This window comes from Lysinibacillus sp. C5.1 (genome assembly GCF_016350185.1).
In the GTDB taxonomy this organism is placed as follows: domain Bacteria; phylum Bacillota; class Bacilli; order Bacillales_A; family Planococcaceae; genus Lysinibacillus; species Lysinibacillus sphaericus.
Genome location: NZ_CP066226.1, coordinates 935,241 through 1,050,583, shown reverse-complemented (window position 1 = coordinate 1,050,583; position 115,343 = coordinate 935,241). Strand labels below are relative to the sequence as shown.

The following is a 115,343-nucleotide window of genomic DNA, read 5'->3' as shown; positions in this document are numbered from 1 at the left end:
TTAAATATACTTTATCCATATCGATGCTATCTTTTTCAATAATTGGTGCAGCTGCATCATAGAAATATAAATAGTCGAGACCTGTTAATCCTTGAATTTTTTCAGCTAGTGCTTTTGAAGTCAGTGGGCCTGTTGCAATAACCGTAATGCCCTCTGGAATTTCTGTAACTTCTTCATGTATTACTTCCACTAATGGGTGATTTTTTACCGCTTCCGTTACATAGCCTGCAAACTCATGACGGTCAACTGCAAGTGCACCACCTGCTGGTACTGAGCATGCATCAGCTGCTTTTAAAATAACAGAGTCTAATAAACGCATTTCTTCTTTAATAACACCTACTGCATTTGTCAGTGTATTAGCACGTAACGAGTTTGAACAAACAAGCTCTGCAAATTTATCAGTATGGTGGGCAGGTGTTTGTTTAACAGGGCGCATTTCATAAAGTTTAACTTTTACTCCACGTTTAGCAATTTGCCAAGCCGCTTCACTTCCTGCAAGGCCAGCACCTATTACATTTACAACTAGTTCAGTCATGTTCTTACCATCTTCCTATCATTGTGTTGGTGTCTCTTCATAGTCACATTTCGTACACTGAATTTGTACACCTTTTTTTAATTTTTTCTCTACTAATAATGCACTACATTTCGGGCATGGTCTACTAATCGGTTTATCCCATGATACAAATTCGCATTCTGGATATTGATTACATCCATAAAATAAACGCTTTGTTTTACTTTTACGCTCAACAATTTCACCTGTTTCACAAGAAGGGCATTTAACCCCGATTGGCTTCATAATTGCTTTTGTATTTCGGCAATCTGGGAAGTTCGAGCAAGCCATAAATTTTCCATAGCGCCCCAGTTTGAATACCATTGGTGAACCACATTTTTCGCAATCCTCGCCAGCCGGTTCATCTTTAATTACTACTTTCTCCATTTCAGCATCCGCATGCTTGACATGAACTTCAAAGTCTTTATAAAAATCATCGATTACTTCAACCCATTTACGACTACCTTCTTCAACATCATCGAGATCTTGTTCCATTTTTGCTGTAAATTCGATATTGATGATATCAGGGAAAAATTCCAGCATTTGTTGGTGGACAATTTCACCTAGCTCTGTCGGCATAAATCTTTTGGCATCAAGCACAACATAGCCGCGGCGTTGAATTGTATCGAGGGTCGGTGCATATGTCGACGGTCGTCCTATTCCTAACTCTTCCATTGTTTTCACAAGACGCGCTTCTGAATAACGCGGTGGAGGCTGTGTAAAGTGTTGCTTCGGTTCGATTTCAAGTGATGTCACCTGATCGCCGATTTCCATTTCCGGTAGAAGTTTCGTCGTTTCTTCTGTTTGATCATCTGTACCTTCAATATAGAGTTTCATAAATCCGGCAAATTTGACCTGTGAACCGTTTGCACGGAATAAAGCATCATTATTCTGAAGATCTACAGCCACTGTATCTAAAACAGCAGGGGCCATTTGACTCGCAATAAAGCGCTCCCAAATCAAACGGTATAAGCGTAGCTGATCGCGACTAAGCACTGTTTTTAACTCATCCGGTGTTCGCATCGTACTTGTTGGACGAATGGCTTCATGAGCATCTTGCGCATTCGATGCTTTTTTGGCCTGCTTTGTTTCTGTCGAGATATATTCTTTCCCATACTTTGTCTCAATATAAGAAACCGCTTCCGCTTTTGCAGTTTCAGATATACGTGTTGAATCTGTACGCATGTACGTGATTAAACCGACTGTACCTTCTTTTTTACCAATATCAATACCTTCATACAATTGCTGTGCCAGCATCATCGTTTTCTTCGCACGGAAATTTAACTTTCGCGCTGCTTCTTGTTGTAAAGAAGATGTCGTAAAAGCAGGCGCAGCATTTCGTTTACGTTCTTTTTTCGTCACATTGACAACTTCAAATGCTGTACCTTTGACATTTTTTAAAATCGACTTTACTTGCTCTTCATTCGATAATTTGATTTTTTCTTTGCCGTTACCGTAATACAGTGCATCGAATGTCTTTTTGCCCTTTTCAAAAGAGCCTTCAATCGTCCAATACTCTTCTGGTTGGAAGTTTTTAATTTCATTTTCACGATCAATGATCATACGAAGTGCAACCGATTGTACGCGACCTGCTGATAAGCCCTTCTTTACTTTTTTCCAAAGAATTGGGCTTATATTATAGCCTACTAGACGATCTAACATCCGACGTGTTTGTTGAGCATCCACTAAGTCCATATTAATGGCACGTGGGTTTTTAAAGGAATCTAAAATCGCATCTTTTGTAATTTCATTAAAAACAACTCGACAGTCTGAATTAATATCAATATTTAATGCCGTCGCAAGGTGCCAAGCAATCGCTTCTCCCTCGCGGTCTGGATCGGCCGCTAGATAGACTTTCTTCACTTTTTTAGCCGCAGACTTCAGTTCCTGTAAAACAGGTCCTTTTCCGCGAATTGTAATATATTTAGGTTCGTAATTATTTTCAGTATCTACACCCATTTGACTTCGTGGTAAGTCACGCACATGTCCAACAGATGCTTTTACTTTATATTTTTTTCCTAAATAACGTTCAATTGTTTTTGCTTTTGCTGGTGATTCTACAATCACTAAATAATCCGCCATCTATGTCTCCCCCTTAGCGAGGTCTATTGCTAATTTTTTAAGTTACCTGTTGCAAAATGTATAACAGATTTTAAGATAATGCAACTTTTTTTCAATTTTTGCTAGAAAAGAGCGAAAGTGTTTCAACGATTTGGTGACCATCGCACACGGGTATAGCTCCTTCTATAAGTAATTTATTTGTCCCTTTTGACTGCTCTTTATTAATCGGTCCGGGAACGACAAATACATCTTTGCCTTGCTCTAATGCGCATTCTGTCGTAATTAACGTCCCACTTTTTAGCGCAGCCTCCGTGACAACGATTGCTTGAGTCAGACCACTTATTAACCGGTTACGCATAGGAAATTGCCATTTTGCCGGTCGCATATAAGGTGGATACTCTGTAACAAGTAAATGGTTTTCTGCCATGTGCTGAGCAAGTGCTTGGTTTTCCTTAGGATAGACATAATGAAAACCATGACCTAACACGGCAATTGTTTGTCCACCAAATTTAATCGTCGCTTCATGAGCCATTGTATCAGCACCTCGTGCAAGCCCACTGACAACCGTATATTCGTGCGCAACAAGCGGAGGGACGATTAAGTCCATTGCCGTTCTTGTATAGGCTGTAGCCTTTCTAGAGCCTATTATAGCTATCCGTTTATCTCTTGCTAGCAGAGCAGACTGACCTTTCACATACAATACAGTAGGTGGACTAGGTATTTCAAATAATTGCGCCGGGAAATATGGATGATTAAATGGTATGGGGAAAATATTTGCTTGTGCGTAAGCCTCTTCAAATGGCAAGTGTCGAACACGTTGAAAATTCCGAATCATTAGCAGCGCTTTTTGCCATGTTATTTGCAATGCACCCGCAATCTCTTCAGGGTGCGCTTCTTCAAAATAACTCAATACATCCACCGGGGACAATAATTGTTGAAGTTTTTGGAGTGGTAATGGATATATATAATGCATAGCTAGTAATCTCTGTGTATCTACTGAGAAAATCATTTAAAAACCTCCTTTATAATAGAAGAAATTAAATGACCGCAATTGTTATTTCAGCACAAAAAAATAGAATATGACCCGTCCTGTAGCTTCGCCTTGTCGACTTTTGTTGTGTGCGTTTAGCATGTAACTGTACAAACACCGCCGTTTGTAAAGCTACGAACAGGTTTACCATCTACCGAGACAGAGAAAAAGATGTAGCCACAATGTGCTACATCTTCCATTTTAATGGGTTTTACATTTTTCGTATAGCCCTTTTTCTTTAATTACCTTAATAAGTGTTTCGCCGATAACAGAAGGTGTTTCAGCAACTTCAATACCAGCTTCGTTCATTGCTTTAATTTTTTCAGCAGCCGTTCCTTTACCGCCAGAAATAATGGCACCTGCATGTCCCATACGTTTCCCTGGAGGTGCTGTTTGTCCACCAATAAAGCCAACAACCGGCTTTGTCATATTTGCTTTAATCCACTCAGCTGCTTCTTCTTCAGCAGTACCACCAATTTCCCCAATCATGACAACTGCATATGTTTCAGGGTCATTGTTGAATGCTTCAAGGGCATCGATAAAGTTAGTCCCATTTACAGGGTCTCCTCCGATACCTACAGCCGTTGTTTGACCAATACCAGCTTGCGTCAATTGGTGTACCGCTTCATACGTTAATGTGCCAGAACGTGAAACTACACCAACATGCCCTTTTGTATGAATATAACCAGGCATAATACCAATCTTACACTCATCAGCCGTAATAACACCTGGACAGTTTGGACCAACTAGGCGTGTTTTTTTGCCTTCCATAAAGCGTTTAACCTTCACCATGTCAAGGACAGGAATATGTTCTGTAATACAAATTGTTAATTCTAGCTCAGCATCAACAGCTTCTAAAATGGCATCTGCTGCAAAAGGTGCTGGTACATAAATAACCGATGTTGTTGCACCTGTTGCTGCTACAGCCTCAGCTACAGTATTGAACACAGGTACGCCTTCAATTTCAAGACCTCCCTTACCAGGTGTTACGCCTGCTACGATTTTTGTACCATAATCAAGCATCTGCTTCGTATGGAATAGCGCTGTTTCGCCTGTAATCCCTTGTACAATTACCTTTGTATCTTTATTAATAAATACAGCCATTGTTCTCCCTGCCTTCCTTAGCCTACTAGTCCCACAATTTTTTGTGCACCGTCAGCCATTGAGTCTGCTGCCACGATGTTTAAACCTGATGCATTTAAGATTTCTTTACCAAGCTCTACGTTTGTACCTTCTAAACGTACTACTAACGGTACAGATAAACCGATTTCTTTGGCTGCTGTTACTACACCATCAGCGATAATGTTACACTTCATAATGCCGCCGAAAATATTAACGAAAATACCTTTTACATTTGAGTCAGAAAGGATAATTTTGAAAGCTTCTGTTACTTTCTCGGCTGTTGCGCCGCCCCCTACATCAAGGAAGTTAGCGGGGCTACCGCCATAGTAACTAATTGTATCCATCGTTGCCATTGCTAGACCCGCACCATTTACCATACAGCCAATGTTGCCATCTAGTGAAATATAGCTAAGATCATATTTCGATGCTTCGATTTCTTTTGGATCTTCTTCATCAAAATCGCGTAATTCGACAATATCTTTATGACGATACAACGCATTGGCATCAAAATTAAATTTAGCATCTAGTGCTACAACCTCTCCTTGTCCAGTGACAACAAGTGGATTAATTTCTACTATTGAAGCATCTTTGTCGATAAATGCTTGATATAAACCTAACATTAATTTAACAGCTTTCCCTACTAGGTTTGCTGGAATATTCATATTAAACGCCATACGACGTGCTTGGAAGCTTGTTAGTCCAATTACTGGATCAACAACTTCTTTGAAGATTTTTTCTGGATTTGTTTCAGCTACTTCTTCAATATCCATACCGCCTTCTTCTGAACCCATAAATGTTACACGAGAAGTAGCGCGGTCTAATACTAAACTTAAATAATACTCTTTTTGGATATCAGAGCCCTCTTCAATATACAAGCGTTTTACTTCTTTACCTTCTGGACCTGTTTGATGAGTTACTAAAATTTTACCTAATAACTCTTTTGCGTATGTACGCACCTCATCAAGGTTTTTTGCGATTTTGACACCACCAGCTTTACCGCGTCCACCTGCATGAATTTGCGCCTTGACCACGGTTACATTTGAGCCAAGTTCCTTCGCTACCTTCACTGCCTCATCAGGGGAAAAAGCAACTTTTCCATTGGGTACTGCAACACCATATTTTCTCAGAATCTCTTTCCCTTGATATTCATGGATATTCATAATACATCCTCCCATCAAACATTTGCATAAAATTGTTTTACTAACATAATCTATTCTAACGAAAGATTCTGATAAAGTCTACACTTTGTCTTTTGTTCGAATTTTATCTAAAATTATGACGTTTTCTTCTACTTAGTGTACTAAAACAGAGAATTCTTGAAATCAGAATTCTTTATTTTTTCTATATTTTTGCTATGTTGTTGGTCTAGATGATAGATAAAAGCAAACACTTCAGCCACCGCTTGATATAATTCTTCAGGTATTGACTCATTTAAATCTAATTGTCCAAGTAATTGAACAAGATTCGGATCCTCATATATCGGCACATCATGTTCACTTGCACGGGCCAATATATTTTCAGCCACTTTCCCTTTTCCTTTTGCTACGACAGATGGGCTATCAAATTGTCCTTGTTTATAAGTGAGGGCAATCGCTTCTTTACGCGTCTTTTTTTCTTCACTCATATGCGGAAATCCACCCCACTAATTTCCTCCTGCTGTTGTACTACAGGGGTTGTTTTTTCAAGTTGGGCTTTTTCAAATTGTTTAATAAAGACTCCCGATAGCTGATAATTTTTTTTTGCAAGCCCTAATTTCAATGCTGTTTTTAGAGGTTCTGCCTGAAAAGCAATATCTGAATTTTCATTAAATACTGTGACAGTGACGACACGATTTTGAACTTGCATATCAATTACGGTTTCTTTCATTGACTCCATTTGTAAATAAAACAATATTCGTGCGTAGTTGGCATCAATCTTTCCGTCTTCTTTCATACGCCCATTCCATTGTAACGTGGCATCCATTTTCTTTCCAAAAAATTCAAGGGGCACTTGCATCACGAGCTGGTGTTGATGACCATTTTCTCCTGACACAAGTTGCATCCCATTCATGCGTGTCATTAAAAGCTCAGCTGCTTCCCTTAGTTGTGGCGTTATTTGAGCTTCTTGAAGCAATGTATGAAGCTGTGGTTTTAATTGGTGTGCAATTGCTTGCAAATCCGCTGATTTACTACTAAGCGTAGCCTCGTAACTAATGCCTAAACTTTTCAATACCGTTTTAAGGGCATGCTCCATCGCTTTACTATCCATTGAATTTCGTACATGTGCATCAGCTTCTGTAAGCATGCGTTGAATAGTTGGTTGTGGTGCCTCCGCACTTTGTTTTACAAGATTTCGCATCAGCGCGTCATTTTGTACTGGAATTGTCGACTCTTGCTTAAACAGTGATAATAAATGTTCTTTTACAGAAAGCGCATTACCATCTTGCGTAAATAACCGTTCGGGTGCATTGTGAGCGAACGCTTTGATTAGTTGTTCTTGCATTTGCTTCGCAAAAATTTCCAATGTTTGTTTATTAGTTGGTAATTGGTTAAATCGATCAATCATTTGGTTCAGCTGTTGCTTTTGCTCATTGCTCAATAAATTTTGGCTCGCTGTCCAAGATTTTAGCTGTTCAATAAGCTGTTGCTTATTTTCTGGTTTTGTTGCTAAAATTGTTTGGATTACTTGGCCAGCCTGCTGAAGTTGACCTTGTTGCACAGCTTTTGCTTCATTTAGAGACGACCAATTTTGTAAAGTTGCTTGTTGCGGTAAAATACCCGCTTCTTTTAATAGAGTTAAAGCTTGTAATCGTTCACTTGTTGATGCTGCGTTATTAGTTAAAAGTTGAATCGATTTTGCGAGCAGTAACGTACCTGTTTCTGCCTCGAAGGGTTTTGCAATCGCTAACACTTGTTGCATCAAATTTTGTTTCACATTGGCTTGTAATGCTGTATCCTTCGCTAATAACTGTGTAAAATTATCCATTATTGCCGACATACCAGATGTTTTTTGCCCACTAACAAGTGCTTGAAATACATCTTGCGTCATTGGCATTTTTAGCTCAACCATTTTTTGAAGCGCTTGTAAGGCATCCATCTTTGTCACACCTTCAGGCAATGCCTTCATCCACATTTCAGCTTGCATAAGTTGCTCTTTAGAAATCGGTATTTGAGCCTTAATAAAGTGCGCTAACACCTGTTGCATTTCTGACGTTTTTGGCAAATTCATCGAATCTAGTAGCTGATTTATTTGTTGGTTTGTAGAAACCTCTTGCCCCATCGGTCCTGTAACAACTTTTAACTCTGTTTGAGGGCTTGTCCCTGTTACTTGAAAGAAATGGGCATCCCCTGCTTTTAGCGGTACTTCCAGTTTAGCAATCAGTTTTTGATTGCCTACTTGGACCTCTGCCGTTTGATCTGGATATAATTGTTTAATCGTGCCATGAAATACTTGTCCTTGCTTTAATGCCAGCGGTTGATTTGCTGGAGTTAAAGTAGTTTGTTGCATTTGTATTGGATTAAACGATGTTGCTGTCATCTAATTACTCCTTTCTTACATCGATTTTATAGGTTCAAAAGACTTGCGATGATGTATCGTTGGTCCGAATGTTTCAAGTGCCTCTAAATGTTGTTTTGTACCGTAGCCCGCATGCTGTGCAAAGCCATACATAGGAAATTCTTTGTCCAATTGTTCCATATACTCATCCCTAGCTGTTTTCGCTAAAATAGAAGCTGCTGCAATGGCTAAACTTTTTGCATCGCCTTTAATAATCGAATCCTGTGGAATGGTGATTGGTAGTGTCATAGCATCGACTAGCACATAATCCGGTTTAATGGACAAGGATTCCACACTTGTTTTCATCGATTGCTTTGTTGCTTCATAGATGTTCAGTGCATCAATCGTTTGTGCTGATTGAAAATGAATGAAATAGCTAATGGCATGTTCTTTCACCAATGCTGCAAAAACATTGCGTTTTTCCTTTGTTAACTGCTTCGAATCATTTAATCCTACAAGAGCTTCACAGTTTTTTGGCAAAATAACAGCTGCGGTTACAACAGGTCCTGCTAAAGGCCCGCGCCCTGCTTCATCTACACCTGCGATGAAGGCATTTTCACCACCATAGCACTGATCGAAGTCAATCTTCGCTTGATGCTCTTCCAATAGCTGTCGTTTCTTTTCTTGGCGTTTATTCCAACTATGCCATGCTTTCTGCACACCTGCACGCTCGTCGGTTGCAATTGCCGCCATCCATTCTTGCCAATCCTCAGCTATTTTTAGCGCTGCTGTAATCTCTTTAATCGTTTTCATCATTTTACTCCCTTTATCTTACTCTATATCATTTATCGGCAATATCTACTATTCCTAAAAGAAAAAGGCTAGGACAAAAGGAAAAAGTGTTAGATTGACGGCAATCAATCTAACACTTTTTTGCATTGCTGTAAATGTTCGTTACGGTGTTTGCTTTTCACCTGATACCTCTTTCACTATGTGCACCTCTGTAGGATTTACCAACTAGTGCTCTCGGTTAGTGGAAGTTACAAGCAATTTTGTCTCTTTTAAAGGTTTGTCCCTATCACTTTTTCACACATTATTGCTGTGTCGCTTCTTTTTCAAGCTGTTCATCAACAAAGTCAAATGTTAGCTTTCCTAATAGTAATCCACGAATATCTCGTACGATTAGCTGGGCTACTTGATCGTAGTCGATTTCTCCACCTGCTCCAAAAACACGACGAAGCTTGCCGATATGGTCAAACGTTTCCACTAAGTCGTCATGCATAAACTGAAAACCATAGCGTTCTTCCATACGTGTTGGATAATGTGTCGATAAAAATTGTAACCCATATACCGCCAAATCTTCCATGTTAGTAATGGTATCTTTAATAGCACCTGTTAAAGCCAGCTTATAGCCTACTTCTTGGTCTTCAAACTTAGGCCATAAAATTCCTGGTGTATCTAGTAATTCTAGTTCCTTGCCGACTTTTATCCATTGTTGCGCCTTTGTCACACCAGGCATATTGCCTGTTTTCGCAATATTTTTCTTTGCTAAGCGATTAATAAGTGTGGATTTTCCCACGTTTGGAATTCCAACAATCATTGCTCTAATGGCTCTCGGCTTCATCCCTCTTGACTTCATGCGGTCAAATTTTTCTTTTAATATTTCTTGTGCCGCCTTGGTCACAAGTTGTAGTCCTTTTCCTTCAAGCGAATTGATTGCCACTGCTTTATGGCCATGCTGTGCAAAATATTCTACCCATTTGCGTGTTTCGTGCTCATCCGCCATATCTGATTTATTTAAAATAAGTAGACGCGGCTTTTGGTTAATGACCTCATCAATCATCGGATTTCTCGAAGATAATGGTAAGCGAGCATCGATTAATTCAAATATAATATCTACTAGCTTTAATTTTTCTGTTACTTCACGGCGTGCCTTCGCCATATGCCCTGGAAACCATTGTATAGTCATTTCTATACCTCCTAAATAAGAAAAGCGCATTCGCCCAATTCAGTGCGAATGCCTTAAAATCGAATAAGAAAACGTATGCTCTTAGACGTCAAGAAAGGGAGTATTAGCCCCCTTTCAAACATTACTTCACAATTTTAATATCACTATACGGCCAGAAAATAAGGCTTGTATTACCTATAATTTCTTTTTGATCGACAATACCTATGTGACGGCTATCTTTACTATATCGACGATTATCGCCCATCACAAACACATAGCCTTCTGGAATTACATCATGCAGTGATGCATCAATGTCATTTAACGTAAAATCTTCCGTTAATGTACCTTCAGTAATTTCAGCTTTGTATGCATCTAAATAAGGCTCATCTATCGGTTCTCCGTTAATGTATAACTGATCGTCTTTATATTCCAATGTTTCACCAGGTAAGCCAATTACACGTTTAATGTAGTTTTTTTGCTCTGGTGCATGGAACACCACGATATCAAAGCGCTTAGGCTCTCCAATTTTATAACCAATTTTGTTGACAATCATTCGGTCGCCATCTTCAAGGGTTGGCATCATGGACTCACCGTCAACTGCAATTGGTGTAAATAAAAAATAACGAATAACTGCTGCAATCGCAAATGCAATTAAAAGAGCCTTTGTCCATTCCCATAATTCATTCTTTTCTTTCACTTGTTTTTCCATTATGAATTGCCCCCTTGTCTATCTTCATTTTAGATGATTATTATTTAAGATGACAAGCAAAAAGAAAAGGAGCTTGCAATACAAGCCCCTCACTTTTAAGTCATAATTATCGAATTTCTTTAATACGAGCAGCTTTACCACGTAGGTTACGTAGGTAGTAAAGTTTAGCACGACGTACTTTACCACGACGTACAACTTCTAAGTTAGCGATTTTTGGTGTGTGTACAGGGAATGTACGTTCAACACCTACACCGTAAGAAATTTTACGAACTGTGAAAGTTTCGCTAATACCGCCACCACGACGTTTGATAACTACACCTTCGTATACTTGGATACGTTCACGAGTACCCTCTACTACTTTCACGTGTACCTTAACAGTATCACCAGGACGGAAAGCTGGTAGATCAGTGCGAAGCTGAGCTTTAGTAATTTCTGTAATAATGTTTGACATTGTTTTCTCTCCTTAGACAGATGCTCTTGCACGCAATGTATGCCACAGCGGAACACCGTAATTCAGCACTTCACATAGAAGCACAGATTAGATGTTATCACATATATGGCATGCAAGCAAGCATCTTTATTGTTGTTTTTTAAGTTTTTCCAAATACAATTTTTGCTTGTCTGTTAATGGATAATGCTCGAGTAAATCAGGTCGACGCTCGAATGTTCTTTTTAACGATTGTTCTTCGCGCCATTGTTCGATTTTCGCATGATTGCCTGATAATAATACTTCGGGTACTTGCATGCCTCGGAATTCAGCAGGTCGCGTATAATGTGGATGTTCTAACAGACCCGTTGAAAAAGAATCTTGGATATGGGAATCTGCTTGTCCCAACACGCCAGGTAAAAGGCGTACGACACTATCGATAACCGTCATCGCACCTAACTCACCACCTGTTAACACAAAATCACCAATCGATATTTCATCGGTAACGAGGTGCTGACGAATGCGTTCATCGTAGCCTTCGTAGTGACCACATAAGAACACTAATTCACTTTCTTGCGCTAGCTCTTCCGCTTTTTTTTGGGTGAAACGTTCACCCTGCGGACACATTAAGATAATACGTGGCTTTTTACCCGCTGTAATAGCCTCTACAGCACTAAACATCGGCTCTGGCTTTAACACCATCCCTGCACCGCCACCATACGGATAATCGTCTACCTGATTATGCTTGTTGCCAGAAAACGCACGAATATCTGATACTTCTAGCTTTACAGCCCCTTTTTCTTGAGCTTTTTTTAGTATCGATGCACCAAATACACCCGAAAACATATCAGGAAATAGACTTAATACGTGAATATGCATCATAGTAAGCCTTCCATCACATGAATAACAATTTTCTTTTCTTCCACATCAATATTTTTGACGATGTCTTCAATATATGGAATGTAATGCTCTTTTTTAGCACCCTTCACTACCCACACATCATTGGCACCTGTTTGCAGAATATCTTTGACTTCACCAATTGTTGCACCTTCTTCAGATACAACCGTACAGCCTATAATTTCATGGAAGAAAAATTCATTTTCTTGTAATAAATCATCGGTCATTTGATCTTTCGTGATTTTGAGCATTCCTTCTTTGAACGGCTCGACAAAGTTGATATTATCCATACCTTCAAATGTTAACAAAATAAAGTTTTTATGACGGCGTACGGATTGAATTGTTACCCACGTTGGCTTTTTATCGTCTTTTTTAAACGCTGCAAGCTTATTCCCGACCGCAAAGCGTTCTTCTTCAAAATCTGTCGTCGATAAGATACGCACTTCACCACGAATTCCGTGCGTGTTCACAATACGACCTACATTAAACCATTCCATTCATTTCACCTCTATACCGTTATATATCCGTACTATATAAAAAAAGGAAGGAACCAGCAAGCTCCCCCCTCTTCTATCCAGATTTTACGCTACACATTTACAGCTCCTACGAATTCTAGCAACAACATAGTCGTTAAAATTGTTCAGTGCAAAATGGCGACAGGTTGCATAATTGCTACATTGTTACCTTATTGCGCGTAAACGAGCGTGAAAATCTTTTTATCAATCCAATATATCGACGTAAGTCTTTTTTTGATGGTGACTACCTGCCGCTGAATAAACAATTGTACGAATCGCTTTCGCTACTCGCCCTTGTTTGCCTATGACTTTCCCTCGATCCTCTGGATGAACAAAAAGTTTATAAACAATTCGATTTGCATTTTCGTCCGTCTCAATACGGACTTCTTCTGGATAATCGACTAACGGTAAAACGATTGCTTCAATCAGCTGCTTCAAAGACGTCTCCCCCGATTATTTACTGAATTTTTGGTTATGGAATTTTTCCATGATACCTTGTTCTGAGAACAAGTTACGCACTGTATCTGATGGTTTTGCACCGTCAGCTAACCATTTAAGAGCTTTCTCTTCATCAATGTTTACAGTAGCTGGTTGAGTTAGTGGGTTGTAAGTACCAACTGTTTCGATTGAACGACCGTCACGTGGTGAACGAGCGTCTGCAACTACGATACGATAGAAAGGAGATTTTTTAGCTCCCATACGTTTTAAGCGAATTTTAACTGCCATTTTAATAGCACCTCCGAATAAGTTTCACACAAGATAGTATATTATCAATGTTTATGTTGTTTGTAAAGTGTTTTTTCTTAACACCTATAAAATATTATTTAAACAATGAATCAAAGCCAGGTAATTTCATCTTTTTCTTGCCTTTACCTGTCGCCATACCTGTCATTTGCTTCATCATTTTTTTCATTTCGTCAAATTGTTTTAACAAACGGTTGACCTCTTGAATAGACGTACCTGAACCTTTGGCAATGCGCTTTTTACGGCTACCATTAATGATTTCGGGATTTGTCTTTTCAGCAGTTGTCATAGAGTAAATAATGGCTTCTACACGGCCCATTTGCTTATCATCTACTTTGACATTGTCTAAGCCTTTAATTTTGCCTGCACCTGGTAGCATTTTTAATATTTCGTCGAGCGGGCCCATTTTTTTCACTTGTTGTAATTGCTCAACAAAATCATCGAGTGTAAAGCTTTGCGTTTTGAACTTTTCTTCCAGTTCTTTCGCCTTTGCTTCATCGACGTTTGCCTGCGCCTTTTCAATTAGTGATAACACGTCACCCATGCCTAAAATACGAGATGCCATACGCTCCGGATGGAACGGTTCAAGCGCATCCAGTTTTTCGCCCATACCGACAAATTTAATTGGTTTCTGTGTCACCGAACGAATGGATAATGCTGCACCACCGCGTGTATCGCCATCCAGTTTTGTTAAAACAACCCCTGTAATGCCGACAGCCTCATTAAAACTTTCCGCAACGTTTACAGCATCTTGCCCCGTCATGGCATCTACCACAAGGAAAACTTCATCAGGCTCTTTTAACGCACGGATATCCTTTAATTCTTGCATTAAATCTTCATCGATATGCAAGCGACCTGCTGTATCGATAATGACAACATCATGATGTTCTTCTTTCGCCAGTTCAATTGCCTGACGAGCGATTTCAACTGGTGATACATCTGTGCCTAAAGCAAAAACAGGTAAAGATAATTGCTTTCCTAATGTTTGTAATTGCTGAACCGCAGCAGGGCGATAAACGTCCGCAGCAACTAGTAATGGTTTACGGTTATATTTTTTACGTAAAATATTTGCTAATTTACCAGTTGTTGTTGTTTTACCCGCACCTTGCAAACCGACCATCATAATGACAGTTGGTGGCTTTGTATTAAATTTAATCGGGCTTTGTTCGCCGCCCATCAGCTCCGTTAACTCGTCTTGAACGATTTTAATAACTTGTTGACCCGGTGTTAAGCTTTGCATAACATCTACACCAACAGCGCGTTCACTTACTTTTTTAACGAATTCCTTGACTACTTTTAAGTTAACATCCGCCTCGATTAAAGCAAATCGGACTTCACGCATCATTTCTTTAACGTCTTGTTCCGATACTTTACCCTTACCTTTAATCTTTTGGATCGTTCCTTGGAGTCGTTCCGCTAATCCTTCAAAAGCCACTGCTTTCGCCTCCTAATCCCATTCTTTCAACTGTTCAATAAGCGCCAACTGCTCCTCAACCGGCATACTTTTTTCTGTAATTCCAGCTGTAAGGCGCGCAAGCATTTGCGTACGTTGTTGAAATTTTTCCAGTAAACATAGTTTTTCTTCATATTCTTCAAGCATCGCTTCAGTTCGACGAATATTATCATAAACAGCTTGACGTGAAACTCCATATGATTCAGCGATTTCTCCAAGTGAGTGATCATCTAAATAATACAGTTCCATATAACTTCTTTGCTTATCTGTTAGTAATGCTTGATAAAAGTCGAAGAGAAAGTTCATGCGTGTTGTTTTTTCAAGTAGCATCGAGTTTCTCCCCCCGTTGTTAGTCATTTGTATCATAACGAAAAGCGCCCGTCTGTGTCAAGGTAATCTCCTTGTCTAAAAGCATTCTATTAGCTGAATAACGTTATTTCACCATTAGCTAGTATTTCTCTTTTAAACAATGTGTTTCACCTTTTAACAGTCGAGCGACCATGCTTTCAACTACAATCTTTTACTCTTCGCTATTTTGTAGTTCCTTATCTAAGCCTTCAGCAAATAAGCCGTATACATAGCGTTCTGCATCAAATGGTTGTAAATCATCCATTTTCTCGCCAAGACCTACAAATTTCACAGGAATGTGTAATTTATTTCGAATGGCAAGCACAATACCACCTTTTGCGGTACCATCGAGTTTCGTTAAAACAATTCCCGTTACATTTGTTACTTCTTTAAATGTTTGTGCCTGCACAAGTGCATTTTGACCAGTCGTTGCATCTAGTGCTAGTAACACCTCGTGAGGAGCATTCGGTATTTCCCGTGAAATAACTCGATGTACTTTTTCAAGTTCATTCATTAAGTTCACTTTGTTTTGTAAACGGCCCGCAGTATCACAAATTAAGACATCTGCTTTACGATTTTTCGCAGCACGTATTGCATCATACATAACCGCTGCTGGATCCGAACCTTCTGATTGCTTAATAACCTCGCAACCAACACGGTCTCCCCAAACTTGTAATTGGTCAATTGCCCCTGCACGGAACGTATCTCCTGCAGCTAAGACAACTGTTTTCCCTTCCGATTTTAGACGATGTGCTAACTTACCAATTGTTGTTGTTTTCCCAACACCGTTTACACCTACGAATAAAATAACCGTTAACTCACCATTAGGTTGCATATTTAGTTCGATTAAGTCTTCTTCCCCTTGCTCGTAAATTTCCACAAGTTTTTCAGAGATAATCGTTTGGATACCATTTGTATCTTTAATATTTTTGCGCTGTACCTCAAAGCGTAATTTATCCATTAATTCCATTACTGTTTCAAAGCCAACGTCTGCTTGTAATAATAGATCTTCTAGTTCTTCAAAAAAGTCCTCGTCTACTTTACGGTAGCGTGCCACTAAATCATTGACCTTAGAAGTAAAGGAATTACGGGTTTTTTCAAGACCCGCTTTAAATTTTTGTGTAATAGACCAGGCTGAAGGTTTTTTTTCTTTTACAGGTTCCTCTACAATCGCAATTTCCTGCACTTCTTCCTGTTTTTCTTCCTCCACAACATTCGAAGCTTGTGAATCAATGAAGTCCTCACTTGCTGATGATTCTTCTACTTTTTCTTGCAGCTCTTCATGACTTGATTCCTGTTGAACTGGCTCTACCGTATCTTCAAGCTTTAATTCGATAGATGACTCTTCGACTAAATTTTCTACTTTTTCTTCTGTTGGATTTCCAATTAGCTTATCTTTTAAACGTTTAAAAAAACTCATGCTTGTTCGCTCCTTTGCTCCGCAAGTACGGGTTCATCTTCTAATTTTACTGATACAAGTTTTGATACACCTGATTCCTGCATCGTAATACCATACAGTACGTCAGCTCCCTCCATTGTACCTTTACGGTGTGTAATAACAATGAATTGGGTATTGCGACTAAACTTTTTCAAGTATTCGCTGTATCGAACAACATTTGCCTCATCCAATGCCGCTTCTACTTCGTCGAGTATACAGAACGGCACAGGTCTAATATTTAAAATGGAGAATAGTAAAGCAATCGCGGTAAGTGCACGTTCACCACCAGAAAGTAAACTTAAATTTTGCAACTTTTTCCCTGGCGGTTGCGCAACAATTTCAATGCCCGTATCAAGCATATTGTCAGGATCAAGTAATACTAAATCTGCCTGACCGCCCCCAAACAATTCACGGAATACCCGTTTGAACTGCTCTCGAATGGCAAAAAATGTTTCACTAAAGCGTATTGTCATTTCTTCATCCATTTCTTTAATGGCTTCGTGTAAAGTATCCTGCGCTTCGAGTAAATCCTCACGTTGCTCTGTTAAAAAAGAATGTCGTTCTTGGACACGCTCAAATTCTTCAATCGCACTTAAGTTTACAGGACCTAATTCTTCAATAGATTTTTTCAATAACTTGACGCGACGTCGCATATGCTCTTCGTCTTCAATAGTTAAAGCGACTACCAGTGCCTCTTCAAACGTTAGTTGATAGTTTTCTTCGAGCTGATTTTTAAAATTACTCATCTCAAATTCTACGCGATTGCGCTTTAATTCATTCGCACGTATTGCTTCAATGAAGCCTTTATGTATACGTTGCAATTCCTTTAGCTGCTCTTCTAACGTTGTTAATTCCTGTTGTTGCGCCGCTTTTTCTCCCTTTTTCTGGGTAATTGTCACTTGTAACGTTTCTCTTCTAGCTTTCCAAGTTGCGACCTGCTCTTCCACTTCTTCATCACTCAATAATTTTGTCGATTCATCAGATTGAAGCCAGATTATTTCCTGAGAAATATTGTCGACTTTTTGGCGAGCTTTGTTTAATTGTAGGGCAAGTTCAGCGGTCGCAATTTGTACTTGCGACATTTGCTCCTGCATTACCGCTAACTCTGAACGTTTTTCTGCCGTTTGTTCGCGCAGAACATCTTTTTCTGTTTCACTTTGTAGTTTAACTTTACCTAATTGTTCTACCGTCTCGTTTATCGCTACTAATTCTTCAGCTAGCGCTGCTAAACGTGCAGTAGCTACTTCCTTTTGAGCAAGCAGCGCTTCCTCACGTGTTTTTACATCTTGCGTTTCATTTGAAGCAAAGGACACTCGGGCGGATAGACTTTTTTCTACAACCTCTAATTCTCGAAGGCGACTTGCCTGTTGCATTTCTTCTTTCCGCAGTTGTTCGCCTTCTAGTTTTAATTGTTCTACTTTGTCACGTAATGTGGCCAATGTCTCTTTTTCCGTTGCTACAGCCTGCTCTGCACTATAAATCGACGTTTCTAATGCTTCTAGCTTAGCTATCAGGCCATCGAGCTCGGCTTTTCTTGTAAATAGGGAAGATTGTTGTTTCGCTGCACCACCCGTTAAAGAACCTCCAGCATTGACAATATCCCCTTCGAGCGTTACGACACGGTAACGGAAACCACATAATCGCGCAATTTGACTTGCCCCTTCTAAATGCGCTGCAACGATGACATTGCCAAGCAAATTTTCAACAATGGAGCGATTGTCCTCATCGAACGTGACAAGGGCATCTGCCATTTGTACGAACGCTGGATGCTCCGTAGCAAGCTGAATGGCTGACGGATTAATTTTGCGTGATTTCATAACCGTTTTTGGTAAGAATGTCGCACGCCCCGCTCTTTTTTGCTTTAACCAACGGATAGCTTGTTGGGCGTTCTGTTCGTTCGTCGTCACAATATGTTGGGAGGCGGCACCTAAAGCCGTTTCAATCGCTTGCGAATATTTGCCATTGACCTGAATCAATTCCGCCACTGCGCCTTCAATACCAAATAATTCACCTTTATCACGCGCCAGTAATACTTCCTTAACACCATGGAAGAAGCCAGAGAAATCAGCTTCTAGCTCTGCTAATGTATCTTTTCTAGCTTTTAATTGTTGTTGGTGCTGATACGCCTTATACAGCATTTCTTGCTTATCATTAAAAGAAAGATTCACTTTTTTAAACTGCATTTGCAATGCTTCATATTGTTCGAGCTTCTGTTGCAATGCAGTCGTTGTTGTTGTATGTAGGCCAACAAGTGTTTCTTTCTCCGCCACAACTTCAATCAATTCTTGACCAATCTCATCCGTTTGGTCTGTCATACGAGCTGCCATTGCTTTTTGTTGTGATAATTGTTGTTCGATATTTTTTAATTCATTTTTGACTGTTGCTTCTTCGTTTAATGAATCGATATAGCGGTTTTTATGCTCTTCCATTTCCTGTTCAATTTCTGTAACTGAACGGTTTAAGGATTGCTCTAATTGCTTAATGATTTGCTTTAGCGTTAAAACTTCTTGTTGTTTTTCTACAAACAATTGTTTTTTCTCAAGTTCTTGCGCAACTAATACCTCTACTTCATTTTGCGCTTCAAGTAATGATGTATTCAACTGCTGTAATTGATTCGTTGCATTCTGGCGTTTTTCAGCCATTAAAGCTTTACGACCATCCCAACGTTCCATTTCCATCGTTGCATCTACAAGCTCAGATTGTGCAGCATCCAATAAAACATCCAACTCTTTTAAATGTTTCCGAATATCCGTCGTTTGGGTTTCTAGCGCTTGAATATCCTTTGCTTGTTTTTGCTCTGTTTCAGATAGCTGCGCATACTCTTCTTTCAATGCATGCAAAGATTGTGCACAATTTTTTAAATCGTGCACAAGGATCGCAATATCAAAATCCTTTAGTTCCGTGGACATTTGTACATAGTCTCTTGCGCTAGAAGCTTGTATTTGCAAAGGCTCCAAACGGCTATCCAACTCATGTAAAATATCTAAAACACGGTAAAGGTTTTCATCTGTTTCTACAAGTTTATGCTCTGCTTTTTTCTTTCGTAGCTTATATTTTAAAACACCAGCCGCCTCTTCAAATATTGAGCGGCGATCGTCCGGGCGGCTATTTAAAATTTCATCGACACGGCCTTGTGAAATAATTGAAAAAGCCTCTTTCCCAAGTCCCGAATCCATAAACAAGTCCGTAATATCCTTCAGGCGACACTGCTGGTTATTTAATAAATATTCACTATCACCTGAACGGTATACGCGTCTTGTTACGCTGACCTCTGTATACGAAAAAGCAAGTTGCTCATCAGTATTATCTAAAATTAATGTTACCTCTGCAAAGTTTAGTGGCTTTCGAGAGTCACTCCCAGCAAAAATAACATCTTCCATCTTTGCCCCACGTAACGACTTTGCCGATTGCTCCCCGAGTACCCAACGAATAGCATCAGTTACATTACTTTTCCCACTGCCATTAGGTCCAACAACAGCTGTAACACCTGGTACAAAGTCAATACCAATGCGCTCCGCAAAAGATTTAAAGCCAATCACTTCGAGTCGTTTTAGGAACATCTATTAAGCCTCCTCTTTAGCAGTATGCTCACGCATTGCGCGCATCGCACATTGTGCTGCTTGTTGCTCGGCTTCTTTTTTTGATTTCCCTCGACCAATACCAAGCTCTTGTCCATTTAATAACACGCTTGATACAAAGGTACGGTTATGCGCTGGGCCCTTTTCATCAATAATTTCATAATGAAGTAAACCGTTATTTGTTTGCTGTACCATTTCTTGTAGTTGGCTTTTAAAATCCATCACATGCGAAAAAGCACCGACTTCTACCTTTGGGAACACGATTCGTTCTAAAAATGTCACGACCGTTTGCAAATCCTGATCTAAATAAAGAGCACCTACAAATGATTCAAAAACATCTGCAAGTAGCGCTGGGCGTTCCCGTCCACCTGTTAATTCTTCACCTTTTCCAAGCAATACAAAGCGACCAAATCCTAATTCATTTGCAAAAATAACAAGGGATGGTTCACAAACGATTGAAGCTCGCAATTTTGTTAATTCGCCCTCACTCATATGCGGGTATTTCTCAAAAAGGTATTTAGAAACAGACAGTTCAAGTACAGCGTCGCCTAAAAATTCGAGACGCTCATTATCCGTAAACAATTTACGGCGATGCTCATTCACATAAGATGAATGCGTGAATGCTTGATACAATAAATTTTTATTAATAAATGTGATGTTTAATTCATGCTGTAATAGCTCGAATTGATTGCGTACTTTTTCAGGAAGTACGCCTGATTTCTGCATAGTTCCTTTTCTTCTCATAGCCATTGAACAATCTGCCTTCCTAATAGTTTCTACCGTCTTAGTGTACCTTTTTCAAGGCATTTATGCAAAAGTATTTCGGCATAAATACAATGTTTTGGAAGTTTTTTCGTATTTTTTTAACAAAAATAAAAAAAGGTACGTCCATCGTTCGAAAAACGAACCATTTCGTACCTTTAAAATACATCAAAGCATATACGCTTTTGCCATTATGCTTTGATGTAAGTCTACAATGGTATCAGATTTTGTATTATCAAAATCTGTGTCATCTACCAGAAAATTAGTTAATTTTACCTTCGATGTATGAAATAGCAGAACCAACTGTTGAAATTTTTTCAGCATCTTCATCAGAAATTTCCATATCGAATTCGTCTTCAAGCTCCATTACAAGCTCAACAACGTCTAATGAGTCTGCACCTAAATCATCACGGAAAGAAGCTTCTAGTGTAACTTCACTTTCCTCAACACCTAAACGGTCTACGATTACTTTTGTTACGCGCTCTAATACTGTAGTCAAAACGTTCACCTCCCCTCAAATGATTATACAAAAAATTAAAAATTATGCTATAGCATATTATTACATCACCATGCCGCCGTCAATATGTAGCGTTTGGCCTGTCATATAGTTTGCATCTTCAGAAGCTAAAAACGCAACTGCTTTCGCAATATCCTCAGGTTGCCCAAGTTTAGCGAGAGGAATTTGTGTCAGCATGCCTTGTTTTAAATCTTCTGGAAGCTGTTCTGTCATTTCAGTTTCAATAAAACCTGGAGCAATGGCATTTACTAAAATATTACGTGACGCAAGTTCTTTTGCCGTCGTTTTTGTTAAGCCAATGACGCCTGCTTTTGCCGCTACATAATTAGCTTGCCCTGCATTACCAGCAACACCAACGATAGAAGAAATATTAATGATGCGCCCTGCACGCTGCTTCATCATTTGACGAGTGACTGCTTTTGTACAAAGGAATACACCTTTTAAGTTTGTATCGAGTACATCGTCCCATTCTTCTTCTTTCATGCGCATCAATAAATTATCGCGAGTAATTCCTGCATTATTTACTAAAATATCAAGCGCGCCAAATGTTTTGACTGCCGCATCCATTAATGCAGTAACTTCCTCTGTTTTGGAGACACTTGCTTGAACGGCAATCGCCTCTCCACCATTTGCTTGAATTGTCGCAACTACTTCCTCTGCTTTTGCCTGTGAGCCGCTATAGTTAACAACAACCTTCGCACCTTCATCCGCAAGCTTCAATGCAATTGCACGTCCAATTCCTCGTGAAGCACCTGTTACAACCGCAACTTTACCTTCTAATTTACGCATTGATTGTCCACTCCTTCGACGCTTCTATTACCGCTTCTAATGACGCTTCATCATATACACAATATGTTGCCACTGAACGATCTATTTTCTTAACTAAACCACTTAACACTTTACCAGGACCACACTCAATAAATACATCCACGCCTTGCGCAATCATTTCGCGAACGGATGCTTCCCATTGTACAGCGCTATACACTTGTTCAACTAATTCTTGTTGAATAGCTGGTACATCTTGTAATTCTTTCGCCTTCACGTTGCTAATTACCGGAATTTGTGGTTCCGATAAAGTAATTTCGGCTAGCGTAGCTTGTAATTGTTCTGAAGATGGTCGCATTAATTCTGAATGGAAAGGTCCACTTACTACTAACGGAATTGCACGTTTTGCACCCGCTTCTTTTGCAGCTACAGAGGCCTTATCAACGCCTTCCTTAGTACCAGAAATAACTATTTGTCCTGGACAGTTGACGTTTGCAACTTGAACTACATCACCTTCAGCAGTAACTTTAGCAGTTACTGCATGTAACGCCTCAAGCTCCATTCCAAGAATAGCTGCCATTGCACCTTGCCCTGCTGGTACAGCTTCGTTCATGTATAAACCACGTTTATGAACAACAGCTACAGCATCCTCAAACGATAGCACCCCTGCGATGACTAATGCACCGTATTCTCCAAGAGAGTGACCCGCAGCATAATGTGGCGTAATGCCTGCAGCACGCAATTTTTCAGCAACCATAACACCTGTCGTTAATAATGCTGGTTGCGCATGGTATGTTAGCGTTAACTCTTCAGCAGGTCCTTCTAACATTAATTTAGATAAGTCAAAACCAAGTGTCTTGTTAGCACTTTCGTAGAATGCCTTACTTTCTTGCGAATTGCTTATAAATTCTTGACCCATGCCAACCGTCTGTGAGCCTTGGCCTGGAAAAATAAATGCAATTTTCGTCATTTCTTACTAATCCCCTTTGTTAATCAATTTCTAAGTGACGTACTGTATCGGTAATAGTTGATATCACTGTATGCTCTACCATCGTATTGGCTTGACGGATTGCACTATAGATTGCTTTCGCATTGGATGATCCATGCGCTTTAATTACAGGTGCTTGTAAACCAAACAAACCTGCACCGCCATACTCTGTATAGTCCATTTTATTTTTTAAGTCACGTAAATTATTTTTCATTAACATTGCTGAAATTTTCGTTTTGGTAGAAGACATAAATGCCTCTTTTAGCATTGTAAACAATGCACCCGCTGTTCCTTCTATTGACTTCAGCACCATATTGCCTGTAAATCCATCTGTCACAACGACGTCTGCTACCCCATCAAGTAAATCACGCGCCTCAACGTTGCCGATAAAATTCAAGTCCGCTTCTTTTAATAAGGCAAAAGCAGCTTTCGTTAAATCATTGCCTTTTTTATCTTCAGTTCCGATATTTAAAAGACCAATACGTGGCTTTTGTAAACCGCCTACCTTTTTGGCGTATATATCACCCATAATCGCATATTGCAGTAAATGTTCTGGTCGGGCATCTGCATTCGCTCCTAAATCGAGCATTAAAAATCCTTTGCCATCAAGTGTCGGTAATGTCGTAGCTAATGCAGGTCGAGCAATACCTTCAATACGCCCTACCTTAAACAAACCACCTGCCATTAATGCACCTGTATTTCCCGCCGAAAGACAGGCATCTGCCTTCCCTTCTTCCACTGCATCCATCATGCGTGCCATCGATGAATCTTTTTTACGTCGTACAGCACGTGCAGGGTCATCTGTGCCCTCGACCACTTCTTCACAATGAATAACCGTTAAGCGGTCATGCATTTTCAAATAAGGGTCAAGCTTTTCTTGCTGTCCATATAACTGAATTTCCAAATTTGGAATTTGTTCTAATGCTAATAATGCACCTTCCACTACTGACTTTGGTGCATTGTCGCCACCCATTCCATCAAGTGCTAATTTCATTCTTGTTCACCTTTACCTTTCGTGCGGTACATATCGAATTCACCAACCAAAACTGTTTCACCATTTACAGTAGATACAATTTCTACTTTTGTACGATGGCGTTCATCATCTCTTCCAACAACGACCGCCTTAGTAATAACACGATTTCCGGCTTTTACAGGTTTCACAAATGTAATATTGGAGTGCACTGTTAATGCAAGCTCATCATCAATTACCGCTACAGCTAATGAGTTTGCTTGTGCAAATAAATGATGTCCACGAGCAATGCCATTGCGCTGAAAAACGTGCTCATCTTTTACGTCAAAAATTGATAATGCACGATTGTCTAATTCTATATCAATAATTTCACCGATTACTTCGTCAATCGGTAACGATTTCACTTCATTTTCATAAGTTTTCGAAGCCACATCTTTAATTCGTTCACGCAATTCGGGAATTGCTAATTCCATACGATCCAATCGAATGGTTTGAACACTTACCTGAAATTCCGACGCGAGTTGTTCATCTGTGACGAATGGATTTTCCGCAATCGTTTCAGATAATAATCGCTGTCGCTCTTTTTTCGTTCGTCTCAACGTCATTCGCCACCTTTTGAGTTGTTATTAGCACTTGGTACTAATATCAGTATATAGAGTATAAAAAAAGAATGCAAGACTTGTTTTCAAAAACAAGCTCTCACATTCCTTATTACACAACGCTACATTAATCAAATCGTTCGCCTTGAAGGACGCCAGACTGTTGTAGCATTTCACGCAAATATCGATACATCTCATCATGCCAAAATGCATCTGTATCAATCATTTCTGTTGCATCTTTTCGTGCCGTCTCCAGGGTTCTATAATCATGTACTAAATCGGCTACTTTAAAATCAGGCAAGCCGCTTTGCTTACGGCCGAAAAAGTCTCCTGGTCCACGAAGCTCTAAATCTTTTTCAGCTAGTCGGAAACCATCATTTGTTTCGGTCATAGACTGCATTCGCTCTTTACCCTCATCCGATTTTGGATCAGCAATTAATATACAGTAGGATTGATGCTCACCACGTCCTACACGACCGCGGAGCTGATGTAGCTGCGCTAAGCCAAAACGTTCCGCATCGTAGACTACCATAAACGTTGCATTGGGCACATTTACGCCGACCTCAACAACAGTCGTAGATACTAAGACGTGAATATCGCCCTCACTAAAGCCTCGCATTATCGCATCTTTTTCATCTGCTGGTAAGCGACCATGCATTAACCCAACTTTAAAGCGTCCAGTAAAATACGATGCGAGTTGCTCATAAATCTCTACGGCATTTTGAACATCCAGTTTATCCGACTCTTCAATCAAAGGACAAATGGCATATGCTTGTCTACCTGCTGTCAGCTCTAACTCTAATTTAGCTAATACGGAACCCAATTGTTCTTTTTTCATCCAATGGGTTTCAATTTCTTTACGCCCTGCCGGCATTTCATCAATTAACGAGACGTCCATTTCACCAAACGCTGTAATCGCCAGTGTTCGTGGGATAGGCGTAGCCGTCATAAAGAGCACATCAGGGTTTTCTCCTTTATCACGTAAAATTCTACGTTGTTCCACACCAAAGCGATGCTGTTCGTCCGTTATAACAAAGCCCAGCCTCTTGAAGAGAACATCAGGTTGGATCAGAGCGTGGGTGCCTATAACAATATCAATTTCTCCATCAGCCAGTGCAGCTAATAGTAGACGGCGCTCCTTCGTTTTCGTTGAGCCTGATAATAACGCGACACGTACACCAAATGGCTCAAACCAAGCAACTAAGTTTTCAGCATGTTGCTCTGCTAATATTTCCGTCGGTGCCATTAGCGCCCCTTGAAATCCAGCTGTCACAGCAGCATATAAGCAAATAGCTGCCACAACTGTTTTTCCCGACCCAACATCGCCTTGTAGCAAACGATTCATGCGATGCGGTGCTTTTAAATCTTTACATATTTCATTGACAACACGCTTTTGAGCACCTGTTAACTCGTACGGCAATGAAGCAATAAATGCCCGTAGTTTTTGCAAGTCGAACTGTATAATCGTACCGTGTTCAGTATCCTTACGTATTTTACGTAATGCTTGAATACGGAGCTGAAAGTTTAATAACTCTTCATAAGCAAAGCGTCTTCTAGCTTGTTTCGCATGCTCAGCATTTTGTGGAAAATGAATACCTTCCAACCCATCGCGTATTGACACTAATTTATAGGCATCCTGCAAATGCTGTGGAATCGCATCTGGTAATACCGCACCAAAGTCATCTAACACCTGTCGCATATATTTCCGAAACCGTTTTTGTGGAATTAAACCTCTCAAGCTATAGACAGGTTCAAAGTCTACTTGGTCGATTTTCGGTCCAAAAGTGACAGTGGTGCCATTAATAACTTGTCTACCTCTATCCCATTTGCCCGTCACTGTCACAATAGTACCTGGTATAAGCTTTTGCTTTAAATAGTTTTGATTGAAAAATACGACTTTTACTAAATGGCGCCCCGCAAGCACTGTTACTTGCAAGCGAGATTTGTTGCGTCCTAAAAACAACACAGTCGGCTCACGTTCTACTTTACATTCAACGGTAACTCGCTCATTATGTGGTGTTTGCGCTAAATCCTTTAAACGGAAATCCTCATGCCGATGTGGAAAGGTCCATAAAATATCGTTTACCGTCTCGATACCCAATGTTTCTAAGTGTGCTGCGGTTTCTTTCCCGACTCCTTTTAATTCGGAGACAGGACTGCTTAATTCAGTCACCTGTCACAACAGCTCTTGAGATTTGTTGTGTCACAAATCTCAAGAACCTACCTCCCTTCTATGTCAATTGTTTTATTGTTATTCGTAGATACATCCGTTCTCATTTTAACTGTATCATAAATCTTTTCTTTCGTGTCGACACAGTAACTTTCAAATTGCACTTATTCGGGCGCTATCGCCACGAAAATCCCTTCTATTGGCACGAAACCTTCAGGTCCCCGCTGTAGCGGATTACAACGACATAACAAAAAAGCGTTAGATTGATTGCAGTCAATCTAACGCTTTTACAATCTACTCTATTGTGATTCTTGCTTTTAGTATGCTTTGTAAATCGCCATTATTAAGAATCGCATTGCTAATTGCTTTGCCTGTTGGCGTCGCCGCTAGTCCACCACGCGCTGTTTCTTTCAAGTTCGGGCTCATTGACTGACCGATGCGATACATCGCTCCAATGACTTCATCACATGGGATACGACTCGTAACACCTGCTAAAGCCATATCTGCTGCTACAAGCGAATTCGCTGCCCCCATTGCATTACGTTTAACACAAGGCACTTCGACTAAGCCCGCTACGGGATCACAAACGAGACCTAGCATATTTTTCAGCGTAATAGCAAATGCTTCTGCACATTGTTGAGGTGTCCCTCCTGCCATTTCCACTATTGCCGCCGCCGCCATACCCGCTGCCGAACCAACTTCAGCCTGACAGCCACCTGCAGCACCCGAGATAGAAGCATTGTTTGCTACCACAAAACCAAAGGCGCCTGAAGTAAATAGATAGCGAATCATTTGCTCACGCGTTGGGTTTAGCTTATTTTTTACTGCAAATAAAGTGCCTGGCACTACTCCCGCAGAACCGGCTGTAGGTGTTGCACAAATTGTGCCCATGGCAGCATTTACTTCATTCGTAGCAACTGCTTTACTGACCGCATCCAATAATAAATCTCCAGAAAGCGATTTGCCTTGTGCAATATAATTTTGAAGTAGGACAGCATCACCACCAGTCAAACCTGTAACAGACTTTACTCCTTGTAAGCCTCGTTCAACCGCTTCTTCCATCACTGTTAAGTTTTGATCCATTTGTTGCATAATTTCTTCGCGTGTTCGACCACTTATTAGTATTTCTTGTTCAATCATTAGCTCAGAAATTTGCTTTTCTTCACGCTCTGCTCGTTCTACAAGCTCACGGACATTATGAAATAATACATCCATTTTGGGACACCCCCTTAGTTATTAATTTTCGATACTTTTGTAATATGTGGTATTAATGAAATTTGTTGAAGTACTTTGTCCTCAATATTTTGATCGATCTCAATCACCATTAAAGCCGTTAAGCCACGTTCGATACGTGAAACTTCCATATGGCCAATATTGACATTATGCATTGCTAAGCAATTTGCCACATTGGCAATACAGCCCGCGCGGTCATCATGTACAACAAGAATAGCAGGCATGCCACCCGTTAAGCGAAGCTTGAAGCCATTGACCTCGCTTACTTCAATTTTTCCCCCGCCAATTGAAATACCGACAATTGACATTTCGCCATCATCGTCACCAAATACCAATCTCGCTGTATTCGGATGCTCTGTATTAGCTGTTTCAGGAATAAATTCATATTGCATGCCAGCTTTTTCTGCATGCTCAAAAGCCGTTTTAATTCGCTCATCAAATGTATCAAAATCTAATAAACCACCAATTATTGCTACATCTGTCCCATGCCCTCTGTATGTTTCTGCAAACGAACCATATAGGTGGATTTTCACCCATTTCGGCTGTCTGCCAAATAAATCTCTTGCAACACGGCCAATACGCGCTGCACCTGCTGTATGAGAAGAAGATGGACCAATCATAACAGGTCCAATAATATCAAAAACCGATGTAAATTTCATACAAGCACCCCTCTATTCTATTCATATAATAATTTTACTTTTACTTATATCATGCTTGATAGTTACTATAAAAGTAAAGCACTACTTTATCAACTTTCAGAAAATTAAAACGACTATAATTTCTTAATCATTTATATTATTTCTTTATTGTACTCCCTACAAATACAAGCACTCTAAAGAGCTAATATTCCAGCATTTACAAGTTAACTGTCCTTTGAAGAAATACACAAAACAATCTATTTTGCTTATTTCTTCTTGTATTCAACGCTGGCATTCCTTTTACCATAAACAAAAGCAGTACACAACTTGTGCACTGCTTCGTCACCTCGTTCACTCTGCAACCTAATATTATTCTACCGAAATAATATATGGATATAATCCTTGTTTACCATTAAATAACTCCACTTCGACATCTGGATAGTTTTCTTCGATAAATTGGATTAATTCAGAGGCTTTTTCTTCAGACGTATCTTCGCCATAAATAATTGTTACGATTTCCGTATTTGCATCTACTAAATCTGTAATAACTTTCTCAGCAGCGTCTTTTAACGCTGGTGTAGAGAGCACAATTTTCCCTTCAGCAAGCGCCATAAAATCGTCTTTATGAATTTCTACGCCATCAATCGACGTATCACGCACTGCATAAGTGACTTGCCCTGTTTTTACATGAGCAAATGCTTCTGTCATCGCTTTTTGGTTTGTTTCAACTGTCGCTTCTGGATTAAATGAAAGAATGGCTGCCATCCCTTGAGGAATTGTTTTTGTTGCCACAACTGCAGCTTCAATACCCAATAACTCTACAGCTTGCTCAGCTGCCATTACTATATTTTTGTTGTTTGGTAAAATAAGTACTTTTTCAGCACCAATTTCCTGTACAGCTTTCACAATATCTTCAGTTGAAGGGTTCATCGTTTGTCCGCCCTCAATCACATAAGAAGCACCAATCGAGCGTAGTAATTCAGCCACACCTTCTCCCATTGCAATCGTAACAATCGCATAAGGATGTTTTTCAGCTTTTTTCGTTGGAGCTGGTGCAGATGCTTTGTGATCCTCGCCAACGATAGCGGAATGTTGCTCACGCATATTATCAACTTTGATTTTAATAAGACTACCATATTTTTGCCCCATCGCTAAAACAGCGCCCGGTTGCTCAGAATGAATATGCACTTTCGCAATTTCTTCATCTGAAATAACAAGCAACGAGTCACCTAATGGGTTTAATTCATTACGGAATTGTTCCTCACTGAATGGCTCTTTATCCTCTTCAAAACGAACCATAATTTCCGTACAATAGCCAAATTCAATATCTGCAGTATTCATAAAGTCTTGGGCTCTATGATGTTCGGCATTAATTAAATCATCTAATGTTGCATCATTTTTCTTTGGTAGTGGCTCGCCTTTTAAAGAGGCTAAAAAACCTTCGTAGACAAATAGTAATCCTTGACCACCACTATCCACGACGCCTACTTCTTTTAACACCGGTAACAGGTCTGGTGTGCGCTCTAGTGAAGCCTTTGCTTCCGCCGTAAATGCTTCCATAACAGCAATGATATCGTTTTCACTTTCAGCAACTTCTACACCTTTTTTAGCCGCTTCTCGTGCAACAGTTAAGATTGTTCCCTCAACTGGTTTCATTACTGCTTTATAAGCTGTATCGACACCAGCTTGGAAAGCACCAGCAAAAGCTTTTGCATTAATTGTTGCTTCTTTTTCTACAAATTTACCGAAACCTCGGAATAGTTGCGATAAGATTACACCTGAATTCCCACGTGCACCCATAAGCAATCCTTTTGATAACGCTTGTGCCGTTTTCCCAATATGTTCTGACGCTTGAAGTTCGGTTTCCTTAGCACCAGATGTCATCGATAAGTTCATGTTTGTCCCTGTATCCCCATCTGGTACTGGGAATACATTTAAAGAATCTACATAATTTGCATTTTGGAATAGGTGATGAGCACCCATTTGCACCATTTCAGCAAATTTTAATCCGTCTAAAGACTGCATTCGAATTTGTTCCTCCTCTTACTCATTCGCTACACGAACGCCCTGCACAAAGATATTGACAGATTTAACGCTCATACCTAATGTTTTATCCACTGTATATTTCACTTTCGACTGTACTTGATAAGCAACTTCCGAAATTTTAGTCCCGTAACTAACAATAATATACATATCAATATGTAAATCTTCTTCTTGTTGTCGAATTACAACACCTTTCGCAAAGTTCTCTTTACGTAAAATATCAGTTAGACCATCACGAATTTGATGTTTAGATGCCATGCCAACAATACCGTAGCATTCTATAGCAGCGCCACCAGCAATTTGTGCAAGTACATCTGTTGAAATATCAATTTGGCCGAATTCATTATTTAATTCAATTGACATAGAAATGCCCCCTTGGCTCTTTTTGACTAAATTATATTGTACCACTTCGGGTATACATTAAGCAACCTAAGTTGCCTTGAAAGCGCTTTGTGTCAACGTTTTTAGCGTTCCATTCCTACCCAATTAGCTTGCAACATTTATGGTTCTCTGTTCTGAACGACCTATTAAACAGCATTTCCTTAAATGTTACGGTCGAAACATTGTCATTAAATATCTATGTATTGGTAGACAAAAAAGCTGATGTTTAAATACATCAGCTTTTTTGTGGGATTCTGCTAACACCTAAGATGCTCTCTTTACTACTGGTGTTTCAGTTGTTTCGCGGGTATTCGCTTTCTTTTCGCGGGTATTTCTCTTTATTTCGCGAGTATCTCACTCTACTCCGCGGGTATTTCACTCTCTGCTGCATATAAGCTTTTTATAAGTGTTTCAATCATCACAGGCATTTCTTTAAATGCACTATCTACATGTAAACGCTCTGTCTTTTGATGTGCATCTTTGCCGAATGGCCCCACATTTAACACTGGGCCCTTTAAGGCAGACATGGCTTCAAATGGAATACTATACGTATCACCATAAACAGGTGTGTTGCGCTCAAATGCAGCCCAGCCATTGGAATCATCTGAATAATTGACATAACTTAAATCACAAATGCCATTGAAATAGTGTATTTGCTCGACTTCAATAGCAAATGTTTTGGCTGTTTTCTTCATTAATTCGATTGATTGCTTGACGAGCGGATGCTGTGAAGAATTAATAGCTGGGTAATAAGGAGGTGCGTATAAAAGCACCGTTGCTGGTGTTAGCTCCTGACATCGAATCATCAATTGATCTACAATACGAATCGACTTCTCCCGATCATCCCACGCTGTATTTTCTAGCACTTGGTTTTTAATATGCTTTACTTCCTCTGCGCCAAGTTTTTGAATAGCATGCTCTAAAACTGCCTCATAGCGAAGTACATTTACTTTCCCAACACCTTGTACTTGTTCGCGTTCACAAATTTGCTTATATTGCATATTACAAGCAGCCATTGCCTCCAATGCAACTTGTTCAAAAATTTCCATAACCTCTGTTGCCGTCCGCTTTAACAAAAATACATTATAAAGTGCGGCTGCACGATATGGCGTCTGTGTAGAATACTCCATTTTTAAATCCTTTAATTGTAAGGATACTGGCAATGGTGTACTTTCACCGAGATCTGTTTCGCGGAAAACTGGATTCCACTCCATATGCTGTGTCATAAAGGATGCAATATAGTTGGCTGTCATACCTTTTAACGGCTCACCTACATGCGTCTCTTTTCCATAAAATAAAGCAGCCGGCATAATCTTACCGATTGTCCCTGAATATATATATTCATTTATATCAGAAGGCCCTTGTGAAAACGAAGGTTCACTATTTAAATATAACTTATAGGTTAAACCGTATTGTTCACGCAACCTTACTAACTCAACTACGGCTGCACGCATACCAGCAGAATTGACTTCCTCATCCGGTACCGCTGTTAAAATTAGATTAATTGGCCATTGTTCAATACTCGCTTTTTCAATCAATTGCAAGTGTAAAGCGAGTCCCATTTTCATATCCATTGTGCCACGACCAAATAAATAATTACCCGACTCTAAATCAATTCTAGCCGCCTCTGGCAAATCTTTTTTATATTTAGGTTCCATTAGCATACTCGTCAACTCTTCTGGCCGACAAGCAAATGGCTCAAGCTCTCCATATTCCTCTGTATGAACCGTATCGAAATGACTAATTAGGACTACTGTTTCAGTAGCCGTTGGATGCTTGTACAATGCTGTAACCGCATGGCGACCGAGTCCCGCATCATGCAGTTCTATTAAGTTAGGATTATCTTGAAAATAAGAAAGCGTTTGCAACAGCTCTCTTAATTTAAAGGCGAATTCATTTTCACCTGCTGTTAATGTTCTGCTTTCCCAGCTTACAATTTCACATAATAATGCTCGCAGTTTGTCTGGTGTATTCCATAAATAATTGTTCATATTTAAAATCTCCTTTATCCACTAAAAATGAAACATCCATTAAGCATTCAGTGACTTTTCTTTGTCAGAAGTGATTGTACTCACTTTACTCAATTTCACTTTATAAAATAGCATACACGCTACAAAGAACCCTATGCCATATAACAACCCTATTCTTTGAGTCGGATCAAACGCTAAAAACACTAATATAATGACACAAAAAACAATACAAAATATTGGAATTAATGGGTACAATGGTGTTTTAAATTTCAAATCTGCCACATTGCCTCCCCCTTTTACATAACGGTATCGGAACATTAATTGAGACATGGCAATACCCATCCAAGAAATAGTCACCGAAATTCCCGCAATAGACATAAGCAACACAAATACTGCGTCAGCTTCCATCACACTTGTTAATAACGATAGCAGTGAAAATAGCATCGTAAAAATAAGCGCATTTAATGGCACTTTATTTTTTGTTAATCGACCAAAGTACTTTGGAGCCATGCCTTCTTTTGACATCGACCATAGTAATCGTGTGGAAGCATATAAGCATGAGTTCCCTACAGACAATATCGCTGTCAAAATAACGAAATTCATAATGCCCGCCGCATATGGAACACCCGCAATTTTCATCAATGTAACAAAAGGACTTTCAAGTAGCCCAAGTTCAGATGATGGAAAAATGGCAGACAGTACTATTATAGAAGCAATATAAAATACGATAATTCTGAACAAGATTGTACGTATTGCTCTTGGAATGTTTTTTTCTGGGTTTTCTGTTTCACCAGCAGCAATTCCTACTAGCTCGGAACCTTGATACGAGAAAATAACATTCATCATCGTGACAAAAATAATCGTAATGCCTGCAGGGAATAATCCTGTCGGTGCTAAATTCGTTAAATGTGGAGTCGGCCGATCAGCCAAAGGAATCAAGCCAAAAATAGCAGCTACACCAATTATTATAAAGGCAATTACAGCCACTACCTTAATGCTTGCAAACCAGAACTCTGCTTCTGCGAAACCTTTTGTTGTTAAAGCATTTAATGTAAACAAAAGCACCATAAAGACAGCACACCATATCCAAATCGGCACATTTGGGAACCAATGCTGCATTAATATGCCCGCTGCTGTAAACTCCACCCCCGCGGTGGCAGCAGATCCAACAAAGTACATCCAACCTAACGAAAAGCCTGCTGACGGACTGATAAATCGTGTTGCATATGTTTGGAAAGAACCTGTGACAGGCATATACACTGCCAATTCACCCAGACAGTTCATCACCATATATAAAATTAAACCACCAAATAAATAACCAATTAGTGCTCCACCAGGGCCAGCTTGATTAATTGTAAAACCTACATTTAAAAATAAACCTGTGCCAATCACACCACCAAGTGATAACATCAATAAATGTCGACTCTTCATAGAACGCTTCAATACATTATTATGCTGTTGCTCCCCTTTGCTCAACGTGTTTCCCCATTTCCGTATTTTGTCAAATTGTTGAATATTCAGATATTTAAAGTACTAAAACACCCAATCAATTTTCCCCTACAAATTGATTGGGCATGTTTTTTATTGACTTAAAATCGTAGTGATAAACAGCTCAATCCGCCATCATGCTTTCTAAATTCAGACATTTCAAGTTCAATCGTTTGATAGCCTAAGTCATTTAGTTTGCGATTAGTATCAGGATAACCGGCTGGAATAATGATAGTATCGTTTACTTGAATGCAGTTTGCAGAGTATTCATCTTGTTGTGGAATAACAATTTTCTCATAAGATTCAAATGCTGGATGATCGATAAACTCTCCAGCTACAACCATACGATTTTGTCCAACGTACGCGATGCCCGTTTTTAAATGGAAGAAATTTCGTAATGGAATAATCGTCGCTTCACAGCCTTCCCTTTCAACGATTTCTTTAAATTGTCGTGCGCCTTCTTCATTTGTACGATCTGAAATACCTACATAAAATTTCTTTTCAGCTTGCAAAACATCACCACCATCCAGTGTTCCAGGTGCTTCAATATAATATAGCTTGTCATAGAAATTTTTAACTGCTGGTTCAATTGCTTCAATTTCACGATTACGTGCTGCCGCTCCTGGATTTGTGATAATAGCAAATTCAGAAGTTAGTACCGCCGTATCTTCTACAAAAGTTGCATCTGGGAAAGCTTCATCTGCCTCAAGTTGAGTAACCTCTACACCACATTTTTTTAATGCTTCTACATAGCGTTCGTGCTGTTCAAATAACTTTTCTAAAATAGGTTTTCCTAGATCACTTGTTGTTAAGCCGTTAACAAAACTATTGCCTGGTGTTTTTACAATCACATTTTTAAACATATCATCCATCTCCCTTTTTATCCTCTGACTACTGGGCAAGTTAGACATGTAGGTCCACCTGTGCCTTTTACCGTAATTTCGTTACCTTTATATTCATATACCGTTGCACCCGCATCTAATAACTGCTGTTTAGTGGAAGGATTACCTTCAGGAATAACACATACTCTCGGCGCTAACGCTAACACGTTACATCCTAAAGTATCATACTCAGCTTTTGGTACTTCCACTAATTGAATTCCTCTTTCAATCAGAAGCTGACGGAAAAATACTGGCATTAAACGCGAATGTACAACAGCCAAATCCTTGTCTACCATACTAATAAAGGACATTAGATGTAAGCACTCTGCTTCCCCTAAATCATGAGGGAGTTGCACAACGATAAATTCATCGACCATAGTTGCTGTCATTTCCTTAATTTGACGAATTGCTTCATCGTTCGTGCGATATCCTCGACCAACTGCAAGCGTACGGTCATCAAGCCAAACCAGATCCCCTCCATCTGAAACAGCATCACCCGACAATTCACCGATTATTGCAATCCCTTTGTCTTGTAAAAATTCCTTATAAACAACTGCCTCAGGTTGTCTTAACTTTTTACCAGATTTCAAAATAATTGCACCATGTGGTGTGAATTTTACAGGATCATGCGCATAAAGCGAATCTAATCCTACTTCATTTGACGCTGGTAAATAATCAATTTGTTCAACATACTTCTCTAGAACGGCTATAAACTCAGCATATTCTGTAAGAGCCTCCTGATAGTTAGGTTCTGATAAATAGTTGAAAGTTTTCCATTCATCCGCAAGATGCTCTTGGCTTTTAAAAGCCTCTTTCGGATGTTTAATAATTACGTGTTTTAAAGGTGCATACATGGATGAACAATAATGCATACCTTCACCCCTTTTCCGTTTAGTGGAAAACGTTTCCGTTAAGAGGAAAGTTTATATAAAAAATATAGGCGTTATATGATATACTGTCAATATATTTAGAAAAATTTTAATATTATCTTTTTCAAAGAGAAAACTAACTATGGACGACAACGAAGGAACTAGACGAACAGGAAGAATAAAAATAAAATAAGATTAGAGGAGGTGGGACAATTATGCAATTATTAGAACGAGCAATGACAATTGCGAAAGTGTTAGCTTCAGAAGCATCCGAAGGCAGTTTGTCTATTTCAGAGCTTTCCACCAAATGCGATTTACCATTGAGTACATTACATAGAATTTTAAAAGCGATGATTGCACAAGGAATGATTGAACAAGACACGCAAACGAAGCATTATCGTCTCGGCACAATATGGATGGAGTTAGGTTTGCAAGTGTATGATACGATGGACTATATTAGCAAAATTAGACCAGAATTAGAAAGACTCGCAAGAGAAGTTGAGGAAAGTGTTTATTTAAGCAAACCTGCGGGGCTAGATACAATTATTATCGAACGTATTGATAGTGCAGCCAACCCGATTCGTATTTATGATCAACTAGGTATTCGCATTCCAATGCATATTGGGGCAGCCAATAAAGCGTTGTTAGCCTCTTTACCGACCGTAGAAGCAAAGGAAATTATGCAGCAACTCGTTCCTATTGATGAAATGGCTGACTTAGAAGCGCAGTTAGAACAAATTCGATTACAGGGCTTTGCTATTAGCCACGGGGAGCGAACGGCAGGTACCTCCTCAGTCGCTGTAGCTGTTTTTAATGGATTTGGAGAAATTATCGGTGCGGTCAGTATCGGTTTTGTTAGCTTTAACGTCAGCGAAGAACATATCAACTTCCTTACACAACGTCTTGTAGAAACAGGAAAACGCGTCTCTACAAAACTTGGCTATCGTGGGAAATAATCTATTAAAAAATTCACTGTGCAATGAATTGAGCACCCATTGTTCAGTGTTTTTTCATAGCTGTTTTTGCCTGTAAAGGTTTTTTTCTTGAAAGGTTATGTGAAAACTATTGCACTGAACGACTTGGTATGTTAAATTATTATGGTATGTGAAATACCGAACTGAAATAATAATCTTTCAGCATCAACTGTAAGGAGGGAATACAACATGCCAAAACAATGTGTAATCACTGGACGTAAAGCTCGTACTGGTAACAACCGTTCCCACGCTATGAACGCTAACAAACGTACTTGGGGCGCTAACCTTCAAAAAGTTCGTATCCTAGTTAACGGTAAACCAAAACGTGTATGGGTTTCTGCTCGTGCTTTAAAATCAGGTAAAATCGAGCGCGTTTAATAGCCGCTTCTAAAAAATCGATTTCGCATAAAGCGTAAATCGATTTTTTTCTTTCATTTTTCAAGGCACACTACCAACCGCCTTTATATAGCTATTAAACAGGAAAAATCCGACTGGCATCAGTCGGATTTTTTAGCTTCTTTCTTATCTTTTTTAAATAGATTAATACACGTACGCGTAATGCTACTAACAAATTTCGGCAGTTGGAACGTATATACTTTCAGGACTCTCTCCCCCTTACGCTAATCTATGCTTCTTATCATTAAACATATGCCTTGCGTGAAGGATATAGACCCTGAAGTGCCTATTATTTCATTACTTGTAAATCGAGTTGAACCTAACGAAATTTCTTCGTTCGTTGTTTCGTATTTTACATGCCTTAAAGTAACGCCCTGTATTGGTTGCTCATGGGCAAAAAAAGACAAATAGCGATAACGCTCATCCGCTTGAATTGTGTGCGTGCCTGGCACCAAAAACTGTATCATGTTCGCATGGTTGATAATTTTCAACACAAGATCAGGATGTTCAAGCTGTAATCGATAAATGGAACGCACAGCTGCCTCATAATGATCTAAGCGCCCACCTGTAACCCCTGTTAACACAATTTCGCTAGGAGCGAAGGTTAACGCTTTTAACAGCGCTAAATCCGTATCGGTTTCATTTTTTTCTTCACGGAAGCGTTGGGCATCATCCGCATGTTTCATAACATATTGATATTCCTCTTGTGATAACGAGTCAAAGTCGCCAACAATAGCATGCGGTGTAATACCTTGCTCAATTAAATACAGTGCACCTCGGTCCGCACCAATAAATAGAATATCATGTTGTCTACTATACGCATCAAAGGAACATAGCTCCTCTTTCGGACCGCCTGCACAAACGACAACAGTAGTCATCCTTTAATCGCTGCCTCACCAGCAGCTAAAATCTCTTGAAGTGCCGCTGTACGATCTTCTTTACTATAAATCGCTGAACCTGCTACAAAAATAGTGGCACCTGCTTTTGCACATGGAACAATTGTTTCGGCATTAATACCACCATCAATTTCAATCGCAACGTCTAAATTACGCTCTTTAATAATTGTGGATAATGCTTCAATTTTAGGTACAACAGAATGAATGAATTTTTGACCACCAAATCCAGGATTCACTGTCATGAATAACACCATATCAATATCTTGTAAAACGTGCTGAATCGTTTCAATCGGTGTATGTGGATTTAAAACGACACCTGGCTTAACACCGTAAGAACGAATTAATTGAATTGTACGATGTAAATGGCGGCAAGCCTCTACATGTACCGTAATATAGTCTGCTCCTGCTTTGGCAAATTGTTCAATATATTGATCTGGATTTTCAATCATTAAATGAACATCTAATGGTAAATCAGTTAAAGGACGAATCGCATCCAACACAATGGACCCAAATGAAATATTCGGTACAAAATGACCGTCCATTACGTCGATATGAATAAGCTTTGCACCTGCTCGTTCTACGTCTTTTACTTCTTCTCCTAGTTTAGCAAAGTTTGCTGCTAAAATTGATGGTGCTATTTGTATCATGATTAATACCTCGGCTTTCGATCCATAATTTCTTGCATAAATTGTTCATAATGTTTGTAACGGTACTCGCGTATTTCGCCAGCTTCGACTGCAACTTTAACCGCACATTTTGGTTCTTTTAAATGCAAACAGCCTCGAAATTTACAATCCTCAGCAATTCGCGTTATCTCTGGGAAGCATGCCCCTAGCTCTTCTTTTTCAATTTCATCAAAATCAAACGAACTAAAGCCAGGCGTATCCGCCAATAAACCATCACATACTTCTATCAGCTCAACATGGCGGGTCGTATGCTTTCCTCGCCCTAAGCTCTGTGAAATAATGCCTGTTTTTAAATTTAAATCAGGTATTAACGTATTGAGAAGCGTCGATTTCCCAACACCAGATTGTCCCGCAAGCACCGATGTCTTTCCTTTTAAAATCGGCTGAAGACGTTCTACTAACTCTTCTTCGCCTTTATAAGTTTGAAGCACCGTATACCCTATGTTTTCATAATCTGCGATATAGCCCTGTAATTCCTCACGCTCATCGTCTTGTAATAAGTCCATCTTCGTCAGACAGATAATGGGGTGGACATGAAATGACTCTAAAACGACTAGAAAACGATCCAGTAAAATCGTATTGAAGTTCGGCTCTTTTACTGAAAACACTAAAATGCCTTGATCGATATTGGCGATTGGCGGACGAACTAGTTCATTTTGACGATCAATAATTTTTTGAATCGTACCATCCGAGCCTTCCGTTTCAAGTGTATACTCTACAAGATCACCGACGAGTGGCGATTCTCCCCGATTGCGAAAGACGCCACGTCCTCGGCACTGTATAAGTTCCTTCCCATCGTAAACATAATAATAACCACTTAACGCTTTACGGATTTGGCCATGCGCCATCCAATTCCCCCTTATTTAACATCATCGTAATTAAAGCTATCCGACTCAATAATTTCTGAATCACGGATAATTTTATAAGCCGCTTCTTCGCCTTCTACAATGACAAGTTGTATTTTGTATTGTTGGTCACTAGTAATGGTGAATTCATCAAAAGCTTTCACCATTGTATGATTTTTATCTTGAATTTCAATGCGGATTACTTGTTCAGCACCTTCTTCAGTCGGCTCATATGGAATTAAAACATTCTTAATAAATGTTTTCACTGGTTTTTCTGCAGGTCCTTTACTTAAAACAACTGCAATGGTATCACCTTCCATTAAGCTGGTACCTGGTTTTGGCGTTTGCGAAATTACACTACCTACTGGAACAGTATCATTATACTCTTCGCGAACAGTGCGCCATTTCAGCCCTACTCTTTTTACGTAATCATCCATTTGAGCTTTCGTATAATTCGCTACACTATCAACTGTTATCATTTTTACACCTTGGCTAATCGTAAATGTAATCGTTGCATCTTTAGCGATTATTTCTGCTCCTTCTTGCGGATCTTGCTCAATAATTTGCCCTTCAGGCAGTTTGGAATGTACATAATTTTTTTGGATGATTAACTTATCCTTTAACAAAGCTTCAACTTGACTAATTTGTTGTCCAGTATAGTCATCAATTTTAACTGTTTCGACACCAAGACTAACTATTAATTCGATTTCAGTTCCTTTAACACGCTTCGCATCTTTTTCTGGATCGGTTTCAATGACTTTGCCCTTCTCAATATCTTCAGAATTTCGCTCTTCTTTTTGTTCGGCAACAACAAAGCCAGCTTCTTGTAATTTCTTTGTCGCATCTTCTACCGTTAAATTGGTCACATCAGGTACGGCAATTTTTTTCGGACTAAATAAATCTGTTGCAAATAAAAAGAAAAGGAACATCGCAATCACGACGATGAATAACCCTGCCACATACTTTGGCCACTTTTTCTTTTGTTTGACCGGCTCTACTTTTTCAACAGGCTTTTTCGCTTCTACCTTCTTTTGTGCGATAGGTTCCATTGCTCTTGTTTTAGTCAAATCTTCATCTTTTCGGATAAACTGTTCCTTAATGATTGGGATAGCTCTTGTCGCATCATTATCAATAGGAATTGTAAATTTTGGTTCATTGATACGAGCTGATGATAATACTGTTTCCAAGTCCTCTTGCATTTCTTCTACCGTAGCATAGCGATGGGATGCATCTTTAGCAGTGGCCTTTAAAACGACATTTTCAAGACTTTGTGGAATGGTACCATCAAATGCTCGAACAGATGGCGTCTCTGATTGCAAATGTTTAAGGGCAATTGAAACAGCCGACTCACCAGAGAACGGCAATTCGCCAGTAAGTAATTCATATAAGACAATTCCAAGCGCATAAATATCTGATTTATTTGTTGCCGTTCCACCACGTGCTTGCTCTGGTGATAAATAATGGACAGTGCCCAACACAGAGTTTGTTTGGGTGAAAGATGTGGCACTTAGCGTCATAGCTATTCCAAAATCCGTTATTTTCACATTTCCTTCCGCATCCATTAAAATATTTTGCGGTTTAATGTCACGGTGAATAATATGATTTTCATGGGCATTGGCAATCGCTGACGTTAATTGCTTCATAATATGCACACTTCGAGCAGGAGAAATCGGTGCAAATTCCTGTATGTACTGCTTTAACGTCTTTCCTTGAACATATTCCATGACGATATAATGTAAGTCTCCATCATCACCTACATCATAAATACTAACAATATTCGGATGTGTAAGGCTTGTAACTGAAAGTGCCTCACGTTGAAAACGTCGATGTAATTCATCCTCATTGGTAAAATCATAGCGTAATATTTTTATCGCTACGTCCCTATTTAATATCATATCATGCGCCAAGTATACATTGGACATGCCTCCGCCACCAATGAGTTCTATAATTTTATAGCGGTCACTAATTCGTTTTCCTACAAGCATACTTACACCTCCTCATCTTGCCTTGTGAGTAACACGAGGGAGATATTGTCTTCCCCCCCACTTGCATTTGCTAGTTCCACAAGCTTTCGCCCTTTTTCTTCAATTACATCTGGATAGGTAATGATAGATGCCATTTCATACACTGATAGTTTATTACTTAAACCGTCAGAACAAATGAGTAAATACGATTTTGGCGCTAGCTCTACTTCATAAAAGTCTGGTTCAATAGTTTCCTCTGTTCCAACAGCTTTTAAAATGAAATTTTTCTTCGGATGCGTCAATGCTTCCTCTTCGCTAATTTCACCATTTTCAAGCAGAACATTAACATAGGAGTGATCTCTTGTTATTTGTTGTGCGCCATCATCAAAGAAATAATACACGCGACTATCACCAACATGTGCAATGAAGCAATAATTCCCTTCAATTAACACGGCGATAAACGTCGTCCCCATTCCTTTACAGTCTTCATGTGATAAAGAATAGTTGAATATATTTGTATTTAAAAGCTTAACTGCTTGTCGTAACCATTCTTTTTTTGATGTCATAGTTGCAAAATGATGTGCCTCTGCTTGTAAAAACACCGTTTCCATTTGTTTCATTGCCATATCACTCGCTACATCGCCAGCATTATGACCACCCATGCCATCGGCCACAAGTGCGAGTGCGAGGCCATCTGGACGTTTAAAAAATGCAGCGCGATCTTCATTAATTGCTCGTTTTAAACCAATATCACTTTCGACTGTGTATTTCATCACTGGTCACCTCGTTTCTTCAGATCTCTCTTTCGCACGTAATTGTCCGCAAGCCGCATCAATATCTGAACCTTGCTCTCTACGGATTGTTACGTTAATACCATTTTTCTTTAATGTTTTCTCAAAAGCAAAAATTTTACTACGAGATGTGCGAATGTAATCACGTTCTGGTACGTAGTTTACAGGAATTAAGTTCACATGGCATTTAATCCCTTTTATAAGAGCAGATAATTCTTCTGCCACTTCAACTGAATCATTTTCACCAGACATTAAACCATACTCAAAACTAACACGACGTCCCGTTTTTTTCGTATAATAACGAACTGCTTCCATCAGTTCATCTAATTTGTAGGCACGTGCAATAGGCATTAGTTTTTGACGCGCCTCTTGGTTCGGTGCGTGCAAGGATACGGCAAAGTTAATTTGAAGCTGTTCATCAGCAAATTGATAAATTTTTGGTACAATGCCCGATGTTGAAACGGTAATATGACGTGCTCCAATGTTTAAGCCCTTTTCATGATTGATTACTTTTAGGAAATTCATCATAGCATCGTAATTATCGAAAGGTTCGCCTATGCCCATAATAACGATATGAGATACGCGTTCGTTTACTTCATCTAAAGCTTGCTGTACTTTGACAACTTGCTCTACAATTTCCCCCGCTAGTAAATGGCGTTTTAAACCACCTAACGTAGATGCACAGAACGTACAACCAATTCGACAGCCCACTTGCGTTGTGACACAAACAGAGTTGCCATATTCATGGCGCATTAAAACTGTTTCAATGGAATAGCCATCTTGTAATTGGAATAAAAATTTAATCGTACCATCTTTTGATTCTTGTTTAATAATCGTTGACAATGTTGTTAAAGCAAAACTTGCCTCTAACTTGTCACGTAATGCTTTAGATAGATTAGACATTTCTTCAAATGTTTTTACTCGTTTATTGTATAGCCAATCAAAAATTTGTGCAGCGCGGAATGCTTTTTCCCCATTTTCTTTTAGCCATTCTTCTAATTGGTGCGGTTGTAATGAATAAATGGATTCTTTTAAATTCGGTTTTTCTTTTTTCGCTCGTCGAACAGGCTGATCTTCCGCTTCCTCGACTAAATCATTAATACGTTCATTAAATTGCTCTTGATCCACCATTAGTTGGATTCTCCTTTTTTACGAAAGGCCGCGACGAAGAAACCATCGCTGCCGAAGTCTTGTGGAAAGACTTGAAGCATGCCATTTGCTTGCTTTTCCGCTAATTTTGTTGGTAAAGATTCTAGTTGTATAGCTTCCATTTCTGGATGCTCTGTTAAAAAGGCCTCAACAGTGCCTTCGTTTTCTTGTTTATCGACTGTGCATGTACTATAGACAAGCTTGCCATCTTGTTTTAATACTTTCGTTGCCGCATCAAGTAGCGCCAGTTGAATTTTTTGAAGATTTTCTAAATCCTCTTCACGCTTCGTATATTTAATATCCGGCTTACGACGCATAACCCCTAAGCCACTACATGGTGCATCGACTAACACCGCATCGAACGATTCCAATTGTAAAAAGTTTGGAGCCTTGCGTCCATCAATCGGAGCCGTTTCTACAATATCCAGTCCTAGACGTTCTGTATTATGGTCGATTAAATCTAATTTATGTGGGTGTAAATCCGTTGCCAAAATAGAACCTTTATTGCCCATTTTCTCCGCAAGATGCGTCGTTTTACCACCTGGTGCTGCACACATATCTAAGACGCGCATACCTGGAGAAGGATTCAACACATTTGCAGGAATCATGGAGCTTTCATCTTGAATGGTAATCACACCATCTTGAAACGCTTTTGTACGAGCAGGTTGCCCATTTGTAACATGAAGACATTCTGGCATTAGGTCACTTTGCTGTACTGTTAAGCCTTCCGCTTGTAAACTGGCAATCGCTTGTTCTGGTGTTGCCACGGTTCTATTGACGCGCACCGTTTGCACCGGCGGAACATTATTTTCGTGAAGCATTGCTGTCGCTACTTCCAGACCATAATTATGAACAAAGCGTTCAACTAACCATTGTGGATGACTCGTTTCAATAGCAAGACGTTCGATAGGATCTGTTATATCCTCTATCGCTCTTACGCCTTGACGCAAGATAGAACGCAAAATACCGTTTACTGTCGAAGCAATACCCTGGTGTCCACGACGTTTTGCAATTTCTACCGCTTCGTTTACGGCTGCATGCGGTGGTATACGTGTTAAATAGTGCATTTGATATAACGACAAACGCAGTAGCCAACGCACCCAATGATCTAGTTTACCACGAATAAATGGCTCTAAATAGTAGTCAAGGGTCATTTTATATTGAAGCGTCCCATACGTAATTTCTGTTAAAAGTGCACGATCCTTTGCTTCTATTTTATGGCGTTTAATCGTTTCGTGTAAAAGTAAATTACTATACGCTTGGTTTTTATCTACTGCTAGTAGGATAGAAAGTGCGGCATCTCGTACATTGCCATCCCAAATTACTACGCTTTTTTTACTCATTTAAATTGGTCCCCGATCTGTAATTTCGAACCTGTGCCTCGCAAATAGTCCTCTGCCGTCATTCGTTTTTTTCCTGCTGGTTGAATATCGTATAATGCTAGCGCTGTCCCATTGCCAGCCGCAACTTCAAAATGATCCTTTGCAATTGCTACCACTGTACCAGGTGTCACGTTATGTTTAGCTTGTCCAACTTGTGCCCACCAAATTTTAAAGTTACCTTCTTCAAATGTTGTATAGGCTACTGGCCAAGGGTGTAATCCTCGCACTTGATTGTAGAGAGTCGTGGCATCCTTTGCCCAATCAATTCGCTCTTGTTCCCGCGATATATTGCTGGCAAATGTCACTTGTGTTTCATCTTGTACTGTCCGGCTATTTGTTCTATTAATAATAGAAGGAAGTGTTTCTTTTAATAGCTCACACCCTACAACACTTAGTTTATTAAATAGACCACCTGTATGGTCATCTTCTTCAATAGCAATTGCCTTTTGAGATATGATATCGCCTGCATCTAACTTCTCCGCCATATACATAATCGTAACGCCTGTTTCTTTTTCACCATCGATAATAGCTTGGTGAATTGGCGCTCCACCTCGATATTTCGGTAAAAGGGAGGCATGCACATTAATGCAGCCAAGCGGCGGTGCATCGAGCAATTCTTTCGGTAAAATTTGCCCAAAAGCTGCTGTAATAACGATATCCGGTTGTAAATCCAGTATTTGCTGTAATTCCTCAGAGCCACGTAGCTTTTCTGGTTGAATAACAGGCAATCCTAATTCCAATGCTGCTGCTTTAACAGGTGGCGGTGTTAGCACTCGCTTACGCCCAACTGGTCGATCTGGTTGCGTCACAACAGCCTTGATATCATAGCCCTCATTGTGTAGCATACGCAAAATTGGCGCTGAGAAATCAGGTGTCCCCATAAAAATAATTGACGTCATATTATTCCTCCTCTTCTGCGTACATTTCTTCTAGCTCTTCTTCTGTCACAATGCGCTTAATTTTAGAATCAAATAATATACCATCTAAATGATCGATTTCATGTAAAATCGCTCGCGCTTCAAAGCCACCAGCTTCAAGCTCATAGACACGCCCTTCTCTGTCACAAGCTTCAATTTTCACATAATCAGGACGTTCAACTTCACCATATAATCCTGGGAAGCTTAAACACCCTTCGATATCCACTTCTGCTCCGTCTGTTTTAATAACAGTAGGGTTAATCATTTCTAAAATATCTCTTTCTTCACCTAGCTCGACAATTGCCACGCGTAGTCCAACATTAATTTGTGGTGCGGCAATCCCAACGCCATCATATTCCACCATCGTGTCGTATAAATCATCAAGTAATGCAATAATATCTTCGTTAATTTCTGTTACTTCAGCACATGGTGTAGATAATACTTTTGCTGGATGTTCGATTACTTTTTTAATCGCCATTTTTCGTTCCTCATTTCTATTATATAAGACGCTCTCTTGCCTTCATTTCACTCTTAGGCAAATCGCCATTTAAATCCATTATGCGGTAGTCAAGCTTGCTCGAAAAGAGCTATTGCGCCTTTTTATATCGTAGACGGGTCTAAATCAACCGTCATTAATATCCCCTGCTTAATCCATTCTGCTCGATACATCGCAAGTAAACGTTGCAAGACAGGTATCAGATTTGGTTCAATTTTATATTTTATCAAACATTGATAGCGATATCTATTTTGGAGGCGGCTAATACTCGCAACTGTTGGGCCAATAATGGACACTTGATTGGATAAATTTCCTCGAAGCCAATCTGCTGCACGTCCTGCATACTCTGCTGCCATCATGACATCTTCATGCGATACTTGTATAAGTGCAACGAAATAATAAGGTGGATAGCCCGAACGACGGCGTAAAAACATTTCCCGTTCATAAAATGGCTCGTAATCTTGTACTTTAGCTAATTCAATTGCATAATGCTCAGGCGTATAAGTTTGGATTACGACTTCACCCGCTTTATCATGACGACCTGCTCTACCACTTACCTGTGTAAGTAATTGGAAAGTCCGCTCCGCAGCACGGTAGTCTGGTAAATGTAATGATGTATCGGCACTAAGCACACCAACAAGTGTAATATTAGGAAAATCAAGTCCCTTTGCAATCATTTGCGTACCGAGTAAAATATCAGCTTGCCCCTCACCAAATGCTTGCAAAATCTCTTCATGTGCCCCCTTGTGCTTTGTTGTATCAACATCCATTCGTAATACCCTTGCTTCTGGAAATAATTTATAGATTTCTTCTTCTACCTTTTGTGTCCCTGTACCAAAATATCGAATATGCTCACTTTGACATTGCGGGCAAATTTGTGGCACATGCTCTTCATAACCACAGTAATGACACTTAAGTTTTTCCGTTGTGCGATGATAGGTTAATGAAATATCACAGTTCGGACATTGCACGACCGTCCCACAATCACGACATAGCACAAAGGACGAATATCCTCTTCGATTTAAAAACAACACCATCTGTTCTCGTCGTTCAAGTCGCGTTCGTATCCCTTCAATTAGTAGTTCCGAAAACATCGAGCGGTTTCCTTTTTGAAGTTCCTCTCGCATATCTGCAACATATACAGTTGGCATTGCTTGATGCAGCGCACGCTGTTTTAACGTTAATAGTGTATAGACCCCTTTTTTCGCACGGGCATATGACTCAAGAGCGGGTGTCGCACTACCTAAAATAACAGGACAACGGTAATATTGGCTTCGCCAAATGGCTACATCTCTCGCATGGTAACGGGGTGAATCTTCCTGCTTGTAAGTCGATTCATGCTCTTCATCTAAGATAATTAGCCCTAAATTAGTAAAGGGTGCGAAAATTGCTGAACGGGCACCTACTACAACCCTTACTTTCCCTTGTTGAATTTTACGCCACTCATCATACTTCTCTCCAACAGATAACCCACTATGCATCACGGCAACCATCTCACCAAAACGACTACGAAAACGCTCCGTCATTTGGGGCGTTAACGAAATTTCAGGCACTAACATAATAGCTTCCTTGCCGTCATTTAAAACCTTTTGAATCGCTTGCAAGTAAACTTCCGTTTTGCCACTACCTGTAACACCTTGCAATAAAAAGGTGGCAGCAGATTGTGTCTCAATAGAATGCGTAATTGCTTTTAATGCAACTGCTTGTTCGTCCGTTAATTGTAAGGACTGTGTACGTGCAACATCCTTTGTAAAAGGATCGCGATACACTTCTTCTTGTATAAAACTTGCTGCGCCTTTTTCAATAACCGCTTGTAATACAGCAGCCGAGACAGCAGTTGCTTCATAAATTTGCTGTGGTGTAAAAACTTCACCTAAATGCGAAGCCATCCATTCAATTAAAGAACGTTGCTTCGCAGCTCTTGATGCCTCTTGCATAGCATTGCTTAATGCTTGTTCGTCCTCAGTTATCTTTACCATACGAACTTCTTTTACATTGCCTTGTTGCTTCACGACATTTTCTATTTTTACAATTTTATCGGCAATTAACGTTTTTAAGAGTGGCAATAATCCTGCCCGTTCAAATTCCTTAAAGTTTGCCTGTTGTCGCTTCCCAAAAATTTGTTGGACAGCCATTGGCAAAATCGTTTGATGATCGAGTAATTTGACGATTTTTTCATACTTAGCTCGTAATGCGGAGGGTAGCATTACTTGCAAAGCATCAATTTCATAGCAAATTGTTTCATTTTTAAGCCACTTTGCCATCAACAACATTTCTTCAGTAAAAACAGGCTCTATATCTAAAATTTGAGCAATCGGCTTTATTTTATTAGTTGGAACATCTGTCTCATGTTTTAAACCTACAACAAATCCTAGTACATTTCTCGGTCCAAATGGTACTTTTACACGACAGCCTTTCTCTATAACAGCTACCCATTCTACAGGAACCGCATAGTCAAATGAGCGATCTACATGGTATGTTGAAACATCCACTATGATCTCTGCGTATAAAATGTTCATTGCGACTCACCTTGTAATATATGATGCCATAAAACTTTTGCAAATTGTGTCGTATCTGAAATATTGACAATTTGTCCGTTTATTGTTGCTGTTTGACTATAGTCAATCCATTCATCGGCTATTACTTGTAACATCGGATTCCCTAGCACTTTTTGTCCAAATGTCACTGCCTCTGTACCTGCAATGGATAGAGTAGGGGCACTTTCAATTGTTGGTATGTTGGCTGCGTGGATAAATAAGAGCTGCGCATTTTGCTTTTTAACGTTTTCTACTTGCGAAATGAGGTCATACGCATTTGTTGCTTCTTCACCTAAAAGAATGACATGTGCCCCTAGTGCTTGCGCTTCTCTCGCTAACGCTTGTCCAACCTTACCATCGGCCTTTGTACTAATTACATGCTGATTATCCATAGGGACATAACTTGCTCCGGCTGTTACAAGCACCGTTCGTCCTGCTAATGGCTTTGGAGCGAAAAAATACTGTTGCACAAGTGCCGTAATTTTCTCTGGCTCCTCTAAACGACCTTTCCCAACATAGCCACATGCTAAAAAGCCTTCTGACGGTTCGATAAATTGATAACCATCTGTTGCTAGTTGTGCCAAATTACGCTTAACCGCTGGATGATCATACATATGGACATTCATAGCGGGTGCAATCCAAACAGGTACAGTAGTAGCAAGTAATGTCGTTGTTACCATATCGTCTGCAATACCGTTTGCTAGTTTGCCAATCACATTGGCAGTTGCAGGAGCGACTAATATTAAATCTGCCCAGTCAGCTAAATCTATATGGGCAATGACATTTGAATCTTTTTCATCAAATGTATCGAAGTAGACATCATTTTTTGACATGACTTGAAAGCTTAGCGGATTGACAAACTGCCGGGCTGATGCTGTCATAATGACCTTTACACGGGCACCCGCCTGCGATAGTTTACTCACTAGCGCGACAGCTTTATAAACCGCAATACCACCTGAAACACAAAGTAAAATATTTTTATTCATCTACAATGTCGTCCTTTCAAACGATAAGCTCCCAAAGGACAATTTCCTCGGGAGCTCTCGGCATTTTTGTATAATCAAAAAATCACTGCAGATTTTAACATTAACTTGGCAAAAGCTTTATACCATCAATGTTAGATTTCGTCTTCGTACACAGCGGACTCATCCTGTGATACTTTTGTAAGTACACCTGCTGCTACCTCTTCAAGTGCTTTTCCTACATATTTATAGGAAACATATTTGTGTAGGCGCTCAGTACCTTCTACTTCTTGCATTTGACGAGCACGTTTTGATGCTAAACTTACTAAAGAATATTTTGAATCGATTTCTTTTTTTAAGGCATCTACTGATGGGTATAACATTGGTTTATTCTCCTCTCAACATTGACAAATATCTTTTTTCAACACGTTCTCTTCGACAATGCTCGGCTTTAATAATCGCATTTATACGATCACAGGCATTTGTCACTTCATCATTTTCAACTACATAATCGTATAAGCTCATCATTTCAAGCTCTTCACTTGCAGTTGCAATGCGCTTTGCAATAACATCCGCTGTTTCTGTCCCACGGCCAACTAAACGATCTTTTAATTCCGTTAAACTTGGAGGGGCTAAGAAAATAAATAAGGCATCCGGTGCTTTTTTACGAATTTGTGCTGCTCCTTGTACTTCAATCTCCAAAAATACATCACGACCAGCATCAAGTGTTTCATTTACATAGGCTAACGGCGTGCCATAGTAATTGCCTACAAATTCAGCGTGTTCTAATAAGCCACCTTGGTCAATTAACGTTTCAAACTCTTCACGTGTCTTGAAAAAATAGTCTACACCATCTACTTCACCTTCGCGAGGATTTCGTGTTGTCATTGAGATGGAATACTCATAATTCGTATTCGGTTGAGAAAATAATTCTTTTCGCACTGTCCCTTTTCCTACACCAGACGGGCCAGACAGAACAATTAATAATCCACGTTCTTTTATCATTTATTCTCTATATCTCCCTTAATTTATAACAGATGCAGGCATGTTATTCGATATTTTGAACTTGCTCACGCATCTTTTCTAAAATTGTTTTTGCCTGAACTACTGCAACGGCTGCTTCTGTCGATTGATTTTTAGAACCTATCGTATTGATTTCACGATGGATTTCCTGCATTAAAAAGTCTAATTTACGCCCGATTGAAACGGTTTCTAGTAACGTTTCTTCCAGTTGGTTAAAATGACTATCTAATCGATCCAATTCTTCCGTTATGTCCACTCGTTCTGCAAATATCGCTACTTCTGCGAGTAAACGATCTTCTAAAAGCGCTACTTCTGCAATTTCAGCAATCCGTTCTACTAAACGTGTACGATATTTTTCAACAGCAAGTGAAGAACATGAACGTATTTGATTCACTTGTTCCATTAGCTGTTCTTTATATTGTACAACAACATCTTGCAATTCTTGCCCTTCACGCTCACGCATTTGAATCAACTGTCCAATGGCTTCTGTTACCGCATGTTCCACAGCACCTAATAAATCTTCTGGCGTTAGTTGCGGCTTTTCTTGCACTAATGCTTTCTCAAGCGCTAGTAGCTCCTGCATCGTCCATTTTTCTTCTAGCGGTACTTTACTTGCTAATTGTTCTTTTGCCTTACGATACGCTTCAATTAATGACCAATTAATTTCAATAGATTGCTCGACATTTTCTAAATCTTTTACATATACCATCACATCAATTTTCCCTCGGGATAAAGCTTGTGAAATTAATTTCTTCGCAAAAACTTCTGCTTCAAGCCATTCTTTCGGAAATTTTGCATGAATTTCTAAAAAACGATGGTTGACCGAGCGTATTTCTACGGTTAACTGAAAGTCTCTTGTTGTTGTGACACCTCTGCCAAAACCAGTCATACTACGCACCAAGGTTCGTCACACCTTTCTTTGCATACTGGGATAATTATAACATAAGCTCCGTCATTTATGACGTCTCTCCACAAAAAAATCGCTAGAGCAAAAATTAATTCTACCACATCTGAAGCTATATTTTAATATTCACCTAAAAAATGCTATGATAAACATACTAAAAAAGCATTCGTGCTTGAAATGGCTGTTTTGGGAACACTTTATAAAATTATGAATTGCACCATTGTAGTTCGTTTTAGCAGACCTTTTCAGCGCAAATACGAAAACACAATGATGCAATATATCGTTGGAAAGAGGAATTAAAATGGCATTTGATGGTTTATTTACTTATTCAATGACAACAGACCTACAAAAATTAGTAACAGGTCGTATTACGAAAATACATCAACCTAACGCTCAGGAAGTTGTTTTACAAATCCGTGCAAATGGAGGGAACCATAAATTATTATTTTCTATCCACCCTTCCTATGCACGTGTACATCTTACAGAGCAAACAATTGAAAACCCTGCTGAGCCCCCTATGTTTTGTATGCTTTTACGTAAGCATCTAGAGGGTGGTTTTATTTCTTCTATTAAACAGCATGAGTTAGATCGTATTATTATAGTAGAAATCCAAAGTAAAAATGAAATCGGTGATCCCATTGTACGGGAACTACATGCAGAAATTATGGGTCGCCATAGTAACCTGTTATTAATTGATACAGAACAAAATAAAATTATCGACAGTTTGAAACATTTATCACCTTCGATGAATAGTTTCCGAACAATATTACCAGGACAGCCTTATATCGCCCCACCTGCACAAAATAAATGGCAACCTCTTACGGTCGATGATGAGCAACTAGCTGCATTTTTCGCAGAGCCAAAAACCGCTAAAGATATTGTGTCGCAATTTATTGGCTTTTCTCCATTACATGCAGAGGAGTTATTATTTCGCTTAACCGCCACGTCAAACAAAGTCGGATGCTTCAAGGACTTTATGGCAGATTTTAATGATGGTGGCAAAGAACCGATGTATGTTTACGCGCATGGTAAAACATACTTCTCCCCAATTGCTTTAACACATTTACAAGGAGAGAAAACTGCCTACCCAAATGTACATGAGCTTCTTGACCGTGTATTCTTTGCTCGCGCGGAGCGAGATCGTGTGAAGCAACAAGCAGGTGATTTAGAACGCTGGTTACAAAACGAAATCGACAAACTATCGTTAAAAATCAAAAAACTGACGAAAGACTATGAACGCGCCTCCAAACTAGATCAGTTCCAATTGTATGGGGAACTATTGATGGCCAATATTTACGCTTTTGAAAAAGGTGTGAAGGAAGTGACCGTCACAAACTATTACAGTGAATCTGCTGAACAAGTGACGATTCCGGTAAGTGAGCGTAAAACACCGATTGAAAATGCACAAAATTATTACACGAAATATACGAAGGCTAAAAATGCCCTTATTATGGTGCAAGAGCAACTCGAAAAAACGAGAGAAGAAATAACTTATTTTGAGATGTTAGCGCAACAAGTGCAACAAGCATCGCCTGGTGATATCGAAGAGATTCGTGAAGAATTAGCGGAACAGGGCTATTTAAAACTTCGTCACGCTAAGAAAAAGAAAAAACAGCTTAAACCTGAACCCGAACATTTTCTATCATCTACAGGAACGCCCATTTCTGTAGGGAAAAACAACAAGCAAAATGATATGCTGACATTTAAAATAGCAAAGCGTACAGATATTTGGCTACATACAAAAGATATACCAGGCTCTCATGTAGTCATTCACAACGCTAATCCCGATGATACGACATTGCGAGAAGCTGCAACACTTGCCGCCTATTTCTCAAAAGCACGTGACTCATCTTCTGTTCCGGTAGATTATACAGAAATAAGACAAGTGAAAAAACCTAATGGTGCCAAACCAGGATTCGTTATTTACTTCGAACAAAAAACATTGTTTATAGATCCCGATGAAACGGTTATTTTACAATTAAAGAAACAGTCTTAATAATAGCAATAGAGGCTGGGACAAAAGAGAAAAGGTGTTAGATTGATGGCAGTCAATCTAACACCTTTTTTGCTGCGCCGTTGTTGTTGGCTCGGCGGTGCTTTCCGCTCAGCACAGTAAGCCGCAACCCTCGCTAACGCGCGGAATGCCAGCGTCTTACGCTGTGTGCGTTCTGAGCAGGAGTCACCGCATCCGCTACCAACAACTAGTGAATCCTTCTAATGTTTTATTTATTGCAAATGCAAGAATAGATAAGTTCTCCATAGAACAAAAAATTTATTGTTCCTTATATTTTTTTAGTTATATTTCAGCCACTTCTTTTGTTATGCCGTTGCTATCCGCAAGGGGATTGCTTTACGCAGGTACACCGCAAGGCGCTACAACATGTAATATGCTCTTCTATTTATCCTCATTACAAAAGAAAAAATAGCTAAGTACTTGTGCATACTCAATAGCAATCTTGCACCGAAATCCTACGATTTTATAAAAATTTTATCGTTATGTCCTAGCCCCTATTTTTTTCAGTTGTTCATCCACAGCAATCCGTACTATATAACGATAAAAATTTGTGTCCATTTCAATTTTCACAGGCAATGTGCCCTATCATAAAATAAAAAGATTTTAAGCATGAATATTCTGAACTGTTTCTATGTCCGCTTATTGACTTCTCGCTTCTACGATGTCTTAATTTAACTATAAAAAATTTTAAAGCATTTTAGAAAGGGCGTATTACTATGTCTGTTGGCAAAAAATTAAGCTTCGGTTTTTTCTCAATTATTTTGATCTTATTTATGTCTTTGCTTATTTTGTTCAACCAATTTTCCAATATTGAGAAGAAAGTTGAAGCTGCATTAGAAGACCGCGTTTCCCAAGTAGAACTGTCAGATAGTATTCAATTTGAAATGGCGATGCAAGGTCTTTTTATTCGCGCAATGTTTATAGAAGATACAGCAAGTAATAAGGATAGTTTAATTAAACACGCTGGATTGTTAGATGAGCACGTTGCCGAAATTGCAAAAAAAGCAGATTCGCCCGAAATGGTTGAATATGCCAAAGAACTTGATACATATAACGATGCTTTTAACCAAGCAGCTGATCGTGCTTTAGCTTTACATGATGAAGGAAAATTAGATGAGGCGTTAAAAATAGTCAATAGTGATGCACAACAAGCAAACCGAGGACTACTAGAAGTCTCAAATAAAGTTGTCGATTACCAAAAAACACAGCTAGAGAATATTACAGCAGAATCTAAAGAAGCAGTGAAAAATTCACAAATCATTTCGATTATCGCGATTATTATTGGTGTAGCACTTGGCATATTCTTAATGCTTTATGTACATCGCAAAGTTACTACCCCTTTAAAATCAGTTGTAGCCGCTGCCAACAACATTGCAAACGGTGAATTATATCATCAAGATATTACCAACCACTCTAAAGATGAAATTGGACAACTGGCGATAGCCTTTAATACGATGAAAAGTAACTTAAGTAGTTTAATGACACATATTCAAAATAACTCAGAACATTTAACAGGCGCAGCCGAGGAGTTAACGGCTTCTACTGAAGAAGTTTCTGCTACAACAGAAGAAGTTTCTTCACGCATTCATGAAACCGCCGCCGCGGCCGAAACCGCAACAATTGCTGCAAAGGAAAGTGCTGCCGCCATGGATGAAACAGCTACAGGTGTACAACGTATTGCAGAAGCAACACAACAGCTTCACCATAGCGCCATCGCTACATCAGAAACAGCCAATACAGGGAACAATATAATAGAAGAAGCCCAACAGCAAATGAATGTAATCAATGATTCTACTCAACTTATTAACACACTCGTTCAAAAACTAAGTAAACAATCAGTAGAAATCAGCAATATTACAGAAGTTATTACAACAATTACAGATCAAACCAACCTGCTCGCTCTAAATGCCGCTATCGAAGCAGCACGCGCAGGTGAACACGGGAAAGGCTTTGCTGTTGTAGCAGATGAGGTGCGCAAGCTAGCCGAAGAATCAAAACAATCCGCTAATAAAATTGTCGCTTTAACACAAGATATTCAGCAAGATACTAAAAATGTAGAAAAAGCAGTAGTCGACGGTCTTCATTCTGTAAATGATGGTGTTAAAATGATTGGAGAAGCAGGTATTGCTTTCGAATCCATTGTCCAAGCAACGACGATGTCCGATCAAATAGAAGATATTTCAGCAACATCAGAAGAAATATCTGCCAGCGCTGAACAAGTAGCCGCATCAGTTGCTGAAATTGCTTACGGCGCTTCAGCAAGTGCGGATAATACAAAGATTATTGCCGAAGCTATGAAAGAACAAGCAGCTACAATTCAACAAGTAAACTTCGTTGCAACAGAATTAAGCGAGAAATCTTTAGAATTACAAAATCAGATTCACCAATTTAAGTTATAAAACAATAAGTAAACATTCTAGGTAAATGCTGATAACGAGACAGCGTTTATTCTAGAGTGTTTTTTTACACGATTTTTTTAGAAATAATTGGATAATCTGAATGATAAAATGTGAAATTTAGATATGAAATCATTTTTATACAAAATATAGCTGACTTTGTTGATTTCTGTCGAAAAGAGGAAACTGCACAATCAAAAATCTATTCTTAATTGAAAAACACCGCACATTTTTTATAAAAAATAGCGATTACAAAGGCAAATGAATTATTTTAAAAAAACATTAGACTACTTTCTTGTGCTAAAATCCCCCTATAAACAACATAAATAGTCATGTTAAATCAACCAAATTTCTCTCAATTTCCCTTTTTTTCTCTCCCAAAGCTAAATACTAGATAAATACAAAACAAAATTTTTATATATCATTTATAGATAGTATTATTCATATTTTTAGATTAGAAACTGCAAAAAATTACCTAATAAAAAATCATATTCACTTAGTTTTACAATGATTTTCTACAAAACTATAAAAATTCTTCAAGGTAGAACATCTATGACTTTAGAATCATTTTTTATTTTGTAATAATATTATCAAAAAAATAGGAATTTTCCGTATAGTAAATCATTTTTTTGATTTTGTTTCATTTTTGATATTTTTAGCTATTTTAAATCAAATTCTCATTATTTAAACACTTTTGTACTCTAAAGTGATAAACAGAAGAAAATTATTATTCTTGTAAATGTCAGATAATACTATATAAATTTGAATCTTTTTTATTTTGTGCACAATGACTTTTTTGGTATATTAAATAGGAGCTTCACAAAAGGCTTAAAAATTGTATAAGGGGGATTCACATGAATAAGAACAAAAAGTTTTTATTACTAACTGTCCTTGCAGTATTTTCATTAGTACTTGCTGCATGTGGCTTTGGTGGAGATTCGTCTGACAAAGCAAAAGACGATAAAAAAGATTCTGGTTCATCAGAAACAGCAAAAGAGCTGAACTTAGTAATACCTTCTGAGCCACCATCTTTACACCCACAACTTGCAACAGATTCTACATCTAGTGCAATCTTAATTAACGTATTTGAAGGTCTAACTCGTGCAGACGCTGATGGACAACCACAGCCAGCTATGGCTGAGAAATGGGATGTAAGTGAAGATGGTTTAACTTACACATTCCACTTACGCGATGCAAAATGGACAAACGGAGATCCAGTAGTTGCTGGCGACTTCGAATATGCTTGGAAATGGGCTTTAAATCCAGAAAACCTATCTGAATATGCTTCTGTATTCTACCCAATTAAAGGTGCTGAAGCTTACAATACAGGTGCTGGTTCTGTTGATGAAGTAGGAATTAAAGCTGAAGATGAAAAAACATTAGTTGTTACTTTAGCAAACCCAACTGCTTACTTCTTAGAGTTAACTGCATTCAAAACTTACTCACCAATCAACCAAAAAGTGGTTGAAGGTAAAGATGATTGGTACGCTGAAGCTGGTGAAAACTACGTAACAAACGGACCATACACATTAGATACTTGGAAACACAGTGATTCAATCGTGCTTAAGAAAAACGACGGTTACTGGGATGCTGCAAATGTAGCAGTTAATACAGTAAACATCGGTATGGTTGAAAACGAAGCAACTGCTGTAACAATGTTTAAAAATGGAGAAATTGATTACTTAGGTTCTCCATACCAAACAGTAGCACTTGATGCTATTGATGGATTCAAAGCTGACAAGTCATTAAATATTGATGACTATGCTGCTATCTATTGGTACAAATTCAACACAACAGATAAAGTTACTGGAAACGCTAACATCCGTAAAGCGTTAACATTAGCAATCGACCGTCAAGGCTTAATTGACAACGTAACTAAAGGTGAACAAAAACCTGCATTAGGTATGGTTCCATCTGCAATCAGTGGTTTTGAAGAAGACCGCGGTTACTACAAAGATAACGATGTTGAAGGTGCTAAAGCAGCACTTGAAGCTGGTATGAAAGAACTTGGTATTAAAGACGCTAAAGATATCAAAATCAACTTATCATTCAATACAAGTGAAGCACACGCTTCTATCGCTCAATACATCCAAGAAGGATGGAGCAAAAACCTTGGAATTACTGTAAGTCTTGATAACTCAGAATGGCAAGTTTACTTAGAAAAACTTAACGTTCTTGACTATCAAATCGGTCGTATGGGCTGGATTGCAGACTACAACGATCCTTACACATTCTTAGAAATGTACGATACTGCTAAAAACGGTAACAACGATACTGGTTGGGAAAATCCGAAGTACAAAGAATTGTTAAAACAATCAGTTGCAGAAGTAGATACAGCTAAACGTCTTGAGCTATTAAAAGAAGCTGAAGCTATCGCAGTTTCAGAATTCCCAGTTGCGCCAATCTACTACTACACAAACCTTTCAGTAAAACAAAAGTATGTTAAAAACATGGGACCAGATAGACTTGGTATCATCCAACTTAAAAACGTTGATTTAGACGCTAAATAATCTAAATAATATTTTTTAAGCTCTACAGCGAAGAGCTGCCTCGAAGCCACTTCGGCGCGAGTCAGCTCTTTTTAAAATACGAAGGCATATATTTGTCAGAAAATTGACAAATATAAGGAGGAGTTTTATGTGATTAATTATATTTTGAAAAGGCTGATGTATATACTTCTCGCGCTTTTCGTCATCGTAACGGCTACGTTTTTCTTAATGCGTCTTGCTCCAGGTAGTCCTTTTGCAAGTGAACGTAATTTCCCTCCGCAAATCGAGGAAAAGTTAAACGAAACGTATGGATTAAATAACCCTTGGTATATTCAATATAAAAATTATTTAATCGATACGGCCTCATTTAATTTCGGTGAGTCTATGAAGTATAAAGCGCGTTCTACAAATGACATGATTAATGAGAGCTTCCCTGTTTCGTTAACTCTTGGGATTGAAGCTATGCTATTGGCGGTTGGATTCGGTGTATTAATAGGCGTAGTTTCAGCGCTTTATCATAATAAGTGGCCGGATTATTTGGCAACGTCCTTTGCGGTGCTCGGAATATCGGTACCATCGTTTATTTTGGCAGGCTTAATGCAGTATTTCTTAGCCTTTAAATTAGGCTGGTTCCCTGTTAGTGGATGGAAAGGCTTCGTCTATAGTATTTTACCTGCCCTTGCTATTGCGTTCTCACATATGGGCTTTATCGCTAAACTAACACGTTCTAGTATGCTTGAACAAAACAGCAGTGATTATGTAAAAATGGCTCGTGCGAAAGGGATTGGCAAATGGACAGTCGTTTTCCGCCATACTTTACGTAATGCCCTTCTACCAGTTATCACGTACCTTGGTCCATTAACAGCTGGTGTTGTAACAGGTAGTTTTATCGTTGAAAATATATTCGCAATCCCTGGTCTAGGTAAACACTTTGTACAAAGTATTACAAACCGTGATTACACAGTTATCATGGGAACGACAGTGTTCTATTCAATCATCCTTTTATTTGCGGTATTAATTGTCGATATTTTATATAGCTTTATTGATCCGCGAATTAAGTTGAAGGGAGCGAAAAAGTAATGACGCAACAACCGATTAACAAAGATATGTTTAAAATTGTCGGTGGAAATCATGAAGCAACTGATAAATTAGCTGATAAATCCGTTTCCTTCTGGAAGGAAGTATTTATTCGTTTTTCACATAACAAGATGGCGATTTTTGGTTTAGTCACTTTAATCATCATTATTTTAATGGCGATTTTTGCACCGATGCTTTCACAATATAAATACAGCGATCAACTTGGTGTTTTCAACTCTCCACCATCTGCAGAATTTTGGTTTGGGACAGATGATTTAGGTCGTGATATTTTCGTACGTATTTGGGCAGGTGCTCGTATTTCCTTATTTATCGGGATTACAGCGGCGGTTATTGACTTAATTATCGGCGTTCTTTGGGGAAGTATTTCAGGTTTAGCTGGTGGTCGCGTTGATAATATTATGATGCGTATTGCCGACGTATTAACTGCGGTTCCTTACCTATTAGTTGTAATCGTATTATTAGTTGTTTTACAACCAGGTCTATTCCCTATGATTATCGCCCTTTCGATTACAGGTTGGATTAACATGGCTCGTATCGTCCGTGGTGAAGTATTATCGATTAAAAATCAAGAATATGTACTAGCTGCACGTACTTTAGGTGCTAGCACAGGGCATTTAATTTTAAAACATTTAATTCCAAATGCGCTTGGTGCAATTTTAGTAACAATGACATTAACAATTCCATCTGCTATTTTCACGGAATCGTTCTTAAGTTACCTTGGACTTGGTGTCCCTGCTCCACACGCTTCATGGGGTACAATGGCATCTGACGGAAATAAAGCGATTGCTAACGCTCCGTGGCGCTTAATTTTCCCAGCAGTATTTATCTCGCTAACAATCTTTGCGTTTAATGCTATTGGTGATGGCTTACGAGATGCACTAGATCCAAAACTACGTAAATAAGGAGGTGGCCGAAATGAGTAAAACAATTTTAGAAGTAAAAGATTTAAAAATTAACTTTAAAACTTATGCTGGACTTGTCCATGCTGTTCGTGGTGTAAACTTCGATTTAAAAGAAGGTGAAACGCTAGCGATCGTTGGTGAATCTGGTTCTGGTAAGAGTGTTACGAGTAACGCCTTAATGAAATTAATTCCACAGCCACCTGGTATTTATGAGTCAGGACAAATTTTATTCAATGGCCGTGATTTAATTCCACTTAGTGAAAAAGAAATGTCAAAAGTGCGCGGAAATGAAATTGCTATGATTTTCCAAGATCCGATGACAAGTTTGAACCCAACGATGAAGGTCGGACGTCAAATTACTGAAGTAATTTTACAACATAAAAAAGTTTCAAAAGATGCGGCGAAAAAACGCGCGATTGAACTTTTAACGCAAGTAGGTATTCCATTCCCTGAAAAACGTTATAACCAATATCCACATGAATTTTCAGGCGGGATGCGCCAACGTGTTGTAATCGCTATTGCACTTGCGGCAGATCCGAAGTTGTTAATTGCCGATGAGCCTACAACAGCATTAGACGTAACTATTCAAGCACAAATTTTAGAATTAATGAAAGAAATCCAAAAGAATTCTAAAACATCTATCATTTTCATTACCCACGACCTTGGTGTTGTGGCTAACGTTGCTGACCGTGTAGCCGTTATGTACGCTGGTCAAATCGTTGAATACGGTACAGTAGATGATATTTTCTATAATCCAAAACATCCTTATACTTGGGGATTACTTGGTTCTATGCCTGATTTAGATAGTAATGAGGACGAGCTATTACGTACGATTCCAGGTTCACCACCGGATCTTACAAATCCTCCAAAAGGTGATGCGTTTGCTGCTCGTAATGAATTTGCAATGGCCATTGACTATGAGCAAGAGCCACCAATGTTCAAAGTAAGCGACACACACTATGCAAAAACTTGGTTGTTGCATCCTGACGCGCCAAAAATTCCACTTCCAGATGCGGTTGCTAAACGTATTGAAGGCTTTATTGCGAAGGAGGAAGAATTCAATGACTAAAACGGGTGCAAAAAAAATTCTTGAAGTTAAAAACGTAAAGCAATATTTCGGTTCACCAAGCAACCCTATTAAAGCTGTTGATGGTATTAGTTTTGATGTCTACGAAGGTGAAACACTTGGTCTTGTTGGTGAATCAGGCTGTGGTAAATCAACGACTGGTCGTTCAATCATTCGCCTCTATGATATTACAGGTGGCGAAATTATTTTCGACGGTGAAAACGTTCATGGTAAAAAATCTAAAAATGAATTAAAGAATTTTAATCGTCAAATGCAAATGATTTTCCAAGATCCATACGCATCGTTAAACCCGCGTATGACGGCTGGAGAAATCATTGGGGAAGCTTTCGATATTCACGGTTTGTATAAGGATAAGAAAGCACGTCGCGAAAAAATCAACCAATTGCTTGAAGCTGTTGGTTTAAACAAAGAGCACGCTAACCGTTATGCCCATGAATTCTCTGGTGGTCAACGTCAACGTATCGGTATTGCACGTGCGCTAAGCTTAGATCCTAAGTTTATCATTGCCGATGAACCTATCTCTGCACTTGACGTATCGATTCAAGCGCAAGTTGTAAACTTATTAAAACAACTACAAAAAGAACGTGGCTTAACGTATCTTTTCATTGCCCATGACCTTTCGATGGTTAAATATATCAGTGACCGTATCGCTGTTATGTACCGTGGTAAAATTATGGAAATTGGTAAAGCAGATGATATTTACAATCATCCTGTACACCCTTATACAAAATCATTATTATCAGCTATTCCGCTTCCAGACCCTATGTCAGAAAAGCGTCGTCAACGTATCCCTTATACACATACAGAAGTTGACGAAAGCGCCACATACCATGAAGTTGGCGAACAACATTATGTATATGGTACTGCTGACCTTGTGAAAACTTGGGTTGGCACTAAGTAATATATATGATCCATCCACTGCAATTATGCATTGGATGGATCATTTTTTTTAGGATTATTCTCTTAAACATCTCTTTACGCTTATTTTATTGGCTCATCAGCTATTAATTCAAGATCTTGAATCTCTGTACCTGTTTCACGATCAATATTATAGCTTTTTATTCGTTTATTGACCGCAATAATTGAAGTACGGAAATACATAGGAACTACCATTGCCTTGTCAGCCATATATTCTTGCCATTTACGGAATGCTTGTGCACGATATGCTTGATCGAGCGCTTCTTCAGAGTCAATATCAGTTAACAACTTCGTTAAATCATCCGAAACGTAGCGACTAAAGTTAAATGCTGCGCCTTTTCCATACAATCCTACTGGTGATGGGTTCGAGCCAGTTTGCCACGCAGCCATATACATATCAATTTCCGGGTCATCTGCTTGTACTTTATCGTAGAAATTGTTGAATTCAATTAAACGGCCTGTCGTTAGTTGTACATCAAGCCCAACATCTTTCCAGTTTTGACGATAGTACTCGACAATCGCTTCATCCGTATCAGAGCCTGACATTGCTGCTAAACGAATGATAAACTTATTGCCCTCTTTATCTTCACGAATGCCATCTCCATCAATATCTTTATAACCTGCTTCATCTAATAATTGTTTCGCTTTTTCAGGATCAAAATGATAGCCTTCCAGCATGTCATCATAGTAAGTTTTGAAAGCTGGCGGTATTAATGAATTCGCACGCACTCGCAAACCTTGATAAAATTTATCTGTTACACTTTCAATATCCATTGCATACGCAATTGCCTGACGTAATTGGATATCATTCATTTTTGCGTTTACATCATAAATATTTTCGCCCTTTTCTTGATCGTATTTCCCTAATTTAAAACCAAGGTAACTGTATGACAACTCAGGGCGCCCTAATATAGAAATATTCGATAAATTTTTTATACTATCATATTGTGTAGCAGGGAATGAAACAATGTCAAATTGCCCTGCCTTCACAGCTTCACCTACAGTTGAAGTTGAAACAACTTGAACAATCAGCTTATCAATTTTTGGCTTTCCTTTATAATAATGCTCATTGGCAACAAACTGCACAGACTCTCCATTGACGATATGGTCAAATTTAAATGGCCCAAGTGTAATTGGATTTTTGCGTACAGCATCAGAAGAAATTAAATCTTTTACCGCAATGGAGGCTAGTTGATGTTTCGGTGCCGCATAGCCCCATAAGCCATCCCCTCCTGAATAAATAGCGGGTGACACTTTTTTAAGTGCGATTTCAATCGATTTGTCATCTATTTTTTTAATACCTGCTATCGTATCTGCTTTGCCATCATGGTATTCTTCAGCTCCTATAATATTTCGAAAATCATCATCATAGCGCACACCTTCATAATCGGGATGGGCGATAATCTCATATGGATAAATTAAATCCTCTGCCGTTAATGGCGTACCATCCGACCACTTCACATCGCCTTGAATCGTGATTGTTACTTTTTTATTGTCAGTGTCGACTTCTAACTTGGCAATTCCCTCATCAGTTAATAAAAAATCACCATCGACTTCAAATAGACTATTTGAAGCATAACCTGTAATGGATGAATCCGTAGCATCCGCAGAAAGTTCAGCAAGGAAAATGCCCTTGAACGGCGAGTCCGATACAAGTCCTACATGTAGTGTCCCCCCTGCAATGGCTTCTCCCTCATTTGTTACTTCAGTTGGTAATAAGCTTGTGTCTACTTTGTTGTCCTCTATTTGTGTTGGTTTATCATTGCTGCCTTTGGACTCGTTTGCCTGCTCTTTATTCGTGCTACTGCAAGCAGCTAATAACAACATGATTATGAATATCACGGATAACGTCAACGACTTTTTTGCCATCGTTATTCCTCCCCCTTACATTTCCGCTTTGTAAAGTTGATTTATTATTTAGCTAAAAATGCCCTATTTTAGTGGTGTTTCTGCTAGTAATTCAATATTTTGTTGCTCTGTCGTATTTCCATATTGAATAGTGTAGTGTTTAATGCGTTTATTGACCGGAATAATCTCAGTACGGAAATACATTGGAATAACCATTGCCTTATCATTCATATAAACTTGCCATGCACGGAAAGCTTGTGCACGATAATGTGCATCTAGTGCTGCTTCAGAATCAATATTATTTAATAGCTTTGTAAGGTCATCCGAAACATAGCGACTGTAGTTAAATGTGGCTCCTTTACTATAGAGCCCTGCTGGTGACGGGTTTGTCCCCGTACCCCATGCAGCCATATACATATCAATTTCAGGATCATCTGCTTGTACTTTATCGTAGAAGTTATTGAATTCGAGAAGACGCCCTGTCGTTAACTGCACATCTAAACCAACATCTCTCCAATTTTGACGATAATACTCCACAATCGCTTCATCTGTATCCGAACCGGCGATTGCCGCTAAATGAATGGCAAACTTATTGCCGTCTTTATCTTCGCGAATACCATCACCATCTGTATCTTTATAGCCTGCTGCATCTAATAGTTCTTTTGCCTTTTCAGGATTATAATAATAGCCCTCTAGCGTATCATCATAGTAAGATTTGAAAGCTGGTGGGATTAAGGAGTTCGCTCGCACACGTAACCCTTGATAAAATTTATCTGTTACCGTTTCAATATCCATGGCATAAGCAATCGCTTTACGTAAATCAGCATCATTCATTTTTGCCTTTTCATCATAAACATTCTCGCCTTTTTCTTGATCATAGTGTCCAAGCTTAAAGCCTAAATAGCTGTATGATAATTCAGGGCGCCCTAATATCGAAATATTCGTTAAATTTTTTATACTATCATATTGATTGGCTCTAAATTCTGATGTTAAATCGAATTTCCCCGTTTTCAGCGCTTCCCCTACCGATGTTGAAGGGACAACTTGTACAACTACTTTCTCAATCTTTGGCTTCCCTTTATAATAATGCTCATTGGCAACAAACTGTACGGACTCTCCATTGACAATATTGTCAAATTTAAATGGCCCAAGTGTAATTGGATTTTTGCGTACAGCATCAGAAGAAATTAAATCTTTTACCGCAATGGAGGCTAGTTGATGTTTTGGTGCCGCATAGCCCCATAAGCCATCGCCACCTGAATAAATAGCTGGTGACACTTTTTTAAGTGCGATTTCAATCGACTTATCATCTATTTTTTTAATGCCTGCTATCGTATTTGCTTTGCCATCATGGTACTCTTCAGCCCCTATAATATTTTTAAAATCATCATCATAGCGCACGCCTTCATAATCTGGATGACCAATAATTTCATACGGATAGATTAAGTCATCTGCCGTTAATGGTGTGCCATCCGACCATTTTACATCGCCTTGTATTGTAATAAGCACTTTTTTATTGGCAGCATCGACATCTAATTTAGCTATTCCTTTATCGGTGATTAAAAAGTCTTCATCTAATACAAATAAGCTATTTGTTGCGTAAGCCATGATTTCTGCGTCATAAACATCAGAGTAATACTCCCATGAGAAAACGCCTTTGAACGGAGAATCTGTCACAAGCCCAACATGTAATGTGCCATCTTGCACAGCATCCCCTTCGTTCGTTACTTCAAATGGAAGTGTACTTGTATCTACTTTGTTATCTTCTGTTTGTGCTGGTTTATCATTGCTATCTTTTGCTTCGCTTGCTTGCTCTTTATCGGAGCTTTTACAGGCAGTTAATAGCAATAGGATTGTCAACGTCACGACAGTTATCAACCACTTTTTTGTCATTGTTATTACCTCCTATATCATCCCAATCTTTGTTTTGCATCAGCGGCACGACGAAGGGCTTGACCGATATAATTAATGCCAAGTATCAAGAGTAAAATTAATAACGATGCTGGTAACCATACCCACCATTTCTCGGCTAACACAAGTGGATTTCGAGCGTAGCTTACTAAAGTACCTAAACTTGGCGTAGAAGGTGGTAGCCCGAATCCTAAAAATGATAAGCCTGTTTCAATCCCAATATTGCCAGCAAGACTTAAAGTAAACTCTACAATTAATAACGAACTTAAATTAGGCAAGACGCCTTTAAACATAATTGCAAAATCACTTGTCCCCATTGTTTTAGAAGCGCTTACATAATCTCGTCGCCCTTCCGATAATGCTTTACTTCGAATTAACCGTGCAATGCCTATCCATTGAAATACACTAATAATCATCACGAGCTCAAAAACACCATATTCAGGGATAATGGACACAAGGACTATAAAAATCATAAATGTTGGCAATGTAATAATAAAATCAATGATGCGCATCATGACATTGTCTACAATCCCGCTGTAATAGCCCATAATAATCCCTAGCGCAATCCCAATTATATTGGCAATAACGGTCACCCAAATGGCGATTAACAGTGAATTTTTAGCACCAATCACTAGTTGCCCAAGTACATCACGTCCTGCCTCATCTGCCCCTAAAATATAGCCATTCTCGCCTGGCTCTGTGTAGCGTTCAAACAGATTGATTTTTAACACGTTCTCTTGATCGAGCAGCCAAGCAGTAATAAAAATAGAAATGATGATTAGTGTAACGCCCACAAAAGAAAACATTGCAACTCTATCTTTCTTAAACTCTCGTAAAACAACTTGTAGACCTGTTGGCGGTGTGCTTTCCATCATTACTGTTTCATTGTTATGTTGTGTCATGTCCTTTCACCTCAACATTATGTTTAGTAGTTAGTCTATACGGATACGCGGATCGACAATGCTCATAATAATATCCGACAACAGACTACCTAATAATGCTAAGAAACCATACAGCATAATCAGTGCGGTAATGACACTATAGTCGCGACTCGTTATCGAACTAATAAACAATTCGCCCATACCTGGATAGCCGTAAATCGTTTCGATAAAAATGGAGCCGCCTAATAAACCTGTAATTGTAAACCCTAAAAACGCTGCAATTGGAAGTACTGAATTGCGGAAAATATGTCGCGTATAAATTCTTCTTATTGGAATACCTTTACTGCGAGCAGTTTTGACATAATCCTGTGTTTTCGCATCAATAATTTCTGAGCGTAAATATTGGATAATCCCTGTAGTACCTAAAATAGCTGCCGTCATCGCAGGTAAGAGCAAGTGATATATTTTATTCCAAAAATAGGTTAGTGTTCCCGATTCTAGGCCAACATCAACGGTTCCACTCGTTGGAAACCACATTAGGCGATAACCAAAAACAAATAAAAACACGAGTGATAAGACAAATGTCGGAATCGCAAAGCTAATAAAGCTATATAAAATAATGGATTTGTCTAACAATGTATCTTGTTTACGTCCTGCAAGCATTCCAAGCGGTATGGCTAATAAATAAACCAGTATCACACTAAGTAAAGATAGCCAAAATGTATTGAGTGCACGCTCCCCAATCAATGTTGACACCGCAATTTTATATGTATAGCTTTGTCCAAAATCTCCTTGAAGAGCATTTGTAATCCAGCGATAATACTGTTCATACCAAGGGTCATAGAAGCCTGCTTGTATTCGTAATTCCTCAATTCTTGATGGGTCTGTTTCAGGTGTGATTAACCCTGTAAACGGATCACCAGGCATTTGCTTTGCCAATATAAAGACGATTAAACTCAAGATAAATAATTGTGGAATCATGACGAGTACACGTCTAACAACCGTTTTCCACATGTTACAATCCCTCCTGCTCAATTTCGGACATCGCCACTTTATGCGTATCGGAAATAGATTTTAAAGGGTATACTTTGCCTTGCTTATCATAGTATTGATGATGGTCTTTTTGATATTTCTCTTCGACTTTTTGTCGTACTGCTTTGCGCTCCATTCTTGTTTCAGGCTCAATATGCGGAATTGCGGACAGTAAGCGATTTGTGTAAATATGCTGTGGATTGCTATAAATATCTTGACGGGTACCAGTTTCCACAAAGCGTCCCTTATACATAATGGCAATGTAATCACACATATGTTTCACGACACCTAGGTCATGGGAGATAAATAAATAACTTAGCCCATATTCTTGCTGAATGTCTTTCATAAAGTTCAGCACTTGTGCTTGCACCGACAAATCGAGTGCCGACACAGGTTCATCTGCAATAATTAATTTCGGATTACAAGCAACCGCGCGCGCTATACCAAGACGCTGCTTTTGCCCTCCAGAAAATTCATGAGGATACTTTAACAGCACATCCTCCGACATACCGACTATGGCTAGTAATTCTTTAATACGCTTGCGCTCCCCCTGATCACTAAGCTTCATAAAGTTACGTATAGGCTCTGCCAGTATATCGATTACGCGCTTTCTAGGGTTCATACTAGAATGAGCGTCTTGAAATATCATTTGAATATCACGACTATAGGCTGACCCTCGCTTGCGACGTCGATTGGTAACATTCTGTCCTTCATAAATAATTTGCCCCGTTGTTACCTTTTCAAGACCAATAATGGCTTTACCTGTAGTAGATTTCCCTGAACCTGACTCGCCAACTAAACCGTATGTTTTTCCTTTTTCAAATGCCATTGTAATGCCATCAACCGCATACACTTTATCTTTTATCGTATTGAAAAAGCCACCTCGAATCGGATAATGGACGTTTAAATCTTTAATTTGCATAAAGCTCATCCTGACACCCCCTCACTTTCTCCTGCAAAATGAAAGTGTTGCCAGCATGTACAACGAACAAAATGCTCAGGTGCAATTTCATGTAATTGTGGATGACTTTCATGAGCGGATGCGTCAATCCACGGTATACGCGATGAAAATCGGCAACCTTCACGTGGTAAATTGACAAGTGAAGGCACCATGCCTTGTATTACCTCTAGGCGCTCATGTTCCTCATGAGTTTGTGGAATCGAGTTTAATAGGGACCGTGTATATGGATGCTTGGCATTGTTAAAAAGCTCTTGAACAGGCGCCTCCTCAATCACTTGGCCCGCATACATCACAGCAACTCGATCTGCCACTTCCGCTACAACACCTAAGTCATGGGTAATTAAAATAACGCCAGCATGTGTCTCATCTTGTAACGCTTTTAACAGATCTAAAATTTGTGCTTGTATCGTTACGTCCAATGCTGTTGTCGGTTCATCAGCAATAATGATGGCAGGTTTGCTCGATAAAGCAATCGCAATCATCACGCGTTGACGCATACCACCTGATAATTGATGAGGAAATTGTCGGGCAACCCGTTTAGGATTCGCAATACCTACTTGCTCTAACAACTCTATTACACGTTCGTCCCGTTGTTGCTTCGTAAGTGTTGTATGATAAATAAGCCCTTCTGCAATTTGTTCGTGGATGCGCATTAATGGATTTAATGCCGAAAGAGGGTCTTGAAAAATAAAGCCAATATCATTCCCCCGTAGTTGATTGAATTGCTCTTCACTTAACTGTGTTAAATTTTGTTGATTGTAAAGTATTTCTCCAGTCACTTTCGTATTCATTGCATTATGTAAGCCTACAATTGTTGTAGCTAACGTGCTTTTCCCACAGCCCGACTCTCCAACTATAGCCAAAATCTCATTTTTTCTAAGCGAAAGCGAAACATCTTCTATTGCTGCATGATAAGTGTCTTTTAATCGAAAGCTCGTCGTTAAGTTTTTTATCGTCAACAAGTCATTTGTACACAAACAGTCTCCCTCCTACAATTATTTATCCACTTTCTCTATATTAGAATTGCAATTTATTTAAAATCCCCCTTTCACCACTCTTATTTTTTGTGAAAAATAATGTTTATCAAAATTACCTACCACAAGAAAAAACACACTTTTCTATAGATAGAATAATCAGATAATTAAATGTATTGCTATTTTATCTAGAAATAATACGTAAAATCAAGCTTATTTTGCAAATTACTATTATAAAATTAAGGAGTATCAGCCTAGTTTTCGCTAGAGGAAAATTAGTTTCCTAGTATCAAATTCAATAATTTGTTATCTTTAAAAAATAAATACGCAAGGTTGTTAGTGTTATTTTAGAATAATTAATTGCGTATGATTTTTTAACTGGTAGTTTTATTTAACTGAATATAGTTACTATCAATAAATTTTATAGATATATTTATCGTTATCTATTTTCCATAATAAATATTCCGCATTAACCACTTCTTATTACATCAATAAAATTAAAATATAACTCATTTAAATAAGTTATATTTTAATTTCACTATCAGTTGGTGTTATTTAAGTTTGTAACTTTTTACAGAAAAATAGTTAGTTTTTACGCTTTATAAAATCCTTGCATGTACAATTTTGATACCCCCGTTTTCATGCCTTGAGCGGAGGAGTTCACCCTGCTTCGCGGATATTTCTCCCTGTTCCGCGGGTATTCTCCCTTGCTCCGCGGATATTTCTCCCTGCTCCGCGGGTATTTCTCCCTGCTCCGCGGTATTTCACCCTGCTTCGCGGGTATTTCTCCCTGTTCCGCGGGTATCTCCTTGCTCCGCGGATATTTCTCCCTGCTTCGCGGGTATCTCCTTGCTCCGCGGATATTTCTCCCTGCTCCGCGGGTATTTCTCCCTACTCCGCGGGTATTCTCCCTTCCTCCGCGGGTATCTCCTTGTTCCACGGATAATATCTCACTCTGCTCCGCGGGTATCTCCTTGCTCCGCGGATATTTCACTCTGTTCCACGGATATTTCACTCTGCTCCGCGGATATTTCACTCTGCTCCGCGGGTATTTCACCCTACTCCGCGGGTAATCTCCCTTCCTCCGCGGGTATTTCACTCTACTCCGCGGATATTTCACTCTGCTCCGCGGGTATTTCACTCTACTCCGCGGATATTTCACTCTGCTCCGCGGATATTTCACTCTACTCCGCAGATATTTCACCTTGCTCCGCGGGTATCCCACTCTACTCCGCGGGTATTCTCCCTTGCTCCGCGGGTATCTCCTTGCTTTGCGGATATTTCACCTTGCTCCGCGGATATTCTCTCTTGTTCCGCGGGTATTTCACCCTGCTCCGCGGTATTTCACCCTGCTTCGCGGGTATCTCCTTGCTCCGCAGGTATTTCACTCTGCTCCGCAGGTATCTCCTTACTCCGCGGGTATCCCACTCTACTCCGCGGGTATTCCCCCTTGTTCCGCGGGTATTTCTCCCTGTTCCGCGGGTATCTCCTTGCTCCGCGGATATTTCTCCCTGCCAAGCGGGTATTTCACCCTACTCCGCGGGTATCACTCTGCCAAGCAGGTATTCCCCCTCCCCAAACAAATAGCAAATGGCACCTATCAAAGTAGAGTTTACTTTGATAGGTGCCATTTATTCACCAACATTATCTTCTTGATTTCGGATTCATTGCATCTTTCAGCCCTTCACCGATAAAATTGATCGATAAGATGACCAATGTAATGGCGGTTGCAGGTGGAACCCAAATCCAAATTTTATCTCTTAATACATCTGAGTTTCTAGCCTCAGATAACATATTGCCCCAGCTTGGTGTATCTGCTGGCACACCAAAGTTTAAGAAGCTTAACGCGGACTCGATAACAATCGTTACTGCCATTAATAGCGTAGCTTGTACAATAATCGTAGAAGCGACGTTAGGTAGTAAATGTTTGATAATGATTTTCGATGATTTACAGCCGATTGACTCTGCAGCTAAAATGTACTCATTTTCTTTCTCTGCAAGAATTCGACTTCGAACAACGCGGGCAACACTTCCCCAACTTAATACGGAAATAACAATAATTAATGTCCATAAGCCTGAAACTTTGCCGACTAGAATCGTATTTAAAACGATAACGAAAACTAATAATGGGAACATTAAAACAAAGTCTGTGAAACGCATTAAAATTTGGTCAACCTTGCCCCCAAAGTAACCCGAAATCGCCCCAATCGTTGTCCCAATTAAAACAATAAAAAACATACAGCCTATGCCAACCGTCAATGAAGATCTTCCAGCATATAGCATTCGCGTAAAAACATCACGACCATTTGTATCTGTTCCAAGCCAGTTTTCACTTGAAGGTGGCTGACTAATTTTCGTAAAGTCTACACGCACGATATCTTTTGTCGTAATATACGGTGCCAAAAACGATAGAATAATAACGATTAGTAAAAAAATAAGGCTGATCATCGCTAATTTATTTTTAAAGAACTTTCTTCTCGCTATCACCCATGGAGAGGGGCTTTTATTCGGTGTTTTTTTTGGTGCAGAAGCTTCTTGTTTTGTTACAATCTCCACATATTTCCCCTCCCTAATCTAGTCTAATTCGCGGATCTACTATACCGTACAGTAAATCAGCTACTAAATTTCCAAAAAGTGTTAAGAATGAAAGTAACATAGTTATCGACATCATGACCGCATAATCTCTTCTTCCAACGGAATCTAAGAACAGTGCACCTATTCCGGGATAAGTAAAGATGGTTTCTGTAATAACCGCACCGCTAATTAATGTAGCGATGTCAAACCCAAGAAAAGTAATAATCGGAATAATCGAATTTCTTAAAATATGCTTGTTGTAAATTTTTGATTCCTTTGTTCCTTTTGCTCTTGCCGTACGTACAAAATCTTTTCGACTGTTTTCAATAATATCGTTGCGTAAAAATTGTGTGTAGGATGCCGTTCCCATTAATCCTAAAACAAGGGCTGGTAATAATACATGATGGACCCTACTTAAATAATAAGCAAATGTGCCTTCCTGCAGCCCTACACCAACTGAGCCGTTGAATGGGAACCACCCTAATTGGAAAGAGAACACATAAATAGCGACAATGCCGGCAACAAATGACGGAATCGCTAAAGCTAGGTAATTATACGAAGCTATTAGATTATCACCTAATGTATAAGGTTTTCTTCCTGCATACATCCCCATGATAAAAGCAAAAATATACGTAAAAATTAAAGATGTAATGGCTAAAAATAATGTATTTGGAATTCGCTGTGCAATCACTTCCACTGCAGGTTTTTTATAAACGGTTGATTTGCCAAAATCCCCTTGTACAAAATTAGCCATCCATCTTCCATATTGCACGATAATTGGATCATTATAGCCTAACTTCTCTCTCATTTCCTCGATGTATTGTGGGTTTGTATTGGATGGATCAATTTCTCCCGCAAATGGATCTCCTGGCATCATTTTTGCTAAGAAGAACACAACTAACGAAATAAGGAGTAACAATGGAATCATGCCGAGTAGTCTTCGAAGTGTGTATTGAAGCATGTGACGTCCCCTTATCAATTAAAATTTACTACTATCAAGCTCCAATTCGAGCCTGATAGTAGTAGGTTTCTCAGCCTTGATTAGGCACTAACTTACTCAACAATGTGCCATTTATAAACGTCTGTTTGGAATCCAACAGCGTTAATATGAACACCTTGTAGTCGATTGTTAATACCATATAAATCTAGATTTTCCCATAATGGTAGTGCTGGTAATTGTTCGTTGAAGTATTTTTGCCAATTAACATACATTTTTTTACGGTAGTCTTTATCAAATGCTTTTTCACTTAACGCTTCTTTTAATAATTTGTCATTCTCTGCATCTACATAACGACCGTAGTTCCATTCTGCATCATTAGCCCATAAACCTGATGGGTCTGGATCAGAACCCATGCTCCAAGAACCGAAGAATGCCTCTAATGCTGCATCATCGTTGTCTTTCATTTCATTGTACAAGTTAAACTCAACTAAGCTTCCTGTTGCTAATTCTGTTTTTACGCCAATATCATTCCAAGATTGAATGATTGCTTGTGAACGACCTTCAAATGCAGCTGGTCCTGCATAGTGACCAAATAAAATTTTGAATGGTTGACCTTTTGGATCTTCAACAAATCCATCACCGTCTGTATCAACATAGCCTGCTGTTTTTAACAGCTCTTTCGCTTTATCCACATTAAACTCGTATGCATTTAAATCTGAAGCATCTGCAGCAGTCCAGAAAGTAACTGGGATAACTGTGTTTGCTACTTTCGCTTTTCCTTCTAAGAAAGCATCGATCATTGCTGGACGGTTAAGAGCATATAATAGTGCCTGACGTAATTCTTTTGAATTGAATTTATCAAAATCAGCTACATTTTTAAGTGTAGCTTTATCACGATGACCAAAACGAAGCCCGATATAAGAATAGCTCACACCAGTTGTTTCTTCGATACGTACATTGCTTAATGCAGAAAGCTCTTTCACAGATTGTGGTCTAATATCCATGATGTCGATTTCTCCGTTTTGGAACGCACCCGCAGCTAATGATGGGTCAATTACTTTTACAATAACACCATCAAGCGCTGGTTTCCCTTTCCAGTAATCATCAAAACGCTCTAATTCAGAATACTCGCCGTCTACCACTTTTTTCACTTTAAACGCGCCTAATCCTACAGGGTTTTCGCGCACTTGTTTTGATTCACTTAAATCTTTTACTGCAATGCCTTCATAATGTTTCTTAGGCATTGGGTATTGCCAAATGCTTTCTAAGTTATTAATTTTCACTTCTTTAAAAGTAATTTTAATTGTGTAAGGATCTACAACTTCAATTCCTGAAATTTTATCTGCTTTGCCTGCTTTTTTCTCTTCTGCCCCTTTTACGCCTTCAACATAGTTGAAACGAGGACCATCATAATCAGGGTGTGCTAACGTTTCTAATGCGAAAACCCAGTCTTCACCTGTTAGTTCCTCACCATTATGCCATTTTACGCCCTTTTCGAAATTGAACGTATACGTTAATTTATCTTCACTAATATCCCATTTTGCAAGGTTTGGTACATATTCTAATTCATCATTTACATCATACACGCCATCCATCATGAAATTTTGGATATAGCTATCTACGATACTTCCTGCAAAGGCAGGGTCAAATACGCCCTCTGGCGCTTGGTCTGTTCCGAATGTAACTACGCCACCTTCTTTAACATCAGTAGTTGCCGCTGGCGTTTCCTTATCTTTTTGTGCATCTTTGTCAGTTGTCCCTGAATCACTATTACATGCTGCTAGGAATAAAGCCATGACAAGCATCAGTAACAGTGACCATAATGTTTTTGTCTTTTTCATTCTTTTCCCCCCGTTAAAATTTTATTTTGAAAAGCATTGTATCCTGTTTTTTCTTGCCGTTTTTAATATAAGTGGCAAGCAACGTTATGGTCTGGCTTCACCTCCTTTAATACTGGTTTCGTTAAGGAACATTCCATCATAGCTTTAGGGCATCTTGGATGGAATGGACATCCTGTCGGAGGATTTGCGGGACTTGGTACATCACCTTCTAATACAATGCGCGTACTTTTTTTGCGAGGATCCGGTACGGGTATCGCGGAAATAAGCGCTTGTGTATAAGGGTGCAATGGTTCATCATAAATACTCGTCTTATTAGCAATTTCAACAATATTTCCTAGATACATCACGCCAATGCGATCACTCATATGCTTCACAACACTTAAATCATGCGCAATAAATAAAAAGGTTAAATCAAACTCATCCTGCAATTCTTTTAATAGATTCAAAACTTGAGATTGAACGGAAACATCCAAAGCAGAAACAGGTTCATCGGCGATAATTAGTTTTGGTTTAAGAGCTAGGGCTCTCGCAATACCAATTCGCTGACGCTGCCCTCCTGAAAATTCATGCGCATACTTATAATAGGCATCTTCAGGTAAGCCTACTTTGCGTAATAACTCCACGACTTCCCCTTTTAATGAATTGAGCGTTTTGTTATGGAAATTCATAATGGGCTCCGCTACGATACTGCCAACCATTTGCATTGGATTTAATGATGCATAAGGATCTTGGAATACCATTTGGATATCTTTTCTTATCTCTCTTAATGATTTGCCTTGTAATTTCGTAATATCCTGACCATTAAAAATGATTTGTCCTTCTGTAGAATCTAACAATCGAATAATAGTACGCCCAGTTGTTGATTTACCACAGCCTGACTCCCCAACCAATCCTAGTGTTTCACCATTTTTGATGGAAAAAGAAATATTATCTACCGCCTTCACATGTCCGACTGTCTTTTTTATAAACCCGCCTTTTATCGGGTAATAAGTTTTTAGGTTGTTCACTTCAAGTAAGTTTTCTTTACGTTGTTTGCTTGTTGTTTCTGTCATGTTGTTACCTCACACTTTCTTTAGGATAGCAACCTTCATATAGTAAGCACGAAACCTCATGACCATCAGCCATTTGTGCAAGCTGTGGCGTTACTGTACTACACTCAGGTTTTACAGACGGGCATCTATCGGCAAAGCGACAGCCAAAAGTAGGCATGTTTTTTAATGATGGCACAATGCCTTGGATTGTTGTTAACTCACTCACCTCTAAATCAATACGAGGAATGGATGCCATTAACAGCTTTGTATACGGATGTTGTGGGTTATAAAACAGATTATCTACATTCGTGCGCTCTACAATTTTCCCAGCGTACATAATGATGACTTCATCACACATTTCTGCCACTACCCCTAAGTCATGCGTTATCAAAATAATAGACATGTCATTTTTCTCTTGAATTTTTTTCAGCAGCTCCAGAATTTGTGCTTGCACAGTTACATCTAGTGCAGTAGTCGGTTCATCGGCAATTAACAGCTTTGGATGGCAGGCAATCGCAATCGCAATCATCACCCTTTGTCGCATCCCTCCGGATAATTGGTGAGGATATTCATCTACAATTTTGTCTGGTCTAGGGATGCCTACACTTTTTAACAATTCGATGGCTTGCTGCCTTGCTTCTGTTTTGGAGATTGACAGATGATTCAATAAAATCTCTTCAATCTGATTACCAATTGTAAATACAGGGTTTAAAGATGTCATAGGCTCTTGAAAGATCATACTAATATCTTTTCCTCGTATTTTATTCATTTCATCGCTTGAATAATTTTCTATATTTTGGCCTTGGAACTTTATTTCTCCACCCGTAACTTTGCCAATTCCTTGTGGCAGTAGCTGCATAATTGACAATGACATAACACTTTTACCACAGCCGGATTCCCCTACAATCCCTACAATTTGGCCAGGCTTGACGGAAAACGACACATTATCGACTGCATGATAAATATCTCCTTCTATATCAAAACCAGTTTTTAGATTCTTTACTTCGAGCATTAAATTCATTTAATCATCACACCTTCGTAAATTTTTTCTAAATAGAAATATGTAGTAAAAACTAGCGATGTCCAAACTTTCCTGATTCAATATTCAGAAAAAAGATTTGAAACAGATTAAACTTATTTCAAAATTATTTCTACTCAAATAATTAATAGTTTTTATTATATTGAATTTAAATACATATTAATAAATTTTTTACAGTATAAACAAAAAAATAACTTACTATTTACTTATAGAATTATCTGAAAATTATCTATACGGCTATTTTATCTAGAAATAATACATTTAATCAAGAGTTTTTTTACAACTCTTCATAATGTTATATACATAATAAACCGTACAACTATTACAAAAATTTTTTTATTTTACAAATTAATTCTAATGAAATATTTGCTAATCTATTTATCTGTTCTACTTTTCATTAGTTTTTTATTATTTAAATATAATAAATAACGGGATTGCACAATCCTAACTTCTTCACCCACCGCATTCTTTTATTTGGTAAACTTGATTATTATTGGACTTAATTTAATTTTCTGTTTATTTTTAATAATCAATTATTATTAATATATAATTTTTCCCTTTAAAGCATTAATGTTAAAAAGCGATTTTTATTACATTAGAAAACTTTATTTTCATGATTTTTCTTTAACATACATCTCCACGTATTTAATTTTTATATTTCTATCCTTCACAGTTCCTTTCCAATAAAAAAACGACCACAGGTTATCATAACCGTGATCGTTTCATTATTCTTTATTAAACAGATTCGTTATAGCTAGTCAAAAGTGCGATTATAATTCTCCAGCTTTAAGTTTTGCATGCCAATCTTTTAAAAATGGAATATCATCTTCTTTAATGGCACCAGATTCATTCGCTGCTTCAATTAAATAATCGAAGTTTGTTAAAGATACGTACTTTATGCCCGCTTCATCAAACGCTTGTTCAGCACGTGGTAGGTTATACGTATAAACACATACAACCCCTAATACTTCACAACCCGCTGCACGTAAAGCTTCAACTGCTGTAATGGAAGAACCACCTGTTGACACAATATCTTCTACTACGATGACTTTTTGTCCTGCAGCATATTTTCCTTCAATTTGATTGCCACGACCATGTTCTTTTGCTTTTGAACGTACATAGACCATCGGTAAGTCTAAAATATCACTTACCCATGCAGCATGTGGAATACCTGCTGTGGCCGTACCAGCTACGATTTCTGTACCTTCAAAGTTTTCTTTAATTATCGCTGCTAAGCCATTTGCCAATTGTTTACGGATAACTGGGTCAGAGATTGTTAGACGCGTATCACAGTAAATTGGAGATTTAATACCTGATGCCCATGTAAAAAGTTCTGTTGGATTTAATTCGACTGCGCCTACTTTAAGCATAGCGTGTGCGATTTCGTTTTGTAATGTCATATTGATGCCTCCCATAGTTCACTTACCATTTTATATGCTGCTACTGGATCTTGCGCACCTGTTACGGCACGGCCTACTACGATTAAAGAAGAACCATCACGTTTGGCGCCATCAGGTGTAGCGATGCGCTTCTGATCGTGAGCGTCACCACCAGCTAAACGGATACCAGGTGTGACACGTAAAAAGTCTTGGCCGCACACTTCAGCAATTGCCTGTGCTTCATGTACCGAGCAAACCACACCATTTAAGCCAGCTTGTTTTGTTAAGCTCGCGTAGTGCAATACCGATTCTTGCAATGTTAACGCAATTTTTTGCTCTGCTTGCATTTGCGCTTCCGTAGTGGATGTTAGTTGTGTCACGGCAATCAATGCTGCGCGCTCTTGACCTGCAGGTGTCCCTGCTTCCAGACCTTCGAGTGCAGCTTCCATCATTGGTCGCCCGCCCGCTGCATGGACATTGACTAAATTAACCCCTAATTTAGCTAAGCCCTTCATCGCTGAGCCAACCGTATTAGGAATATCATGTAGCTTTAAGTCTAAAAATATATCATGACCTAAATCTTTCACTTTGCGGACAATATCTGGACCTTCTTGCATATAAAGCTCCATACCAATTTTGACGAAAAGAGGCTCTTGAAAATGTGCTAAAAACTTGAAAACTTCTGCTTCTCCTGGGAAATCAAGTGCTAGAATTGGTTTTGTATTCATTAACGATGGCTCCTTCCGATAATATCCGTAATATGTTCTACATCTAAAGCGTCAAGCTTTGCAGGTAATTCCTCAATGATATTCGGGCAAACAAAATGATCGACAAAATTGGCTGTTCCAACCGCAACTGCTGATGCACCAGCAGACATAAAATCAATTACATCTTGTGCTTCGCTTACGCCACCCATCCCAATAATCGGAATATTGACTGCCTTATACACCTCGTATACCATGCGAATAGCAACCGGTTTTACTGCAGGACCTGATAAGCCCCCTGTACCGTTGGCAATGACAGGTTTACCTGTACGTTCATGTAAGCGCATGCCGATTAATGTGTTAATCATCGTAATACCATCCGCTCCACCTGCTTCCACAGCTTGCGCGATTTCTACGATATTTGTAACGTTTGGTGATAATTTCACGTAAACAGGTACTTCCGACACTGCCTTGACAGCTGCAACCAAATCTCTTGCTGTTGCTGGATCTGTACCGAATTGAATACCGCCACATTTTACGTTCGGGCATGAAATATTAAGTTCTAGTGCTTTGACATTGGATGCAGCTGAGATGCGACGTGCTACTTCCACGTAATCTGCTGTTTCCGTTCCCGCTACATTGGCAATAATCGGCACATCATAGCCTTCTAAAAACTTTAATTCTTCATTCATTACTTTTTCAATACCAGGATTTTGTAAGCCAATAGCATTTAACATTCCTGCTGCTGTTTCCGCTACACGAGGTGTCGGATTGCCAGGTCTTGTTTCTACAGTTGTTGCTTTAATCATAATCGCACCAAGTATCGATAAATCGTACAGTTGCGCATACTCCCGACCAAAGCCGAAGCAACCTGAAGCTGGCATAATTGGATTTTTTAAATCTAAGCCAGGTAATTGGATATTTAAACGACTCATAATGCCACCGTACCTTTCGGGAATACTGGACCGTCAGAGCATACTTTGACATAGTCTTTATCAATTTGATCTGTTGTTTTACATACGCACGCGAAGCAAGCACCAATACCACAGCCCATTCGCTCTTCAAAAGATAAATAGCCTTCTTTTTCAGGATAGAAACCTTCTAAAGCTTTTAACATCGGTAGAGGACCACAAGAATAGAACACATCAAATTCTGGTGCACGTGATTCTAAAACGTTGGTCACAAAGCCCTTTGTTCCTTTTGAGCCATCGACTGTTACATAATGCGTTTCACCAAGTGCGTTAAATTCCTCTTCGTAGAAGCATACATCCTCTGTTTGGAAGCCTAATACATGGATAGTCTTCACACCACGTGCATTAAGTTGTTTTGACAGCTCATGTAAAGGAGGTACACCGATGCCGCCACCAACTAATAATGCTGTCCCACCTGTCTTTACAGCATCAACTGGGAAGCCATTACCGATTGGGCCAAGGACATTGACTAGCTGCCCTTCACGATTTGTCGCTAACACCTTTGTTCCTCGACCTTCCGCACGATAAATCATGGTAAATTCACTGTTGTCTTTATCTATATTTGCAATACTGATAGGTCGACGTAAAAGCGGCTCCAATGAATCTGACACCTTTACATGGACAAACTGGCCAGGAGTCATATCCTGAACCAGTTCACCACGAAGTGTCAATTCGAAAATGTTTGTCGCAATTTGCTTTTGAGAGACGACCGTCATTTTCTCTTGACGAATCATATTAATGTACTACCTCCGCTTTCGGCATTTGTTCTGCTGTAAATGTCATGGATTCAATTACACGTAGCATTGCTTCTGCTGTATCTAGAGAAGTTAAGCAAGGCACACCATTTTCTACAGACTCACGTCGAATGCGGAATCCATCACGCGCCGGTTGCTTGCCTTTTGTTAATGTGTTCACTACTAACTGTGCTTCACCATTTTGAATTAAATCAAGTAACGTTTGTCCTTTGGCACCGATTTTACCTACTACATCAGTACGAACACCCGCTGCTTCAAATGCTTGTGCAGTACCTTCCGTCGCTACAATGCGGTAGCCTACTGTTGAAAAGCGTTTGGCAAGCGCAATTGCTTCTTCTTTATCTTTATCAGATACAGTGAATAATACTGTGCCTTCTGTGCGAATTTCCATACCTGCTGCAACTAAGCCTTTATAAAGTGCTTTTTCTAATGTTGCATCTTTCCCCATTACTTCCCCTGTCGATTTCATTTCAGGTCCTAATGTAATGTCCACTCGGCGTAATTTAGCGAATGAGAATACTGGTACTTTAACAAATACACCTTTTTGCTCTGCCGCTAAGCCAGTTGGGTAGCCTTGTGCTACGATTGATTTTCCAAGAATGGCTTTTGTTGCAATGTTCGCCATTGGGATGTTCGTAATTTTACTTAAGAACGGTACTGTACGAGATGAACGAGGATTTACCTCAATGACATACACTTCACCTTGGGAAATAACATACTGGATGTTCATTAAGCCGATAATGCCAAGACCTTTTGCTAAACGCGTTGTGTAATCCACTAATGTATCTTTTTGCGCTTGTGTTAATTTTTGTGGTGGGTATACAGAAATCGAGTCACCAGAGTGTACCCCTGCACGTTCGATATGTTCCATAATACCTGGGATTAAAACATTTTCACCGTCACAAATCGCATCGACTTCAATTTCTTGCCCCGTTAAGTAACGGTCTACGAGTACTGGGTGATCTGGTGATGCCTCAACAGCGTTTTCCATATAGTGTTGTAATTCTTGTTCGTTATAAACAATTTCCATTGCACGTCCACCAAGTACATACGAAGGACGAACTAGCACTGGGAAGCCTAAGCGTTCGCCAATGGCAAGTGCTTCTTCCGTTGAAACTGCTGTTTCACCTGGAGGCTGTGGAATGTCTAATGCATGTAAAGCTTGTTCGAATTTATCGCGGTTTTCTGCACGGTCGATATCTTCTAATGATGTACCTAAAATTTTCACACCATTTGCAGCTAATTTATCAGCAAGGTTAATGGCTGTTTGACCACCGAATTGGACAACTACACCAATTGGTTGTTCTAAATCGATAATATGCATAACATCTTCGATTGTTAATGGCTCGAAGTATAGCTTATCTGAAATCGAGAAGTCCGTTGATACTGTTTCCGGATTTGAGTTAATAATGATTGCTTCATAGCCTGCTTCTTGAATTGCCCATACAGAGTGTACTGTTGCATAGTCAAACTCTACCCCTTGACCGATACGGATTGGACCCGAACCTAATACAATCACGGATGGTTTATCAGATTTGATGGATTCGTTTTCTTCCTCATAAGTACCGTAGAAATATGGTGTTTCAGATTCAAACTCTGCTGCACATGTATCAACCATTTTGTAGACTGGGATAATGCCGTTTTCTTTACGGTACGCATATATTGCCTCTGGTGTTGTGTCCCATAGCTCGGCAATTTTTTTATCAGCAAAGCCTAGACGTTTTGCAGTGCGTAATATTTCTTTATCGTTTTTATGGTTAGCAAGTGTTTGCTCCATATCTACGATGTTTTTAAATTTATTTAAGAAGAATAAGTCAATTGCAGACCATTCATGGATTTGCTCGATTGTTACACCACGGCGCAATGCTTCACCGATGAAGAATAAACGCTCATCTCCCGCTTTACGGATACGTTTTTCAATCCAAGAGTCAGAGTTATCTTCTGCATGTTTTAGCTCTAAATGTACTTGACCTGTTTCAAGAGAACGAACAGCTTTCAGCATAGCTTCTTCAAACGTACGACCAAGTGCCATTACTTCACCAGTTGCCTTCATTTGTGTGCCTAAGTTACGTTTTGCTGATTCGAATTTATCGAATGGCCAGCGTGGAATTTTTGCGACAATGTAGTCTAGTGCTGGCTCGAAGCAAGCATACGTTGAACCTGTCACTGGATTTTTGATTTCATCTAATGTTAAACCTACTGCAATTTTTGCTGCTAGCTTGGCAATTGGGTAACCCGTTGCTTTTGACGCTAATGCAGATGAACGAGATACACGTGGGTTTACTTCGATGACATAGTAATTGAAGCTATATGGATCAAGTGCTAACTGTACGTTACAGCCACCTTCAATTTTTAGTGCACGGATAATATCTAATGAGATATTACGTAACATTTGGTTTTCACGGTCAGAAAGTGTTTGTGTTGGTGCTACGACGATAGAGTCACCTGTATGAATCCCTACAGGGTCGACATTTTCCATGTTACAAACTACGATGGCATTGTCAGCCGCATCGCGCATTACTTCGTATTCAATCTCTTTAAAGCCAGCGATTGATTTTTCAAGTAAGCATTGTGTAACTGGTGAATATTTTAAACCTGATGTAACGATTTCTTCTAGGTCTTGATCGTTATAACAAATACCACCGCCTGTACCGCCAAGTGTGAATGCAGGGCGTACAATTACTGGATAACCGATTTTTGCAACAAAGTTTTTCGCTTCATCTAAGTTATGAATAATATCTGATTCCGGTACTGGAGCACCTAGTTCATACATCAGGTTACGGAATAAATCACGGTCTTCAGCTTTATGAATAGCATCGAGTTTTGTACCAAGAATTTCGATATTTAGCTCATTTAAAATACCAGAGTTATCTAATTCAATCGCCATATTTAACCCTGTTTGACCACCTAGTGTAGGTAAGATGGCATCTGGGCGCTCTTTGCGTAAAATGCGTGAGACAAATTCAAGTGTGATTGGCTCAATGTATACTTTGTCTGCAATTTCTGTATCTGTCATAATTGTTGCAGGGTTTGAGTTTATTAAAATAACGCGGTAGCCTTCTTCTTTTAATGAAAGACAAGCTTGTGTTCCGGCATAGTCAAATTCTGCTGCTTGTCCGATGACGATTGGACCTGACCCGATTACTAAAATAGTTTCTATATCTGTACGTTTAGGCATGTTGTTTCCCCTTCCCTGCTTCTGCTTCCATCATTTCAATGAATTCATCAAATAAGTGGTTTGAATCTTCTGGTCCTGGTGATGCTTCTGGGTGATATTGTACTGTGAAGATTGGATATTTCTTATGACGGACACCTTCACAAGTACCATCATTTAAAGCGACATGTGTTAATTCTAAATCTGTATCTTTTAATGATTCTATATCGATTGCATAGCCATGGTTTTGAGATGTTAAATCTGTACGTCCTGTGCGTAAATCTTTGACTGGATGGTTCCCACCACGGTGACCGAATGGTAATTTAAATGCTTTCGCACCACTTGCTAATGAGAAGATTTGGTGACCTAAGCAAATACCGAACATTGGCACTTTTCCGATTAAATTACGTACTGTTTCGATACCTTCTGCCACGTCCTCTGGGTTACCAGGGCCATTTGACAGCATAATACCATCTGGATGCCATGCTAAAATTTCTGCTGCTGGTGTGTTGTATGGTACAACAAGGACATCACAATCACGCTTGTTTAATTCACGTAAAATACCGTGTTTCATACCGTAGTCAATTAACACTACTCGTTTGCCACGACCTGGTGATGGGTAGGCAGCCTTCGGTGATACTTCGCGCACATGATGTGTAATTGCTGGTGTTGCTTGTAGTTTTGCCACAATTTCTTCTACATTTACTTCTTCGTCAGCCGCAGTCAAAATGGCCTTAACAGAACCTTTGCTACGAATAATGCGTGTTAGTTTACGTGTATCAATACCTTCAATCCCTGGGATATCTTTTGATGTTAAGTATTCATCAACTGTTAAATCACATCTGAAATTCGACGGTGTTTTTGCTAGTTCGCGGACAACAAATCCACGAATTGCCGGTGTGATTGATTCGAAATCATCACGATTAATACCGTAGTTACCGATAAGTGGGTATGTTAACGTTACGATTTGTCCATAGAATGAAGGATCTGAAATCGTTTCTTGATATCCTGTCATCCCCGTAGTGAATACGACTTCACCTTGTGAAGCTCGCTCACTACCGAACGCTGTGCCTGTAAATACTGTGCCATCTTCTAAAATAAGTAAACGTTTTTTCATTACTCTGCCTCCTGGTATACGATATTACCTTCAAAAATTGTTACGACTGGCCAACCTTTTGCAACCCAACCATTGAATGGTGTATTGCGACCTTTTGATACAAATCCTTCTGCATCAATCGTTTGTTCTTTCTGTAAGTCAATTAAAACCATGTCTGCCGAAGCCCCTACTTCTAACGTTCCATATGGTAAGTCAAAAATTTGTGCCGCTTTTACAGTCATCCAATCGACCAATTGCTTTAAAGTCCATTTCCCTGTTTCAACAAATTGTGTGTACAACAGCGGGAAGGCTGTTTCAAAGCCTACGATGCCGAATGGTGCACCAACCATGCCACAGCATTTTTCTTCTATTGTATGTGGTGCATGGTCTGTGGCGATGCAGTCAATCGTGCCGTCAAGTAGTGCTGCGTGTAGAGAATCCTTATCATCTGCACCTCGTAATGGCGGGTTCATTTTCCAGTTTGCATCATCAGATGGAATATCCATCTCTTCAAGTAATAAATGGTGAGGACAAACTTCCGCTGTGACGCGGATGCCTGCTGCTTTTGCATCACGTACTGCACGCACTGATTCTTTTGTTGAAACATGACACACATGGTAGCGTGCCCCTGCCGCTTCTGCAAGCAAAACATCGCGTGCAATTTGGACAGATTCACAAATGGACGGAATACCTGGTAAACCTAGCTCTTTGTTACGCTTGCCTTCATGCATAACACCATCATAAATTAATGAATTATCTTCACAGTGTGCGACAACAACCATGTCATGCTTTGCTGCATCCTGCATTTGTTCATACATCGTGGATGCAAGCTGAATGCCTACACCATCATCGGAAAACGCTACTGCACCATGTGCTTTTAATTCTTTAATATTCGTACGAACTTCCCCTGAAATATCCTGCGTTAATGAGCCATATGGTAGTACACGAATCACTGCACTTTCTTGAATCAGCCCATTTATTAATTGCATGTTTTCAACCGTGTCAGGCACTGGTTTTGTATTTGGCATGGCACAAATTGTTGTAAAACCGCCTTTTGCAGCAGATGCTGAACCTGTTGCTATTGTTTCTTTATGTTCAAACCCTGGTTCGCGTAGATGTGTATGCACATCCACAAACCCTGGTGCAACAACTAAACCATTTCCTTCGATTATTTCTGCACCAGCTACATTGACCTCTTGTCCAATGGCAGTAATTTTGCCATCTACTATGGCGATATTTACTGTTTGCAATTCACCTTGTTCATTTAACATTTGTACATTTTGAAGTACTTTCGTCATGTTATTCTCTCCCTTGTAAGATCGTTTCAATTATTGCCATTCGTGTGTATACACCATTGCGTACTTGGTCAAAGATGCGAGACCGTTCACATTCTACTAGCTCTGATGCAACTTCTACATCGCGGTTTACTGGCGCTGGATGCATAATAATTGCTGTGTCCTTCATTTTCTTCTCTCGTTCTACTGTCAAGCCATACTCTTCATGATAGCTTTCTTTTGAGAAGCTTTTATTTACTTTATGACGCTCATGTTGTACACGAAGTAACATAATGACATCACTTATTTCGATTAAATCGTCCCAAGAATGATGTGATTTAAAATCCCCTGCCCATTCTTCTGGACAAAGAAAATGTACATTTGCCCCTAACCGCTGTAACGCGGATGCATTGGATTTTGCTACACGGCTATGAGAAATATCTCCGGCGATTGTAATATTTAACCCTTCAAAAGAACCAAACTCTTTTTTTATCGTGTACAGATCCAGTAATGATTGGGATGGGTGTTGACCAGCGCCATCTCCTGCATTTATAACCGCAACATTGATGCCTTCTAGTAGCTCGTTATAATATTCATCTTCTTTGGCGCGGATAACGACCGCATCCATACCAATCATTTCTAACGTCTTGACTGTATCGTACAATGTTTCACCCTTTGTTACACTTGAAAAGCTTGCGTCAAACGGGATAACCGTACAGCCTACTTTGCGCTCTGCCATCTCAAAGCTTGTCTTCGTACGTGTACTCGGTTCAAAAAATAAGTTTGCTACGTTATAAGCACGAGATAACGATGATGTTTCGCCATTTTCAAACGCCTGCGCACGATGTAAAATGCGGTTAATCTCTTCAGTTGTTAAATGTTCCATTGATAATAAGTTCTTCATCATGTACCTCCATTAGGTTGTGTGTCATGAACGTCTATGTATGACGTCCTTCATTATTTATTTGTCTAAATTATGTAAAAGCCCCGCTGATGTCATCAGCGAGGCATAAGGAGGCGTGACAAACTATAGTAAGACTATTGCTTACTTATTGCTTGTCCACAACTTCCCTTTTTTTGCCTCTCTGGACAATTCATTAAAAGGTACTACTATGATTGATTATTTTGATCGTATGGTACTGGTATATCAGCTTCTTTTTTACCTGGTAGAATTGCATTTAGTACAACACCGATAATCGCTGCTAACGCCATGCCTTCTAAACTTAATGATTCTGTGACGATAAATTTCGCACCGCCGATACCAATTACGAGAATAACAGAGGCAATTACTAAATTGCGGCTGTTACCAAAGTCCACATGGTTGTCTACTAGCATACGTAAACCGCTTGATGCGATGATACCAAACAGTAGGATGGAAACACCACCAAGAACTGCTGTTGGAATCGTTGCAATAACCGCCATTGCTTTCCCGAAGAATGACAGCACAATCGCTACGACTGCCGCACCTGCTATGACATATACGCTGTAAACTCGTGTAATGGCAAGGACACCAATGTTTTCACCGTATGTTGTTTTTGGTGGGCCACCAATAAATGCACTAATCAAGGTCCCAAAGCCATCACCTAGTAAAGAACGGTGTAAGCCCGGTTCTTTAATATAGTCTCGATTGACTACTTTTCCTAATACAAGTTGGTGACCGATATGTTCTGAAATGGTTACAATCACAATCGGTACCATCGCGAGTAAAATTGTCGATGTAATGGTAAAGTCATAATTTACACCTGGGATAATAAAATGTGGTAGTGCAAACATTTTTGCCTCTTTAATCGGTTCGAAGTTGACAATCCCGATAAAAATCGAGTAGACATAGCCTACTATTAAGCCGATTAATATTGGCATTGTACTTAAAATCCCCTTAAAGAAGATGGTAAAGATAATCGCTGTAAACAATGTGACAAGTGCCGCTGAAAAATGTAGCAAATTATATTCTCCGTCAACATTCATTGCCATGTTAACTGCTGTTCCCGATAAGCCAAGACCGATTACCATAATAACTGGTCCTACAACGATAGGCGGAAGGATTTTCATAATCCATTTATAACCGCTCTTCCAAATTATTAGTGACACAATGCCGTAGGTAATCCCGACTGCCATCGCTCCGATCATAGCGTTACCTGGATTAACACTTAAACCATTGTCATCTAAACCACCTGCAGCGATTAATATCGGTGCGATAAAGGCAAAGGATGAACCTAAATAGGCTGGTACTTGAAACTTCGTAATTAATAAGAAGAACAATGTGGCAATACCACTGGTTAGAAGGGCGATTGCTGGGCTAAGCCCAACCAGTTGTGGTACTAAAATCGTTGACCCAAACATGGCAAACATGTGTTGGAAACTTAATGTCACCAATTGGACTGGGGTCGGTTTATCATTAATATCTAATACTGCCTTTGACATGACGTTTCCTCACTTTATTATTAGTCTTCTTTATAAATAATGACGCAATCTTCGCCATCAACTTCAAGTAAATTAACGACGATACGTTCCGTTCCTGATGTCGGAACATTTTTCCCAACATAATCCGCTCGAATTGGTAGCTCTCGGTGTCCGCGATCAATTAGCACTGCTAGTTGAATTTGCGCGGGTCTTCCTAAATCCATTACTGCATCTAGTGCCGCTCGAACTGTACGACCTGTATAGAGTACATCATCGACTAAAATAATTTTTTGATTGGCTACCACATAATCGATATCTACTTGCTCAACATGTGCCTGCTCATTTTCATGCTTTGTGGATAAGTCATCTCGATAAAGGGTGATGTCTAACTCCCCTGTGCGAATCGCTTTACCCTCGATTTTTTCTATACGTTCTGCTAAGCGTCTTGCAAGGAAGGCACCGCGTGTTTTAATTCCAACTAATATACATTCGTCAATTCCTTTATTGCGTTCAATAATCTCATGTGCAATACGTGTTAATGCTCTTGTCATCGATGGCCCATCTAATAGCTCATTTTTTGACATTTTTTGTCCTCCTCTCTTTCATCGATGTTCATCGGGTTGTTACAGATGCTACCTACTTGCTGAAGCATCATTGAAACGGCATAAAAAAACCTCTCGAGGCGAATAGCCTGAGAGGGTTGAGTACGTGTTTAAATAGCATGTTGGAAAAATTTGCAGCACAAATTTTAGCAACACGTTCACATGTACCTTCTCAGCCTCTCTGGACTGCCATTAAAGGTGAATATTAAGTTAAAGTCGTTCATTCACTTTCGTTAGTATAGACCTTCTTTCATTATCCGTCAATCCTTATTTCTTAATTCGTCTAATATCTGTACATAATCAACAGGAAGTGGTGCTTCAAACTCCATATATTCGCCAGTAGTAGGATGCGTGAATCCTAAAACTCCTGCGTGCAATACTTGTCCGCCAAAATCCATGGTCTTTCTTGGTCCATATTTTGGGTCGCCAACAAGTGGGAATCCAATATACTGCATATGGACACGAATTTGGTGTGTACGTCCCGTTTCAAGACGACACTCTACTAATGTGTAATCACCGAAGCGTTCAATTACTTGGAAGTGCGTTACCGCATGTTTCCCTTTATCCACAACAGCTTGTTTTTGACGGTCCTTTTGATCACGTCCAATTGGAGCATCAATTGTCCCTTTATCGTGAGCGATATGTCCATGCACAAGCGCTGTATATTTACGTGTGACTGTTTTATTCACAAGCTGCTCAACTAATGATTCATGTGCTTTATCATTTTTCGCTACCATTAGCAAACCTGATGTGTCTTTATCGATTCGGTGTACAATACCTGGACGCATGATACCATTTATGCCCGATAAATCTGTGCAATGATACATTAAACCATTTACTAGTGTGCCCGTCAGATGCCCTGGCGCAGGATGGACCACCATTCCTTTTGGTTTGTTGACAACGAGTACATCTGCGTCTTCATACACGATTTCAAGGTCTAAGTTTTCAGCAATAACGTCTAAAGGTTCTGCCTCTGGCACGATGATTTCAACAACATCGCCTGCTTTCACCTTGTATTTTGCTTTTACTGCTTCACCATTTACTTTAACAATTCCTTCTGTAATCCAATTGCTAATTTGTGTACGAGACCATTCATTCTGTATACTCGAAACCGCTTTATCAATGCGCTCTCCTTGTTGCTGTTCTTCAATTGTATATGATACTTGTGTCATTGTTTCACCTGTTTCTTTTCTTTTTTATCTTCGGCGATTAAACCAATCATTAATACGACAACGGCAATTGTTAATGCTGCATCCGCAATATTAAAAATCGGGAAATCGTAATTAATAATAGGGATTAATACGTCGGCAAAATCTACTACTTCTCCTCTAAATATACGGTCAATAAAATTACCAATGGCACCGCCCAATAACAGCATTAAGCCCACTTGAAAAAGAGGCTTGCCCTTTGCCTCTTTATGATAAAAGTAAATGATGGCAATAATAACACCTATTGTCACTATAGAAAATAACCACATTTGCCCTTCAAGCATCCCCCAGGCTGCACCTCTATTACGATGCGATAAAATACCAAACCAAGGATCCCATACGGCAATACGTTCACCAAACTCCATATTTTTCACAATTAGCCATTTTGTCCATTGATCAAGAATAATGACAAAAACGGCCAATCCATAATATTTATACACAGCTATTCCTCCGTTCACTCAACATCCTACCTATTCTACCATAAGAGCTTATATAGCAATAACTAATATAACATGAAAATATGACAGAAACACATGCTGTTGCCCAAAAGTAAAAATCGTAGCTTTCCGCTATCCTACTAAAGCCGTTTCCTAATAAACAACGAGTTGTCCCTCTATTCGAGAAAGCTTTCCATGCAAAAATAGAAAACCGTTGATTTCCGTTCCAGGTGCTCCCTTTCCGCAGGCACGGCTTCAACTAATTTTTGCGGCTGTCGCCGCAAAAATGGATTTTCAGCTCGTGCTGTTCCTGCTGGAGTGTCGCGCCTTCCAATCCAATCAACTAGTATCGACTGCTAATATGATGTTTTGGTTTTAAAAAATACATCAAGATGATTAACGCTTTTCAATAGCGGTCTCACTGTTTAGTTTAGCCGTCATAATATAGTAAGCTTGGACGTTTTTCATACAATTTTTATAGAAGTAAAAAAACGATAGGAGGCTGGGACATAACTAGAAAAATTTAAGGAACAGAGGAAAGGTGTTCATAAATTTTTGCTATATGGAGAACCTGGCTAACTTAGCTATTCTTACTTTTGCAATAAATAAAAAATTAGAAGGGTTACTAGTTGTTGGTAACGGAGGTGGTGACTCCGGCAGGAACAGCACATAATGTTAGACGCGGGCACAACGGCACAGCAAAAAAGTGTTAGATTGATGGCAGTCAATCTAACACTTTTTCTCTTTTGTCCCAGCCTCCTACCGTCTATGCTATCTTCACTAAAAGAAAAAACGTGAAATGTTAATCATCTATGCAGTTTCCGATTCCTTCGAGTGCACTCGCTTCATGAAATCGTTTACATCAGCAGGTACTTTACGATCTAATAATGACACGACAATAACGGATAGGAAACCGACTGGTACTGTTACGATGCCAGGGATTTTGAATTGTAGGAAACTTGGAAGTGTCCCTGGTAAGAAAATCATCCACATCGACACAAGGAGACCAATCACTAACCCTGCAATTGCTCCTTTTTCGGTCATCCCTCTCCACCAAATACCTAAAATAAAGATTGGTGTAAATGTACTTGCGGCAACCGTAAATGCTAAAGCAACTAAATGACCGATGGAAGCATCCTTTACGAGTAACCCAAGTCCGCCATATAGAATACCTAAAATAACAATCGCCACTTTTCCAGCAACTACACGCTGTTTTTGTGTAATATCTTTTTTCATAAAGCTAGCATATAAATCATGCGCTAATGCACCAGAGCTAGTAATAAATAATCCTGATAAGTTAGAGAAAATAGCAGCAAATGCCCCTGCAATCACAAGACCGAGCAGCCAATCGCCCCCTAATGCAAGCGCCGTTGTTGGAATAACCATGTTATTGCCACCAAGCACTAGATCTCTCATTACTTCCTCACTCGCAGTACCTGAAATGAAAATAGCACGACCAACAACCCCTAAAAATACGGCTAACAAGAAGAATGCACTCGCAATACCAATCGCCATTAAAGCAGATTTACGTGCAGCCTTAGCACTCGGATTTGTATAAAAACGCAATAAAATATGCGGTAACCCTATCGTACCTAATGCTAAACCAATGGTCATACTAATCGTTTGCCAAAACGTCGGGAAATAGAAGCCTGTCCCCGTCCACGCGGCACCATCAAAATTTATATCACTTCCATCCAAGGCATACGGTGATGTCCCAGTAATAGGTCCATTAAAGGAATTGATAGCTGCTAAAATTTTATCGTAATGCAAGCCACCATACATCGCTGCAATAAGCATCACAATGAATGCACCTAGACGAATCCACAGCTCTAATGCTTGGTTGATCGTCGTGCCCTTCATACCACCGATTCCTACATAGAAAATCATCACGACACATGTAAAAATAATGCCAAATTCATAAGAAGTCCCAAAGAACATACTTAATATTTGTGCTGCGCCTAGTAGCTGTGGCGCCGCATAGAAACCTGAAATGGCTAAAACTACAATGACTGCGGCTAAACGAGCTCGTCTACTATGAAAGCGATAGGCTAAAAAGTCTGCTACGGTAAATGCACCAAATCTTCTTAATGGCCCAGCAACAAAAATGGCTAATAGCGTCAAACCAATCGAGAAGCAAAATGCATAATAGGCTCCATCATAGCCTAATTGAAAGGTTAAACCAGCAATCCCTAAAAATGTAGCTGCACTTAAATAGTCTCCCCCGATAGCTGAACCGTTCGTAAACCATCCAAAGCTCCGTCCCCCAACGAAGAAATCAGATGCTGTTGTATTTTTTTTCGTTAAATACGTAATGTATACAATCGTTGCCATTAGGGCAATTGTTAATAACATTTTTGGTTCTAAAATTGTCTCTAACATTCAACCTACCCCCTTAAGTTGCACTACTTCGTTGACATCTCATATTTTTTCAAGCGCTTTTCATACAATGTCGTATGCACAAAGGCAATCACAAAAGCCATCAACATCATGACGATTGTCGTGACAAACCAAGTAACGGTCATACCGCCCCACAATTTCTTAAACGCAAATTCAGGAGCAAACCAATTCATTACTGGAATAGTAAAAATTAAAATAAAATAAAATACCGTTAAGCTAAATCCTGTAGTAAACTCATCCTTCATAATTTTATGTGTTGTCGGATCTAACGGTGGCAAATCTTTCACATCTACAGTTCCAGCTTCTACATACTCGTAATCATGACTTCCTGCCATATTACTAACCCCCTTTTGTATAGACGAATAATTATCTGAAATTTCAAATTATTATTCACTACAACTATTCTATTCTATTTTTCCAATAATATAGGTACAATATTTTGCTGTATTAGTACAAAATATTGCTATTTTAAGTTAAAATATTTCTAGTAACCTTCATTATATTTTTTGACTTTAGAAAGGGGCTGTTTAGTATTTTAGGCGTCGTATGGTACGTTGAGAATTCAATTGAAAAACAGCAAATGCTAGGGTGGTTAGAAGAATTCCTCCCTAACACATTTACTGAATGTACACAACCACGTGCACACGAGGTAGTTATATTCGTCTATGAAATTAGGGGATTATTTGATTGGATTAAGGTCAATCGGTTAAAGAAACATTATCCTAACAGTATTATTGTCCCAATTGTTGCAGTACACCTAGCGTACTCGGCAGGTATTGCCATTGAATTAAATTTACAAGCACTTCTTATAAAACCGTTGCACAAACAAAAGTTTTTACGAATTGTAAAAAAGCTTTATACTTCCCATAAAGAACAGCAAGCAAGTACAGTCACGATGCTTGAACTTTCGCAACAATTCCCTCAAGATCATACATCGCCGTTTCGCGAAGCGTTTTTAAGACGCTTAATACGGGGAGAAATCAACAATGAACAGGAAATTGTACAAGCCTCTTCCTTTTTATCAACTGACTGTATTCCCAATATCGTTTTCTTAATTCAAGGCTACGTAGATATTCAGCAAAACCGACCAATTCCTTACGATGCTAGTAGTGTAATTACAAATGTTTTTCGTCAACATTTTGCCGATAAAGCACCGTTGTCCTTTTTAAATTTCGAGCGTTACTTATTACTGCTAATGCGGATTCCTATAACGTATACATCTTTTAAACATTGGGCAGAGGGCGTCACTACTTTACTGACAGTAATCGAGCAATTGAAAAACGATTATAGTATCCATCTTTTTATGGGCATTGGTGGTGTTTTTTTGCAATCTATGCAAGTCAAAGAATCCTATAGTCAAGCTAGAAAAGCACGTAGAAAGCCACCCGTCGATAATATTCATATACGATTTTATGAGGATTTAACGAAGCATGAACAGCTACAAAAGGCTATTCACTACATTGAAGAGCATTACGATGAACAGCTAGTTATTAGCGATGTAGCGAAATCTATTAATTTTAGTCCTACTCACTTTAGCCGATTATTTAAAAAAGAAACGGGTCGTAATTTTGTCGATTATGTAGCGTATACACGCATTATCAAAACACTCCCCTACTTGCGGAAATTTGACTACACCATTGAAAAAATCGCAGCAAGCTCGGGCTTTAATACACCCAATTATTACAGCCTTACATTTAAAAAATATGTAGGAATATCTCCAACGGATTACCGAAACACAATTGAAATATTGTTTAAATAAAGGTTACTTTTGCATGTTTGTATCCTAAAAGCTATTCATCTAGATATCCTCGCTTATCTCCCATTTATGGTCTACTTTCCACTATGTTCTTAATTTGGATCGGTATGTTCAACATGTTCCACGCATTTAAAAAAATGAGCAGCCGATCTAAAATCATCGAGCTGCTCATTGTTCATTAATTTTTATACATAATATTTTTCAACAACTTCGGCACAACGAGCACACACTGTTGGATGTGCTTCATTTGTTCCAACTGTTGCAGAAATTGACCAGCAACGCTCACACTTTTCGCCTGTTGCTTTTTCAACAACAATGGAAACATGTTCTAACGCTAACGCTTCAGCAGGAGCTGATTCAATTGCTGCTACCTCAAAAGCAGAAACGATAGAAAGTTGGGCAAAATCAATGTTGGCATCATGCAATAATGTTAACACTTCTTGGTTAGCATAAACTGTTATTTTTGCTTCAAGAGACTTACCGATTGTTTTAGCATTACGCGCTTCTTCTAATGCTTTTAGAATATCATCACGCACTCCGATAATCGCTGCCCATTTGCCACGAAGCTCATCAAAGTTTGCTTGCTCATCTACTGATGGGAAATCAGTTAATTGCACTGACATCTCTTCTACAACACCTTGTGCATGTAAGTAAGACCACACCTCATCCGTTGTATGTGGAATAATTGGTGTCATGACTTTTACTAATGTCATTAATGTATCATACATGACTGTTTGCATTGCACGACGGTCTTTATTGTCATGCCCTTCAATATAAACAACATCTTTTGCGATGTCTAAGTAGAAAGAAGATAATTCTACAGCAACAAAGTTATTCACCGCATGGTAGACAGCCGCAAAATCATAGCGGTCGTAAGCACCACGCACCGTTTTTAAGACATCTTGTAAACGCATATAAATGTATTGATCCATTTCGCGTAAATCTGCATAGGCTACACGATCTTTTTGTGGATTGAAATCAGCTACATTACCATGTAAGAAACGGAATGTATTACGGATTTTACGGTACACTTCAGACACTTGTTTTAACATATCCATAGAAATACGCACATCAGCCGTATAATCTACAGATGCTACCCATAGACGTAAAATATCAGCACCATATTGGTCCATTACCTTTTGAGGGATAATAACGTTTCCTAGTGACTTACTCATTTTGCGACCATCGCCATCAAGAACGAAACCGTGCGTTAATAAGCCTTTATAAGGCGCATAGCCATTAATCGCCACAGATGTAATTAACGAAGAGTTAAACCATCCACGGTGTTGATCAGAACCTTCTAAGTAAAGATCCGCTGGATATTTCAGTCCACGTTCAACTAGCACACCTTGGTGAGATGAACCTGAGTCAAACCAAACGTCCATAATATCATTTTCTTTCGTAAACTCACCATTCGGGCTACCTGGATGTGTAAAGCCTTCTGGCAATAATTCTTTCGCAGTCATTTGGAACCAAATATTTGAACCATGCTCACGGAATAATGCAGAAATATGCGCAATTGTTTCTGGTGTAATGATTGGTTCACCATTTTCAGCATAGAAAATTGGAATTGGTACACCCCATGCACGTTGACGAGAAATAACCCAATCGCCACGATCACGAATCATATTATAAAGACGTGTTTCACCCCAAGCAGGTGTGAATGTCGTCGATTTAACCGCTGCTAATAATTCATCACGGAAGGCATCGATAGACGCAAACCATTGTGGTGTAGCACGATAAATAACTGGTTTTTTCGTACGCCAGTCATGTGGATACGAGTGCGTAAAGAAGCTTAATTTTTCTAATGCGCCAACTTCTTCTAATTTGGCAGTAACCATTTTATTTGCATCATTGTAGAAGACACCTTCAAAACCTGGTGCTTCGTCTGTATAACAACCGCTGTTATCCACTGGACTAAGAATAGGTAAACCATAAGCTTTCCCAATTTGATAGTCATCTTCACCATGTCCTGGAGCTGTATGAACACAACCTGTACCTGCTTCCGCAGAAACATGTTCTCCGACCATCACAAGCGATTCACGGTCGTAGAATGGATGTTGGGCTACAAGACGATCTAATGCTTCCCCTTTTACTTCTTGCACAACTTCATACGTTTCCCATTCAAGCTCTTTTGCAACTGTTTCTAACAATTCTTTCGCGATAATGAATTTTTTATCTGCTACTGCCACAACTACATAGATAAACTCTGGATTTAACGAAATCCCTAAGTTTGCAGGTAGTGTCCAAGGTGTAGTCGTCCAAATAATAAATTTCGCATCGGCTGGCACAACACCTTTTGCATCTTTAATGGCAAAGCTGACATAAATAGAAGCTGATTTAACATCTTTATATTCAATTTCTGCTTCCGCTAATGCAGACTCAGATGAAGGCGACCAGTATACTGGTTTTAAGCCTTTATAAATATAGCCTTTTTCCGCCATTTTACCGAATACTTCAATTTGACGCGCTTCAAATTCTGGTTTTAACGTAATATATGGATTTTCCCAATCGCCACGAATGCCTAGACGGCGGAATTGTGCACGCTGATTGTCAATTTGCTCATAAGCATATTTTTCACAAAGCTCACGGAAATCTGCAATGGACATTTCTTTACGTTTAACACCTTTGTTTGTTAAAGCTTGTTCAATTGGTAAACCATGTGTATCCCAACCTGGAATATAGTTGACATGATAGCCAGTCATGGAGCGATGGCGTGTAATCATATCTTTTATCACTTTATTTAACGCATGGCCAATATGAATATCACCATTTGCATATGGAGGGCCATCATGTAACACATACTCTGGGCGACCAGCTGTACGCTCCATTTGTAATTTATTGATGTCCATCTCATTCCATTTTTCTTGCATTTTTGGTTCATTTGCTGGTAAGTTCCCACGCATAGGAAAATCCGTTTTCGGCATTAATAAGGTTTCTTTATATTCAACCATTTGTAATTCCTCCTTTATTTTTTGCAAACAGAGAACAACTGCTTAGCATCCAAGGCATACAGCTTCTTAAAAGCCTCAGCAAAGTGAATGCAACACGACTTGCGCTTAATATTTAAACAATGCTATTTCGAATGTCCTGCGAATGATGCCCCAAAGTCAAAACAGTAACAACAAAAAAGCCCCTCAATCCCTGTAAGGGACGAGAAGCTTGAACTCGCGGTACCACCCTAGTTGTAGTACATAATATACTACCGCTTGAAAGCACGTTAACGTTGTGCGCTCCGAAATAACTTACTAGCCGTTCAGTTATTTAGCTCAGAAGTGATTTTCTTTGTTATTTGCTTGTATGGGCTCCCACTATCCCCAAATCGCTTGTCAACGCCTAACAAATACTGTCTTCGTCTCTGCCTCTATGCATATAAGTGCTTATTTTATTTACTATTACAATAGTATATGGAAATCCACGAATTGCGTCAAGTCATATTCATCACATGATACCTTCACTTTTTTAAGTAAAAGCCTTATTTACATTTCTTCTGACTCTTGTGCTTCCTCAACAGAAGACTGAATTTCTGTTAAATCAATATCATACTGCAATAAATGATCCCAATCATCTGCATTCAGTAAATCTAACTGTGCTTCTACAAGCATTTTAAAACGATTGCGGAAAACCTTTGATTGTTTTTTCAGTTCATCTATCTCGATTGTTACTTTACGTGCTTTCGTTAATGCCTCATTGACGATGCGATCAGCATTTTTTTCTGCTTCCTTCACAATAAGCTTTGCTTCTTTTTGCGAATTTCTGCGTACTTCATCAGCCGCCTCTTGGGCAACAACTATAGATTTTTGTAATGTTTCCTCTAAAGAATTAAAATGTCTCGCTTGCTCTAAAGCCATTTCTAATTGCTTATCGACTTCTTTTTTCTCACGCAGTAGTTTTTCATAATCTTTAATGATTTGATCTAAAAATTCATTTACTTCATCTTCAGCATAACCTCTGAAAGATTTTGTAAACTCCTTATTATGTATATCAATAGGTGATAATGGCATACGATCCTTCTCTCCTTTACATGTACATTCGTAATTCTTATTATACAATTGTTCTAACAACTTAGCAGTAAAAATAAATGGAAATTACATGTTTTTTAGCCTTTTTGGGTCAATCGACCGATTTGTAAACGGATTTTATCTTTCTTTGTTCGGCCTTCAGTCATTATTATTTTCACTCGACCACTTCCACGTACTGACAAAATATCACCTTCTTGACATTCAAAAGCAACTGCATCTCGTTCAGTCCAGTTTACTCGCACTTTCTTTCCCGTAATAAGTGCTTGGGCTTTTTGACGAGAAATCTTTAATATGGTTGCGATAATGACATCTAAACGCATTGAAGAAACCGTATGTGACTCCTCCTGCCAGTCCTCTTCATTTTCGATCAGCACTTGAAACTCTTTCATCGATTCGACATGTACTTTTACTTTCCCAATCCCCGTTAAATGAAGGCGTACATAATCTGCCACCTCTTTTGCCACCACAAACTGTACTTGTTGTTCATTGACACGAATATCCCCGAATTTGGCACGATCAAGCCCTAAAGATAAAAGGGCACCGAGTACATCTGGATGACGCAATTGCACAAACCTTGCAGGATAGTGAATAGTAAAGACTTTCAGCTGGTAATCTTCCTTCTGGGGTTCAAAATACGTTGGGAAAATAAGCATGCGCTGACGTTCTGCCTCATGAAATAGACCATCACTTGTTGTATGGAGCACATTATTTTGCCCAATAACAGATGCTACAATAAAACGCTGCCTTGGGTCTAAAAAGTCAGTAAGTTTAGGGGCATAACGATCTTCTACCTCGCGCTGCCAGCTTACTACCTGCTCAATAAAGGGTTGCTCATCCTTCCTAAAATGTTGTATTAAATGCTCCATCTATCGTTCACCTCATCTACCTCATCCATTTGTTCATTCATTAGAAACTACTACTTTTTTAAGCCTAGTATTTCCCCTTTACACAAAAAATCCCCACCAACTGTGAGGATTTTGACTAAAACATAAAGAATATTTTTTGAATTACAATAAAAAGCCCGTTTTTAATAAAATTCAACATAAATATTGCTACAATCGGAGAAATATCAATCATACCAATAGTTGGAATAAATTTTCTAAAAATCCCTAAATACGGCTCACATACTTTTTCTAAAAAACGGCCAATTGCTGAACTTTGAGCAGCTGGTACCCAAGACATTAAAACATATGCAACTAGCATAAATGAATACACAGTAAATGCTAAATCCACATAATGCAAAATGATATATAAAGTCATATAAACTACAATCCTCGCTATTAATTATCGTCTAAAATAAAATTTGAAATTTCGCCAGACACTTCAACATTATCTGGTGTGCATAAGAAAATATCTTTGCCTATACGTTGAATATCTCCTCCAAGTGCATAGACTGTACCACTTAAAAAGTCAATGATTCTTATACCTTGTTCTCGATCGATACGTTGTAGATTCACAATCGTTGCACGTTTGTTCTTTAAGTTTTCTGCGATATCTTGTGCCTCTGCATAAACTCTCGGTTCTACTAATACAACTTTCGCACCCTTTGTATTCATTGCTGCTTGTAAACTGACAATATTATTATTGGCAGCTGTACTTTGCGGTACAATTTCATGAATCTGTGCTTTACGTTCCTTAATGACCTTTTTAGGTTTAGCTGCATGAATCGGTTGTTGCTGCACGGGTTGTTGCTGTTGAATAGGAGCTTGCGTGATTTCTTCTTCTAATTCTTCTTCAAGATAAAAGAAGTTTTTAATTTTATTTTTCATGCTCATCCTGTTCCCCTCTTTCATTTCCAACAAGAGCCGTTCCGACTCGAACGAATGTAGCTCCTTCCTCTACCGCTATTTCAAAGTCATTAGACATGCCCATTGATAACTCGGTACAAGGCGCGTGTGCGAATCCTCGTTCGGCTATTTGCTGTTGACATTGTTTTAATTGCTTAAAAACAGAGCGAATGATTGTTTCGTCCTCTGTATTTGGTGCCATTGTCATTAGACCTACAACTTGAATTTTCGTAAAGTTTTGTAAAGATTCAATAAATGTAACTGCGTCATCAATCGTTAAACCATGCTTCGATTGTTCACCTGACACATTAACTTGTACAAAACATTTTACAGGTTTTGTTGCTCTTTTTTCAATCTCTTCAGCTAAACTTAAACGATCTAATGAATGTAAGTAATCAATTTCATTAATAACTTGTTTTACTTTTCGAGTTTGTAATGATCCAATATAATGCCAGTGTACATTTGCTTGAATGGCTTCAATTTTTTGCTTTAAGCCCTCAGGACGATTTTCACCTAAATGTATAAGCCCTGCATCAATTGCTTCTTGTGTTCTTTCAACGGAAACCTCTTTCGTTACAGCAATAATTTGAACGTTAGTTGCTTCACGATTTGAGCGTTGTTGTGCTGTTTGAATTTGACTATTAATTTTGTCTAAATTTGTTAAGATTTTCGTCACTGTTTTTCCCAACTTTACAACTTAGTTTCCTTTATTGTAACAAGCAACTCTTGATTTATCAATGAATAGCCTGACCTATTAATACTGATACATCCACGTTGCTTAAACGACATTAGAGGCTACAGTCTTACTGTTCAAAAAATAGAAGCAAGCCACACAGATGCTATGATTCTACGATAATGCCTTTACTAGAATGACATCCTTTCCTACAACAAGAACATCCTTCATATGGACTTTTCTAATCGACTCTTCTCCTCTAAAAAAACCTAGATACTTTCTCGGCTCTGCAATCATAAACGCAGTTACATAGCCAGTTTCTTTCGATACCTCTGCATCTACGACAAAGCCTAAAAAACGTCCATTGCCTGCTTCTATTACTTCTTTTTGCTGTAACATTGAGAAACGCATTTGTATCCCTCCTACTAAATCAATACCACTCATTCCAGTGTCAATTTTAATTTAAGCTAAAACTTGCATTGTTAAATGCTAACTTGCTGCTACACAGAGCAACATGCTCACATTATTGTTCTTTATTAGCTTTAATAAAATCTATGACATGTACCATCGTTTTATTTTTATCAATGAAGATAAAATGCGCACCGAAAGTTTCGGGTGCGCATTGTCTACTCACTTATAATCTTTCTGCATTGTTTCAATGGCATTTTTTTCAAGACGTGAAATTTGCGCTTGGGAAATCCCTAATTCTTTGGCAATTTCAGTTTGTGTCTCACCATAATAAAAACGCTTTGCTACAATCATTTGCTGACGTACATCTAATTTTTGCAAACTTTCCTTCACCGACACGTAGGCAACCCATTGATCTTCCGATACATCATCATCACGTAATTGGTCCATCATATAAACAGCGTCTCCACCGTCTGCATAAATAGGCTCTTGTAATGATACTGGGTCTTGAATGGCATCTAAAGCGAATAATACATCTTCCTTTTTCATGTCAATCATTTCAGCAATTTCTTCAATCGTTGGTTCTCGCAAATTATCGGTTATCCATTGTTCTTTTGCCTGCATCGCCTTATACGCAATATCTCTAAGAGAACGAGAAACACGTAGTGCATGATGATCACGCAGATGGCGACGAATTTCACCAATGATCATTGGTACAGCATATGTTGAAAATCGCACATTATGCTTTAAATCGAAATGATCAATGGCTTTCATGAGGCCAATACAGCCTACCTGAAATAAATCATCTGCCTGTTCACCCCTATAGGCAAATCGTCCGACAATACTTAGCACTAACCTTAAATTGCACATTACAAGCTCTTCCCGAATCTCGGTTTCTCCTGCTTGTAATCGAATGAAGAGTTCCTTCATTTCTTCGTGCTTTAAAATTGGCAAAGTCGATGTATCTAAGCCGCAAAGATCTACTTTTGTTCGCATATTCGATTCCTCCGGATGTTATTCTCTGACTAAACCGTTACATCAGTTTGTCCGACAGAATCGAGAATATGCAGAAAAAGCGCGACCAATTTTAGGTAGGATAAATTTCCCTATCTAAGATATTGGCTGATTTAAATTTTCTCGTAAATCTTGAATAATTTTCTTTTCTAGCCTAGAAATATATGATTGCGAAATACCTAAATGATCGGCTACTTCTTTTTGTGTCATTTCAATTTTTCCGTTTAAACCGAAACGACATTCCATAATATATCTTTCACGTGCACCTAATAAATTAATGGCATGGAACATATGTTGTCGTTCAATTTTCTTTTCAACATTATCTAAAATAATATGTTCCTCTGTGCCTAAAATATCAGACAATAATAATTCATTTCCGTCAGCATCAGAATTTAGTGGCTCATCTAGTGAAACTTCACCCTTCATGCGACTCGTTTTACGTAAATGCATCAAAATTTCATTTTCAATACAACGTGATGCGTACGTTGCAAGTTTAATATTTTTATCTGTATTGAACGTTTCAATCGCCTTTATTAAGCCAATCGAACCAATACTAATTAAATCTTCAATCGGCGTACCCGTATTATCAAAACGTCTAGCAATATAAACAACAAGACGTAAATTACGTTCAATAAGTGTATCTCTAGCTCGTAAATCTCCGTTCATAAAGGATGCAATGACTGTGACTTCTTCTTCTCGACTTAGTGGCACTGGCAATGAATCATTTCCCCCTATATAGTACGTTTCACGACTCCGAAACTTACCCCATAATTTTTTCAAGCTAGCAAGTAGCCTAAGAAGCAATAGTTCTCCCCCTCTATGAGTTATTTGAAAGCGCTGAAAAATGTAAAATTGCTGCTGTGCTATGTGGAAAATTTTTAGCTTTTTTCGTTAACACGATATATTCATTTGTTTTCACTTGTGATGACTCGCCTTTTATATGCCATTCATCAAAGCGAAAACCTAAAACTACTGTTTGTTGCTGTACAGTATTAACATGAATAAATCGAATAAGACGCTGATAATCTACTGAAAACATTGATACATCGTAAGGATCTGTTTCTCGCCATTGCATTAATGCTTCACGAATTGTCGCTGGTAAATAAGGCCTTAGCGCTGCATATGAAACAAAATGGACAGGTTTTCCCGATAACGGCTCGATACATTGATTGCCTGTATCTACAAATGCCGAAAGTGGAATTTCTTTGTCAAAAACCTTCAAGGTTGTTTGAAATACAAATTGTCCACTTACTCGCTCCAGCTTAACAAAGCCCCATTGCTTATAAAAAATGATTAAATTACCAACTGCGAGCAATAAGCAAAGTACAATAAAATGCATGACAGAAAGATTCATTAAATACGGTTGTAATGCTGTTAACAGTCCGCCGATAACGATGGTAGCTGTCAGGACAATCGGCCCTTGCTTTTGAAAGCTTCGAAGCTTAAAGCGAAAGGCTAGACCGATTAGTACAATGAAACTTAGCACAATCGTAAGCAGCGTTTGACCACCAATTACAGCTATTAAACTACTAATTATTGAACTCATTAATAATCTCGTATTCTTTACAAAAACGCCTGTAACTTTTGCTGTAAACGTCAGTATTGCTAGATTATAAAGCGTATTAATGAGCACCAGCCATTCTCCATACATAACAGCCGCCTCCTACTTACAAAGTTAGCATGCCAGCGCTACAAATATTGTCAAACAATCGCATGATTTCCTAAAAATGTTTTGACAAAAAACATCGTTTCCTTACACAAAAAGTGCCAGTCACGCAAACAATTCAGAATTGTTTGCGTGACTGGCACTTAAAAAACTCGTATTTTACATGATGTAAAATACGAGTTTTGATTATCCACGATTTTTACGGTTACGTAAAAATGCAGGTACTTCTAACATATCATCTTGTGCATAATTTTGATGATTTTGACGCGGTTGTTCTTGTTGTACATGAACTTCTTGACGTTGCTCACGAATTGGCGCTTGTTGTTGTGGAGCAGCTTGTCGATTATTATTAATGCTCGGACGCGCATTTCCTCGGTGTTGTTGTAATGCCTCTTCTGAGAAGCCTGTAGCAATCACCGTAACAATGATTTCATCTTTTAAATTTTCATTAATAACCGAACCGAAAATCATATTCACTTCTTCATCTGAAGCCGATGCCACAATATCTGCCGCTTCTTGTACTTCAAATAAGCTTAGGTTAGAACCACCTGTTATGTTCATCAGTACACCTTTAGCGCCATCAATAGATGATTCGAGTAATGGACTTGAAATTGCTTTTTTAGCAGCTTCTGCAGCACGATTTTCACCTGTCGCAATACCAATACCCATTAACGCAGAACCTTTGTTAGACATAATTGTTTTTACGTCCGCAAAGTCTAGGTTGATAAGACCTGGTGTTGCAATTAAATCCGAAATACCTTGTACACCTTGACGTAAAACGTTATCCGCTTCACGGAAAGCTTCCAGCATCGGAGTCGATTTGTCGACAATTTGTAAGAGCTTGTCGTTTGGAATGACGATCAAAGTATCTACAGCTTCTTTCATGCCTCCGATACCACCGATTGCCTGTGTTTGTCGTTTGCGCCCTTCAAAAGTAAACGGTCGTGTTACGACACCTACTGTTAGAGCTCCTAAATCGCGGGCAATTTGTGCGATAACTGGTGCAGCACCAGTACCTGTGCCACCGCCCATTCCGGCTGTAACGAATACCATATCCGCTCCGCGTAATACTTCTTCTAATTGTTCACGGCTTTCTTCTGCCGCTTTTTTCCCTACTTCTGGATTAGCTCCTGCTCCTAAACCACGTGTAAGCTTTGTACCGATTTGTAGCTTAATTTCAGCTTTCGATAAATTTAAAGCCTGTGCATCCGTGTTCACAGCGATAAAATCAACGCCTTGTACACCATGCTCTATCATTCGGTTAACAGCGTTGTTACCGCCACCACCCACACCAATGACTTTTATAACTGCAAGTTGATCGACACTTGTATCAAATTCTAACATTCTTTTTTCCTCCCACGGTAACTCGACTCTGTATCATTCATTACGCATTCAAGTTAATCAAAAAATTTATCAAATAATTTTTTTGCTCTACCGATTACGCTTCCTTTTGATTCTGAAGGTGCAGCATATTCTTGCTTTTTAGATGCAGGCGCTTGTGCACCAACAACCGCATATTCAATAGGCTGCGTATTCGTACCTTTTCCGTAAAAATCATCTTCTAAATAGGCGTAACGAATCAGTCCAACTGCCGTCGTAAATGAAGGCTCTCTAACGCCAATATAATCTGGAGTATATATTCTAACACGCGTTTGCAGTATTTGGCGTGCTAATTGAGCAATACCATCTAGCTTTGCAACACCACCTGTTAAAACAACACCGCCTGGCAAATCGCGAACGCCTAAACGTGCTAACTCATCAATTACTAGTTCAAATAATTCTTCTAATCTTGCACCAATAATTTCAGAAATATAGCGTTGGCTGTACTGATCCCTAGAATCTGTACCTACAACTGGCACTTCAAACAGTTCATCGTCTGAAGCATCATCGTAAAAGGCATGTCCAAATTGGTGTTTTATTTGCTCCGCTTGATCTGTCGGTGTTTTTAAAACAATTGAAATGTCTTTTGTAATATGGTCACCACCTACTGGAATAACACCAGTGTGTGTCAGTAGCCCTTCTTCAAATACTGCAATAGTCGTTGAGCCACCACCCAATTCAATAAATGCTGTTCCTTGGTTTTTCTCATCTTCCGTTAATGCAAAAAAACCAGCAGCCAGTGGTTGTAAATATATTTCTCTAATGCTTAATCCTGCTTTCTCTACGCAACGAAGTACATTGTGTAACAACGTTTTAGAGGTCGTAATCATTGTCGCGTCCATTTCGAGACGAATACCTATCATACCTCGTGGATCTTTAATTTCATCTAAATTATCTACTATAAACTGTCTAGGAATGATGTTGACTAATTCACGTTCAGGAGGTATTGACATGACTTGTGCAGATTCTACCACTCTGTCTAAATCATCATCTGTAATTTCTCTATTTTCACTATTTACAGCGACAACACCTTTAACTAGTTGTAACATCGTCTGGTTCGCTGGAACGCCTAAAACGACTTCATCGATTTGATAACCAGTCATCCGCTCTGCTTGTTCTACTGCTTTCCGAATAGACTGAACTGTTGCATCAATATCAACAATCGCACCTTTTCGAACACCATTCGATTTTACATTACCGACCCCAATTACATGTAATTGTCCGTCGCTCATTTCACCTATTAATACTTTGATAGAGGAAGATCCTATATCGAGTGATATATACAAGTCCTGCTGATTCAATTCGCTGCACCTCCTTGAAAATGCTCTTAATTTCATTCTATTGTAAATCTTGCATAATGTCTAAGCAAATCGAGTATTTTGGTCAATTTTTCTCTCATTCTATGGAAGTTTTCTTCTTGTTGTGACGTTTTTCATCTAACCGAGTTAGTAAAATACGCCTAATGATTGCTATATTTTGGAACAAACGTACTCCAAAAGCGAAAATGGCTGCTAAATATAAGTCTACACCTAAATTCACACCTAAAAATGCCAGTCCCGCCGCAAGAACTATATTAAAAAAGAAACCTGATACAAATACTTTATCGTCATATACTTGCTGTAATTGAGCTCGTATACCGCCAAATAACGTATCTAAAGCAGCCAGCACTGCTATAGACAAATAATTTTCATAAATAGAGGGGATTTGGATATTTGTTAACAAGCCTAATGCTAGTCCAAGCACCAAACCTAGAAATGGTAGCCACATAGTTTATTCTCCTTTTTTGACCTCTGTTAAATAATCATTCGTCAATGGCTGATCGAATGCCGGTATGGTTACCAATTCAGTCGGCTCCTCTATCACTAAATTAAAATTATCTAAATAAAATGAATCGATAAATGTTGAAGCTTGAATGGAATTATACATTTTTTGAGCTGCCTTAAATGTCGTTGTCCCAACATAAATTTCGAATGGTGGCGAAGACAGTGCTACACTGTTCACCGTTGTTTTCCCATTGATGTCCCTAATAGCTGTGGTATGAACAATACGATTTCCATCAATTGCAACACTAGCAGCATCATATTTAAATAATTCATTCAGTAATTGGGTCAGTAAGTCTGGAGAAATCTCTTTTATTTCATACCCCATTGCTACTAATTCTGGGGCTGGCTCCACTCGAAGTATCACCCCAGGACCTGTTATATCCGTAAGACCTGCTTGTTGTTTTAAACGATTTACTGTCTCATTTAAAACACCCTGTAAATTAGTTTTTTCAGATTGCTCATAGCGACCCACTACCTCATTGAGTGAGCGAATATCTGCTAATAATGTGGAATGCCTTTTCTTTTCTTCTGCTAATTCCTCTCGTATGGCCCAAATATCTCGTGTATCTCGCTCAGCTGGTTTTTGAATGGTATTGTATTGTACCGCTATCATCAAACCGATAATAAATAGCACGATCGTTATTCGGGTGTACATATTTTTTTTCAAAATAGCCCCTCCTAGACGCATCGCAAACAATTACTCCTTGATATCATCAAATTTAGACTTTGCATTTTATGAATACAAATAATGATCTAGGACATCCACAGGAGGCTTAACATAACTTTCTGCCCATGTTTAACTTTCTACTTTGACATTAGGCATCATTAACTTTTGATTTTCTTCTAAGGACACCACAATGTTGTCATTTAGCAACTGATCTACTACACCACCACTTAAGTTCAATGAAGCGCGGAGTGTCGCCGAATCCCCAATTGCCTCGATGACAAATGGAGCTGGGTGTTGCTTGCCGTCAATTGTAATAACAGGGCCATTACATCTAATATAAGAATTCGCCATGACCCGTTGTCCATTAATGGCAATCGCTTGTGCTCCAGAAATTTTTAATTCATTTAGCAACTTAAAAACATGACTTTCGTGGACGATATAATCATTAGGGTTTACAGATTTAGGATCGTAATCACCATCTTGAAGTGTAATACGTATACCCTTTCCTTCTGAATCTAAATCACCTAACAATAATCGTAAATCTTCTGCTTCTTGAACTAAGTTCTTAGAATCCTTTTCATTTGATGCAAATTTCTTTTCATAGTGCCGAATCTTTTCTTGTAACATGTTGGCTTCTTCTGTGAGTTCTTTATTGCGCTCTTGTTGTTCAATGAGCTCCTCACGATATGAATCTTCTTGTTCAAATAGCTCTGATTTAATGGCGCTACTTTGGCGATTGTCCTTCGCTTGGTTGTAAGAATAGCCGATGATAAACCCAGTTGTTATGCAAACGATGAGCAGCTCAAATTGTTTCCTCGTAAAGAAATTCCCTTTGCTATTCAGTTTCTTGTTGTTCATCTTCATTCACTTCCTGATTGGCCACTTTTCCATCAGGGTTGTCCTCCATATCAATGTTCACTTTGTTGTACTCATCATTAAAGGGACGGTAATAAGAGCCGACTTCTATGTCGATAACTCCCTTTTCTAAATCTGCAATTTGCGCAACAATGGATGGATAATAATTTAGCTTTTCAGCTAATGTTGGTATCACTGCACGTACTTCATAGCCGTCATTCATATAAAGCTTGACCGCATTAGGATTGGCCTCATTACTGTTAGTATTGACTTGTGAGATTAAAGCTAAAACTTCAGGTTTTAAACGGGCTAATTGTTCTACAAGCTTGTTAATGGTCTTTTCCCCCGTTATGCCAATAAAAACGGGCGCATCAATCGGGATATTGTCGCCAGCTTGCTCAAATTTTTTACCGTTCTCTAATAATGGGTAATAGGTTCCATCACCCGCTAGATACGCAACTTTTTTCCATTCCTTAATATCAATCGTTACGCCTCTCAGCCATTTACGCTTCACTTGTACCTCTTGCACCCATTTGTCCTTTAGTATAGCCTGTTCTACATCTTTAACCGTAAAACCCCACATCGACTTTCCTGGTGCAAGTGTACTAGCATCTAAGTAATATTGCTCGTCAGCTAGTTTAGCACCGTTCACCGTAATGTTTTTAATATCACTGTAAGGAGATTGAAAATAAAGGAGTACAGCTAGCACCAAAAAGAAAAGTAATATTAGGACTATGAATTTACGATTTGTACGCTTTTTTCGTCGCAGTTTTAGCGTAGGGATGCGATCTTCTATATCAATTACTTTCTCCATAAAAGTACTCCTCCTTTATATTTATTTCGCTAATTGATAAATAATACCTATTATTAACCACATTGTTACTAAAGATGTTCCACCATAGCTAATAAAAGGTAATGTGACACCGGTTACAGGAACCAAACCGATTACTACTGCAATATTTAAAAATGCCTGCACCGTTAACATTGTCACAAGTCCAATAATGGCGTAATAGGATGTTCTTGATTTAGCCTGTACTGCAAACTTATAACCAGCGTATATTGTCAACACAAACAGCGCTAAAATAACAAGTCCACCTACTAAACCGATTTCTTCTAAAATAATCGCATAAATAAAATCATTTTGTGGTTCAGGTAAATACAAGAACTTTTGTCTACTTTGGCCAAAGCCATGTCCAAAAATCCCTGCTGGACCAATTGCCATTAACGATTGTACAGCTTGGAAACCACTGACTAAAGGGTCGGCCCATGGATCAAGAAACGCTTCAATTCGTTTAAGTCGATACGGTGCTGTTGCAATCAATCCTACTAATCCAGCAACTCCCGCTACCATAATCATTGCATAAAGTTTTAACGGATAACCTGCCACAAATAACAGTAAAAAAACAGAGACAACGAGTATAAAAACAGAGCCAAAATCGGGCTGAAGCATAATCAGTGCAACCGGTATTATTACTATTACGGCATGACGCCAATTTACTACTGGTGTTCCGGTTTTATGTTGCGCCAATATATGACTCATGTAAACAAGAACGGTAATTTTCGTTATTTCAGCAGGTTGTATGGTTAATGGCCCAACACCAATCCAACTTTGTGAACCATTTCGCTCAAGACCAATCCCTGGTATAAGAACAAGGACAAGTAAAACCAACGAAAATAGATAAGCCATCTTCCAAAAGGATTGCTCTTTCAAGATTTCTAATCGAATCGTGATGAAAAACACGACAATGCCTACCCCAAAATACAAACTTTGTTTCATATAAAACGGCATTTTTCCACTATAATGAACGGCACTCCAATAGGTACCTGCAGAATAGACGAAAATAATGCCGATTACTGATAGCATCAAAGTTGTGACGAGCAATAAATAGCTTTCTTTCCCTCTCAGTAATGCCATCCTTCCACGTCAAGTATATTCTAAAATAGTTACAGGCTCGTTACAGCTTCATTACAGCATCAATAAAAACATCCCCACGGATTTCAAAGCTGTCATATTGATCCCAACTTGCACAGGCAGGTGATAATAAAATAACATCTCCTTCTGCAGACATTGGTGCGGCATAATGAACTGCATCCTCTACATTTTGAGCAATGACCGTTTGTGAAACTCCACAAGACTTAGCAAATTCTACAAAGCGTAAGCCCGTTTCACCGAACGCTACTACACCTTTGACATGCCCCATGCAAGGTCGTAACTCTTCAAAAGAATGTCCACGGTCTAAACCACCCGCTAGCAAAATAACGGGTGCTTGGAATGCATCCAGCGCACTTTTCGTTGCTAGGCAATTAGTTGCTTTAGAATCATTATAAATTTTCCGTCCATTCCACTCACGTACAAATTGGGTACGGTGACGGACACCTCCAAATTTAGCTAAAACCTCTTCCATTTTAGCTTTTTCGCAGCCAATCAATATACAAGCTGCTACTGCCGCTAAAATATTTTCTAAATTATGTTTACCTGGCAATGCAATAATCGCTCTGTCCATAAACGGTTCACCTTGCCAATAGATTGTTGTATCATCGGCACTAATCCCTTGCTCGGTACGTCCTTTCGAAGAAAAAGGCACTTTCTGTGCATTGGATTTTGCAGCATAGCCCACAACAATCGGCTGATCCGCATTGAAAATGAAATAATCTGTTTCATCTTGATTGCGTGTTACGCCAAATTTTGCTTCAGCATAGTTATCAAACGTACCGTGATAATCAAGGTGTGCATCATAAAGATTTGTTAATATAGAAATTTTTGGTTTAAATGTTTTAGTACCCATCAGTTGGAATGATGAAAGCTCTGTCACAATGACATTATCTTCTTGCGCTTCTTTTGCTACTCCACAAGCTACGGTCCCAATATTACCTGCGATTAATGGCTTCTTCGCACCATTTTCCAGCATTTCGAATATTAATGTCGTCGTTGTCGTTTTACCATTAGAACCAGTAATACCAACAAATGGTGCATCACTAATTAAATAAGCAAGCTCTATTTCTGTCCATACAGGAATTTCACGTTTTATCGCATCTGCTACGATGTTATTGCTATATGGGATACCTGGATTTTTGACGACTATTTCAAAGCCTTCATCAAGTAAATCCTCGGGATGACGACCACAAATAACGGTAATGCCTTTTTGCAATAGACCTTGTGCATCAGGGCTTTCATCAAACGGCTTAGAATCATTGACTGTCACAAAGGCGCCAAGCTCATGTAAAATCTCCGCTGCTGCAACACCACTTTTAGCTAGGCCTAAAACAAGGACTTTTTTATGTTGTAAATCTGTATACTCTCTCATTAGAACGCCTCCGATAAGACTGCAATCAATGCTACTGCTAAAGCAGTTGACCAAAAGACAAGTACAACTTTCCATTCTGACCAACCTGATAATTCAAAATGATGGTGGATAGGACTCATTTTAAAAATACGTTTTTTGCGAATTTTAAAGCTACCCACCTGCAAAATGACAGATAGTGTTTCAATAACAAACACTAATCCAACTAATACAAGTAAAAACTCTTCTTTAACTAAGACAGATACCATCGCTAATGCACCACCGAGTGCAAGTGAACCGGTATCTCCCATAAATACCTTTGCAGGGTTTGCATTGAATAGTAAAAACCCTAACAAAGCACCCGTTACCGCAAATGTAAATAAAGCGATATCAGCTTGATCTTGGAATAGCGCAATTACACCGAATGCCGCAAAAGCAATAGAAGCTGTTCCTGCCACTAGCCCGTCTAGACCATCTGTTAGGTTAACAGCATTAGAGAAACCAACTAACCAGAAAATTAAAAACGCTACATAAAAAATACCAAGATCAATTGTCCAGTCTGTAAAAGGAATAGCTAATGTGGTATCAAAAGAACTTGCGTGTAATAAGAAGTATGCAAGTATTGCGATGACAATTTGCCCTATTAACTTTTGAATAGATGTCAACCCAAGATTGCGTTTAAAGATAACCTTCAAGCCGTCATCTAAAAAGCCAATCAAGCCAAAGCCTACGAGCACAAGTAAAAGGACCACAGTTTGTGAGGTGAATAAATCTAAAAAGCTGCCAATGCCAACTGTTGTAAGGATGATGGCGATTAAAAAGATAATGCCCCCCATTGTTGGTGTACCTGCTTTTTTCATGTGTGATTTTGGTCCTTCTTCACGAATACTTTGCCCAAACTTCAATCGACGAAGAAGTGGAATACTAATTGGTGCCAAGATAACTGTTACTATAAAAGCAATAGCTAAAATGGTAAGCGTTGTTGCGAGTTTCATTGAAAAATCTCCTTTAAATCTTGTTTCACTTTCTTCTTCACGAAAAAAGCACAAACTCTCATATAATTATTACTACCCTTCATAATAATAGTGGTTCTTTCCCTTTTTTTAAAGGTAAAGTTACATTAGTTCACTAAATATAAATGAATGGTGCCGTCTTGTTTGATAACACTATCCACTTCAGGTAATTGACTACCAATTTTAGCTCCTTCT

Annotated in this window: 104 protein-coding genes and 1 other annotated feature (2 of these 105 cut by a window edge); of the genes, 10 read left to right on the top strand and 94 right to left on the bottom strand. The window is 39.0% G+C overall.

Annotation, left to right across the window (positions count from 1 at the left end):
- The 34 genes from trmFO to I5435_RS04620 all read right to left on the bottom strand — a co-directional run.
- A protein-coding gene (gene trmFO, locus I5435_RS04785; protein WP_337983322.1) for an FADH(2)-oxidizing methylenetetrahydrofolate--tRNA-(uracil(54)-C(5))-methyltransferase TrmFO crosses the window boundary here: on the bottom strand, positions 1-535 show its start. It extends 779 nt beyond the left edge of the window; the window shows 535 of its 1,314 coding nt (coding positions 1-535); it begins with the start codon at positions 533-535; its stop codon lies beyond the left edge, outside the window.
- Between the two features lie 18 nt (positions 536-553).
- Positions 554-2,632 carry a type I DNA topoisomerase gene (topA, locus tag I5435_RS04780; RefSeq protein ID WP_024362045.1) on the bottom strand — a complete coding sequence of 693 codons (2,079 nt, stop codon included), beginning with the start codon at positions 2,630-2,632 and terminating at the stop codon, positions 554-556.
- 91 nt (positions 2,633-2,723) lie between these two features.
- Positions 2,724-3,620, bottom strand: coding sequence for a DNA-processing protein DprA (dprA, locus tag I5435_RS04775; RefSeq protein WP_025218789.1), 897 nt, complete (start codon positions 3,618-3,620; stop codon positions 2,724-2,726).
- Between the two features lie 222 nt (positions 3,621-3,842).
- Positions 3,843-4,745, bottom strand: coding sequence for a succinate--CoA ligase subunit alpha (sucD, locus tag I5435_RS04770; protein ID WP_024362047.1), 903 nt, complete (start codon positions 4,743-4,745; stop codon positions 3,843-3,845).
- 17 nt (positions 4,746-4,762) lie between these two features.
- Positions 4,763-5,923 (bottom strand): ADP-forming succinate--CoA ligase subunit beta, encoded by a 1,161-nt coding sequence (gene sucC, locus I5435_RS04765; RefSeq protein WP_024362048.1) that lies wholly within the window; start codon positions 5,921-5,923, stop codon positions 4,763-4,765.
- A 140-nt stretch (positions 5,924-6,063) separates the two neighbouring features.
- Positions 6,064-6,387: an EscU/YscU/HrcU family type III secretion system export apparatus switch protein gene (locus tag I5435_RS04760; protein ID WP_024362049.1), complete on the bottom strand. Its 324-nt coding sequence runs from the start codon at positions 6,385-6,387 to the stop codon at positions 6,064-6,066.
- Complete coding sequence (locus I5435_RS04755; protein ID WP_025218788.1) at positions 6,384-8,279, bottom strand: hypothetical protein; 1,896 nt, start codon at positions 8,277-8,279, stop codon at positions 6,384-6,386. The genes I5435_RS04760 and I5435_RS04755 overlap by 4 nt, the downstream gene beginning before the upstream one ends.
- A 15-nt stretch (positions 8,280-8,294) precedes the next feature.
- Positions 8,295-9,050: a ribonuclease HII gene (locus I5435_RS04750; RefSeq protein WP_229388758.1), complete on the bottom strand. Its 756-nt coding sequence runs from the start codon at positions 9,048-9,050 to the stop codon at positions 8,295-8,297.
- Positions 9,051-9,330: 280 nt separating this feature from the next.
- On the bottom strand, positions 9,331-10,206 hold the full coding sequence (gene ylqF / locus I5435_RS04745) for a ribosome biogenesis GTPase YlqF (RefSeq protein ID WP_229388753.1): 876 nt from the start codon (positions 10,204-10,206) through the stop codon (positions 9,331-9,333).
- 121 nt (positions 10,207-10,327) lie between these two features.
- On the bottom strand, positions 10,328-10,894 hold the full coding sequence (lepB, locus tag I5435_RS04740; protein ID WP_024362053.1) for a signal peptidase I: 567 nt from the start codon (positions 10,892-10,894) through the stop codon (positions 10,328-10,330).
- Positions 10,895-11,000: 106 nt separating this feature from the next.
- A complete protein-coding gene (rplS, locus tag I5435_RS04735; RefSeq protein ID WP_024362054.1) occupies positions 11,001-11,345 on the bottom strand; it encodes a 50S ribosomal protein L19 in 345 nt (114 codons plus the stop codon).
- Positions 11,346-11,471: 126 nt separating this feature from the next.
- On the bottom strand, positions 11,472-12,200 hold the full coding sequence (gene trmD / locus I5435_RS04730; RefSeq protein WP_024362055.1) for a tRNA (guanosine(37)-N1)-methyltransferase TrmD: 729 nt from the start codon (positions 12,198-12,200) through the stop codon (positions 11,472-11,474).
- Entirely contained in the window at positions 12,200-12,715 is a 516-nt protein-coding gene (rimM, locus tag I5435_RS04725; protein ID WP_024362056.1) for a ribosome maturation factor RimM, read from the bottom strand. Before rimM ends, trmD begins: the two co-directional genes overlap by 1 nt.
- A gap of 222 nt (positions 12,716-12,937) precedes the next feature.
- Complete coding sequence (locus tag I5435_RS04720; RefSeq protein WP_004269410.1) at positions 12,938-13,171, bottom strand: KH domain-containing protein; 234 nt, start codon at positions 13,169-13,171, stop codon at positions 12,938-12,940.
- A gap of 15 nt (positions 13,172-13,186) precedes the next feature.
- On the bottom strand, positions 13,187-13,459 hold the full coding sequence (gene rpsP, locus I5435_RS04715; RefSeq protein WP_024362057.1) for a 30S ribosomal protein S16: 273 nt from the start codon (positions 13,457-13,459) through the stop codon (positions 13,187-13,189).
- A 94-nt stretch (positions 13,460-13,553) separates the two neighbouring features.
- Positions 13,554-14,912: a signal recognition particle protein gene (gene ffh, locus I5435_RS04710; RefSeq protein WP_024362058.1), complete on the bottom strand. Its 1,359-nt coding sequence runs from the start codon at positions 14,910-14,912 to the stop codon at positions 13,554-13,556.
- A gap of 12 nt (positions 14,913-14,924) precedes the next feature.
- Positions 14,925-15,260 (bottom strand): putative DNA-binding protein, encoded by a 336-nt coding sequence (locus I5435_RS04705; protein WP_024362059.1) that lies wholly within the window; start codon positions 15,258-15,260, stop codon positions 14,925-14,927.
- A gap of 190 nt (positions 15,261-15,450) precedes the next feature.
- On the bottom strand, positions 15,451-16,698 hold the full coding sequence (ftsY, locus tag I5435_RS04700) for a signal recognition particle-docking protein FtsY (protein WP_337983321.1): 1,248 nt from the start codon (positions 16,696-16,698) through the stop codon (positions 15,451-15,453).
- Positions 16,695-20,276: a chromosome segregation protein SMC gene (smc, locus tag I5435_RS04695; RefSeq protein ID WP_337983320.1), complete on the bottom strand. Its 3,582-nt coding sequence runs from the start codon at positions 20,274-20,276 to the stop codon at positions 16,695-16,697. The genes ftsY and smc overlap by 4 nt, the downstream gene beginning before the upstream one ends.
- 3 nt (positions 20,277-20,279) lie before the next feature.
- Positions 20,280-21,044, bottom strand: coding sequence for a ribonuclease III (rnc, locus tag I5435_RS04690; protein WP_024362062.1), 765 nt, complete (start codon positions 21,042-21,044; stop codon positions 20,280-20,282).
- A 274-nt stretch (positions 21,045-21,318) separates the two neighbouring features.
- Complete coding sequence (gene acpP / locus I5435_RS04685; protein ID WP_024362063.1) at positions 21,319-21,555, bottom strand: acyl carrier protein; 237 nt, start codon at positions 21,553-21,555, stop codon at positions 21,319-21,321.
- 60 nt (positions 21,556-21,615) lie between these two features.
- Entirely contained in the window at positions 21,616-22,362 is a 747-nt protein-coding gene (fabG, locus tag I5435_RS04680) for a 3-oxoacyl-[acyl-carrier-protein] reductase (protein ID WP_024362064.1), read from the bottom strand.
- Positions 22,355-23,308: an ACP S-malonyltransferase gene (gene fabD, locus I5435_RS04675; RefSeq protein ID WP_025218784.1), complete on the bottom strand. Its 954-nt coding sequence runs from the start codon at positions 23,306-23,308 to the stop codon at positions 22,355-22,357. The genes fabG and fabD overlap by 8 nt, the downstream gene beginning before the upstream one ends.
- A 19-nt stretch (positions 23,309-23,327) precedes the next feature.
- Entirely contained in the window at positions 23,328-24,320 is a 993-nt protein-coding gene (plsX, locus tag I5435_RS04670) for a phosphate acyltransferase PlsX (RefSeq protein ID WP_024362066.1), read from the bottom strand.
- Positions 24,317-24,895, bottom strand: a complete 579-nt coding sequence (fapR, locus tag I5435_RS04665; RefSeq protein WP_024362067.1) for a transcription factor FapR — start codon at positions 24,893-24,895, stop codon at positions 24,317-24,319. The genes plsX and fapR overlap by 4 nt, the downstream gene beginning before the upstream one ends.
- A gap of 127 nt (positions 24,896-25,022) precedes the next feature.
- The gene (gene recG / locus I5435_RS04660; protein ID WP_024362068.1) at positions 25,023-27,068 is read right to left on the bottom strand and encodes an ATP-dependent DNA helicase RecG; all 2,046 of its coding nucleotides are present in this window, start codon (positions 27,066-27,068) and stop codon (positions 25,023-25,025) included.
- Between the two features lie 291 nt (positions 27,069-27,359).
- Positions 27,360-28,280 carry an L-serine ammonia-lyase, iron-sulfur-dependent, subunit alpha gene (gene sdaAA / locus I5435_RS04655; RefSeq protein WP_024362069.1) on the bottom strand — a complete coding sequence of 307 codons (921 nt, stop codon included), beginning with the start codon at positions 28,278-28,280 and terminating at the stop codon, positions 27,360-27,362.
- 14 nt (positions 28,281-28,294) lie between these two features.
- Positions 28,295-28,957, bottom strand: coding sequence for an L-serine ammonia-lyase, iron-sulfur-dependent subunit beta (sdaAB, locus tag I5435_RS04650; RefSeq protein ID WP_024362070.1), 663 nt, complete (start codon positions 28,955-28,957; stop codon positions 28,295-28,297).
- Between the two features lie 348 nt (positions 28,958-29,305).
- Entirely contained in the window at positions 29,306-30,961 is a 1,656-nt protein-coding gene (locus I5435_RS04645; protein ID WP_108029511.1) for a DAK2 domain-containing protein, read from the bottom strand.
- Between the two features lie 18 nt (positions 30,962-30,979).
- Entirely contained in the window at positions 30,980-31,342 is a 363-nt protein-coding gene (locus I5435_RS04640) for an Asp23/Gls24 family envelope stress response protein (protein ID WP_024362072.1), read from the bottom strand.
- Between the two features lie 377 nt (positions 31,343-31,719).
- Positions 31,720-33,351, bottom strand: a complete 1,632-nt coding sequence (locus I5435_RS04635; protein WP_108029510.1) for a M20/M25/M40 family metallo-hydrolase — start codon at positions 33,349-33,351, stop codon at positions 31,720-31,722.
- A gap of 39 nt (positions 33,352-33,390) precedes the next feature.
- On the bottom strand, positions 33,391-34,761 hold the full coding sequence (locus I5435_RS04630; protein WP_108029695.1) for an amino acid permease: 1,371 nt from the start codon (positions 34,759-34,761) through the stop codon (positions 33,391-33,393).
- 158 nt (positions 34,762-34,919) lie between these two features.
- The gene (locus tag I5435_RS04625) at positions 34,920-35,681 is read right to left on the bottom strand and encodes a dimethylarginine dimethylaminohydrolase family protein (protein WP_337983319.1); all 762 of its coding nucleotides are present in this window, start codon (positions 35,679-35,681) and stop codon (positions 34,920-34,922) included.
- Positions 35,682-35,698: 17 nt separating this feature from the next.
- A complete protein-coding gene (locus I5435_RS04620; RefSeq protein WP_337983318.1) occupies positions 35,699-36,571 on the bottom strand; it encodes a dimethylarginine dimethylaminohydrolase family protein in 873 nt (290 codons plus the stop codon).
- Between the two features lie 212 nt (positions 36,572-36,783).
- Here I5435_RS04620 and I5435_RS04615 point away from each other — a divergent pair, with 212 nt between their 5' ends.
- Complete coding sequence (locus I5435_RS04615) at positions 36,784-37,524, top strand: IclR family transcriptional regulator (RefSeq protein ID WP_024362077.1); 741 nt, start codon at positions 36,784-36,786, stop codon at positions 37,522-37,524.
- 207 nt (positions 37,525-37,731) lie between these two features.
- On the top strand, positions 37,732-37,920 hold the full coding sequence (rpmB, locus tag I5435_RS04610; protein WP_024362078.1) for a 50S ribosomal protein L28: 189 nt from the start codon (positions 37,732-37,734) through the stop codon (positions 37,918-37,920).
- Between the two features lie 119 nt (positions 37,921-38,039).
- Here the strand turns inward: rpmB and spoVM are convergent, their stop codons facing one another.
- The 15 genes from spoVM to I5435_RS04535 all read right to left on the bottom strand — a co-directional run bounded on the left by spoVM (position 38,040) and on the right by I5435_RS04535 (position 52,487).
- Positions 38,040-38,144, bottom strand: coding sequence for a stage V sporulation protein SpoVM (gene spoVM, locus I5435_RS04605; protein WP_103977638.1), 105 nt, complete (start codon positions 38,142-38,144; stop codon positions 38,040-38,042).
- Positions 38,145-38,162: 18 nt separating this feature from the next.
- Entirely contained in the window at positions 38,163-38,816 is a 654-nt protein-coding gene (locus I5435_RS04600) for a thiamine diphosphokinase (RefSeq protein WP_025218777.1), read from the bottom strand.
- On the bottom strand, positions 38,813-39,481 hold the full coding sequence (gene rpe / locus I5435_RS04595; RefSeq protein ID WP_024362080.1) for a ribulose-phosphate 3-epimerase: 669 nt from the start codon (positions 39,479-39,481) through the stop codon (positions 38,813-38,815). The genes I5435_RS04600 and rpe overlap by 4 nt, the downstream gene beginning before the upstream one ends.
- Before the next feature lie 2 nt (positions 39,482-39,483).
- Positions 39,484-40,368, bottom strand: a complete 885-nt coding sequence (rsgA, locus tag I5435_RS04590) for a ribosome small subunit-dependent GTPase A (protein ID WP_024362081.1) — start codon at positions 40,366-40,368, stop codon at positions 39,484-39,486.
- Between the two features lie 11 nt (positions 40,369-40,379).
- Positions 40,380-42,350 (bottom strand): Stk1 family PASTA domain-containing Ser/Thr kinase, encoded by a 1,971-nt coding sequence (gene pknB, locus I5435_RS04585; RefSeq protein ID WP_337983317.1) that lies wholly within the window; start codon positions 42,348-42,350, stop codon positions 40,380-40,382.
- Between the two features lie 2 nt (positions 42,351-42,352).
- Positions 42,353-43,102 carry a Stp1/IreP family PP2C-type Ser/Thr phosphatase gene (locus I5435_RS04580; RefSeq protein WP_024362083.1) on the bottom strand — a complete coding sequence of 250 codons (750 nt, stop codon included), beginning with the start codon at positions 43,100-43,102 and terminating at the stop codon, positions 42,353-42,355.
- A 6-nt stretch (positions 43,103-43,108) separates the two neighbouring features.
- Entirely contained in the window at positions 43,109-44,251 is a 1,143-nt protein-coding gene (rlmN, locus tag I5435_RS04575; RefSeq protein ID WP_024362084.1) for a dual-specificity RNA methyltransferase RlmN, read from the bottom strand.
- The gene (rsmB, locus tag I5435_RS04570; RefSeq protein WP_024362085.1) at positions 44,251-45,612 is read right to left on the bottom strand and encodes a 16S rRNA (cytosine(967)-C(5))-methyltransferase RsmB; all 1,362 of its coding nucleotides are present in this window, start codon (positions 45,610-45,612) and stop codon (positions 44,251-44,253) included. The genes rlmN and rsmB overlap by 1 nt, the downstream gene beginning before the upstream one ends.
- Positions 45,609-46,550, bottom strand: coding sequence for a methionyl-tRNA formyltransferase (fmt, locus tag I5435_RS04565; RefSeq protein ID WP_024362086.1), 942 nt, complete (start codon positions 46,548-46,550; stop codon positions 45,609-45,611). The genes rsmB and fmt overlap by 4 nt, the downstream gene beginning before the upstream one ends.
- A 1-nt stretch (position 46,551) precedes the next feature.
- Positions 46,552-47,046, bottom strand: a complete 495-nt coding sequence (gene def / locus I5435_RS04560; protein ID WP_024362087.1) for a peptide deformylase — start codon at positions 47,044-47,046, stop codon at positions 46,552-46,554.
- Positions 47,047-47,168: 122 nt separating this feature from the next.
- On the bottom strand, positions 47,169-49,583 hold the full coding sequence (gene priA, locus I5435_RS04555) for a primosomal protein N' (RefSeq protein ID WP_108029506.1): 2,415 nt from the start codon (positions 49,581-49,583) through the stop codon (positions 47,169-47,171).
- Positions 49,580-50,587, bottom strand: coding sequence for a bifunctional phosphopantothenoylcysteine decarboxylase/phosphopantothenate--cysteine ligase CoaBC (gene coaBC / locus I5435_RS04550; protein ID WP_108029505.1), 1,008 nt, complete (start codon positions 50,585-50,587; stop codon positions 49,580-49,582). Before coaBC ends, priA begins: the two co-directional genes overlap by 4 nt.
- 131 nt (positions 50,588-50,718) lie before the next feature.
- Complete coding sequence (rpoZ, locus tag I5435_RS04545; RefSeq protein WP_024362090.1) at positions 50,719-50,946, bottom strand: DNA-directed RNA polymerase subunit omega; 228 nt, start codon at positions 50,944-50,946, stop codon at positions 50,719-50,721.
- A 4-nt stretch (positions 50,947-50,950) separates the two neighbouring features.
- Entirely contained in the window at positions 50,951-51,568 is a 618-nt protein-coding gene (gene gmk, locus I5435_RS04540; protein ID WP_024362091.1) for a guanylate kinase, read from the bottom strand.
- 43 nt (positions 51,569-51,611) lie between these two features.
- A complete protein-coding gene (locus I5435_RS04535) occupies positions 51,612-52,487 on the bottom strand; it encodes a YicC/YloC family endoribonuclease (RefSeq protein WP_024362092.1) in 876 nt (291 codons plus the stop codon).
- 304 nt (positions 52,488-52,791) lie between these two features.
- On the opposite strand from I5435_RS04535, the gene I5435_RS04530 reads away from it, so the two are divergent.
- The 7 genes from I5435_RS04530 to I5435_RS04500 all read left to right on the top strand — a co-directional run bounded on the left by I5435_RS04530 (position 52,792) and on the right by I5435_RS04500 (position 63,377).
- Positions 52,792-54,486: an Rqc2 family fibronectin-binding protein gene (locus tag I5435_RS04530; protein WP_108029504.1), complete on the top strand. Its 1,695-nt coding sequence runs from the start codon at positions 52,792-52,794 to the stop codon at positions 54,484-54,486.
- Positions 54,487-55,220: 734 nt separating this feature from the next.
- Entirely contained in the window at positions 55,221-56,903 is a 1,683-nt protein-coding gene (locus tag I5435_RS04525; RefSeq protein WP_337983316.1) for a methyl-accepting chemotaxis protein, read from the top strand.
- 851 nt (positions 56,904-57,754) lie between these two features.
- Positions 57,755-59,410, top strand: coding sequence for a peptide ABC transporter substrate-binding protein (locus I5435_RS04520; protein WP_025218771.1), 1,656 nt, complete (start codon positions 57,755-57,757; stop codon positions 59,408-59,410).
- Positions 59,411-59,539: 129 nt separating this feature from the next.
- On the top strand, positions 59,540-60,469 hold the full coding sequence (locus tag I5435_RS04515) for an ABC transporter permease (RefSeq protein WP_337983315.1): 930 nt from the start codon (positions 59,540-59,542) through the stop codon (positions 60,467-60,469).
- Positions 60,469-61,389 carry an ABC transporter permease gene (locus tag I5435_RS04510; protein ID WP_024362097.1) on the top strand — a complete coding sequence of 307 codons (921 nt, stop codon included), beginning with the start codon at positions 60,469-60,471 and terminating at the stop codon, positions 61,387-61,389. Before I5435_RS04515 ends, I5435_RS04510 begins: the two co-directional genes overlap by 1 nt.
- A gap of 13 nt (positions 61,390-61,402) precedes the next feature.
- Positions 61,403-62,458: an ABC transporter ATP-binding protein gene (locus I5435_RS04505; protein ID WP_024362098.1), complete on the top strand. Its 1,056-nt coding sequence runs from the start codon at positions 61,403-61,405 to the stop codon at positions 62,456-62,458.
- On the top strand, positions 62,451-63,377 hold the full coding sequence (locus I5435_RS04500) for an ABC transporter ATP-binding protein (protein WP_024362099.1): 927 nt from the start codon (positions 62,451-62,453) through the stop codon (positions 63,375-63,377). The genes I5435_RS04505 and I5435_RS04500 overlap by 8 nt, the downstream gene beginning before the upstream one ends.
- Before the next feature lie 80 nt (positions 63,378-63,457).
- Here the strand turns inward: I5435_RS04500 and I5435_RS04495 are convergent, their stop codons facing one another.
- The 25 genes from I5435_RS04495 to I5435_RS04375 all read right to left on the bottom strand — a co-directional run bounded on the left by I5435_RS04495 (position 63,458) and on the right by I5435_RS04375 (position 95,138).
- Positions 63,458-65,263 (bottom strand): oligopeptide ABC transporter substrate-binding protein, encoded by a 1,806-nt coding sequence (locus I5435_RS04495; RefSeq protein ID WP_337983314.1) that lies wholly within the window; start codon positions 65,261-65,263, stop codon positions 63,458-63,460.
- A 63-nt stretch (positions 65,264-65,326) separates the two neighbouring features.
- A complete protein-coding gene (locus I5435_RS04490; protein ID WP_108029501.1) occupies positions 65,327-67,135 on the bottom strand; it encodes an oligopeptide ABC transporter substrate-binding protein in 1,809 nt (602 codons plus the stop codon).
- Positions 67,136-67,152: 17 nt separating this feature from the next.
- Positions 67,153-68,055, bottom strand: coding sequence for an ABC transporter permease (locus tag I5435_RS04485; RefSeq protein WP_108029500.1), 903 nt, complete (start codon positions 68,053-68,055; stop codon positions 67,153-67,155).
- A 30-nt stretch (positions 68,056-68,085) separates the two neighbouring features.
- Complete coding sequence (opp4B, locus tag I5435_RS04480; protein ID WP_108029499.1) at positions 68,086-69,048, bottom strand: oligopeptide ABC transporter permease; 963 nt, start codon at positions 69,046-69,048, stop codon at positions 68,086-68,088.
- Position 69,049: 1 nt separating this feature from the next.
- Positions 69,050-69,997, bottom strand: a complete 948-nt coding sequence (locus I5435_RS04475; protein WP_108029498.1) for an ATP-binding cassette domain-containing protein — start codon at positions 69,995-69,997, stop codon at positions 69,050-69,052.
- Positions 69,994-71,004 carry an ABC transporter ATP-binding protein gene (locus tag I5435_RS04470; RefSeq protein ID WP_024362105.1) on the bottom strand — a complete coding sequence of 337 codons (1,011 nt, stop codon included), beginning with the start codon at positions 71,002-71,004 and terminating at the stop codon, positions 69,994-69,996. Before I5435_RS04470 ends, I5435_RS04475 begins: the two co-directional genes overlap by 4 nt.
- Positions 71,005-72,645: 1,641 nt before the next feature.
- On the bottom strand, positions 72,646-73,557 hold the full coding sequence (opp4C, locus tag I5435_RS04465; protein ID WP_024362106.1) for an oligopeptide ABC transporter permease: 912 nt from the start codon (positions 73,555-73,557) through the stop codon (positions 72,646-72,648).
- Positions 73,558-73,570: 13 nt separating this feature from the next.
- Positions 73,571-74,536 (bottom strand): oligopeptide ABC transporter permease, encoded by a 966-nt coding sequence (gene opp4B / locus I5435_RS04460; protein ID WP_024362107.1) that lies wholly within the window; start codon positions 74,534-74,536, stop codon positions 73,571-73,573.
- 92 nt (positions 74,537-74,628) lie between these two features.
- Positions 74,629-76,356 (bottom strand): oligopeptide ABC transporter substrate-binding protein, encoded by a 1,728-nt coding sequence (opp4A, locus tag I5435_RS04455; RefSeq protein WP_024362108.1) that lies wholly within the window; start codon positions 76,354-76,356, stop codon positions 74,629-74,631.
- A gap of 62 nt (positions 76,357-76,418) precedes the next feature.
- Entirely contained in the window at positions 76,419-77,408 is a 990-nt protein-coding gene (locus I5435_RS04450; RefSeq protein WP_024362109.1) for an ABC transporter ATP-binding protein, read from the bottom strand.
- A 4-nt stretch (positions 77,409-77,412) separates the two neighbouring features.
- Positions 77,413-78,408 (bottom strand): ABC transporter ATP-binding protein, encoded by a 996-nt coding sequence (locus I5435_RS04445; protein ID WP_029747186.1) that lies wholly within the window; start codon positions 78,406-78,408, stop codon positions 77,413-77,415.
- 788 nt (positions 78,409-79,196) lie between these two features.
- Positions 79,197-79,826, bottom strand: a complete 630-nt coding sequence (gene pyrE, locus I5435_RS04440; RefSeq protein WP_025218764.1) for an orotate phosphoribosyltransferase — start codon at positions 79,824-79,826, stop codon at positions 79,197-79,199.
- On the bottom strand, positions 79,823-80,533 hold the full coding sequence (gene pyrF, locus I5435_RS04435; protein WP_024362111.1) for an orotidine-5'-phosphate decarboxylase: 711 nt from the start codon (positions 80,531-80,533) through the stop codon (positions 79,823-79,825). Before pyrF ends, pyrE begins: the two co-directional genes overlap by 4 nt.
- Entirely contained in the window at positions 80,533-81,444 is a 912-nt protein-coding gene (locus tag I5435_RS04430) for a dihydroorotate dehydrogenase (protein WP_108029497.1), read from the bottom strand. Before I5435_RS04430 ends, pyrF begins: the two co-directional genes overlap by 1 nt.
- Positions 81,441-82,214 (bottom strand): dihydroorotate dehydrogenase electron transfer subunit, encoded by a 774-nt coding sequence (locus tag I5435_RS04425; RefSeq protein ID WP_024362113.1) that lies wholly within the window; start codon positions 82,212-82,214, stop codon positions 81,441-81,443. Before I5435_RS04425 ends, I5435_RS04430 begins: the two co-directional genes overlap by 4 nt.
- A 1-nt stretch (position 82,215) precedes the next feature.
- The gene (carB, locus tag I5435_RS04420) at positions 82,216-85,413 is read right to left on the bottom strand and encodes a carbamoyl-phosphate synthase large subunit (RefSeq protein ID WP_025218762.1); all 3,198 of its coding nucleotides are present in this window, start codon (positions 85,411-85,413) and stop codon (positions 82,216-82,218) included.
- The gene (carA, locus tag I5435_RS04415; protein ID WP_024362115.1) at positions 85,406-86,506 is read right to left on the bottom strand and encodes a glutamine-hydrolyzing carbamoyl-phosphate synthase small subunit; all 1,101 of its coding nucleotides are present in this window, start codon (positions 86,504-86,506) and stop codon (positions 85,406-85,408) included. Before carA ends, carB begins: the two co-directional genes overlap by 8 nt.
- Positions 86,506-87,783 (bottom strand): dihydroorotase, encoded by a 1,278-nt coding sequence (locus tag I5435_RS04410; protein WP_337983313.1) that lies wholly within the window; start codon positions 87,781-87,783, stop codon positions 86,506-86,508. The genes carA and I5435_RS04410 overlap by 1 nt, the downstream gene beginning before the upstream one ends.
- 1 nt (position 87,784) lies before the next feature.
- Positions 87,785-88,663 carry an aspartate carbamoyltransferase catalytic subunit gene (locus tag I5435_RS04405; RefSeq protein ID WP_024362117.1) on the bottom strand — a complete coding sequence of 293 codons (879 nt, stop codon included), beginning with the start codon at positions 88,661-88,663 and terminating at the stop codon, positions 87,785-87,787.
- 206 nt (positions 88,664-88,869) lie between these two features.
- Complete coding sequence (locus I5435_RS04400; protein ID WP_024362118.1) at positions 88,870-90,180, bottom strand: solute carrier family 23 protein; 1,311 nt, start codon at positions 90,178-90,180, stop codon at positions 88,870-88,872.
- Between the two features lie 20 nt (positions 90,181-90,200).
- A complete protein-coding gene (gene pyrR / locus I5435_RS04395) occupies positions 90,201-90,743 on the bottom strand; it encodes a bifunctional pyr operon transcriptional regulator/uracil phosphoribosyltransferase PyrR (protein WP_024362119.1) in 543 nt (180 codons plus the stop codon).
- Positions 90,744-91,021: 278 nt separating this feature from the next.
- Positions 91,022-91,933, bottom strand: a complete 912-nt coding sequence (locus I5435_RS04390) for an RluA family pseudouridine synthase (protein ID WP_337983312.1) — start codon at positions 91,931-91,933, stop codon at positions 91,022-91,024.
- Entirely contained in the window at positions 91,930-92,409 is a 480-nt protein-coding gene (lspA, locus tag I5435_RS04385) for a signal peptidase II (protein ID WP_024362121.1), read from the bottom strand. The genes I5435_RS04390 and lspA overlap by 4 nt, the downstream gene beginning before the upstream one ends.
- 807 nt (positions 92,410-93,216) lie before the next feature.
- A complete protein-coding gene (locus I5435_RS04380) occupies positions 93,217-94,785 on the bottom strand; it encodes a sodium/solute symporter (RefSeq protein WP_024362122.1) in 1,569 nt (522 codons plus the stop codon).
- Positions 94,786-94,808: 23 nt separating this feature from the next.
- Positions 94,809-95,138 (bottom strand): DUF485 domain-containing protein, encoded by a 330-nt coding sequence (locus tag I5435_RS04375; RefSeq protein ID WP_024362123.1) that lies wholly within the window; start codon positions 95,136-95,138, stop codon positions 94,809-94,811.
- Between the two features lie 245 nt (positions 95,139-95,383).
- Here I5435_RS04375 and I5435_RS04370 point away from each other — a divergent pair, with 245 nt between their 5' ends.
- Complete coding sequence (locus I5435_RS04370) at positions 95,384-96,562, top strand: AraC family transcriptional regulator (protein WP_337983311.1); 1,179 nt, start codon at positions 95,384-95,386, stop codon at positions 96,560-96,562.
- A gap of 182 nt (positions 96,563-96,744) precedes the next feature.
- Here the strand turns inward: I5435_RS04370 and ileS are convergent, their stop codons facing one another.
- From ileS to I5435_RS04270, 20 genes are all read right to left on the bottom strand, one after another.
- Positions 96,745-99,513: an isoleucine--tRNA ligase gene (ileS, locus tag I5435_RS04365; RefSeq protein ID WP_337983310.1), complete on the bottom strand. Its 2,769-nt coding sequence runs from the start codon at positions 99,511-99,513 to the stop codon at positions 96,745-96,747.
- A 192-nt stretch (positions 99,514-99,705) separates the two neighbouring features.
- Positions 99,706-99,927, bottom strand: a binding site (T-box leader).
- 111 nt (positions 99,928-100,038) lie between these two features.
- Entirely contained in the window at positions 100,039-100,563 is a 525-nt protein-coding gene (locus I5435_RS04360; protein ID WP_024362126.1) for a DivIVA domain-containing protein, read from the bottom strand.
- A 95-nt stretch (positions 100,564-100,658) separates the two neighbouring features.
- Positions 100,659-101,447 (bottom strand): YlmH family RNA-binding protein, encoded by a 789-nt coding sequence (locus I5435_RS04355; RefSeq protein WP_337983309.1) that lies wholly within the window; start codon positions 101,445-101,447, stop codon positions 100,659-100,661.
- A gap of 115 nt (positions 101,448-101,562) precedes the next feature.
- Positions 101,563-101,841 carry a YggT family protein gene (locus I5435_RS04350; RefSeq protein ID WP_024362128.1) on the bottom strand — a complete coding sequence of 93 codons (279 nt, stop codon included), beginning with the start codon at positions 101,839-101,841 and terminating at the stop codon, positions 101,563-101,565.
- Positions 101,842-101,861: 20 nt separating this feature from the next.
- Positions 101,862-102,356, bottom strand: coding sequence for a cell division protein SepF (locus tag I5435_RS04345; RefSeq protein WP_024362129.1), 495 nt, complete (start codon positions 102,354-102,356; stop codon positions 101,862-101,864).
- Complete coding sequence (locus tag I5435_RS04340) at positions 102,340-103,044, bottom strand: YggS family pyridoxal phosphate-dependent enzyme (protein WP_024362130.1); 705 nt, start codon at positions 103,042-103,044, stop codon at positions 102,340-102,342. The genes I5435_RS04345 and I5435_RS04340 overlap by 17 nt, the downstream gene beginning before the upstream one ends.
- 171 nt (positions 103,045-103,215) lie before the next feature.
- Positions 103,216-103,452 (bottom strand): YlmC/YmxH family sporulation protein, encoded by a 237-nt coding sequence (locus I5435_RS04335; RefSeq protein WP_024362131.1) that lies wholly within the window; start codon positions 103,450-103,452, stop codon positions 103,216-103,218.
- A 219-nt stretch (positions 103,453-103,671) separates the two neighbouring features.
- Entirely contained in the window at positions 103,672-104,445 is a 774-nt protein-coding gene (gene sigG, locus I5435_RS04330; RefSeq protein ID WP_024362132.1) for an RNA polymerase sporulation sigma factor SigG, read from the bottom strand.
- A 114-nt stretch (positions 104,446-104,559) separates the two neighbouring features.
- Positions 104,560-105,267, bottom strand: coding sequence for an RNA polymerase sporulation sigma factor SigE (gene sigE, locus I5435_RS04325; protein ID WP_024362133.1), 708 nt, complete (start codon positions 105,265-105,267; stop codon positions 104,560-104,562).
- A gap of 13 nt (positions 105,268-105,280) precedes the next feature.
- Positions 105,281-106,114 carry a sigma-E processing peptidase SpoIIGA gene (locus I5435_RS04320; protein WP_229388714.1) on the bottom strand — a complete coding sequence of 278 codons (834 nt, stop codon included), beginning with the start codon at positions 106,112-106,114 and terminating at the stop codon, positions 105,281-105,283.
- A 201-nt stretch (positions 106,115-106,315) separates the two neighbouring features.
- A complete protein-coding gene (gene ftsZ / locus I5435_RS04315) occupies positions 106,316-107,473 on the bottom strand; it encodes a cell division protein FtsZ (protein ID WP_024362135.1) in 1,158 nt (385 codons plus the stop codon).
- Between the two features lie 53 nt (positions 107,474-107,526).
- On the bottom strand, positions 107,527-108,810 hold the full coding sequence (ftsA, locus tag I5435_RS04310) for a cell division protein FtsA (protein ID WP_337983308.1): 1,284 nt from the start codon (positions 108,808-108,810) through the stop codon (positions 107,527-107,529).
- 94 nt (positions 108,811-108,904) lie between these two features.
- Positions 108,905-109,276 carry a small basic family protein gene (locus I5435_RS04305; RefSeq protein WP_024362137.1) on the bottom strand — a complete coding sequence of 124 codons (372 nt, stop codon included), beginning with the start codon at positions 109,274-109,276 and terminating at the stop codon, positions 108,905-108,907.
- Between the two features lie 3 nt (positions 109,277-109,279).
- Positions 109,280-109,999 (bottom strand): DUF881 domain-containing protein, encoded by a 720-nt coding sequence (locus tag I5435_RS04300; protein WP_025218755.1) that lies wholly within the window; start codon positions 109,997-109,999, stop codon positions 109,280-109,282.
- Positions 110,000-110,128: 129 nt separating this feature from the next.
- The gene (locus I5435_RS04295) at positions 110,129-110,857 is read right to left on the bottom strand and encodes a DUF881 domain-containing protein (RefSeq protein ID WP_337983307.1); all 729 of its coding nucleotides are present in this window, start codon (positions 110,855-110,857) and stop codon (positions 110,129-110,131) included.
- On the bottom strand, positions 110,835-111,668 hold the full coding sequence (locus I5435_RS04290; protein ID WP_024362140.1) for a cell division protein FtsQ/DivIB: 834 nt from the start codon (positions 111,666-111,668) through the stop codon (positions 110,835-110,837). Before I5435_RS04290 ends, I5435_RS04295 begins: the two co-directional genes overlap by 23 nt.
- A gap of 21 nt (positions 111,669-111,689) precedes the next feature.
- Positions 111,690-112,769 carry a putative lipid II flippase FtsW gene (gene ftsW, locus I5435_RS04285; protein WP_024362141.1) on the bottom strand — a complete coding sequence of 360 codons (1,080 nt, stop codon included), beginning with the start codon at positions 112,767-112,769 and terminating at the stop codon, positions 111,690-111,692.
- A 40-nt stretch (positions 112,770-112,809) separates the two neighbouring features.
- Entirely contained in the window at positions 112,810-114,159 is a 1,350-nt protein-coding gene (gene murD, locus I5435_RS04280) for a UDP-N-acetylmuramoyl-L-alanine--D-glutamate ligase (RefSeq protein WP_024362142.1), read from the bottom strand.
- Positions 114,159-115,130 (bottom strand): phospho-N-acetylmuramoyl-pentapeptide-transferase, encoded by a 972-nt coding sequence (gene mraY / locus I5435_RS04275; protein ID WP_024362143.1) that lies wholly within the window; start codon positions 115,128-115,130, stop codon positions 114,159-114,161. The genes murD and mraY overlap by 1 nt, the downstream gene beginning before the upstream one ends.
- Before the next feature lie 125 nt (positions 115,131-115,255).
- A protein-coding gene (locus tag I5435_RS04270; protein ID WP_025218752.1) for a stage V sporulation protein D crosses the window boundary here: on the bottom strand, positions 115,256-115,343 show its end. The gene runs 1,829 nt beyond the window's last position; 88 of the gene's 1,917 nt are visible here — the last part of the coding sequence; the start codon falls outside the window, past its right edge; it ends in the stop codon at positions 115,256-115,258.

Excerpts from the sequence above, each read along its gene's own strand:
- topA (WP_024362045.1), bottom strand. The coding sequence starts at position 2,632 with ATGGCGGATTATTTAGTGATTGTAGAATCACCAGCAAAAGCAAAAACA.
- dprA (WP_025218789.1), bottom strand. The coding sequence starts at position 3,620 with ATGATTTTCTCAGTAGATACACAGAGATTACTAGCTATGCATTATATA.
- sucD (WP_024362047.1), bottom strand. The coding sequence starts at position 4,745 with ATGGCTGTATTTATTAATAAAGATACAAAGGTAATTGTACAAGGGATT.
- sucC (WP_024362048.1), bottom strand. The coding sequence starts at position 5,923 with ATGAATATCCATGAATATCAAGGGAAAGAGATTCTGAGAAAATATGGT.
- I5435_RS04760 (WP_024362049.1), bottom strand. The coding sequence starts at position 6,387 with ATGAGTGAAGAAAAAAAGACGCGTAAAGAAGCGATTGCCCTCACTTAT.
- I5435_RS04755 (WP_025218788.1), bottom strand. The coding sequence starts at position 8,279 with ATGACAGCAACATCGTTTAATCCAATACAAATGCAACAAACTACTTTA.
- I5435_RS04750 (WP_229388758.1), bottom strand. The coding sequence starts at position 9,050 with ATGAAAACGATTAAAGAGATTACAGCAGCGCTAAAAATAGCTGAGGAT.
- ylqF (WP_229388753.1), bottom strand. The coding sequence starts at position 10,206 with ATGACTATACAATGGTTTCCAGGGCATATGGCGAAGGCACGCCGTGAA.
- lepB (WP_024362053.1), bottom strand. The coding sequence starts at position 10,894 with ATGGAAAAACAAGTGAAAGAAAAGAATGAATTATGGGAATGGACAAAG.
- rplS (WP_024362054.1), bottom strand. The coding sequence starts at position 11,345 with ATGTCAAACATTATTACAGAAATTACTAAAGCTCAGCTTCGCACTGAT.
- trmD (WP_024362055.1), bottom strand. The coding sequence starts at position 12,200 with ATGCATATTCACGTATTAAGTCTATTTCCTGATATGTTTTCGGGTGTA.
- rimM (WP_024362056.1), bottom strand. The coding sequence starts at position 12,715 with ATGGAATGGTTTAATGTAGGTCGTATTGTGAACACGCACGGAATTCGT.
- rpsP (WP_024362057.1), bottom strand. The coding sequence starts at position 13,459 with ATGGCAGTTAAAATTCGCTTAAAACGTATGGGAGCTAAAAAATCTCCT.
- I5435_RS04705 (WP_024362059.1), bottom strand. The coding sequence starts at position 15,260 with ATGCTACTTGAAAAAACAACACGCATGAACTTTCTCTTCGACTTTTAT.
- ftsY (WP_337983321.1), bottom strand. The coding sequence starts at position 16,698 with ATGAGTTTTTTTAAACGTTTAAAAGATAAGCTAATTGGAAATCCAACA.
- smc (WP_337983320.1), bottom strand. The coding sequence starts at position 20,276 with ATGTTCCTAAAACGACTCGAAGTGATTGGCTTTAAATCTTTTGCGGAG.
- rnc (WP_024362062.1), bottom strand. The coding sequence starts at position 21,044 with ATGGCTATGAGAAGAAAAGGAACTATGCAGAAATCAGGCGTACTTCCT.
- fabG (WP_024362064.1), bottom strand. The coding sequence starts at position 22,362 with ATGCGTAAATTAGAAGGTAAAGTTGCGGTTGTAACAGGTGCTTCACGA.
- fabD (WP_025218784.1), bottom strand. The coding sequence starts at position 23,308 with ATGACGAAAATTGCATTTATTTTTCCAGGCCAAGGCTCACAGACGGTT.
- plsX (WP_024362066.1), bottom strand. The coding sequence starts at position 24,320 with ATGAAATTAGCACTTGATGGAATGGGTGGCGACAATGCACCAAAGTCA.
- sdaAA (WP_024362069.1), bottom strand. The coding sequence starts at position 28,280 with ATGGATGTATTATTTCATAATGTCCGTGAGCTTGTAGAACGAGCAGAG.
- sdaAB (WP_024362070.1), bottom strand. The coding sequence starts at position 28,957 with ATGAAATTTACATCGGTTTTTGATATTATTGGACCTGTTATGATTGGT.
- I5435_RS04645 (WP_108029511.1), bottom strand. The coding sequence starts at position 30,961 with ATGCAGTCTTTAGACGGATTAAAATTTGCTGAAATGGTGCAAATGGGT.
- I5435_RS04640 (WP_024362072.1), bottom strand. The coding sequence starts at position 31,342 with ATGTCAATTGAATTAAATAATGAATTCGGCCAAATTGATATTTCAACA.
- I5435_RS04635 (WP_108029510.1), bottom strand. The coding sequence starts at position 33,351 with ATGAACAATTATTTATGGAATACACCAGACAAACTGCGAGCATTATTA.
- I5435_RS04630 (WP_108029695.1), bottom strand. The coding sequence starts at position 34,761 with ATGAAGAGTCGACATTTATTGATGTTATCACTTGGTGGTGTGATTGGC.
- I5435_RS04625 (WP_337983319.1), bottom strand. The coding sequence starts at position 35,681 with ATGTTTAAAAATGTGATTGTAAAAACACCAGGCAATAGTTTTGTTAAC.
- I5435_RS04620 (WP_337983318.1), bottom strand. The coding sequence starts at position 36,571 with ATGCATTATTGTTCATCCATGTATGCACCTTTAAAACACGTAATTATT.
- I5435_RS04615 (WP_024362077.1), top strand. The coding sequence starts at position 36,784 with ATGCAATTATTAGAACGAGCAATGACAATTGCGAAAGTGTTAGCTTCA.
- rpmB (WP_024362078.1), top strand. The coding sequence starts at position 37,732 with ATGCCAAAACAATGTGTAATCACTGGACGTAAAGCTCGTACTGGTAAC.
- I5435_RS04600 (WP_025218777.1), bottom strand. The coding sequence starts at position 38,816 with ATGACTACTGTTGTCGTTTGTGCAGGCGGTCCGAAAGAGGAGCTATGT.
- rpe (WP_024362080.1), bottom strand. The coding sequence starts at position 39,481 with ATGATACAAATAGCACCATCAATTTTAGCAGCAAACTTTGCTAAACTA.
- rsgA (WP_024362081.1), bottom strand. The coding sequence starts at position 40,368 with ATGGCGCATGGCCAAATCCGTAAAGCGTTAAGTGGTTATTATTATGTT.
- pknB (WP_337983317.1), bottom strand. The coding sequence starts at position 42,350 with ATGCTTGTAGGAAAACGAATTAGTGACCGCTATAAAATTATAGAACTC.
- I5435_RS04580 (WP_024362083.1), bottom strand. The coding sequence starts at position 43,102 with ATGAAATACACAGTCGAAAGTGATATTGGTTTAAAACGAGCAATTAAT.
- rlmN (WP_024362084.1), bottom strand. The coding sequence starts at position 44,251 with ATGGTGGATCAAGAGCAATTTAATGAACGTATTAATGATTTAGTCGAG.
- rsmB (WP_024362085.1), bottom strand. The coding sequence starts at position 45,612 with ATGAGTAAAAAAAGCGTAGTAATTTGGGATGGCAATGTACGAGATGCC.
- fmt (WP_024362086.1), bottom strand. The coding sequence starts at position 46,550 with ATGACGTCAATTATTTTTATGGGGACACCTGATTTCTCAGCGCCAATT.
- def (WP_024362087.1), bottom strand. The coding sequence starts at position 47,046 with ATGGCGATTAAAAAAGTAATCGAACATCCAGCAAAAGTATTATCTACA.
- priA (WP_108029506.1), bottom strand. The coding sequence starts at position 49,583 with ATGAACATTTTATACGCAGAGATCATAGTGGATGTTTCAACATACCAT.
- coaBC (WP_108029505.1), bottom strand. The coding sequence starts at position 50,587 with ATGAATAAAAATATTTTACTTTGTGTTTCAGGTGGTATTGCGGTTTAT.
- rpoZ (WP_024362090.1), bottom strand. The coding sequence starts at position 50,946 with ATGTTATACCCATCAGTAGATGCCTTAAAAAAAGAAATCGATTCAAAA.
- gmk (WP_024362091.1), bottom strand. The coding sequence starts at position 51,568 with ATGATAAAAGAACGTGGATTATTAATTGTTCTGTCTGGCCCGTCTGGT.
- I5435_RS04530 (WP_108029504.1), top strand. The coding sequence starts at position 52,792 with ATGGCATTTGATGGTTTATTTACTTATTCAATGACAACAGACCTACAA.
- I5435_RS04525 (WP_337983316.1), top strand. The coding sequence starts at position 55,221 with ATGTCTGTTGGCAAAAAATTAAGCTTCGGTTTTTTCTCAATTATTTTG.
- I5435_RS04520 (WP_025218771.1), top strand. The coding sequence starts at position 57,755 with ATGAATAAGAACAAAAAGTTTTTATTACTAACTGTCCTTGCAGTATTT.
- I5435_RS04510 (WP_024362097.1), top strand. The coding sequence starts at position 60,469 with ATGACGCAACAACCGATTAACAAAGATATGTTTAAAATTGTCGGTGGA.
- I5435_RS04505 (WP_024362098.1), top strand. The coding sequence starts at position 61,403 with ATGAGTAAAACAATTTTAGAAGTAAAAGATTTAAAAATTAACTTTAAA.
- I5435_RS04500 (WP_024362099.1), top strand. The coding sequence starts at position 62,451 with ATGACTAAAACGGGTGCAAAAAAAATTCTTGAAGTTAAAAACGTAAAG.
- I5435_RS04495 (WP_337983314.1), bottom strand. The coding sequence starts at position 65,263 with ATGGCAAAAAAGTCGTTGACGTTATCCGTGATATTCATAATCATGTTG.
- I5435_RS04490 (WP_108029501.1), bottom strand. The coding sequence starts at position 67,135 with ATGACAAAAAAGTGGTTGATAACTGTCGTGACGTTGACAATCCTATTG.
- I5435_RS04485 (WP_108029500.1), bottom strand. The coding sequence starts at position 68,055 with ATGACACAACATAACAATGAAACAGTAATGATGGAAAGCACACCGCCA.
- opp4B (WP_108029499.1), bottom strand. The coding sequence starts at position 69,048 with ATGTGGAAAACGGTTGTTAGACGTGTACTCGTCATGATTCCACAATTA.
- I5435_RS04475 (WP_108029498.1), bottom strand. The coding sequence starts at position 69,997 with ATGAGCTTTATGCAAATTAAAGATTTAAACGTCCATTATCCGATTCGA.
- opp4B (WP_024362107.1), bottom strand. The coding sequence starts at position 74,536 with ATGCTTCAATACACACTTCGAAGACTACTCGGCATGATTCCATTGTTA.
- opp4A (WP_024362108.1), bottom strand. The coding sequence starts at position 76,356 with ATGAAAAAGACAAAAACATTATGGTCACTGTTACTGATGCTTGTCATG.
- I5435_RS04450 (WP_024362109.1), bottom strand. The coding sequence starts at position 77,408 with ATGACAGAAACAACAAGCAAACAACGTAAAGAAAACTTACTTGAAGTG.
- I5435_RS04445 (WP_029747186.1), bottom strand. The coding sequence starts at position 78,408 with ATGAATTTAATGCTCGAAGTAAAGAATCTAAAAACTGGTTTTGATATA.
- pyrE (WP_025218764.1), bottom strand. The coding sequence starts at position 79,826 with ATGACATTACAAAACGAAATCGCACACGCTATGCTTAAAGTAGGCGCA.
- pyrF (WP_024362111.1), bottom strand. The coding sequence starts at position 80,533 with ATGAATACAAAACCAATTCTAGCACTTGATTTCCCAGGAGAAGCAGAA.
- I5435_RS04430 (WP_108029497.1), bottom strand. The coding sequence starts at position 81,444 with ATGAGTCGTTTAAATATCCAATTACCTGGCTTAGATTTAAAAAATCCA.
- I5435_RS04425 (WP_024362113.1), bottom strand. The coding sequence starts at position 82,214 with ATGATTCGTCAAGAGAAAATGACGGTCGTCTCTCAAAAGCAAATTGCG.
- carB (WP_025218762.1), bottom strand. The coding sequence starts at position 85,413 with ATGCCTAAACGTACAGATATAGAAACTATTTTAGTAATCGGGTCAGGT.
- carA (WP_024362115.1), bottom strand. The coding sequence starts at position 86,506 with ATGAAAAAACGTTTACTTATTTTAGAAGATGGCACAGTATTTACAGGC.
- I5435_RS04410 (WP_337983313.1), bottom strand. The coding sequence starts at position 87,783 with ATGACGAAAGTACTTCAAAATGTACAAATGTTAAATGAACAAGGTGAA.
- I5435_RS04405 (WP_024362117.1), bottom strand. The coding sequence starts at position 88,663 with ATGAAGAACTTATTATCAATGGAACATTTAACAACTGAAGAGATTAAC.
- I5435_RS04400 (WP_024362118.1), bottom strand. The coding sequence starts at position 90,180 with ATGTCAAAGGCAGTATTAGATATTAATGATAAACCGACCCCAGTCCAA.
- pyrR (WP_024362119.1), bottom strand. The coding sequence starts at position 90,743 with ATGTCAAAAAATGAGCTATTAGATGGGCCATCGATGACAAGAGCATTA.
- I5435_RS04390 (WP_337983312.1), bottom strand. The coding sequence starts at position 91,933 with ATGACACAAGTATCATATACAATTGAAGAACAGCAACAAGGAGAGCGC.
- I5435_RS04380 (WP_024362122.1), bottom strand. The coding sequence starts at position 94,785 with ATGTTAGAGACAATTTTAGAACCAAAAATGTTATTAACAATTGCCCTA.
- I5435_RS04375 (WP_024362123.1), bottom strand. The coding sequence starts at position 95,138 with ATGGCAGGAAGTCATGATTACGAGTATGTAGAAGCTGGAACTGTAGAT.
- I5435_RS04370 (WP_337983311.1), top strand. The coding sequence starts at position 95,384 with ATGCTAGGGTGGTTAGAAGAATTCCTCCCTAACACATTTACTGAATGT.
- ileS (WP_337983310.1), bottom strand. The coding sequence starts at position 99,513 with ATGGTTGAATATAAAGAAACCTTATTAATGCCGAAAACGGATTTTCCT.
- I5435_RS04360 (WP_024362126.1), bottom strand. The coding sequence starts at position 100,563 with ATGCCATTATCACCTATTGATATACATAATAAGGAGTTTACAAAATCT.
- I5435_RS04355 (WP_337983309.1), bottom strand. The coding sequence starts at position 101,447 with ATGGAGCATTTAATACAACATTTTAGGAAGGATGAGCAACCCTTTATT.
- I5435_RS04350 (WP_024362128.1), bottom strand. The coding sequence starts at position 101,841 with ATGACTTTATATATCATTTTGCATTATGTGGATTTAGCATTTACTGTG.
- I5435_RS04345 (WP_024362129.1), bottom strand. The coding sequence starts at position 102,356 with ATGAGCATGAAAAATAAAATTAAAAACTTCTTTTATCTTGAAGAAGAA.
- I5435_RS04335 (WP_024362131.1), bottom strand. The coding sequence starts at position 103,452 with ATGCGTTTCTCAATGTTACAGCAAAAAGAAGTAATAGAAGCAGGCAAT.
- sigG (WP_024362132.1), bottom strand. The coding sequence starts at position 104,445 with ATGCGAACAAAAGTAGATCTTTGCGGCTTAGATACATCGACTTTGCCA.
- I5435_RS04320 (WP_229388714.1), bottom strand. The coding sequence starts at position 106,114 with ATGTATGGAGAATGGCTGGTGCTCATTAATACGCTTTATAATCTAGCA.
- ftsZ (WP_024362135.1), bottom strand. The coding sequence starts at position 107,473 with ATGTTAGAATTTGATACAAGTGTCGATCAACTTGCAGTTATAAAAGTC.
- I5435_RS04305 (WP_024362137.1), bottom strand. The coding sequence starts at position 109,276 with ATGTGGCTACCATTTCTAGGTTTGGTGCTTGGACTAGCATTAGGCTTG.
- I5435_RS04295 (WP_337983307.1), bottom strand. The coding sequence starts at position 110,857 with ATGAACAACAAGAAACTGAATAGCAAAGGGAATTTCTTTACGAGGAAA.
- I5435_RS04290 (WP_024362140.1), bottom strand. The coding sequence starts at position 111,668 with ATGGAGAAAGTAATTGATATAGAAGATCGCATCCCTACGCTAAAACTG.
- ftsW (WP_024362141.1), bottom strand. The coding sequence starts at position 112,769 with ATGGCATTACTGAGAGGGAAAGAAAGCTATTTATTGCTCGTCACAACT.
- murD (WP_024362142.1), bottom strand. The coding sequence starts at position 114,159 with ATGAGAGAGTATACAGATTTACAACATAAAAAAGTCCTTGTTTTAGGC.
- mraY (WP_024362143.1), bottom strand. The coding sequence starts at position 115,130 with ATGAAACTCGCAACAACGCTTACCATTTTAGCTATTGCTTTTATAGTA.